Origin of the sequence: Flavobacterium sp. TR2, from assembly GCF_025252405.1 — a bacterium.
In the GTDB taxonomy this organism is placed as follows: Bacteria; Bacteroidota; Bacteroidia; order Flavobacteriales; family Flavobacteriaceae; genus Flavobacterium.
In genome coordinates this window covers 1,037,158-1,152,500 of the sequence record NZ_CP104307.1, presented here as the reverse complement: position 1 = coordinate 1,152,500, position 115,343 = coordinate 1,037,158, and the positions used below count along the sequence as shown (strand labels likewise).

At 33.6% G+C, this 115,343-nt stretch carries 115 protein-coding genes and 1 tRNA gene (2 of these 116 only partly in view); 54 read left to right on the top strand and 62 right to left on the bottom strand.

What is annotated here, in order from left to right:
- Positions 1-553: the 5' portion of a ribose-phosphate pyrophosphokinase gene (locus N4T20_RS05420; RefSeq protein ID WP_111368496.1), read on the bottom strand. It extends 389 nt beyond the left edge of the window; 553 of the gene's 942 nt are visible here — the first part of the coding sequence; its start codon is at positions 551-553; the stop codon falls past the left edge of the window.
- A gap of 286 nt (positions 554-839) precedes the next feature.
- On the opposite strand from N4T20_RS05420, the gene N4T20_RS05415 reads away from it, so the two are divergent.
- Positions 840-919, top strand: a tRNA-Leu gene (locus N4T20_RS05415).
- Positions 920-1,293: 374 nt separating this feature from the next.
- Here N4T20_RS05415 and N4T20_RS05410 read toward each other — a convergent pair.
- The 21 genes from N4T20_RS05410 to N4T20_RS05310 all read right to left on the bottom strand — a co-directional run bounded on the left by N4T20_RS05410 (position 1,294) and on the right by N4T20_RS05310 (position 21,745).
- Positions 1,294-1,884: a hypothetical protein gene (locus N4T20_RS05410; protein WP_260672073.1), complete on the bottom strand. Its 591-nt coding sequence runs from the start codon at positions 1,882-1,884 to the stop codon at positions 1,294-1,296.
- Between the two features lie 11 nt (positions 1,885-1,895).
- The gene (locus tag N4T20_RS05405; protein ID WP_260672072.1) at positions 1,896-2,312 is read right to left on the bottom strand and encodes a protein-export chaperone SecB; all 417 of its coding nucleotides are present in this window, start codon (positions 2,310-2,312) and stop codon (positions 1,896-1,898) included.
- A gap of 10 nt (positions 2,313-2,322) precedes the next feature.
- The gene (locus N4T20_RS05400; RefSeq protein ID WP_260672071.1) at positions 2,323-2,577 is read right to left on the bottom strand and encodes a hypothetical protein; all 255 of its coding nucleotides are present in this window, start codon (positions 2,575-2,577) and stop codon (positions 2,323-2,325) included.
- A 375-nt stretch (positions 2,578-2,952) separates the two neighbouring features.
- Positions 2,953-3,204, bottom strand: a complete 252-nt coding sequence (locus N4T20_RS05395; protein ID WP_260672070.1) for a HigA family addiction module antitoxin — start codon at positions 3,202-3,204, stop codon at positions 2,953-2,955.
- A 100-nt stretch (positions 3,205-3,304) separates the two neighbouring features.
- Entirely contained in the window at positions 3,305-3,451 is a 147-nt protein-coding gene (locus N4T20_RS05390; RefSeq protein ID WP_260672069.1) for a hypothetical protein, read from the bottom strand.
- A gap of 186 nt (positions 3,452-3,637) precedes the next feature.
- Complete coding sequence (locus tag N4T20_RS05385) at positions 3,638-4,120, bottom strand: hypothetical protein (RefSeq protein ID WP_260672068.1); 483 nt, start codon at positions 4,118-4,120, stop codon at positions 3,638-3,640.
- Positions 4,121-4,142: 22 nt separating this feature from the next.
- A complete protein-coding gene (locus tag N4T20_RS05380; RefSeq protein WP_260672067.1) occupies positions 4,143-4,685 on the bottom strand; it encodes a conjugal transfer protein TraO in 543 nt (180 codons plus the stop codon).
- Between the two features lie 16 nt (positions 4,686-4,701).
- Entirely contained in the window at positions 4,702-6,414 is a 1,713-nt protein-coding gene (locus tag N4T20_RS05375) for a type IV secretory system conjugative DNA transfer family protein (protein ID WP_260672066.1), read from the bottom strand.
- Positions 6,415-6,428: 14 nt separating this feature from the next.
- Entirely contained in the window at positions 6,429-7,823 is a 1,395-nt protein-coding gene (locus N4T20_RS05370) for a relaxase/mobilization nuclease domain-containing protein (RefSeq protein WP_260672065.1), read from the bottom strand.
- Entirely contained in the window at positions 7,820-8,170 is a 351-nt protein-coding gene (locus N4T20_RS05365) for a plasmid mobilization protein (protein WP_260672064.1), read from the bottom strand. Before N4T20_RS05365 ends, N4T20_RS05370 begins: the two co-directional genes overlap by 4 nt.
- 171 nt (positions 8,171-8,341) lie before the next feature.
- Positions 8,342-9,202, bottom strand: a complete 861-nt coding sequence (locus N4T20_RS05360; RefSeq protein WP_260672063.1) for a toprim domain-containing protein — start codon at positions 9,200-9,202, stop codon at positions 8,342-8,344.
- 226 nt (positions 9,203-9,428) lie between these two features.
- Positions 9,429-10,619 (bottom strand): virulence-associated E family protein, encoded by a 1,191-nt coding sequence (locus tag N4T20_RS05355; protein ID WP_260672062.1) that lies wholly within the window; start codon positions 10,617-10,619, stop codon positions 9,429-9,431.
- A gap of 83 nt (positions 10,620-10,702) precedes the next feature.
- Positions 10,703-10,993 (bottom strand): helix-turn-helix domain-containing protein, encoded by a 291-nt coding sequence (locus tag N4T20_RS05350; RefSeq protein WP_260672061.1) that lies wholly within the window; start codon positions 10,991-10,993, stop codon positions 10,703-10,705.
- A gap of 168 nt (positions 10,994-11,161) precedes the next feature.
- Positions 11,162-12,298, bottom strand: coding sequence for a hypothetical protein (locus N4T20_RS05345; protein ID WP_260672060.1), 1,137 nt, complete (start codon positions 12,296-12,298; stop codon positions 11,162-11,164).
- Positions 12,288-13,520, bottom strand: a complete 1,233-nt coding sequence (locus tag N4T20_RS05340) for a site-specific integrase (protein ID WP_260672059.1) — start codon at positions 13,518-13,520, stop codon at positions 12,288-12,290. The genes N4T20_RS05345 and N4T20_RS05340 overlap by 11 nt, the downstream gene beginning before the upstream one ends.
- A gap of 312 nt (positions 13,521-13,832) precedes the next feature.
- Entirely contained in the window at positions 13,833-14,300 is a 468-nt protein-coding gene (locus tag N4T20_RS05335; RefSeq protein WP_260672058.1) for an OsmC family protein, read from the bottom strand.
- Positions 14,301-14,538: 238 nt separating this feature from the next.
- Positions 14,539-15,723: an aldose epimerase family protein gene (locus N4T20_RS05330; protein WP_260672057.1), complete on the bottom strand. Its 1,185-nt coding sequence runs from the start codon at positions 15,721-15,723 to the stop codon at positions 14,539-14,541.
- A gap of 161 nt (positions 15,724-15,884) precedes the next feature.
- The gene (gene araA / locus N4T20_RS05325) at positions 15,885-17,393 is read right to left on the bottom strand and encodes an L-arabinose isomerase (RefSeq protein ID WP_260672056.1); all 1,509 of its coding nucleotides are present in this window, start codon (positions 17,391-17,393) and stop codon (positions 15,885-15,887) included.
- Positions 17,394-17,555: 162 nt separating this feature from the next.
- Positions 17,556-18,257 carry an L-ribulose-5-phosphate 4-epimerase gene (locus N4T20_RS05320; RefSeq protein ID WP_260672055.1) on the bottom strand — a complete coding sequence of 234 codons (702 nt, stop codon included), beginning with the start codon at positions 18,255-18,257 and terminating at the stop codon, positions 17,556-17,558.
- A complete protein-coding gene (locus N4T20_RS05315) occupies positions 18,241-19,932 on the bottom strand; it encodes a ribulokinase (protein WP_260672054.1) in 1,692 nt (563 codons plus the stop codon). Before N4T20_RS05315 ends, N4T20_RS05320 begins: the two co-directional genes overlap by 17 nt.
- A 274-nt stretch (positions 19,933-20,206) precedes the next feature.
- The gene (locus N4T20_RS05310; RefSeq protein ID WP_260672053.1) at positions 20,207-21,745 is read right to left on the bottom strand and encodes an alpha-N-arabinofuranosidase; all 1,539 of its coding nucleotides are present in this window, start codon (positions 21,743-21,745) and stop codon (positions 20,207-20,209) included.
- Between the two features lie 395 nt (positions 21,746-22,140).
- Here N4T20_RS05310 and N4T20_RS05305 point away from each other — a divergent pair, with 395 nt between their 5' ends.
- A complete protein-coding gene (locus N4T20_RS05305; protein WP_260672052.1) occupies positions 22,141-22,830 on the top strand; it encodes an NUDIX hydrolase in 690 nt (229 codons plus the stop codon).
- A gap of 7 nt (positions 22,831-22,837) precedes the next feature.
- Here the strand turns inward: N4T20_RS05305 and N4T20_RS05300 are convergent, their stop codons facing one another.
- Entirely contained in the window at positions 22,838-23,836 is a 999-nt protein-coding gene (locus N4T20_RS05300) for a GntR family transcriptional regulator (protein WP_260672051.1), read from the bottom strand.
- Between the two features lie 101 nt (positions 23,837-23,937).
- Here N4T20_RS05300 and N4T20_RS05295 point away from each other — a divergent pair, with 101 nt between their 5' ends.
- The 5 genes from N4T20_RS05295 (at position 23,938) to N4T20_RS05275 (ending at position 30,156) form a co-directional block, all read left to right on the top strand.
- Entirely contained in the window at positions 23,938-24,990 is a 1,053-nt protein-coding gene (locus tag N4T20_RS05295; RefSeq protein WP_260672050.1) for an aldose epimerase family protein, read from the top strand.
- Between the two features lie 33 nt (positions 24,991-25,023).
- The gene (gene galK / locus N4T20_RS05290; protein ID WP_260672049.1) at positions 25,024-26,184 is read left to right on the top strand and encodes a galactokinase; all 1,161 of its coding nucleotides are present in this window, start codon (positions 25,024-25,026) and stop codon (positions 26,182-26,184) included.
- Between the two features lie 18 nt (positions 26,185-26,202).
- Positions 26,203-27,261 (top strand): UDP-glucose--hexose-1-phosphate uridylyltransferase, encoded by a 1,059-nt coding sequence (locus tag N4T20_RS05285; protein ID WP_260672048.1) that lies wholly within the window; start codon positions 26,203-26,205, stop codon positions 27,259-27,261.
- Between the two features lie 229 nt (positions 27,262-27,490).
- On the top strand, positions 27,491-29,176 hold the full coding sequence (locus tag N4T20_RS05280; RefSeq protein ID WP_260672047.1) for a sodium/sugar symporter: 1,686 nt from the start codon (positions 27,491-27,493) through the stop codon (positions 29,174-29,176).
- 200 nt (positions 29,177-29,376) lie between these two features.
- Positions 29,377-30,156: an SDR family oxidoreductase gene (locus N4T20_RS05275; protein WP_260672046.1), complete on the top strand. Its 780-nt coding sequence runs from the start codon at positions 29,377-29,379 to the stop codon at positions 30,154-30,156.
- A gap of 426 nt (positions 30,157-30,582) precedes the next feature.
- Here N4T20_RS05275 and N4T20_RS05270 read toward each other — a convergent pair whose 3' ends face one another.
- Positions 30,583-31,452, bottom strand: a complete 870-nt coding sequence (locus tag N4T20_RS05270; RefSeq protein WP_260672045.1) for an AraC family transcriptional regulator — start codon at positions 31,450-31,452, stop codon at positions 30,583-30,585.
- A gap of 173 nt (positions 31,453-31,625) precedes the next feature.
- Here N4T20_RS05270 and N4T20_RS05265 point away from each other — a divergent pair, with 173 nt between their 5' ends.
- The 4 genes from N4T20_RS05265 to N4T20_RS05250 all read left to right on the top strand — a co-directional run bounded on the left by N4T20_RS05265 (position 31,626) and on the right by N4T20_RS05250 (position 35,375).
- A complete protein-coding gene (locus tag N4T20_RS05265; protein ID WP_260672044.1) occupies positions 31,626-33,281 on the top strand; it encodes a UxaA family hydrolase in 1,656 nt (551 codons plus the stop codon).
- A 39-nt stretch (positions 33,282-33,320) separates the two neighbouring features.
- A complete protein-coding gene (locus N4T20_RS05260; RefSeq protein WP_260672043.1) occupies positions 33,321-34,085 on the top strand; it encodes an SDR family NAD(P)-dependent oxidoreductase in 765 nt (254 codons plus the stop codon).
- A 92-nt stretch (positions 34,086-34,177) separates the two neighbouring features.
- Positions 34,178-35,035, top strand: a complete 858-nt coding sequence (locus N4T20_RS05255; protein WP_260672042.1) for a fumarylacetoacetate hydrolase family protein — start codon at positions 34,178-34,180, stop codon at positions 35,033-35,035.
- 4 nt (positions 35,036-35,039) lie between these two features.
- Positions 35,040-35,375: an L-rhamnose mutarotase gene (locus N4T20_RS05250; RefSeq protein WP_260672041.1), complete on the top strand. Its 336-nt coding sequence runs from the start codon at positions 35,040-35,042 to the stop codon at positions 35,373-35,375.
- A gap of 216 nt (positions 35,376-35,591) precedes the next feature.
- Here N4T20_RS05250 and N4T20_RS05245 read toward each other — a convergent pair whose 3' ends face one another.
- Entirely contained in the window at positions 35,592-36,842 is a 1,251-nt protein-coding gene (locus N4T20_RS05245) for an NAD(P)/FAD-dependent oxidoreductase (RefSeq protein ID WP_260672040.1), read from the bottom strand.
- A 101-nt stretch (positions 36,843-36,943) separates the two neighbouring features.
- Between N4T20_RS05245 and hutH the strand changes: the two genes are divergently transcribed.
- The 35 genes from hutH (at position 36,944) to dusB (ending at position 70,984) form a co-directional block, all read left to right on the top strand.
- Entirely contained in the window at positions 36,944-38,464 is a 1,521-nt protein-coding gene (hutH, locus tag N4T20_RS05240; RefSeq protein WP_260672039.1) for a histidine ammonia-lyase, read from the top strand.
- Between the two features lie 40 nt (positions 38,465-38,504).
- On the top strand, positions 38,505-39,716 hold the full coding sequence (locus N4T20_RS05235) for a WG repeat-containing protein (RefSeq protein WP_260672038.1): 1,212 nt from the start codon (positions 38,505-38,507) through the stop codon (positions 39,714-39,716).
- A 97-nt stretch (positions 39,717-39,813) separates the two neighbouring features.
- Positions 39,814-40,545 (top strand): 3-oxoacyl-ACP reductase FabG, encoded by a 732-nt coding sequence (fabG, locus tag N4T20_RS05230; protein WP_260672037.1) that lies wholly within the window; start codon positions 39,814-39,816, stop codon positions 40,543-40,545.
- Between the two features lie 171 nt (positions 40,546-40,716).
- Complete coding sequence (locus tag N4T20_RS05225; RefSeq protein WP_260672036.1) at positions 40,717-41,952, top strand: beta-ketoacyl synthase; 1,236 nt, start codon at positions 40,717-40,719, stop codon at positions 41,950-41,952.
- Positions 41,945-42,199, top strand: a complete 255-nt coding sequence (locus N4T20_RS05220) for an acyl carrier protein (RefSeq protein ID WP_008465907.1) — start codon at positions 41,945-41,947, stop codon at positions 42,197-42,199. Before N4T20_RS05225 ends, N4T20_RS05220 begins: the two co-directional genes overlap by 8 nt.
- On the top strand, positions 42,200-43,081 hold the full coding sequence (locus N4T20_RS05215) for a lipid A biosynthesis acyltransferase (RefSeq protein ID WP_260672035.1): 882 nt from the start codon (positions 42,200-42,202) through the stop codon (positions 43,079-43,081).
- 289 nt (positions 43,082-43,370) lie between these two features.
- Positions 43,371-44,273 (top strand): dialkylrecorsinol condensing enzyme DarA, encoded by a 903-nt coding sequence (locus N4T20_RS05210; protein WP_260672034.1) that lies wholly within the window; start codon positions 43,371-43,373, stop codon positions 44,271-44,273.
- Between the two features lie 16 nt (positions 44,274-44,289).
- The gene (locus tag N4T20_RS05205) at positions 44,290-45,423 is read left to right on the top strand and encodes a beta-ketoacyl-ACP synthase III (protein WP_260672033.1); all 1,134 of its coding nucleotides are present in this window, start codon (positions 44,290-44,292) and stop codon (positions 45,421-45,423) included.
- On the top strand, positions 45,423-45,854 hold the full coding sequence (locus N4T20_RS05200) for a hypothetical protein (RefSeq protein WP_260672032.1): 432 nt from the start codon (positions 45,423-45,425) through the stop codon (positions 45,852-45,854). The genes N4T20_RS05205 and N4T20_RS05200 overlap by 1 nt, the downstream gene beginning before the upstream one ends.
- 8 nt (positions 45,855-45,862) lie before the next feature.
- On the top strand, positions 45,863-46,327 hold the full coding sequence (locus N4T20_RS05195) for an ABC transporter permease (RefSeq protein ID WP_260672031.1): 465 nt from the start codon (positions 45,863-45,865) through the stop codon (positions 46,325-46,327).
- 322 nt (positions 46,328-46,649) lie between these two features.
- Positions 46,650-47,054, top strand: a complete 405-nt coding sequence (locus N4T20_RS05190) for a hypothetical protein (protein WP_260672030.1) — start codon at positions 46,650-46,652, stop codon at positions 47,052-47,054.
- A complete protein-coding gene (locus N4T20_RS05185) occupies positions 47,055-48,053 on the top strand; it encodes a BtrH N-terminal domain-containing protein (protein ID WP_260672029.1) in 999 nt (332 codons plus the stop codon).
- A gap of 63 nt (positions 48,054-48,116) precedes the next feature.
- Positions 48,117-48,815: an ABC transporter ATP-binding protein gene (locus N4T20_RS05180; RefSeq protein ID WP_008465897.1), complete on the top strand. Its 699-nt coding sequence runs from the start codon at positions 48,117-48,119 to the stop codon at positions 48,813-48,815.
- Positions 48,805-50,088 carry an ABC transporter permease gene (locus tag N4T20_RS05175; protein WP_260672028.1) on the top strand — a complete coding sequence of 428 codons (1,284 nt, stop codon included), beginning with the start codon at positions 48,805-48,807 and terminating at the stop codon, positions 50,086-50,088. The genes N4T20_RS05180 and N4T20_RS05175 overlap by 11 nt, the downstream gene beginning before the upstream one ends.
- Complete coding sequence (locus N4T20_RS05170; protein ID WP_260672027.1) at positions 50,063-50,512, top strand: thioesterase family protein; 450 nt, start codon at positions 50,063-50,065, stop codon at positions 50,510-50,512. Before N4T20_RS05175 ends, N4T20_RS05170 begins: the two co-directional genes overlap by 26 nt.
- 142 nt (positions 50,513-50,654) lie before the next feature.
- Complete coding sequence (locus N4T20_RS05165) at positions 50,655-51,248, top strand: hypothetical protein (RefSeq protein ID WP_260672026.1); 594 nt, start codon at positions 50,655-50,657, stop codon at positions 51,246-51,248.
- Complete coding sequence (locus N4T20_RS05160; protein ID WP_260672025.1) at positions 51,245-52,393, top strand: beta-ketoacyl synthase N-terminal-like domain-containing protein; 1,149 nt, start codon at positions 51,245-51,247, stop codon at positions 52,391-52,393. The genes N4T20_RS05165 and N4T20_RS05160 overlap by 4 nt, the downstream gene beginning before the upstream one ends.
- A 31-nt stretch (positions 52,394-52,424) precedes the next feature.
- Positions 52,425-52,907: a hypothetical protein gene (locus tag N4T20_RS05155; protein WP_260672024.1), complete on the top strand. Its 483-nt coding sequence runs from the start codon at positions 52,425-52,427 to the stop codon at positions 52,905-52,907.
- A 1-nt stretch (position 52,908) separates the two neighbouring features.
- Positions 52,909-53,526 carry a 3-oxoacyl-ACP synthase gene (locus N4T20_RS05150; RefSeq protein WP_260672023.1) on the top strand — a complete coding sequence of 206 codons (618 nt, stop codon included), beginning with the start codon at positions 52,909-52,911 and terminating at the stop codon, positions 53,524-53,526.
- Between the two features lie 2 nt (positions 53,527-53,528).
- Complete coding sequence (locus N4T20_RS05145; protein ID WP_111378796.1) at positions 53,529-53,786, top strand: phosphopantetheine-binding protein; 258 nt, start codon at positions 53,529-53,531, stop codon at positions 53,784-53,786.
- Positions 53,787-53,926: 140 nt separating this feature from the next.
- Positions 53,927-55,123 (top strand): beta-ketoacyl-[acyl-carrier-protein] synthase family protein, encoded by a 1,197-nt coding sequence (locus N4T20_RS05140; protein WP_260672022.1) that lies wholly within the window; start codon positions 53,927-53,929, stop codon positions 55,121-55,123.
- Entirely contained in the window at positions 55,123-56,187 is a 1,065-nt protein-coding gene (locus N4T20_RS05135; protein WP_260672021.1) for a beta-ketoacyl synthase N-terminal-like domain-containing protein, read from the top strand. Before N4T20_RS05140 ends, N4T20_RS05135 begins: the two co-directional genes overlap by 1 nt.
- Positions 56,184-56,960: a polysaccharide deacetylase family protein gene (locus N4T20_RS05130; RefSeq protein ID WP_260672020.1), complete on the top strand. Its 777-nt coding sequence runs from the start codon at positions 56,184-56,186 to the stop codon at positions 56,958-56,960. The genes N4T20_RS05135 and N4T20_RS05130 overlap by 4 nt, the downstream gene beginning before the upstream one ends.
- A gap of 105 nt (positions 56,961-57,065) precedes the next feature.
- Entirely contained in the window at positions 57,066-57,692 is a 627-nt protein-coding gene (locus tag N4T20_RS05125; protein ID WP_260672019.1) for an outer membrane lipoprotein carrier protein LolA, read from the top strand.
- Positions 57,658-58,293: a hypothetical protein gene (locus N4T20_RS05120; protein WP_260672018.1), complete on the top strand. Its 636-nt coding sequence runs from the start codon at positions 57,658-57,660 to the stop codon at positions 58,291-58,293. The genes N4T20_RS05125 and N4T20_RS05120 overlap by 35 nt, the downstream gene beginning before the upstream one ends.
- A 37-nt stretch (positions 58,294-58,330) precedes the next feature.
- Positions 58,331-58,924 (top strand): porin family protein, encoded by a 594-nt coding sequence (locus tag N4T20_RS05115; RefSeq protein WP_260672017.1) that lies wholly within the window; start codon positions 58,331-58,333, stop codon positions 58,922-58,924.
- Positions 58,925-58,927: 3 nt separating this feature from the next.
- Positions 58,928-59,569: a porin family protein gene (locus N4T20_RS05110; protein ID WP_260672016.1), complete on the top strand. Its 642-nt coding sequence runs from the start codon at positions 58,928-58,930 to the stop codon at positions 59,567-59,569.
- A 5-nt stretch (positions 59,570-59,574) separates the two neighbouring features.
- Positions 59,575-59,946: a 3-hydroxyacyl-ACP dehydratase gene (locus N4T20_RS05105; protein ID WP_260672015.1), complete on the top strand. Its 372-nt coding sequence runs from the start codon at positions 59,575-59,577 to the stop codon at positions 59,944-59,946.
- A 2-nt stretch (positions 59,947-59,948) separates the two neighbouring features.
- Positions 59,949-60,434 carry a hypothetical protein gene (locus N4T20_RS05100; RefSeq protein WP_260672014.1) on the top strand — a complete coding sequence of 162 codons (486 nt, stop codon included), beginning with the start codon at positions 59,949-59,951 and terminating at the stop codon, positions 60,432-60,434.
- Positions 60,435-60,450: 16 nt separating this feature from the next.
- A complete protein-coding gene (locus N4T20_RS05095; protein ID WP_260672013.1) occupies positions 60,451-61,623 on the top strand; it encodes a DUF2062 domain-containing protein in 1,173 nt (390 codons plus the stop codon).
- Between the two features lie 79 nt (positions 61,624-61,702).
- A complete protein-coding gene (locus N4T20_RS05090) occupies positions 61,703-65,377 on the top strand; it encodes a 1-acyl-sn-glycerol-3-phosphate acyltransferase (RefSeq protein ID WP_260672012.1) in 3,675 nt (1,224 codons plus the stop codon).
- Positions 65,377-66,894, top strand: coding sequence for a phytoene desaturase family protein (locus N4T20_RS05085; protein ID WP_260672011.1), 1,518 nt, complete (start codon positions 65,377-65,379; stop codon positions 66,892-66,894). The genes N4T20_RS05090 and N4T20_RS05085 overlap by 1 nt, the downstream gene beginning before the upstream one ends.
- 7 nt (positions 66,895-66,901) lie before the next feature.
- A complete protein-coding gene (locus N4T20_RS05080; protein WP_260672010.1) occupies positions 66,902-68,566 on the top strand; it encodes a C45 family autoproteolytic acyltransferase/hydolase in 1,665 nt (554 codons plus the stop codon).
- Positions 68,563-69,849 carry a phenylacetate--CoA ligase family protein gene (locus N4T20_RS05075; RefSeq protein ID WP_260672009.1) on the top strand — a complete coding sequence of 429 codons (1,287 nt, stop codon included), beginning with the start codon at positions 68,563-68,565 and terminating at the stop codon, positions 69,847-69,849. Before N4T20_RS05080 ends, N4T20_RS05075 begins: the two co-directional genes overlap by 4 nt.
- A 142-nt stretch (positions 69,850-69,991) precedes the next feature.
- Positions 69,992-70,984 (top strand): tRNA dihydrouridine synthase DusB, encoded by a 993-nt coding sequence (gene dusB / locus N4T20_RS05070; protein ID WP_260672008.1) that lies wholly within the window; start codon positions 69,992-69,994, stop codon positions 70,982-70,984.
- A 54-nt stretch (positions 70,985-71,038) separates the two neighbouring features.
- Here the strand turns inward: dusB and N4T20_RS05065 are convergent, their stop codons facing one another.
- The 5 genes from N4T20_RS05065 to rbfA all read right to left on the bottom strand — a co-directional run bounded on the left by N4T20_RS05065 (position 71,039) and on the right by rbfA (position 75,090).
- Positions 71,039-71,251: a hypothetical protein gene (locus tag N4T20_RS05065; protein ID WP_260672007.1), complete on the bottom strand. Its 213-nt coding sequence runs from the start codon at positions 71,249-71,251 to the stop codon at positions 71,039-71,041.
- Positions 71,252-71,267: 16 nt separating this feature from the next.
- Complete coding sequence (locus tag N4T20_RS05060) at positions 71,268-71,810, bottom strand: DUF6934 family protein (protein WP_260672006.1); 543 nt, start codon at positions 71,808-71,810, stop codon at positions 71,268-71,270.
- An 85-nt stretch (positions 71,811-71,895) separates the two neighbouring features.
- Complete coding sequence (locus N4T20_RS05055) at positions 71,896-73,323, bottom strand: MATE family efflux transporter (protein WP_260672005.1); 1,428 nt, start codon at positions 73,321-73,323, stop codon at positions 71,896-71,898.
- Positions 73,324-73,496: 173 nt separating this feature from the next.
- Positions 73,497-74,696 carry an FtsX-like permease family protein gene (locus N4T20_RS05050; RefSeq protein ID WP_260672004.1) on the bottom strand — a complete coding sequence of 400 codons (1,200 nt, stop codon included), beginning with the start codon at positions 74,694-74,696 and terminating at the stop codon, positions 73,497-73,499.
- A 1-nt stretch (position 74,697) separates the two neighbouring features.
- Entirely contained in the window at positions 74,698-75,090 is a 393-nt protein-coding gene (gene rbfA / locus N4T20_RS05045) for a 30S ribosome-binding factor RbfA (protein WP_260672003.1), read from the bottom strand.
- Positions 75,091-75,321: 231 nt separating this feature from the next.
- Here rbfA and N4T20_RS05040 point away from each other — a divergent pair, with 231 nt between their 5' ends.
- Positions 75,322-75,741, top strand: coding sequence for a CBS domain-containing protein (locus N4T20_RS05040; protein WP_260672002.1), 420 nt, complete (start codon positions 75,322-75,324; stop codon positions 75,739-75,741).
- Between the two features lie 41 nt (positions 75,742-75,782).
- Here N4T20_RS05040 and N4T20_RS05035 read toward each other — a convergent pair whose 3' ends face one another.
- The 19 genes from N4T20_RS05035 to N4T20_RS04945 all read right to left on the bottom strand — a co-directional run bounded on the left by N4T20_RS05035 (position 75,783) and on the right by N4T20_RS04945 (position 94,705).
- Positions 75,783-77,036, bottom strand: coding sequence for a murein hydrolase activator EnvC family protein (locus tag N4T20_RS05035; protein WP_260672001.1), 1,254 nt, complete (start codon positions 77,034-77,036; stop codon positions 75,783-75,785).
- A 24-nt stretch (positions 77,037-77,060) separates the two neighbouring features.
- The gene (locus N4T20_RS05030; protein ID WP_260672000.1) at positions 77,061-77,840 is read right to left on the bottom strand and encodes a DUF4292 domain-containing protein; all 780 of its coding nucleotides are present in this window, start codon (positions 77,838-77,840) and stop codon (positions 77,061-77,063) included.
- 10 nt (positions 77,841-77,850) lie between these two features.
- Positions 77,851-79,203 carry a tetratricopeptide repeat protein gene (locus N4T20_RS05025; protein WP_260671999.1) on the bottom strand — a complete coding sequence of 451 codons (1,353 nt, stop codon included), beginning with the start codon at positions 79,201-79,203 and terminating at the stop codon, positions 77,851-77,853.
- 48 nt (positions 79,204-79,251) lie between these two features.
- A complete protein-coding gene (locus N4T20_RS05020) occupies positions 79,252-80,268 on the bottom strand; it encodes a sugar phosphate nucleotidyltransferase (RefSeq protein WP_260671998.1) in 1,017 nt (338 codons plus the stop codon).
- Positions 80,269-80,329: 61 nt separating this feature from the next.
- Positions 80,330-80,764 carry a dUTP diphosphatase gene (gene dut, locus N4T20_RS05015; RefSeq protein WP_008465845.1) on the bottom strand — a complete coding sequence of 145 codons (435 nt, stop codon included), beginning with the start codon at positions 80,762-80,764 and terminating at the stop codon, positions 80,330-80,332.
- Positions 80,765-80,790: 26 nt separating this feature from the next.
- Complete coding sequence (locus N4T20_RS05010) at positions 80,791-82,251, bottom strand: lipopolysaccharide biosynthesis protein (RefSeq protein WP_260671997.1); 1,461 nt, start codon at positions 82,249-82,251, stop codon at positions 80,791-80,793.
- A 95-nt stretch (positions 82,252-82,346) separates the two neighbouring features.
- On the bottom strand, positions 82,347-82,793 hold the full coding sequence (locus N4T20_RS05005) for a GNAT family N-acetyltransferase (protein ID WP_260671996.1): 447 nt from the start codon (positions 82,791-82,793) through the stop codon (positions 82,347-82,349).
- A gap of 671 nt (positions 82,794-83,464) precedes the next feature.
- A complete protein-coding gene (gene atpG, locus N4T20_RS05000) occupies positions 83,465-84,325 on the bottom strand; it encodes an ATP synthase F1 subunit gamma (protein WP_260671995.1) in 861 nt (286 codons plus the stop codon).
- 89 nt (positions 84,326-84,414) lie between these two features.
- Positions 84,415-85,992 carry a F0F1 ATP synthase subunit alpha gene (gene atpA, locus N4T20_RS04995; RefSeq protein WP_260671994.1) on the bottom strand — a complete coding sequence of 526 codons (1,578 nt, stop codon included), beginning with the start codon at positions 85,990-85,992 and terminating at the stop codon, positions 84,415-84,417.
- Between the two features lie 37 nt (positions 85,993-86,029).
- Positions 86,030-86,563, bottom strand: coding sequence for an ATP synthase F1 subunit delta (atpH, locus tag N4T20_RS04990; protein ID WP_260671993.1), 534 nt, complete (start codon positions 86,561-86,563; stop codon positions 86,030-86,032).
- A 4-nt stretch (positions 86,564-86,567) separates the two neighbouring features.
- Entirely contained in the window at positions 86,568-87,068 is a 501-nt protein-coding gene (locus N4T20_RS04985) for a F0F1 ATP synthase subunit B (RefSeq protein ID WP_260671992.1), read from the bottom strand.
- 90 nt (positions 87,069-87,158) lie between these two features.
- Entirely contained in the window at positions 87,159-87,356 is a 198-nt protein-coding gene (gene atpE / locus N4T20_RS04980) for an ATP synthase F0 subunit C (RefSeq protein WP_008465835.1), read from the bottom strand.
- 34 nt (positions 87,357-87,390) lie between these two features.
- A complete protein-coding gene (gene atpB, locus N4T20_RS04975; RefSeq protein ID WP_260671991.1) occupies positions 87,391-88,566 on the bottom strand; it encodes a F0F1 ATP synthase subunit A in 1,176 nt (391 codons plus the stop codon).
- Positions 88,567-88,684: 118 nt separating this feature from the next.
- A complete protein-coding gene (locus N4T20_RS04970; RefSeq protein ID WP_260671990.1) occupies positions 88,685-89,077 on the bottom strand; it encodes a hypothetical protein in 393 nt (130 codons plus the stop codon).
- 57 nt (positions 89,078-89,134) lie between these two features.
- Positions 89,135-89,362: an AtpZ/AtpI family protein gene (locus N4T20_RS04965; RefSeq protein WP_125718565.1), complete on the bottom strand. Its 228-nt coding sequence runs from the start codon at positions 89,360-89,362 to the stop codon at positions 89,135-89,137.
- On the bottom strand, positions 89,343-89,741 hold the full coding sequence (locus N4T20_RS04960; RefSeq protein ID WP_008465829.1) for a polymer-forming cytoskeletal protein: 399 nt from the start codon (positions 89,739-89,741) through the stop codon (positions 89,343-89,345). The genes N4T20_RS04965 and N4T20_RS04960 overlap by 20 nt, the downstream gene beginning before the upstream one ends.
- Before the next feature lie 12 nt (positions 89,742-89,753).
- Positions 89,754-92,366, bottom strand: a complete 2,613-nt coding sequence (locus N4T20_RS04955) for a gliding motility protein (protein ID WP_260671989.1) — start codon at positions 92,364-92,366, stop codon at positions 89,754-89,756.
- 90 nt (positions 92,367-92,456) lie between these two features.
- Entirely contained in the window at positions 92,457-93,152 is a 696-nt protein-coding gene (locus N4T20_RS04950; protein WP_260671988.1) for an ABC transporter ATP-binding protein, read from the bottom strand.
- 92 nt (positions 93,153-93,244) lie between these two features.
- Complete coding sequence (locus N4T20_RS04945; protein WP_260671987.1) at positions 93,245-94,705, bottom strand: DUF5687 family protein; 1,461 nt, start codon at positions 94,703-94,705, stop codon at positions 93,245-93,247.
- 127 nt (positions 94,706-94,832) lie between these two features.
- On the opposite strand from N4T20_RS04945, the gene N4T20_RS04940 reads away from it, so the two are divergent.
- Positions 94,833-95,885, top strand: a complete 1,053-nt coding sequence (locus tag N4T20_RS04940) for a ferredoxin--NADP reductase (protein WP_260671986.1) — start codon at positions 94,833-94,835, stop codon at positions 95,883-95,885.
- 340 nt (positions 95,886-96,225) lie between these two features.
- Positions 96,226-96,570, top strand: a complete 345-nt coding sequence (locus N4T20_RS04935) for a hypothetical protein (RefSeq protein ID WP_260671985.1) — start codon at positions 96,226-96,228, stop codon at positions 96,568-96,570.
- 171 nt (positions 96,571-96,741) lie between these two features.
- Here the strand turns inward: N4T20_RS04935 and N4T20_RS04930 are convergent, their stop codons facing one another.
- Both N4T20_RS04930 and N4T20_RS04925 read right to left on the bottom strand, forming a co-directional pair.
- Positions 96,742-97,764: a glycosyltransferase family 9 protein gene (locus tag N4T20_RS04930; RefSeq protein WP_260671984.1), complete on the bottom strand. Its 1,023-nt coding sequence runs from the start codon at positions 97,762-97,764 to the stop codon at positions 96,742-96,744.
- Positions 97,765-97,807: 43 nt separating this feature from the next.
- The gene (locus N4T20_RS04925) at positions 97,808-98,413 is read right to left on the bottom strand and encodes a DUF4254 domain-containing protein (protein WP_008465817.1); all 606 of its coding nucleotides are present in this window, start codon (positions 98,411-98,413) and stop codon (positions 97,808-97,810) included.
- Positions 98,414-98,523: 110 nt separating this feature from the next.
- On the opposite strand from N4T20_RS04925, the gene upp reads away from it, so the two are divergent.
- Positions 98,524-99,177, top strand: coding sequence for a uracil phosphoribosyltransferase (gene upp / locus N4T20_RS04920; RefSeq protein ID WP_260671983.1), 654 nt, complete (start codon positions 98,524-98,526; stop codon positions 99,175-99,177).
- Here the strand turns inward: upp and N4T20_RS04915 are convergent.
- Positions 99,172-100,101, bottom strand: coding sequence for a DUF6427 family protein (locus N4T20_RS04915; protein ID WP_260671982.1), 930 nt, complete (start codon positions 100,099-100,101; stop codon positions 99,172-99,174). The two genes, upp and N4T20_RS04915, sit on opposite strands and share 6 nt — an antisense overlap.
- 141 nt (positions 100,102-100,242) lie before the next feature.
- On the opposite strand from N4T20_RS04915, the gene N4T20_RS04910 reads away from it, so the two are divergent.
- On the top strand, positions 100,243-100,473 hold the full coding sequence (locus tag N4T20_RS04910) for a DUF6341 family protein (RefSeq protein ID WP_029271378.1): 231 nt from the start codon (positions 100,243-100,245) through the stop codon (positions 100,471-100,473).
- Between the two features lie 41 nt (positions 100,474-100,514).
- Here N4T20_RS04910 and purD read toward each other — a convergent pair whose 3' ends face one another.
- On the bottom strand, positions 100,515-101,789 hold the full coding sequence (purD, locus tag N4T20_RS04905) for a phosphoribosylamine--glycine ligase (RefSeq protein WP_260671981.1): 1,275 nt from the start codon (positions 101,787-101,789) through the stop codon (positions 100,515-100,517).
- A 135-nt stretch (positions 101,790-101,924) separates the two neighbouring features.
- Here purD and N4T20_RS04900 point away from each other — a divergent pair, with 135 nt between their 5' ends.
- Both N4T20_RS04900 and N4T20_RS04895 read left to right on the top strand, forming a co-directional pair.
- Entirely contained in the window at positions 101,925-103,235 is a 1,311-nt protein-coding gene (locus tag N4T20_RS04900) for a phenylacetate--CoA ligase family protein (RefSeq protein ID WP_260671980.1), read from the top strand.
- A gap of 42 nt (positions 103,236-103,277) precedes the next feature.
- The gene (locus N4T20_RS04895; RefSeq protein WP_260671979.1) at positions 103,278-103,799 is read left to right on the top strand and encodes an ORF6N domain-containing protein; all 522 of its coding nucleotides are present in this window, start codon (positions 103,278-103,280) and stop codon (positions 103,797-103,799) included.
- A 136-nt stretch (positions 103,800-103,935) separates the two neighbouring features.
- Here N4T20_RS04895 and N4T20_RS04890 read toward each other — a convergent pair whose 3' ends face one another.
- The gene (locus N4T20_RS04890; protein ID WP_260671978.1) at positions 103,936-104,703 is read right to left on the bottom strand and encodes a glycosyltransferase family 2 protein; all 768 of its coding nucleotides are present in this window, start codon (positions 104,701-104,703) and stop codon (positions 103,936-103,938) included.
- A 72-nt stretch (positions 104,704-104,775) separates the two neighbouring features.
- A complete protein-coding gene (locus N4T20_RS04885; RefSeq protein ID WP_260671977.1) occupies positions 104,776-105,759 on the bottom strand; it encodes a UDP-glucuronic acid decarboxylase family protein in 984 nt (327 codons plus the stop codon).
- A 133-nt stretch (positions 105,760-105,892) separates the two neighbouring features.
- Between N4T20_RS04885 and N4T20_RS04880 the strand changes: the two genes are divergently transcribed.
- On the top strand, positions 105,893-106,969 hold the full coding sequence (locus N4T20_RS04880; RefSeq protein ID WP_260671976.1) for a glycosyltransferase: 1,077 nt from the start codon (positions 105,893-105,895) through the stop codon (positions 106,967-106,969).
- On the opposite strand, the gene N4T20_RS04875 is transcribed toward N4T20_RS04880, so the two are convergent.
- The 7 genes from N4T20_RS04875 to N4T20_RS04845 form a co-directional block, all read right to left on the bottom strand.
- A complete protein-coding gene (locus N4T20_RS04875; protein WP_260671975.1) occupies positions 106,946-108,073 on the bottom strand; it encodes an O-antigen ligase family protein in 1,128 nt (375 codons plus the stop codon). The genes N4T20_RS04880 and N4T20_RS04875 overlap by 24 nt on opposite strands.
- 136 nt (positions 108,074-108,209) lie before the next feature.
- Complete coding sequence (locus N4T20_RS04870; RefSeq protein ID WP_260671974.1) at positions 108,210-109,274, bottom strand: hypothetical protein; 1,065 nt, start codon at positions 109,272-109,274, stop codon at positions 108,210-108,212.
- 18 nt (positions 109,275-109,292) lie between these two features.
- On the bottom strand, positions 109,293-110,594 hold the full coding sequence (locus N4T20_RS04865; RefSeq protein ID WP_260671973.1) for an MATE family efflux transporter: 1,302 nt from the start codon (positions 110,592-110,594) through the stop codon (positions 109,293-109,295).
- 7 nt (positions 110,595-110,601) lie between these two features.
- Complete coding sequence (locus N4T20_RS04860) at positions 110,602-111,588, bottom strand: hypothetical protein (RefSeq protein ID WP_260671972.1); 987 nt, start codon at positions 111,586-111,588, stop codon at positions 110,602-110,604.
- Between the two features lie 7 nt (positions 111,589-111,595).
- Complete coding sequence (locus tag N4T20_RS04855) at positions 111,596-113,275, bottom strand: DUF6909 family protein (protein WP_260671971.1); 1,680 nt, start codon at positions 113,273-113,275, stop codon at positions 111,596-111,598.
- A gap of 140 nt (positions 113,276-113,415) precedes the next feature.
- Positions 113,416-114,900 carry a GH3 auxin-responsive promoter family protein gene (locus N4T20_RS04850; protein WP_260671970.1) on the bottom strand — a complete coding sequence of 495 codons (1,485 nt, stop codon included), beginning with the start codon at positions 114,898-114,900 and terminating at the stop codon, positions 113,416-113,418.
- Positions 114,901-114,911: 11 nt separating this feature from the next.
- Positions 114,912-115,343: the 3' portion of a peptidase gene (locus tag N4T20_RS04845; RefSeq protein WP_260671969.1), read on the bottom strand. 75 nt of this gene lie beyond the right edge of the window; the window shows 432 of its 507 coding nt (coding positions 76-507); its start codon lies beyond the right edge, outside the window; it ends in the stop codon at positions 114,912-114,914.

The window sequence follows — 115,343 nt, the reverse complement described above, 5'->3', positions numbered from 1 at the left end:
ACTTAGAGTAAGCATATGCTCTTTTTGAACCTCCCATATCTGGAGATGCAATTGTCAGATTTTCTAATTTTAAACTTTCTACATATGGTAAAAAGATTGTAGATGCAAATAAATGATCTACCGGTTTTTCAAAGAATCCTTGAATTTGGTCTGCGTGCAAATCCATTGTCATGATTCTTGTTGCTCCTGCAGCTGTTAGTAGGTTTGCTACTAATTTAGCTCCAATCGGAACTCTTGGTTTGTCTTTTCTGTCTTGTCTTGCCCAACCAAAATAAGGCATAACCGCTGTAATATGTCTTGCTGATGCACGTTTTGCTGCATCAATCATTAACAACAATTCCATCAGATTATCTGCACTTGGAAAAGTTGAACATACGATAAATACTCGTAAACCTCTAATTGATTCTTCGTAAGACGGCTGAAATTCTCCGTCACTATACGTTGACATCGTTACTTTTCCTAACGGAATCCCGTAATCTTTTGCAATTTTTTCTGCAAGATAAACACTTTGTGAACAAGCAAAAATTTTAGCTTCTGGTTCTAGGTGCGACATTGTAATTTGTTGTTTTATTCCGATACTTTTCTACTATTAAACTTTATTAATCAAATAAAGCAGAATGCGCATAATTGTCTCGAATGTAGTTAGTTGTGTGTGCTTCGTTTTAACGAGGTGCAAATTTATAAAATTTATTGAACACTGAAAGCAAAATTTTAAGTATTTTTATTAGTTCGTTTAAAATTATTTTTTACATTTGCACCGTGTTAAAGGAATGACGCCATTTATGACTTCATTCTATTGCGTTAAAATAATCTCTTTTGGTTATTTTTTCGTCTGCTACGCCCGGATGGCGGAATTGGTAGACGCGCTGGTCTCAAACACCTGTGGGAAACCGTGCCGGTTCGACTCCGGCTCCGGGTACTTAAAGCCTCTGAAATCAATTGATTTTCAGAGGCTTTTACTTTTTAAGGTGATCTAAAGGGTGGCTAAAATTTAAATTATACTCTTTAATTTTTACCTGTAGTGAAAATTTGGGCAAATTCTAAGAAATTCACCTGATTCCCTTTATTTTCATAAATTATCACTTATTACTCCCTTACCAGCAAAGTAAATCACTATTTTTGTTTCAATAGTACTCACATTGCATACCATTAGAACTGCATGTGGGTCTTTTTTTTTATTTCCAGTAGACTGACAAAATAAAAACTTTAACAAATTCGACAAAAAATGCCTGTAAGCTTAATGTTTACAGGCATTTTTTTTAGTCAATACAAGCTATATAACATATTTTTTAACTATATAACATAATCAACATTACTATACTCAAGGGGAAAAACAATTGAATAACCATTAAGCCCCATTGATGTCTGTTTATAAAAACATATCTGTATTGGAGGCTTATAATCTATAAACTGATCCGCTTTATCTCTTTTTGTAGGCTCGAATAACATTCTTTTTATATACTTTGCACTCTTATTCCTACCAATCGAAGTATAACCCACCGCTCTAGTAGCCTCATATTTGAATAATTTAAGATCATCCTTCAGATATTTAAGCACTCTCGGCACAGTAGTTTTCTTATCCATTATACCTTCCGCTTTCATTATATCAATAGCGTTAGAAAATATATCCATGTGCTCAGTATCTCCAACTAAGTCAAAACAATTTTCGTCCGTTTTAATGCAATTAGCTTCGCAAATAAAATAATTATTAGCACAATGAACCTCTCCCCACCAATGAGCGCTATTAAGAAATTTTTCCCAAAAATAATACCCTTCCCCCAACCAAGAATTAGACCAATTACACTTATATGGCCCATGCATTTCAACTTCTTCAGGATTATCTTTATTTTTTAAAGTTTGATAAACTGTTAGTTTTTTACCCACAATCAGACAGCTTATAAAGTTATTGTACTATCTTTTAATGGCTGTTCTAAATCACTTAGATTTAAAGTTGGCAAAACAACTGGAGCTAAATTAGCTTGTAAAGTTACCATACTAACAAAAGCTCTTAAATAAGGAAACAAAATTGCAATTGCATTTCTATAGAAAAATGATGGTATCTCATCAATTGATTTTATATTTTCAAACACAAAAAGACCTTTACACTCTATCACAACATATGGCTTTTCAGGCTCATATTCTTCGTAAAATGCTTTAAACACAAATGTTATTTCAAATTGAGAATGTGCTGGTATAAAAGCTCCACTTGGAATAAATTCAACTTTCATATCGTTATCCCCTTTATTATCGATGTCAATATTTACTTTACTAAATAAATATTTATCTAATTGAAAAGCTGCTTTTTGAGTCATTGTAATTTATTTAAAATAGAATTGAATTAAAAAAATGAAACCCGAAGTTCGACTTCGGGTTGTTTATAATATTAGTAATTTGCACTTGATTGATGCCATTTGCATCAAGGCTCTCCACTGCATAATACTTTCGAGAATACTCTATAAATTCGTCAACAGCCGGGCCAATCTCGTCATATTTCTCACTTTTTGCCCAGTCACTTTTGATTTGTTCTTTAGGAGTTTCTTTAAAGTATTTTTTTAAATCCTCTAAAAGCGTACTCATAACAATTATTTTTGTTTGTTTTTCTTTAGTTTTTTAGTTTTAATTCTGAACAAATTTATACAAATGAAATTCATATAAAATATTCTTACATTATTTTTTGTTTAAATTTTGTTATTTATATCGATTACAAATAACATTATCCCTTAAAGGAGTGCAAAGATACATCAACAATTTATAGTATACAAATCTTAAGTCTTAAATTACAACTAATTTGTAAACAGACTTTCCAACATTGTTCGGATGCTTTACTGCACTATAAATTTACGAATAAAGAATAGATAACACACTAATATTAGTACCTATTTAACAATCTTTTTTTAAATTTTTATATACCCTCTAATTACAAAATCCTACATAAATGATTAAAAAAAGCAGTCATTTGCGAGCATTTTTTAAATCATAGTTTAACTGAAGATTCAAAAAATGTTTAGCACTACCTCCAAAAATAAGTTCTATTTTTAAAGCCATATGTGGAGTTATCGAAGTATGTCCATTAAGAATATTAGACATATGTGAAAGGTTAGTATTGATAAGTTTGGCAATCTTACTAACGGTCAGTTTTCTACCTTCCACAAGTTCCATCTTCAAAATTTCTCCAGGGTGAACATTCCTCATTTTTCTTTTCATGTCATAGTATTTTAAAATCAAAAAGAATATTAATAGCTTATACTAACTCGTCTTAGATAATACCACAATAGAATTTTGTATGGTGCAAAAACGCAATAGATCAATCTTTAGCTTTATTACTTTTTATAAATTTAAAATGCTTCATATAAGCTATCTTAAGTTTTTCATTGGCCTTAGGGGGGGTTAAAATCGCATCAACGAACATTTTCTTCTCTTGATCGGTCTTTAAAATAACATCCTTTTTCATATTCAAGTAAATATTAATTTTTTGTATGGTGCAAAAACGCAATACAATAAAGCCTTTTCAAGTAAACAAAGTTAAATGAAAAGGCTTTTTAATCCGCTAGATAATAGCATCTTTCAAAAAAATCGAATACCTTTGCAGTATAGTATCATATATGATACTATACTCGGCTTTTACACGTTTTCAGTCTTATTTTTCTTCAAGATAATAATTTACAATTTGGTCGGCGGTATCGCTCCAAAGATCAAAATACAAAGTTTGTTTGTTATCATCATAACCTAACTTTACATTTCTCAAGGTTTCGACCAAGATATTTTTGTTAAATATTTTGATTGTTCGATTTTCCTTAACATAGATATAATCATATTCGGCGATAATTTTATTTTCAGAAATCATTTGCGAGTCATTTTCACAAGAAGTTTCACCCTCTCTTAAAATTAATTTATCCGCCTTAAACTCCCATGTATTATCAAATACACATTCGTTTCCTGGAATTAAAGTCAGGTCTAAATAGTAATATCCATTCCCCATGTTAATAGGATTATTGACATGAGCTGCTCTGTATCTATACAATCCAATTAAATTTGGCTCTAAAACATCTGCTTCTTTTGTACAGGCCATTAAAGAGAATAATATCGTTAATAGCATAATTCTTGTGATCTTGTTTTTCATTTTCCTTTAATTTTAGTTAGTATTAATTTGTGTAATATTTAAGTCCAATTCCTGCAAAAGGAACAAAAGTGTTTAAATCCGAATTGGCATGATAATATCCATTCGCTTTAATGAAAAAATAGGTTCGTTTACTTATTAAATAATCTATACCTAATCCCACATAAGCACCATAAATAACCTCTGAATTATCTGGAACTATTTTCCCTCTGCTTAAGTCATAGTTTTCGTTGCGATAGAGCTCATAACCCAAAACTCCTCCTGCGTCAAAGTCTGCTATTAATTTTCTTCTTTTACTTAGATTTAGCGGAAAAGAATAACCTAAGCTTAGTGTAATGTCACTGTATTTTATTTTGTCAACTTCAGCACTGTATGTCGCATCAGTGAACAATGCAGAAACTATCATAGATTTTCGCCCTTGCAGAGAATAGTTGTATGTAACCATTGCACCATAACCATCTTTAGCAAAACCAATAATAGCGCCAATTGGATTTCTTTCATTTTGGGAATAACAGCTTATGAATCCCAACATTAATAGCATTCCCGTAAATATTTTATTCTTTTTCATTTGTGTTTTTTTTTGTTTAACTGTAGTCCTCCTTATATCCAGACAATATTTCTCTAGCCTCCATTTTTATTCGATCAAAAACATTTTCAATCTGTTCTTCTGAAATGACTCTTTTTTGCGGTAATTCTGTTTTTACAAAGCTTAAGTTTAAAGGAATTGATACTTTTCCCTGTCTTGGATTTCCTTCGCTTAAAACAGTGTAAAATGAACCTGTTTCTAATTGAGCCACATCTTGCACTTTAACAAGATCTCTTTCTTGATAGCTATAGCTAGAACCGCTTGTATTTTTAGGGTCTAGACCAAACATATTAGTTGACTTTGAGCGATTGGTAGATTCTATTAATTTGTCTTCTTTGCCAAACAAACTACTTACTCTTTTTGCTGTTTCTGGATTAGTAGTCCTACCATAAAACTGAGTTCCTAAATTGGCTAGTATTGTATCGGCGCGATCTTTTCCGTATTTGTCCACCATTTGTGCAATGTCTTGGCAAGCTAATATAGTAGCTACTTTATTGCTTCGTCCTGTTGCAGGCAATTGCTCAACTTTAGGTATAAAAACAGTCGGGAATTCGTCAATCAAAAACAAACTTTTTTCCTTTGACTGCTGATTGATCTGTTTACTTATTGAGGTTAATATTAAACCAATAACAGGCGAATACGTTTCGCTTAATGTTGGATCGTTTCCTACTACTAGAATAATTGGTTTATCTGGATCGTTTAAGTTTAAGCTAAAATCACTCTCTGAGGTAACAAAATATATTTCTGCAGTATTAATTTTTGATAATGCTACTTGTAAAGATGAAATCACACCTGACAACTGATTTTGCGCACCTTGACTATGAGCTGTAAGTATAGTAGCTATCATATCAACACACTTACTATTTCTTTGCAATAGATTCAATAAAGCTTCTAAATCAGGTTGAAGAATTAAGCTTATAGCGTGTGGTAATGTACAATACTTAGGATGCTCGTTTCTTAAATACCAAAAAACAGATGCTAATAAAGACAAGCTATTATCGCTCCAAAAGTCTGGCTTAGAAATCATTGAAGGATTTAAATTCGCTAAAATTGAATACGCAAATTCCCTGGCATAACTGTCATTTTTCATTAACTCAGGATGAATAGGATTCACTCTGTTTGTGATATTCATATTAGTAAAATTCACATACTTTCTTTCTACTTTTGAGTTTTGAAAAGCAGTTTCTACATATTTGGCTAGTTCTGGAAATTTGAAATCATAAACAACTCCCGTAAAATTTTTTCTACCTGCATCATAAATAATTGGTTCGACAGTAGACTTACTTTTTCCGCTTCCGGCACCTCCTGAAATAAACACACCTGCATAAGGGTTTTTTATTTCTACTTCTCCATTAAGTTCTAACTCTAGTGCGCTTGGATTAAATGATTTTCTTTTTAGTGGTTTCCCTTTGCTAGGTGATAATATTTTATACCTTATTAATTTTCTTTTTACTTTTTTATATAATAAAAATGCAATTATTATAAATGGAATATTGATTAAAAACAGGCAAAATAATGCCTCCAAAAAGAATCTTATGCTTTTGGGACTTATAATTCCCTTCCAAACAATGTGCAACATCGTTTTATAGCCTTGCCATAATGGTTTAAAAAACAAAAGCATAAATAAGACTAGTAAAACGATTAATACTAATTTTACAAGAGTAATTGGGCCTTTTTCTGTTTTTGCGTGTTCGTGTTTTATTTCTTTCATATGTTAGTTTTTAATTACCTCCCGATTCCTCTTCCTATTTTATTTCGTCTTTCTCCTTCAATCCCATCTAATTTTAGCCTATGCTGACTCATTTGTTCTTCTCTCGCTTTTTGCTGAATAGTTGTGGAGTTCACATGAAAATCAATTCCATTTAATCCATAATTTCCAGGTCTAAACTCTGGTTTTCCTGTCAATAATTGTTTACCTAAAAGTTCACTGTTCGCTTTTTCTACCTCTTTTTTTCCAAAGAAGAGAGGCTTTTTCTGAGGCGCAGTACTCATTAATTGATTATATTCTCTCTCTCTTTCTTTGAAAGCTTCATACTGCTTACTAACTTCTTCTTTTGCGAAGTCAAATGGCTTTTCGCTTACTGTTATTTTTTGATTTTCACGCTCAAAAACGAACTTCTCTTCTTCCTTTTTAAATCCATTTTGCATAAAAATTTTATCGGTGTCAGGATTTAAATTGCCATTTCTAAAAGCTGAACCGTGTTCATTAATCACTGTTCTGATTGCTTTGTTATAATCATCCTTAAACTGAATCTCTTTTTTTTCTTCTGGTGTTAGTTTCATACTTGTTAATTTTTGGTTACTATATAATTTATTATTAATGTTGTTCCACTTATAACCTAAAGCACTGCCTTTATGGGATTGGTTATTGTATCGAAATGAAATTCCGCATATTCCATTCTTATTCTGCATGAACTTAGTTTCTATAGCTTCTTTTCCCAGGGCATTCTTTAATTTTTCTGGTGTGTTAATTCCGTGGTCTTTTAAAGCTTCCGATACCTTTGCTTTAATATGATTTTTTTCATCTGAGATTTTCCTGTCTTTATCTCTGCTAAGAGTTTCCCTTTTCTTTTCTGCAACTACAGCTTTTTCCTCTTTATTCAGAAATCGATAGCCCTTTTCATTTGTTGGGTCATATACCACAGTTCTTCCTTCTGTTCTTCTCAGTCCCTGCTCTTTTTCTACTTTATCGCAAGCAACTTGCAGACGATTTACTATATAGCTTGTGTTTAGATTCTTTCCATCCAGCCCAACTTTATTAATAACAGCATGATAATGTTCATGCTTAGCATCATTATGCTTCATGAGCAGATATTGATTATTTTCTTTGTCAACACCCACTTCCTTTAATACTGCATTAACTGCTTTTTGCGCATTTTCTGGAGATAATTTCTCATCCTTATGAAAACTTACAGCAACATGCAGAACAGGTCTAGAAACGCGACTATTCTCATTTGCTAAAAAATGCATCTGCGAACTCATTTTTTGAGTATCACCGTATATGTTGTTTTTGGAAATTAGTTCTGGTTTTTCTTCTTCACTCAGATTCTTTTCATGCTCTTTCTGAACATAGGAAAGACAACCTTTGAATCCTGTACCTGTGGTAGCTGTAGCAATCATTTTTCAATTATCTTTTCGATTTTTTCTAAAAGATCTTCTAATAGCTTTTTCTCTGGAAGAGTTTTAATTTGATGAGCATATCTTGTGAGCTGATTTAAATTATTAGCTAGTCCCAATAGTGTTTTTCTATCTAAACTTTGCTCTTTCATTTCCGTAGAATTTTCCGCTGATATGTTTTTCAATTTTTGAAAAACTCTTCCGTTTATCATTATTTCTCTCCCATAATGCGAAACTCCAAAACCCGCTTTTTCTGCATTAGATTCTATTTTTGTTTTTTCCAATTCAGTAACTCGAATCTCTATTTTTTTACTGCGAACATCTTCTTCATTTTTATAATTCCCTTTCATAAAAAATGTTTTCTATCAATAATCTGAATGTGTTTTTTATAATGGTTTTAAAGAAAATTTAGCGAAGCGTTAAAAATTTTCAACCCCGTAGGGCAAGGTTCTAAATAAGGAGGGTCAATGTAACGGAGTGGAATTGTCCTGACATTTTAGCACCTTGCTCCTAAAAAATCGCTAAAATTTTACTTCTATTTCGCAAAGCGAAAACCATTCATTTAAGTCTTTATATCCCTTAAAAATTCTTCTGTAGTCAATTGAATCTTGAAAAGATTTAATTATAAGTTCTGTGTATTTATTTCCTGTAGTATCATTATCTAAGTACAATTCAATTGTTCGGTAATTTTGTAAAACCGACAGGTTTTTAGTAATCAATCCTACCGAGTTTAAAACGAGGTAATCGGACTGCTCAAGATTTTTATTATCTCTGATTTGAATAAATGAGAGATAATCGAAAAAGCCTTCAAATATTCTTAATATTTGAGATTGGTTTGAAACAAGTGTTACATCTTTTTTACCGATACATATCTTGGCATATTTGTTTCTTATTTCGAAACCGTTGCTCTTGTTTTCAAATCCTATCGCAAAATATTTTTTATCTTTAATTGTGTAGTGAATCTCTTTTAAACAATCATTCGTTTTATATTCTTTGATTCCTCTGCTTTTTAAATATTGGATTAATGCTACATGCTGGATCGGCATTATTTTTTCAACATTAATAGTATTCTCTTCTTGGGCTTCGCTATTAAAAATTTGCTCATGAAAAGAAAAAAAAGAATCAAATTTTTCGAGATAACTAAGAGCCTCGCTGACATTAAAACCAAATTTTGCAATTACGAAGTCTATAACATTTCCGCCTTTTTGTTCTCCATGGTCAAACCATCGATTGATCTTTCTATTTAATTTAAAAGAAGCTGTTTTTTCAATCCTAAAAGGAGACAAGTACCAACTTTCATTTTGATTTGATTTTGTTGGTTCACATCCTAAATTTTGAAGTATTTTTTCTATTGATATTTCTTTTGCTTGTATTGCGTTCATGATATTCTTTTTAAGTTGTATCTAACCTTTTACTCATTTTGCTTACCTACTTACCTAATCCAATAAACACAAATACTTAAACCCTTTCTTTAGTTTACCTACTGTTACCTTTCTTACCTGTTGTTTAAGGTAAGTCTAGGTAGGCTATTTTATATTTACCTACCTTAAATAAGGCCTATGTTTGTAAGAATTTAGGTAAGTCGGTAACTTAGGTAAGTTGATTTAATTAATTCATTATTTCTACTGGGCTTATTTTAAATTTAGGTTTTGCTAAATAGCCGTATACCTGTTTTTGAGGATGTTTTATCCTATTAAACTTAAACCCACTTAAAGCTTTACCTATTTTTTCTCTGTTGAGCTTTAATCCGATGGGAATTAGCTTTGTCATTATCTCTGTAGCCGTATAGAAATCGATAGTGTTGTCTGATTTTTCGAAATATTTAATTACTGTTTCTTGTTCGATGGTAAGACTGGTATATTTTTCATTTCTCTTTTCATTATCAATAACATCTTGTTGTGTTAATTCTGGTTCAAAGTTCTTATCACAATAAGCCAAATAATAAGCTTGCGACCAAACGTCATCCATATTAATCTCTTTAGAATATTTGAAATTGAGTCTACCTATAACATCAAAAATTATCCATCTTACGGAACCAGTTTCATCAGTCAGAAATTCAGTTCTATTGGTAGAGCCGACGAAAGAACAAATTCTTGGTAAATTTTCAGCCCTCCTTTCATACGGTAGTCTTTCATTAATAAATACTTTACTAATTAATGATTTCAAGTAATTGACATCAGTTTTACCCATGATGTTTAATTCTTCAAGATTTATAATAAGGTTTTTGCACATTTTTACACGAGAATCCTTATCTGTTCCAATGTCTTCTGCGATATAACTTGAAAGTACTTTTGGAATGAAAAATTGAAAATATGTTGATTTACCAGCATGTTGATCACCGTTAGCCAATATTATAGCGTGCTTATTTATTTTTTCTTTTTCAATAGCACATTTAACAGCTCTAGCAAACCATTTTTTTAAATGATAAACAAACGCTTCATCATCATTGGTTTTAACATACGAGGCTAGTTTCTTAATAAAATCGACTTCTTTATTCCAGTTTGGTAGTTGTAAAAGATATTCTTCGATAGGGTTATACCTCTCAATTAAATTAGATTTAATTAGAATTTCTAGCTTATTATAATTGGTTTCAATATTATTTCTAGTTAATTCAATAAGCAATGAATTTAAATTTAGTGATTCCCAATTATCATTTCCAATAATGTTTATTTCATAGTCTAGCGATATTGTATTAAAGCGGATTCTATACTTAGAATCAACATATTTGATGATTCTATCAAATATGGTATTTGATGCTGTATTAGAATGATATAATTTATTTTGAGATTTGTCTTTCATATACAATTGCTTTTCTTGTATATTTGTGATATACAATTAGATGATAAAAAATTTCAATGACGTAAAGGCTTGTGGTGAGTGTTTTACGTCTTTTTTATTTGATTATTTCTTTTACCATATTCTAGAAGCTCTTTCTCAGAATAGAAATATCTTCCGTTATAATTGTAGTGTGGCAGGTCTTTCTCTTTTCTCCAGCTAATAATAGTCGGCAGAGAAATATTTAAGAATTTACAAGCTTCTTTTTGAGTAATTAAGTCCTCTTTCTCAGGGTAATTTGAAGATTTCGAAATTTGAAAATTTTGTACTTTACTGAGAATGATTTCTACAACTTTTTCTAAATCTTGTTTACTGTGGGAATACAATAGTACCGACATAGTTTTTCTTATTTTTAATTAGTATTAGTTATTTTTCCAACACTGTAAAATTCCAAATAAGAAAAGGCTTAAATTTTAAAATCTTTAAAATTTAAGCCTAACCAACTTGTAAACAACTATTTAAATATAATGATTCGGATTTTAGAAAACTCTTTTTAAAACTAGATTTTAATAATTTTCTATCGTTTTTAGTTCTCCTAATTCGGGAAGCGTTTTATTTATTATTCTTGAAATATCTTTTTGTTCGCATCTTATCGACTTTCTATTAGTGACAAGAATGTTTTTCAATAATTTTTTATGAAGATTAAAAAAGGTTTTATTTCTGATTTCTTGAAATTCCAAATTTTTCCCTTTAGCATTTTTAAAATTTAGGCTTACAAAACCTTTAATATCGTTTATTTCATCAGTTCCTAATTTTATATTTTTTGCACCGAATCCCTCAATAAGTTTATCAATTAACTTTCCAGTTGTAAAGTTCCCTGTCAAGACTATTCGAGAAGAATTTACAACCGTATTTTTCTTTACTATTTCTTTAATGATTGATTCGGGATTTTTTGATCTTTTAACCGCATTAAACACTCTATCTATTATTAAGTGATATAATTCTGATTCAGACATTTTTTCTTTTTCCCATCCATGCAAATTTTCAAATTCTTCCTTATCCAATCGAAATAAAGTTTCTCTTAAATTATTTCTTATCATTAATTGAATATTATAAAAGTTGCTTTTGCTATGGCTACTATCCTTAATTTCTTTTAATATAATGGTTTCCCATTCTAATTGATCAAACAGAAAAGGCGAAATTCCAAGTAAAAAGGGATTATTAAACAGTACTGTCCTACCACTCTCTAAATAATCGGAAAAGGAATGTAATCCAAAAGAATATTTTATCTGGCCAATAAGCTTGTTTTTTAAATTTCTGAAAGCTTTATGTAATTCTTGGACAATACTTAACTCGATTTCTATCTCTAATTTTTCTTTAATGATGTTGTTTATTAATCTAGTTTCTTCTATTGAATAATAGAAAAATCTATCTATAATATTATACTTTCTTTCATCTTGAATAACCCTTTCAAATTCTAATAAAATTCTCGGATTATAATCTATTAGTTCCAGAATCTCTGAACTTATATATTGTAATATTATTTTTTTATGTAGCTCACTATCACTTTTGTTTTCATAAAATTCATTATTAAGGTCTCCCAAAATCAATTTTTGATACAAGTCATCATTATTCTCATTTTCGAAAAATTCATAAAACTCTTGATTAAAATCTTCAAAATCATTATAGCTTTTATTTCCCATGATTATTCCATTTATCCATTTGTTCATCAGTGTATTCCTCGGTAATCTTCATATATTTATCTAATACAGCATCTTTTTTGATATTCGCAATTTTTTTAATTGCTTTTGGTTCCATACCAAGTAATAAAGAATTTGTTATAAATGTCTTTCGTGCTGTATGACTCGTAATCAATTGATATTTTGGGAGTGTATTCTGAATTTTCTTCGTTCCCACAAATCCTGTTATGGTTGTTGGTTTATCTATACCAACTATCTCACAACATTCTTTAATGTAATCGTTAAACTTTTGCATTGAGATTGCTGGCAACGGCTCATAGATTGTGCCCTGGTATTTCTCTAAAATCTCTTTGGAAAACTTATTTAGTCGAATAATATGATTTTGAGTTTTCGTCTTTTGAATTGAGATATTAATATGAGTTTCTGTAATGTTTGCTTGATGCAACTGTGATAAATCTGAAAATCTTAGTCCCGTAAAGCAACCCATACAATAAAAATCTTTTGTATGATTTAATCTAGAATTTTCAAATTCATAATTATAAAGTAGCATCAATTCTTCATGTGTGAGATAAATAATATCTACATCATGTTCAACACCTTTAAACTTTTCGAAATCTCTATTACTGTTGTAGTTTTTGTCTGTACACCACTTTAAAAAGGACTTTATAACGGCTATTATTTTTGCAAAATAATTGTTCTTTATCTTCTTTTCGAAGAAAGAATATTTCATCAATTCTTCATAAAAGTCATTATCTATTTTATTAAATGAAATATTGAATCCTGTATCGTTTTGAAAAGATTGCAGATAACCTTTTATTGTTTTCTGAGCTTTAATTGTATTGTATGCTTTAGATAATGATCCAGACAATAAATATTCATCAAAGCATTCAAAAAAGTCTAATTCCGAGTTTATTCTTGCCTGTTTAGATTCAAGTTGTTCTAAAAATTTTTCTTTAGAAAAGGGTATTTTATTAGCTCTGAAAAAGAAAAAAATATCATTTACTTTAGATTCTATTCTTTGTAATTCATCATTAATAAATTGATAATTATTGTTCTCTTCCTTTTTAAGATTTGGTTTTACTCTTGAGCCTGTCCAGTAGGTTTCTCTGGTACTTACACCAACATTTTTCCTTATTCGAATTCCTTCAGCTCTAACAACAAACTGAATTGGGATTAACCCATTTGATGTTATTTTCTCTTTCCTTAGTTCAAAGACCACTTTCATTCTAACTAAAACGAATTAAATTATAATAAAGGGTGGTTAGAAAGGTGGTTTATTTGAATTTTAAAAGTTTGAAAAACAAATAAAGAAAACTTTCTTTTACCCTATCTGCCTCAAATGTAATAATAAAAAGAACGATAAAGCTAAATAAAAGTAGCTAAAATATTACAGTACTCCGGCTCCGGGTACTTAAAAACCTCTTCTTAACGGAAGAGGTTTTTTTTATGTCTTTTTTTAAACCATGTAAGACAATATAAGAAAATATAATTGTGCGTTTAAGCTCCTACTATTACCTAGACACACTACTTATTTGGTTCAAACCTCACAACTCGCATTATGCAAAACAGGAAAATTGCAGGAATTGGCAATAAAACATAATTGATTGGCTTTATGATGTAAGTCCAAAGCCAATTCAATTTGATCAGTATTTGAGATTTTCACTTTCGGATATAATCTGACCTCAACAAAACGACCGCTTCCGTCTGGAGCAACTTCGAGTGTTGCCTCTGCATTATCAGAATATTCGAGAACTTCTATTCCGTTTTGAGAGCAGACATATAAATACGACATCATGTGGCAGGAAACCAAACTGCTCAACAATAAATCTTCGGGATTGTATAATGACGGATCACCTTTGAAAGCTTTTGCTGCTGAAATATCTAAGACTGGTTTGCCTTCAATTTTAATTTGATGGCTTTTGCTATAGAATCTTTTAGAAGAATCAACTGCATTTTTTTGTGAAGTCCAATTTACTTCTGCTTTGAATATATGTTTGAAAGTCATAAATAATTATTATTTTTTGCCACGAATTCACGAATTTACGCAAATTGAATCGCTTTAAAACGCTGCTTTTTTAATTTCACTAATTAAAATCAATACTAATTACTAAGAAATTCGTGAATTGCTTCGCCTGTTCGCTATCGCTCGAGTCGTGGCAGAAAAAACTCTAATAAAAAAACCTCGAAAGCAATTGCTTTCGAGGTTTTTAAAAAATTACTAAATTAATAAACAGATTCTAAAACTATTTTTGAACAGAAAACTTAAAAGTAGTTTTCGTTTTATAATTTTCTCCCGGGTTTAAAACCGTTGTTGGGAAATTTTTCTGGTTTGGAGAATCCGGATAATGTTCTGTTTCCAGACAAAGTCCGGTTCTGTGTGCAAAAGTTCCTCCGTTTGGCATTGGCAAAGTTCCGTCAAGGAAATTTCCAGAGTAAAACTGAATTCCAGGTTCGTCTGTTGTCATTTCCATAACTCTTCCGCTTGCTGCGTGGTATACTTTTGCAATGATTGTTTTTCCTTTTTCAGGATTGTTCAACACCCAGCAGTGGTCGTAACCTTTACCTTTTTCTAACTGATCATTTTTAGCATTGATTTCTTTTCCAATTAATTTCGGTTTTCTGAAATCGAAAGGCGTACCTGTTACATCATCTAATTTTCCTGTCGGAATTAAATTCGCATCAACCGGAACTATTTTATCTGCATTTAAAGTCAATTCATGATCTAAGATTGTTTTGGTAAAATCTCCCGATAAATTGAAATAAGAATGCTGTGTCAGGTTAACAACCGTTTTTTTGTCTGTCGTTGCTTCATACAAAACTTCTAACTGATTATCGTTCGTTAAGGTATACGTCACATAAACCTTCAAAGTTCCCGGATAACCTTCTTCCATATCTTTACTTACATAAGATAATTTCAACGAAGCTGTTTCGCCAGATTTAACCTCATCTGCTTTCCAAACTACATTAAAATATCCTTGCGGACCACCGTGTAAAGCATTTGGAGCATTATTAATCGCTAACTGATATTCTTTTCCATCTAATGAAAATTTACCTTTTGCGATTCGGTTGCCGAATCTTCCGATCAAAGCTCCAAAAAACGGATTTTCTTTTTCATATTGTGCCAAAGAATTAAATCCGATTACAACATTTTCTGAAATGCCTTCTTTATTTGGCACTTTCAAATCTGTAATTCTTCCTCCAAAAGTGATGATGTCCACTTCCATCCCATTTTGGTTTTTCAGTTTATAACTCTCGACTTTTTCGCCTTTAGCTGTTGTTCCGTATTCTGATTTTTCAATTGTAACTTCTCCTTTTTTATCTGAAGAAACTGTAGTGTTATCCATTTTTTTATCGCTTTTGCATTGAACTGTAACTATAGCAATACCTAGCATGCTTAGTATAAAAAGGGAACGTTTTAATACATTCATAAATCATAGTTTTTTTAAGTTAGTAAAGTCTTAAAGCCGAAAGTCTTAAAGTCAAAAGTAACAAAAACTTATCGCTTCAAATAATAATACGCTTCGACTCCGCTCAGCGTAACAATCATTTTACAACTTTAAGACTTTATGACTTTAGGCTTTTGACTAATTTAAAGTCCGTGTTGAAACAAATGAAAGTACGCTTCGTTGGCGTTGATTTTATCTTTAAACTCTCTAATAGTTGTTTTTTCGTCGATTACCAATAATTCGATTCCGGCGATGTCTGCGAAATCTTCCATATATTCTGTTGTGATAGATTGGCTGTAAACAGTATGGTGCGCTCCTCCGGCTAAAATCCAGGCAGTTGCAGCTACTTCTAAATTTGGCTTGCAATCCCAAAGAACTCGTGCTACAGGAAGTTTTGGCAATTCAGCCATTGGTTTCACAGCTTCCACTTCGTTAACGATCAAACGGAAACGCGTTCCCATATCAACCAACGAAACATTGATTGCATCACCCGCAGGAGAGTTGAAAACCAAACGAGCCGGATCTTCTTTTCCTCCAATTCCTAAAGGATGCACTTCGCAAGAAGGTTTTCCGTCAGCGATAGATGGACAAATTTCCAACATATGAGATCCTAAAACGTATGATTTTTGTGGTGTGAAATGGTAGGTGTAATCTTCCATAAAAGAAGTTCCGCCTTCTAGACCAATACACATTACTTTTAATGCTCTAACCATTGCAGCGGTTTTCCAGTCACCTTCTCCACCAAAACCATAACCATCGGCCATTAGTCTTTGTGTTGCAATTCCTGGTAATTGTTTCCAAGCGCCAAGGTTTTCAAATGTATCTGTAAAAGCTCCGAAACCTCCTTCTTCAAGGAAAGCTCTTAGTCCTAATTCGATTTTTGCTGCTTCAACCAATGAACTTCTTTGTGCTCCGCCTTCTTTTAAAGAATCGGTTAAATTATAAGAAGACTCATAAACTGCCAATAAATCAGCTAATTCTTTGTCTGTTACTTTTTCAATATGTTTGGTTACGTCTGAAGAATCGTATCCGTTTACAGACATTCCGAAACGAATCTGAGCTTCAACTTTGTCACCTTCAGTTACGGCAACTTCGCGCATATTGTCTCCAATACGGGCCACTTTCAAGTTTTGAAGTTCATCCCATCCTAAAACAACTCTTGACCAGATGCCTAATTGTTTTTGAACTCTTTGATCTTCCCAATGACCCACAACAACTTTACGTTTTTTACGCAGTCTTGACATGATGAAACCAAATTCGCGGTCACCGTGAGCTGATTGGTTCAGGTTCATGAAATCCATATCGATTGATCCCCACGGAATTTCAGCATTGTATTGTGTATGCAAATGGCACAATGGTTTTTTCAGAATGCTCAAACCGCCAATCCACATTTTTGCCGGAGAGAAAGTGTGCATCCAGGCAATAATTCCGATACAGTTTTTAGTTGTATTTGCTTCCAAGCATACATCTAAAATCTGAGCAGGAGATTTCACCACATCTTTGTAAACCACTTTTACTGGTATCGAAGACGAAGCGTTTAATCCTTTTGCAATAATCTGTGAATGTTCTGCTACTTTTCTAAGTGTTTCTTCACCGTATAATTCCTGGCTTCCTACTACAAACCATACTTCTTTTTGAGATATATCAATCATTTCTTTTTGTTTATTTTGTTTCAAGTTTCAGGTTTCAAGTTGTTGGAATCTGAAAACTCGACGTGTTATTTTATTGTTTTTGTTTTGTTTGTTTCAAGGTCCAAATTTCACGTCCCAAAAAAACTTGAAACTTGAAACAAAGAAAACTTGAAACAAAAACCCCTATTGTCCGTAATACGAATCTTTTCCGTGTTTGCGGTTGTAATGTTTCTTTATTAATGAATCTTTTAATCTTGGCGCGTTTGGGTTGATTTGTAAAGTCAGGTATGCCATTTCTGCCACAACTTCTAAAACTTTACTATTGTAAACCGCTTTTGCAGCGTTTTTTCCCCAGGCAAACGGACCGTGATTTCCAATCAAAACCATTTCTACTTCTTCGTATGAAAGATTTTTTTCTTTGAAGCAATCCAAAATCTGAATTCCGGTATTGTGTTCGTAGTTTCCTTCAATAAGAGCATCTGCCATTGGCGGTGCGCACGGAATATCAGCTGTTAAATGATCTGCGTGAGTTGTTCCGAAAATTGGAATATCTTGTTGTGCCTGCGCCCAGGCAACCGAATACGTTGCGTGCGTATGCGCTACGCCACCAATATTTGGCCAGTTTTTGTATAAATAAGCATGCGTTTTCGTGTCAGATGACGGACGCATGGTTCCTTCAATAATGTTATTATCAAAATCGACAATCACAATATCTTCCGGTTTTAAGTCTTCGTAAGGAACGCCGCTTGGTTTAATGGCAAAAACACCATTTTTCCTGTCCACGGCGCTTACATTTCCGAAAGTATACACCACCAAATTCAATGCATTTAACTGCATATTGGCTTCGTAACATTCTTGTTTTAAATCTTTATAAAGAGAACTCATTTTGAGAAATTTTAATAGTTGGATCTGCGAAAGCACTTAATTGTTCGTAACCTACAAGTAATTTGTTATAAGCCGCTACTTTATCTAATTGAGGGAAATATTCTCCATCAAAATCACTTCCTATTTTTTGGCTTGCTTCGATTACGTTTGGATAAATTCCGGCGGCAACGGCTGCATAAATTGCGGCTCCTAAAGCTGGAGTCTGATCTGAAGCTGCCACTTTAATTGGCTTGTTTAAAACATTCGCCAAAGTCTGCATAATAAAAGGCGATTTACGAGCCACACCACCAATACCGATAACGCTGTCGATTTTTACGCCTTCTTCTTCAAAACGATCTACAATTTTCTTCGCTCCAAAACAGATTGCGTTTACCAAAGCTTTGAAAATATGAGGTGCTTTTGTTCCTAAAGAAAGATTTGAAATCGCGCTTTTTACTTCTTGATTTGCATCTGGAGTTCTGCGTCCGTTAATCCAGTCTAAAGCAATTGGAAGACTTTCTGAAACCGGAATTTTCTCTGCTTCTTTGGTTAATTCTACGATTAATTTATCGCTAATTTCTTCTCTTAATTGTTCTTTTTGTGCTTCATTTATAATAAAAGAATCTGCAATTAAATGTTCCGTTGGCCACAGTAATAATTCTTTGTACCAAGCCAATAAATCTCCAAAAGCAGATTGTCCTGCTTCTAAACCTATAAATCCCGGAATTACAGAACCATCAACTTGTCCGCAGATTCCGCGCACGGTTTTGGTTCCCACTTCATCATAAGAACCAACCAGAATATCGCAGGTTGAAGTTCCCATAACGCGAACCAAAGTATTCTCTTCTATTTTAGCTCCAACTGCTCCAGAATGCGCGTCGAAAGTTCCAACAGCCACAACTGTTTCTGTTGAAAGTCCCAAACGGTCTGCCCATTCCTGACTCAATTTTCCGGCAACTAAATCTGAAGTATACGTCTCATCGTATAAATTTCCGCGAAGCTGCGCCAAGTACGGATGTAATTTTTCTAAGAATTCAACTGGCGGAAGTCCGTTCCAGTCTGCGTGCCACATGGCTTTGTGTCCCGCTGCACAACGGCTTCTTTTGAAAGTTTTTAAATCTTTGTCTTCGATTAATAAATAGGTCATTAAATCGCAGTGTTCCATCCAGGTGTGGGCTGCATTTCTAACCGCTTCGTCTTGTCTGGCGATGTGAAGGATTTTTGCCCAAAACCATTCTGATGAATAAATTCCGCCTACATATTTTGTAACGTCTTCTCCGCCCCAGCTTACAGCCAGTTCGTTGATTTCGTTTGCTTCATTAATAGAAGTATGATCTTTCCATAAAACCATCATCGCATTTGGATTTTCTTCAAAACCTTTTGTCAATGCTAATGGCGTTCCGTCTTTGGTAACCGGAACGGGTGAAGACCCTGTGGTGTCGATACAAATTCCGCGAACCAATGAAGGATCGACTTTGCTCTCTTTCACAACATTCTGAATCGTAATTTCCAATCCTTCAATATGATCTAAGGGATGCTGACGAAATTGGTTTATAGAGGCGTCACAATATTGTTTGTTTTTCCATCTTTTGTAATGAGAAACATTCGATGCCAGCTCCTGCCCATTCTCCGTATCAATCAGCACCGCGCGAACAGAATCTGTTCCGTAGTCCAATCCTATTACATAATTTTTCATTGGTATTTTATTTTTAAAATATTGACAAATATAGTTATAAATAATTTATAAGTGTACAAAAAACACTTAATTGAAATTGCATGATTAATTTTTACCATAAATGCATTAAAACAGCATTTTAGCCCCTTTTCAAAAAATAAATGTTAACAATACATTTATAACACTGCGATTATTTCAACTTTAAAATAAAAACAGTTTATATTTTTAAATTACATCCCATTTATTTTAACCATGAAATCTGCTTTTTGAAGAGCTGATTTCAAATTTTTATCTATTATTTTCCTTCTAAAACCAATACCGAGTATGGCGGAATAGTAATTTCTAGCTTGCCTTTTTTATATTCAAAACCTTTAAAAGCGATTGGAATAATTTTATTAGGATTTTCAAATGAGTTATAGTCCTGAAGTTTTGAAGCAGTGATACTATTTCCTGAAAAACCTTTTGCTCCTAAATCTTTTACATCAATCTCTATTTTGTTTTTATTTACAGGATCAATATTTACCAGCGAAATATGAATGGTTCCGCTTTGATCTTTTGATGCAGAAACTGATATGGCAGGAATACTTTGACCATTAAACGTATATAAAGGCGACTTGAAATCTATTGGCAATAATTTAGCATCTTGATGTACGCTGTACATTTTCATGACATGATAGGTGGGCGTCGTGATCATTTTTGCTTTGTCTGTTAAGATTACAGCCTGAAGCACATTAACACATTGGGCTAAGTTTGCCATACGAACGCGATCGGCGTGGTTATTGAAAATATTTAATGTTGCACCCGCCAAGATAGCATCTCTCATGGTATTTTGCTGATATAAAAATCCGGGATTTGTTCCTTTCTGAACTTCGTACCAACCTCCCCACTCATCGACAATCATGGCCACTTTCTTTTCTGGATCGTATTTATCCATTATTGCGGCGTGTTTGGCAACAAGTTCTTCCATTTTTAAAGCAGACTGCATGGTAAGGAAATACTCTTTTTCTGTAAAGTCAACATCTGAGCCCTTTTTGTCCCAATTGATTACAGCATAATGATGAACACCCACACCGCCAAGCATACTTAACGGAATGTTTTTCATTAAAACTTCTGTCCAGTTGTAATCAGAACTGTTTGATCCTGATGCAATTCTTGTAATTCCTCCCGCGTTTCCCCAATCTGACATAAAAGTGGCAAACTTTTTATATTCGTTGGCATAATAATCTGCTGTCATGTTTCCGCCGCAACCCCATGCTTCATTTCCAATTCCCCAATATTTTACTTTCCAAGGTTCTGTTCTTCCGTTTTTCTTACGAAGATCACTCATCGGACTTTTGCCTGCAAAGTTGGTATACTGCACCCAGTCTGCCAATTCCTGAACGGTACCGCTGCCAACATTTCCAGACAAATAGGGTTCTGCTCCAAGCAATTCGCACATATTCAAAAAATCATGCGTCCCAAAACTATTGTCTTCCGTAACACCTCCCCACCATTGGTTTACAATTGTCGGACGCTGTTCTTTTGGGCCTATTCCGTCCTTCCAATGGTAAGTATCGGCAAAACATCCTCCTGGCCATCTTAAATTTGGAATTTTAAGATCTTTCAGCGCTTTGACAATATCGTTTCGCACTCCGTTTGTGTTTGGGATTTTAGAAGTGTCTCCAACAAAAAAGCCTCCATAAATGCAATGCCCCAAATGTTCTGCAAAATGACCGTAAATATGTTTGCTAATAATAGGTGAATCATTATTGTTTTTTATCGAAATTGTAGTAACCTGAGAAAAGGTGTACTGATAAAACAGTGTCATCACCAAAAGGAAAAGTGGTTTTTTCATAATGTGGTTTTAATAGTAAATAAGGTTTTTTATAAGGCCATTTGAATATTTTTAAGTTCAAAAAAAAGATTCAAACAATGTTTAAGTGTGTTTTAAACATTTGTAAATATAGTTAAAAAAATGACTAATAGTCAATTTAACCATATTTAAAAACGTATTTCTCAACAATTCCTTTAAAATAATTAGAAAGCAATATTTAAAAACCTGTAATAATAAAAAACTTTGCACTAAATTTGGGCACTTCTAAGCCGAACAAAATTTTATCCGCAATCTCATAATTACAAACTAAAAAAACACTTATTTCATAACAAACCATAATTAAGTGTAAATTACACATTAATAAATTATGATACGTTTTAAGAAGTTTATATATTTACCATCCAAATTAATTATATATGTTAGATAGCTATAGTTCTGCCGATAAAGTTTTACTGGCGGTTGACTGCATCATTTTTGGGTTCGACAATGAGGGGTTGAAAATCCTTCTGATTCAAAGAGATTTTGAGCCTGAAAAAGGAAAATGGTCCTTGATAGGAGGTTTTTTAAAACGCGATGAAGTTTTAGACGCTGCAGCAACCAGAATCTTAAATACGTATACAGGTCTTAACGATATTTATATGGAGCAGCTGTATGCTTACAGCGAAATAGATCGTGACCCGGTAGAAAGAACCATTTCGGTTTCTTATTTTGCTTTAATTAATATTGAAAACCACAATGCTGAATTGATTAAAAATTATCATGCAGAATGGTTCCCGATTAATGACGCTCCTAACTTAATTTTTGACCACAACGAAATGGTCGATAATGCCATTAAGAGGCTTCGATACAAAACTTCTATCAAACCAATTGGTTTTGAACTGCTTCCTGAAAAATTTACTATGCGCCAGCTTTTAGAACTGTATGAAGCAATTTTGAGCAAAGAATTAGACAAAAGAAATTTCATCAGCAAAATAAATTCTTTAGAAATCTTAAATAAACTGGACGAAAAAGATATGCAGTCTTCTAGAAAAGGCTCTTACCTATACACTTTCAACAAAGAGAAATACGAAGAAAAACTGCTTAACAACTTTGCGCTCAATTTATAGCCTTACACTATAAAGAATTCCTTACTATAAGAGCAGATTTATTTTCGATCTGCTCTTTTATACCATTCAAAACCATATCGGCAAGAATTTTTCCCATTAATTCAAAATTGGTTGAAATTGTCGTAATTCCATTAGCCGCAATTTTCTTCAGTGGTGTTTCATTATACGATATAATTCCGAAATCCTCTCCTAATTTTAAATTTCTGCTCATTGCATTTTCTATAACCAAAAGCAAATCGCGATCGTGAGGTATAATGTACATATCTCCCAAAGCAATAGACTGATTGCTGAAATCTGAAATAATTTCGTAATCAAAGCTATAAGCCTGACAAAAAGATTCAAAACCCAATTTCATTCCTGGAGGCTCTCTAAAACCGGGAAAAATCAAAATCAATTTCTTGTATTTTGACAGTCGGGTTTTGCCTTTCATCAAACCTTCGTAAATATCTTTTTGATGATTCTGGTAAATTGCCGGAAACATTTTTAACTCTGGATTGGTCTGGTCCAAAATAATTACGTCGCTTACTGGTAGGGTTTTTATAGAATCGGCGATGTCGCTTAAATTCGTCGGCATGATAATATACTTTGTATAATTTCCGTTGCTGTCATTTATCAGTTTTTTAAAAACCTGAACATTAAAATGATGAAAGAAAATATCAACCTGAACATTTTTTCCGATGTTTTTTAAAAACGAATTATAAATATCTTCCTTAAAAATATTTAATTCGTCAAAAAGCAGGAAAATCTTCTGAGTAATAGTGATTTCAACGCTTTTAACATAATATCCCTTTCCTGGAATCGCATAAATAATTCCTCTTTTCTTCAATTCGTCATACGCCAGCAAGACCGTATCTCGAGATAAAGAAAATGCCAAACAGACTTTATTGACAGACGGAAGCGTATCTCCTTTTATTAAATTTCCCTCTTCAATCGCTTTTTCGATTGAAAGAATAATCTGTCTATATTTTGGCAGACCAATATTATTTTGGATTGAAATGATGTTCATGTTAAAGTCATTGTGACTATTATAATTAAAAACTGGTAGGTACTGGTATGCAAATATAGAAAATGTTTTTATTTTTGAATTTCATTTTTGGTAAAAAATATATGGAAATAAAACACATATCGCATTTAAAAGATACTCACTATTGCAAATTGTTTGGTTTAATGCCTAATAAAGAAGAAATTTATTCTTTTGATCTGGTTAACAAAAACGGAATGAAAGTACAGATTATCAATTATGGAGCAACTGTAACTTCTATCCAGATTCCTGCAAACGGAAAAGTAACAGATGTTGTATTGGGGTTTGACAATTTAGAATCGTATTTAGAATCCTATAATTTACCGAGTGCTCCGTACTTTGGAACAACGGTTGGCCGTTATGCCGGGCGTATTCATAATGCAACTTTTAGCCTGAATAATAAAAAGTTTCACCTTGGAGGAAATAATAACGGAAACACGCTTCACGGCGGAGAAATAGGTTTTGGAAGAAAAGTTTGGAGCGTAACTAATGCAAAAACTGGAGAAAATCCGTCCATTACTTTTGGGCTTTTGAGCGAGCATTTAGACGAAAATTTCCCAGGAGAAATGACCGTTTACCTGACTTATACTTTGACCGAAGAAAATGAATTGAAACTAGAATATAAAGCAACCTCAACAGAAGATACCGTAATCAATTTGACGCATCACAGTTATTTTAACCTTGATGGACATGATGGTAATGTTTTGGAACAGCAGATGTTTATTAAATCGAATAAGATGCTGGAAACGAATCCTGATAATATTCCGACAGGAAACTTTACCGATTTGAACAATCATGATTTTGATTTTAGATCGGCTAAAAATTGCCCTTTCCCTATTGACAATTCTTTTGTAGTGAATTCTAAAGCTGAAATCGCTGCACAGTTGATTAGCTTAAAGAACAAACTGAGAATGAATGTTTACACCGATCAGCCGAGTGTGCATATATATGTAGGCGGAAATTGTTTCGGAAAACTAAAAGGAAAAGAAAACGTTGATTACAATGCCCAAAGCGGCATTTGTTTTGAAACGCAAAATTTCCCAGATGCGCCAAATCATGCTCATTTCCCGAATGCTCTTTTGAAAAAAGGAGAAGAATACACGCAAAAAACACTTTACAAATTTGAAACCCTAAACTAGCTATTTTTACAATACCACAATTACAACACTATAATGAACAATACTTTAATACAGAATACCGTTGCTTTTTTTGAGAAATCTTTCGGTTCTTCTCCTCAAAAAACGGTACTCTCTCCAGGCAGAATCAACATCATTGGAGAGCATATCGACTACAATGACGGTTATGTTTTACCTGCTGCAATTGACAAAGTAATCTGCTTTGCTTTTGAAAAAAACAACACAAAGACTTCTAAAATAATTGCTATCGATTTAAACGAAGAATTTGAAATCGACCTCACTCAAGAAGTAAAACTGAGCGATGTGGTTTGGACCAATTATATTCGTGGCGTCATCAAACAATTGCAAGACAACGGATTTTCGTTTGCTGGTTTTAACTGTGTTTTTAGCAGCAATATTCCGGTTGGTTCTGGACTGTCATCTTCTGCGGCTTTAGAATGCGGGATGATTTTCGGAATTAAATCTCTTTTTGATTTAAAAATTGAGAAAAAAGATATTTCATTATTAGGACAGAAAGCAGAACATTGGGTTGGCATCAACTGCGGAATTATGGATCAGTTTTCTAGTGTACACGGTCTCGAAAACAAAGTAATCCAATTGGACTGCAATACTTTAGATTTTGAATATCATAATGCCGATTTTAAAGACTATTCACTGATTTTATTTGATTCTAATGTAAAGCATTCGCTTTTTACGTCAGAATACAATACCAGAAGAATAGAATGTGAGGAAGGTTTATCCATCATAAAAAACCATTTTCCAGAAGTAAAAAGTTTTAGAGACGCTACAGAAGAACAGGTTTTGAGCCTTAAAGATAAAATGGCAGAAAAAGTCTTTGCTAGAGTTCATTTTGTGGTCAAAGAAATTAATCGCGTTATCAAGGCCTGCAAAGCTCTAGACCAAGGAAATATTGAAGTTTTAGGAGAATTGCTTTTTGAAACCCATTACGGACTATCGCGAGAATATGAAGTAAGCTGCGAAGAATTGGATATGCTTGTTGATACGGCAAAAGAGGACGATGCCATTATCGGTTCGAGACTTATGGGAGGCGGTTTTGGCGGCTGCACCATCAATTTAGTTAAAAAAGGACACGAAAATGAGGTTAAGCGTAAGTTTTCAAAGCTTTATTTAGATACATTTGGAATTGAATTAAAATTCTATGATGTAAAAATCTCAAACGGAACAACGCTACTTTAAAATCCACAACACACTACAATGAAAAATTTTGACATTAACGAAGATCCCCACAGACGTTTCAACCCATTGCTTAACGAATGGATATTGGTTTCACCTCATCGTGCAAAACGCCCGTGGCAGGGACAAAATGAAACTATTTCAACCGAAGAACTTCCTAAATATGACTCAACTTGCTATTTGTGTCCAGGAAATGTCCGCGCCAACGGAATGAATAATCCGCAATACGAAAACAGTTTTGTTTTTGAAAATGATTTTGCTGCTATGAAACAGGAAGAGATTATTTTTGAAGACGATATTAAGCACACTTTTTTTAAAGCAAAACCTGAACAGGGAATTTCAAGAGTAGTCTGCTTTTCGCCAAGACACGATCTGACTTTGCCTGAAATGGAAATTGCCGATATTGAAAACATCATAAAGACCTGGCAGAAAGAATATACCGATTTAGGAAACATAAAATACATCAACCACGTTCAGATTTTTGAAAACAAAGGAAGCGTAATGGGCTGCAGCAACCCGCACCCGCACGGACAAATCTGGGCGCAGTCTTCATTGCCGACTCAGGTTGAAAAAACACAAAACAGCTTAAAATCATATTACGATAAAAACGACAGAACATTATTGGAAGATTATGTAAAAGCTGAATTAAAAGCTGGAGATCGTATCGTAATCGAAAATGATCATTTTGTTGCACTGGTTCCGTTCTGGGCAATCTGGCCTTACGAAACGATGATTGTAAGCAAAAGAGCCGTAAACAAAATCACCGATTTTACAGCTGAAGAGAGTACCGCTTTCGCGAAAATCTTAAAACAGCTGACAACAAAGTATGACAATTTATTCAACACTTCATTCCCATATTCTTCAGGAATTCACCAATCGCCAACAGATGGCTTGCTGCATCCGGAATGGCATTTCCATATGCATTTTTATCCACCATTGTTAAGATCGGCAACTGTAAAGAAATTTATGGTTGGCTACGAAATGCTGGGAGAATCGCAACGTGACATTACACCTGAAAAAAGCGCCGAAATCTTGAGACAGCTTTCAGATGTGCATTACAAAAGTCTCGTAAAAGCGTAAAGGTTTAAAAATTTAACACAATTTCCAATTAATAAATGTAAAAAACACATTTACTATTAGCTGATTTCTAAATTTTTATTTTACATTTGGCTTCTGCTTTTATTTTCGCAAAAAAATAACAGAAATAAAACACATCTTGCATTTTTAAAAAGATTTAACAACATAAAAACTGATTTAAAACCAAATAAACAAACAACCCTATAATAATTATTTTAAAATACTACTAACAATGAACCAAAACCTCGCTTTCGCAGATTATGCGGTTTTTATTATTTATTTTATCGTAGTCTCTGTCTACGGTTACACCGTTTACCGCAAACGTAAACAAGACGAGCACGATGCTAAAGCTTACTTTTTGGCTGAAGGAAATTTAACCTGGTGGGCAATTGGAGCTTCTCTTATTGCTTCTAATATCTCTGCAGAGCAGTTCATCGGAATGAGCGGTGAAGGTTTCTTCTTAGGAATCGCTGTTGCTGCTTACGAATGGCTTGCTGCCGTTGCCCTTATTATCGTGGCCGTATGGTTTATACCTGTTTATCTTAAAAACAAGATTTACACTATGCCACAGTTCTTAAAAACACGTTACAACGAGTCTACAGCGCTTATCATGGCAGTATTCTGGCTGTTTTTATATGTTTTTGTAAACTTAACTTCAATTTTATACTTAGGAGCTGTTGCTATTAACGGTCTTGCCGGTGGAGAATATCTTCATGTTATCATGTTAGGATTAGCCATCTTTGCTTTATTTATTTCTCTTGGCGGAATGAAAGTTGTGGCGTACACAGACGTTATTCAGGTTGCGGTTTTAATCATTGGAGGTTTGGTAACTTCTTATATTGCCTTAACAACTGTTGGGCAATACTTTGGAGTAGGCGAAAATGCAATTGCCGGTTTCAAAGTTTTAATGAAAGAAGCTCCAGAGCATTTCAAAATGATTATTCCTAAACCGACTGCTGCTTCTTCACAATTAGAAATCGATAAATATTTAACTTTCCCTGGATTGTTATCTTACGCTGCCGGTATCTGGATCATCAACTTAAACTACTGGGGATGTAACCAATATATTACACAGAGAGCACTTGGTGCAGATTTACAGACAGCACGTACGGGAATTTTATTTGCTGGTATGCTAAAATTATTAATGCCGCTTATCGTAATGCTTCCTGGTATTGCTGCTTACGTTTTATATACAAATGGTCACCTGCCACAATTGGTTGGAGGAAAAGACGGAGCTTATTCTGCTGTCTTAACATTCCTTCCGACAGGTTTAAAAGGACTTTCTGTTGCCGCTCTTACTGCTGCAATCGTAGCTTCTTTGGCTGGAAAAGTAAACAGTATCTCGACAATTTATACATTAGATGTTCATAAAAAATACATTCAGAAAGATGCTGGCGAGAAACAGCAAGTAAACATCGGGCGCCTTGCCGTTTTTGTTGCCATGCTTCTAGCAGTTTTATTTACATGGAATGATATTTTAGGAATCGGTGGCGTTGGAGGATTTACCTACATCCAAAAATACACCGGATTCATCAGCCCTGGAGTTTTTGCGATGTTCTTCTTAGGTATGTTCTGGAAAAGAACTACAGGATCTGCAGCTATCGTTGGAGTAATTTTAGGATTCTTATTATCTGTTTTATTCAACGAGTACGCTCCGGCATTATTTGGAAACGACACACTTTTATATACTGCTTACCCTAACGGAAAAGGAGCTTTTGAAATTCCTTTCCACATCTGTATGGGATTATCATTCTTATTTACAATGATTGCAATGATTCTGATCAGTTTCGCTGGGCCAAAAGTAAACCCTAAAGCATTCGAGACAGAACCTGGAATGTTTAAAGTTAAACCGCAGACAACAGTCTTAATCGTTATTACGATGCTGATTATTATTGCGCTTTATGTTAAGTTCTGGTAATAAATTATCAGTTCTATTCTCTCTATTTTTACAGCTGTTGTTTGTCATGAACAACAGCTGTAAATTTTTAAAAAAAGTTGCTATTGCATAAAAATAGCCTCACATGAAAAGGATTAAAGAATGATTTTCATAATTTGATTTTGTCAGGGTGACAACCTTATTCATAAAACAAGATTTTTAAATTATAATACACAAATACCATGCAGTTATCATTAACCCAAAAAATCATTATCGTTACAGGTGGCGCAAAAGGAATCGGTTTAGGAATCGTTAAGGTTTTAGCCGAAGAAAATGCAATTCCGTTTATCGTTGGACGTAACGAAAATGATAACATCAAAGCCGTAGAAGAGTTAAAAGCCATTGGAAAAGAAGCGCATCAAGTTGCCGCCGATTTGACAAAACCTGAAGACTGCAAAAAAGCCGTTGAAGCCGTTATCGCAAAATTTGGCCGTATTGACGGACTTGTAAATAATGCCGGCGTTAACGACGGCGTTGGATTAGAAAACGGAAATTATGAAGACTTTACCGCTTCTCTCCACAAAAATTTAGTGCATTATTATTTAATGGCACAGCACGCTCTTCCGTACTTGAAAGAATCGAAAGGAGCAATCGTAAACATTGGTTCTAAAACTGCCGAAACAGGTCAAGGCGGAACTTCTGCTTATGCCGCTTCAAACGGTGGAAGAAATGCTTTAACCAGAGAGTGGGCTGTTGAATTGCTAAAATACAGCATTCGTGTAAACGCCGTAATTGTAGCAGAATGTTATACCCCGCTTTACGAAACTTGGATCAATACTTTTGAAAATAAAGAAGAAAAACTAGCGGCAATCACTAAAAATATTCCATTAGAAAATCGAATGACAACAGCTGAAGAAATCGCCAATATGGTAGTTTTCTTATTGTCTGAAAAATCAAGCCATACTACTGGACAGATTATTTACGTTGATGGCGGTTATACTCATTTAGACCGATCTATTTAATTTTTTTTTTAGCCACGAATTCACTAATTCATTCCAAAAGATTGTCAAAAAATAATTCGTGAATTTGTAGCTATTTTTTGTTTCACGCAGATTTGGCAGATTTAATTTAAATCTTTAATCTTTTAACTACTGGACAGATTATTTATGTTGATGGCGGTTATCGATCTTTTAATTTTTTAGCCACGAATTCACTAATTCATTCCAAAAGATTATCAAAAAATAATTCGTGAATTTGTAGCTATTTTTTGTTTCACGCAGATTTGGCAGATTTAATTTAAATCTTTAATCTTTTAACTACTGGACAGATTATTTATGTTGATGGCGGTTATCGATCTTTTAATTTTTTTGCCACAAATTCACAAATTTATTCCCAAAGATTGTCAAAAAATAATTCGTGAATTCGTGGCTATTTTTTTTATGCAAAAATTAATTCACCTTCGCATTATTTTTAAAATCAGAAGGCGTAATTCCTTTAACTTTTTTGAAAAGTTTATTAAAATTCGAAGCTGTTTTATACCCGCATTCATACGCGATTTCAGACATACTTTTATCCGTTTCCAGTAATAATTTGCAGGCATTCGAAATTCTAATTTCGTGCAGATAATCGACAAAGTTTTTCTTCGTTTTCAGTCTAAACATTCTGCAGAAAGAAGTCCGAGTCATATTCGCGACAGCGGCAATTTCTTCTAAGGAAATATTCTTTTTGTAATTTTTATTGACGTACTGAAAAACTTCAGAAAGACGGTCTACTTTTGAATCTTTCTGCATCAGCGAATAAATTTCGTCATTGATGTAAATCTTGTCCTGACTCTCTGAAAGCATAGACAAAATTTCAAACAGGCCGACAATTACTTCGAAGTCTTTTTTAAAAATTAATTTCTCAAGCTTTTTTGCAATCTGTTTATTGGTTTTTCCGATAATCGAAATGCCCTTTCCCGCCTGTACAAAAAGTTCGTTTATTTTTTGGGTTTCTTTTAATTCGTAAAAAGTCGGTCCGAAAATGTCTTTATGAAAATATACCACAATCGAGTTCGCTCTTAAATCCTCAATTCCCTGATAATATTTTTCATCATTCAGCCAAACATGAGGAATATCAGCACCTAAAAAAACCATATCTCCGGGTTCAAACGGCATTACAGAATTTCCAATAATTCGCTTGCCAAAACTCTCCTTAACATAAACCAATTCTAGTTCTGGATGCGAATGAAACGGCGCCTGAAAAAAAGGTTCGACACGATTGAGCACCGAAACTTTCGTATTGAGATATGACGCTATTTTGGTTTGTTCCAATTTCATGCAACAAAGATAATTAAAGATTAGATAAGGATAATATTAGACTAATGACGAATGAGTAAAAAAACTAATTTTATTTTTCGTTCACTGCCCGAATTCTATAGAAAATCAAAGAGTTAAATTGATTCCAAAAACGAAAGCAGCAACATCAAAAAAAGAAAAAAAACAACAACACAATGTCTGAGAATAACACAAAAAAACTGGTTGTAAAACTACATCCGGATGACAATGTTTTGGTTGCCTTAACCGATCTTCAAAAAGGCGATTCGATTCATTTTGAAAACGAAACTTACATTTTGCAAGACCTCATCAAAGCCAAGCACAAATTCTATATGCAAGATATGAAGCAGGGAGAAGAAGTAAATATGTACGGTGTTTTGGTTGGAAAAGTGCAAAACGATGTGGCAAAAGGAAGTTTAATGACAACTGAAAACCTTAAACACGCTGCCGATCCTTACGCCTACCGAAATGCTTCGTACGAATGGAATGCGCCTGATGTTTCAAAATTCGAAAACAGAACTTTTAAAGGCTACAAAAGAAAAGATGGACGTGTTGGAACGGCCAATTACTGGCTTTTTATTCCGACTGTTTTTTGCGAAAACCGAAATCTTGACGTAATCAAAGAAGCATTGCATAAACAGTTGGGCTATGCCGTGACGGATAAATACAACCAATTTACGCACGAATTGTTGGAAAGTTATTTGAATGGAAATGACATTAACGATATTAATATTGAATTGAATCCGACTCCAAAAAACAAACGCGTTTTTGAAAATGTAGACGGAATTAAATTCTTAAACCACCAAGGCGGCTGTGGCGGAACGCGTCAGGATGCTGCTACTTTGAGCGCTTTGCTGGCTTCTTATGCAAATCACCCAAACGTGGGCGGAATTACACTTTTGAGTTTAGGATGCCAGCATTTGCAAGTTCAAGATTTTGTAAATGATGTAAAAAAACAAAACCCTGATTTCGACAAACCGCTGTTTATTTTTGAGCAGCAGCAGACAGAAAGCGAAGAGGTTCTGATTACAAATGCTATAAAAAAGACTTTTGAAGGCTTAATTGAAATCAACAAATACGAAAGAACCGATGCTCCTTTAAGCGATTTATGCATTGGTGTAAAATGTGGCGGAAGCGATGGTTTCAGCGGGGTTTCTGCAAATCCTGCTGTAGGTTATACTTCTGATTTAGTCGTAGCTTTAGGCGGAAAAATTCTTTTGGCCGAATTTCCAGAATTATGTGGTGCCGAGCAGAATTTAATCGACCGATGTGTTACTGAAGATAAAGCTAAAAAATTTATCGATTTAATGGAATCTTACGATGAGTTGGCGCATAAAGTAGGTTCTGGTTTCCACATGAATCCTTCTCCGGGAAATATTAAAGACGGTTTAATTACAGATGCAATTAAAAGTGCGGGAGCAGCCAAAAAAGGCGGAACTTCTCCTGTTGTTGATGTTTTAGATTATACCGAATTGGTTACAAAGCCAGGCTTAAGTCTGGTTTGCACACCAGGAAATGATGTAGAAGCTACAACTGGAAAAGCAGCTTCTGGTGCAACTCTAATTTTGTTTACAACCGGATTGGGAACTCCAACAGGAAACCCGGTTTGTCCGGTAATTAAAGTAGCAACAAACTCAGTTTTGGCAACAAGAATGAAAGATATTATCGACATTGACTGCGGGCCAATTATCAGCGGAGAAAAATCTATTGAAGAAATGGGCGAAGAAATTTTAGAATATTGCATCAAAGCGGCAAGCGGAGAAATCATTCCGAAAGCGGTTCAATTAAACCAAGACGATTTTATTCCGTGGAAACGCGGCGTATCTTTATAAAACTCTCCATTAAAAATAACTTTAAAAAAATCATATAAAATGTTTTCATTACAAAATAAAAAAGCAATTATCACTGGCGGCGGAAGCGGAATTGGAAGAGCGATTTCGGTTTTATTTGCGAAACAGGGTGCAGAAGTTCATGTTTTAGAATTAACAGAAGAAAGCGCAAAAGAAACGGTTGAAGAAATTAAATCTGCTGGAGGAAGTGTTTTTGCTCACGCCTGCGATGTTTCAAACCACGAACAAGTAAAATCGACTTTTGAGAAAATCGGAAATATTCATATTCTAGTTAACAACGCTGGAATTGCTCACGTTGGAAAAGTAGACACAACTTCTGAATCTGATTTTGACCGAATTATGAATGTAAACGTAAAAGGAGTTTACAACTGCCTTCATGCTTCGATTCCCGCATTGAGAAATTCTGGCGGAGGAGTGATCTTAAACTTGGCTTCTATTGCAAGCTGGGTCGGTATTCCAGATCGTTTTGCCTATTCTACTGCAAAAGGTGCGGTTATGGCCATGACTTTATCGGTTGCAAAAGATTATTTGCATGATAAAATCAGATGCAATTCAATTTCTCCTGCGCGAGTTCACACGCCTTTCGTAGACGGATTTATCGCTAAGAATTATCCTGGAAAAGAAGAAGAAATTTTCGAAAAATTATCTCAATCACAACCAATCGGCCGCATGGGAAAACCTGAAGAAATCGCCACTTTAGCCCTATTCTTATGCAGCGACGAATCATCTTTCATCACAGGTTCAGATTACCCAATTGATGGAGGTTTTATCAAATTGAATAACTAAAAAAATTAGCCACGAATTCACGAATTTTTACAAATCATTTTGATTCGTGAATTCGTGGCTAAAAAAAAATACATTATTAAAAAAATTAAAATATGAAACTTATTAGATTCGGAGAAGAAGGAAAGGAAAAACCAGGTGTTCTGCTAAATGATAAAAGATATGATGTTTCGTCTATTGTAACAGATTACAACGAAGCTTTTTTTGAAAATGACGGTCTGGCAAAATTAGAAGAAGCCTTAAAAAATAATCCTGTTTTACCAGAGGTAAGCGATTCAGTACGTTTAGGTTCGCCAGTGGCACGTCCTTCAAAAATTATTTGTATCGGATTAAATTATGTAGATCACTGCGAAGAAACGGGTGCTGCAATTCCAGAAGAACCCATCATTTTCTTTAAATCGACAACTTCTTTATGCGGGCCAAATGACAATTTGATCATCCCAAAAAACAGCGAAAAAACAGATTGGGAAGTAGAATTGGCATTTGTGGTGGGCAAAAAAGCAAGCTACGTTTCTGAAGAAGATGCTCCAAACCATATTGCCGGATACTGCCTTCTAAATGATTACAGCGAAAGAGCATTTCAAATCGAGCGCGGCGGACAATGGGCAAAAGGAAAAGGTTCTGATACCTTTGCTCCTCTTGGACCAATCATGGCAACTCCAGACGAAGTAGGCGACGTAAATAATCTTAAAATGTGGCTTACTGTAAACGGAAAAACTTTCCAAAACAGCAATACATCAAACTTGATTTTCAAAATTCCTTTTTTAGTACATTACTTAAGCCAATTTATGACATTGCTTCCTGGCGATGTAATCAGTACAGGAACACCTCCGGGAGTTGGATTAGGAATTAAGCCAGATCCGATTTATATTAAAGCAGGTGACGTAATCGAGTTAGGAATTGAAGGTTTAGGCACAAGCAAGCAGACTGCCGTAGCTTACCAGCAAAAATAAAATTATGGCAGCACAAAAATTCTGTCTGGCGTTAGATTTAAAAGATGATGCTGATTTAATTGCAGCATACAAAGAACTGCATGAAAATGTCTGGCCAGAAATTAAAAAAAGCATTCAAAATGCTGGAATTGAAGTACTGGATATTTACTGCACAGGAAATCGATTGTTTATGATCATCGAAGCAGATGCCGATTTTACTTTCGAAAAGAAAGACCAAGCCGACGCAGCAAACGAAAAAGTTCAGGAATGGGAAAACTTAATGTGGAAATTCCAACAAGCTTTACCTTGGGCTAAACCAGGACAAAAATGGATTTTAATGGATAAAATATTCGGATTATAATTCATTAAATATTCCGTTAGGAATGTCTGATCGGTAGAAAAAAATATATAGTTCGTTTTGCATTATGTCCTGTAGGGACATCTGATTAACGCAAATGATATAAACAAATCAATTAATCAAACGTTCCTACGGAACGTATTATCGAAACTCAATTTTTTTTCTACCGACCAGACATTCCTACGGAATGAATCCTTTTCTAAATAAACAAAGCCCTGATTATTCAGGGCTTTGTTCTTTTTGCATATTCAGTAAATAGGCCATATTGGCAATTACGTGATCGTGTTTCTTGACAAACGAATTTTCTTCGTTCCACACATAACCTGCTAAAACGGCACATATTTTTTCTTTTACTTCTGGATTTTCCGGCTGATGGAAGAATAATGTCTGCAGATTTCCTGTGTACCATTCTTGAACATAAGTCGTAAAAACAGCAATTCCGCGTTTCATGTATTGTGTAAATTCCACTTCCCAATCTACCGGAATTCCTTGTGATTCTTTCAAATATAATTTTGCCGCCAGCATTCCCGATTCTGTTGCAAACGCAACTCCAGAAGAGAAAACTGGATCTAAGAATTCTGAACTGTTTCCTGTTAAGGCAAAACCGTCACCGTACATTCTTTTTACAGCTCTTGAGTAATTTTCTAATTTAACTGGCTCAAACAAAAATTCTGTTCCTGCAAATCTTTTAATATAATAATCTGATTTTTGAATGGCATTTCGCAAAGCCTCAGCATTATCTTTATTTTCAGAAAGAGAATTGATAAAATCTGTCGGGCCAACAACACCCAAACTTGTATTTCCGTTAGAAAACGGAATTACCCAAAGCCAAACTTCAGTTTCCAGAATATCAAAAGAAATTTGAGTTCCCTCCACGCCTTCTTCTCTATTAATGTCTTTAACATGGGTAAAAATAGAAGAATGCGGATCTAATTTTGAAGGTGTGTCCAAATCTAAAAGTCTTGGCAAAACGCGTCCGTATCCGCTAGAATCAATAATAAAATTGGCGTGAATTTCTTTTAGGTTTCCGGCCGCATCTTTTACAATAGTTTTCGATTTTTTTCCTTCAAAAGAAACTTCCAGAACTTCTGTTTCAAACTCCAAATCAATTCCTTTTCTTATCACTTCCTGAGCCATTGTATTGTCAAAATCAGCTCTTGGAACCTGCCAAGTCCAGTCCCAGCCTTTTCCAAATTTTACGCTGAAATCAAAATTGCAGATTTCTTCGCCTCTAATAAAACGAGCGCCTAATTTTTTTTCGAAGTTCATCGCATCAAGAGCGTCAAACAATTCTGCCTCAGCAAAATGATCCATTACTCGCGGAATAAGGCTTTCTCCTACTACAAGTCTCGGAAACTTCGTTTTTTCTACAACTTTAACTTTAACATTGTTTTTAAAAAGATACGATGCCGAAACACATCCAGACGGTCCCGCACCAATCACTAAAACATCAACAAACTCCTTTGTCATATTAGAATTATTATCATTAATTAACCTACATTTGCCATCATCAAAATAACTACATTTATTTTGATAAATAAAATTAAATTAGCGCAACCAAAATCGATTTGATGAATACAATAAATGAATATCTAAGTTTAGCAGAATTTGAAGCCATAATCTTTGGAAAAAACAAAGTTGCCATAAGCGATGTGGTTTTAAATCGAGTAAACGAAAGTTTTAATTTCTTAAAAGAATTCTCAGGAAACAAAGTAATCTACGGAGTAAATACAGGATTTGGCCCAATGGCTCAATATAGAATTAAGGAGTCAGATCAAATTCAGCTGCAATATAATTTAATCAGAAGCCATTCTTCTGGAACTGGAAAACCTTTAAATGCTGAGTGTGCAAAAGCGGCAATTTTAGCAAGATTAAATACACTTTCTTTAGGAAACTCAGGAGTTCATTCTTCTGTTATTCATTTAATGGCAGAATTAATCAATAGAGATATTACGCCTTTAATTTTTGAACATGGCGGCGTTGGTGCCAGCGGAGACTTAGTACAGCTATCACATTTGGCTTTGGTCTTAATTGGCGAAGGCGAAGTTTTTTATAAAGGTGAAAGACGCGCAACTGCAGAAGTTTTTGAAATTGAAGGTTTAAAACCAATTCAAGTAGAAATTAGAGAAGGGCTGGCATTAATCAACGGAACTTCTGTAATGACAGGAATTGGTGTTGTGAATGTTCATTATGCAAAAAAATTATTAGACTGGTCATTGAAAGCTTCGTGTGCAATTAACGAATTGGTGCAAGCGTATGATGATCATTTCTCAGAAGAATTAAACCAAACAAAACGTCATAAAGGACAACAGGAAGTTGCTGAAAGAATGAGACAAAATCTTTCTGACAGTACTTTAATCCGAAAAAGAGAAGACCATTTATATTCTGGCGAAAACACAGAAGAAATCTTCAAAGAAAAAGTTCAGGAATATTATTCGTTAAGATGCGTTCCTCAAATTTTAGGACCCGTTTTGGAAACGATCAATAATGTTGCCTCAATTCTGGAAGACGAATTTAACTCAGCAAACGATAATCCAATTATCGACGTAAAAAACAAACACGTTTACCACGGCGGAAATTTCCACGGAGATTATATTTCGCTTGAAATGGATAAACTGAAAATCGTTATTACCAAATTAACGATGCTGGCAGAACGTCAATTGAATTATTTATTGAATTCAAAAATCAACGAAATTCTTCCTCCATTCGTAAACTTAGGAACATTAGGATTTAATTTCGGAATGCAGGGCGTTCAATTCGTCGCCACTTCTACAACGGCAGAGTGCCAAACATTATCTAACCCAATGTACGTGCACAGTATTCCAAACAACAATGACAACCAAGACATTGTAAGTATGGGAACAAATGCTGCGGTAATTACATCAAAAGTAATCGAAAACTCTTTTGAAGTTTTGGCCATCGAATTAATCACAATTGTTCAGGCTATTGATTATTTGAAACAAAAAAATCAAATTTCGTCTACAACTAAAAAATGGTACGACGATATCAGAAATATAATTCCAGAATTTAAGGAAGACCAAGTAATGTATCCTTTTGTTCAAAAAGTAAAAGATTATTTGATAAATAGTTAAAAATCTTTATTTTACAGTATTAATATTGAATCTTAAAACCATGAAAAAGTCACTTGTTTTTTTATTGCTAAGCTGCATTCAATTTGTTAATAGTCAAGAATTAGCATTAGTTAAAAAAAATTCCAAAATTGGATATCTGTCTAAAGATGGATCTTTTAAAATTGAACCTCAATATAAATCTGCGAGAAGTTTCTCTGAAGGTTTAGCTGCTGTAGAAAATGGCGGAAAATGGGGATTTATCGATGCCAAAGGAACTTGGGTAATTCCAGCAGATTTTAAAGATGCCAAAGATTTTAACAGCGGAATCGCAGTTGTGCAAAAAGACAAAGACTGGGTTTACATTAATACAAAGGGAGAAATTCAACAAGCGCCAGTTTCAGACAAAGTGTTTGATTTTAATGACGGTGTTGCTTTCTTCAGACAAAACAATAAAGTGGGGTTGATCAACAACAAAATGGGAGTGGTTTTAGAACCAAAATACGACCAGATCAAACCTTTTGAAAATGGTTATGCCAGAGTTGAATTAAACAAAAACTGGGGAATCATTGATACTAACGGAAAAGAATTGGTTGAACCTGTTTATGCAGAAGTTGGAAACTATTTTAAAGGAACCACTTGGGCCAGAAAAGACAAAACCTTCGGACTGGTAAGCGGCGGAAAATTTACTCCAGTTGACGGAGCCGAAAAAATCTGGGATTTCGAAACTCAAGATTTGACTTTCGCCAAAAAGAATGGAAAAATTGGATACATCGATTTAAAAGGAAATTGGGCCATTCTTCCTATTTATGATAAAGGAAAAGCTTTCTCAAAAAATTTAGCTCCCGTTTTAGTTGGAAAAAAATGGGGATTCATCAATCCTGAAGGAAAATTTGTAATCGAACCAACTTACAATGACGCCGAAGTTTTCAGTACAAACGGTCTGGCTCCAGTAAAAGAAAGCAACTGGGGATTTATTAATGAATCTGGAAAATTAGTAATCCCAACCCAATATGGCATCACTACAAATGCTATTATTGCGATGTTTACCCAACAAGATAAAGGGTTTATTGGCGGTGTTGCCAGAGTAAAAAACGAAGGAAAATGGGGATTTCTTAAACCAGACGGAACAGTTCTAGCCAACCAATGGTTTGAAAACGCAGAACTGTTTTCTAAAAGTGCAGAAAAGCCTCAACCTGCTGCAGCTCCTGCCGAAAAACCAAAAGAGGAAACCAAACCCGCAGCAAAAAAACCGGCACCGAAAAAAAAGAAATAATATTTATCTCCAAATAAATTAGAAATTTGCATAAATGAAATCGCATTTAATAAAGCGGTTTCATTTATGGCAAACAAAAATAAAACCTACATTATAAATGAAATGTGTATTAGTAACAGGCGGTTCGAGAGGAATTGGAAGTGCGATTTGTAAAAAACTAGCCGTAGAATCCGATTATCATATTCTGATTAATTATCATTCGAATAAAACAGCTGCCGAAGAAACATTGCAAGAAGTGCAAAATTTAGGCGCAACAGGCGAAATTTTAGGATTTGATGTTTCTAATTTTGAAGAAGTGCAAAATGTTTTAACGGCTTGGCAGGAAGCTAATCCTGAAAAATTGGTTGAAGCAATTGTAAACAATGCCGGAATTACAAAAGACGGTCTTTTTATGTGGATGACACCAGAGGACTGGAACGGCGTTATGAATACAAGTGTAAACGGCTTCTTCAATGTTACGCAGTTTTTCATTCAAAAAATGTTACGCAATAAATATGGCCGAATCGTAAATATGGTTTCGGTTTCTGGAGTAAAAGGAACTGCAGGGCAAGCCAATTATTCGGCTGCAAAAGGCGCCATTGTAGCAGCCACTAAAGCTCTAGCGCAGGAAGTTGCCAAAAGAAATATTACTGTAAATGCTGTCGCTCCAGGTTTTATCAGAACCGATATGACAAGCCAGCTCGACGAAAAAGAATTATTAAAGCTAATTCCTGTAAATCGTTTTGGCGAAGCAGAAGAAGTGGCAGATTTGGTAAGCTTTTTGATTTCTAAAAAAGCAAGCTATATTACAGGAGAAATTATCAATATAAACGGCGGAATATATTCTTAAAGAATACTATGTTTGCGAGATTATTTTAAGATTTTTAAACATAGAAAATTGCTCGCAAAGTCGCAAAGTTTAAGCAAAAAGACTTTAAAAAAACTTTGTGCCTTTGTGCCGCCTTTGCGGCAAGATTAAAAAAATTACACTTTAAGGATAAAAAATTACTTTTGAAAAACGATGAATAGACGAGTTGTAATTACTGGAATGGGAATTTATTCTTGTATCGGAACTTCTTTAGACGAAGTAAAAAATTCGTTGTACGAAGGAAAATCTGGTATTCAGTTTGATTCTGAACGTAAAGAATTTGGTTTTCAATCGGCATTGACAGGGATGGTTCCGAAAGCCGATCTTAAAAATTTATTGACGCGAAGACAACGTATGAGCATCGGTGAAGAAACCGAGTATGCTTATATGGCTACTATAGAAGCATTGAAAAATGCAAACATTGACGATGCTTTTTTTGACACTCACGAAGTGGGCATTATGTACGGAAACGACAGCGTTTCTAAAGCTATCATTGACGCAACAGATATTGTGCGAGAGAAAAAAGACACTGCCCTAATTGGTTCTGGCGCCATTTTCAAATCGATGAATTCTACGGTAACGATGAATCTATCTACGATTTTTAAACTTCGCGGAATCAATTTAACTGTTAGCGCGGCCTGTGCCAGCGGCTCTCACTCAATTGGTTTGGCTTATTTTTTAATCAAAAGCGGTTTTCAAGACATTGTAATTACTGGCGGAGCTCAGGAAATCAACAAATACGCAATGAGCAGTTTTGACGGATTGGGAGTTTTTTCTAACAGAGAAGGCGATCCTACAAAAGCTTCTAGACCTTTTGATGCTGGGCGTGACGGCTTAATTCCGAGTGGCGGTGGAGCAACTTTAATTCTAGAAAGTTACGAATCTGCAATGGCGCGCGGTGCCAATATCATAGCAGAAATTGGCGGTTACGGATTTTCTTCAAACGGAGGGCACATCTCAACTCCAAACGTTGAAGGTCCTGCAACAGCAATGAAACGTGCGCTTGACGATGCAAAATTAAGCGCCTCAGACATTGAATATATAAATGCCCATGCAACCTCAACTCCTGTCGGAGATGCAAATGAAGCAAAAGCTATTTTTGAAGTTTTTGGAGAAAAAAATCCTCCTGTGAGCTCTACAAAATCTATGACAGGCCACGAATGCTGGATGGCAGGAGCAAGCGAAATCATTTATTCTATCCTAATGATGCAGCACGATTTTATCGCGCCAAACATCAATTTAGAAAACCCAGATGAAGATGCGTCAAAATTAAATTTAGTTAAAACTACGTTAAACAAAAAATTTGACATATTTTTGTCCAATTCTTTCGGTTTCGGAGGAACCAACTCTGCGTTGGTGGTTAAAAAGTTTAAATTGAACAATGAATAAAGAAGAGATTATAGCAAAAATTAATGGTTTTTTAGTTGATGAATTTGAAGTTGATAATGACGACATTGAACCAAATGCTAATTTAAAAGATACACTTGGGTTAGACAGTCTGGATTATGTTGATTTGGTCGTTTCGATAGAGGCAAACTTTGGTGTAAAACTAGTTGAAGCAGATTTTGTTGGAATTTCTGATTTTCAAAGTTTTTATGACTTAATCGAAACTAAAATCAAAGCCAAATCAGCTTAAATGAGTCAATGGGATGGCAAATCCAAAGGAACTGTTTTAGGTTATAAAATATTCGTTTTCTTAATTCAGAAAGCGGGTATAAAGGCTGCTTATGTCCTACTTTATTTTGTTGCTTCCTATTATTTTTTATTTCTAAGAAAAAGCAACAGAGCCATTTTCTATTATTTTAAAGAAAGACTCCAATACTCCTATTTCAAATCCAAAAAAATGGTTTTCAAAAGCTATTATACTTTTGGACAGACTATTATTGACAAAGTTTCTATTTCTGCAGGAATGCGAAACAAATTTACTTATGAATTTGACGGAATAGAAACACTCAAAAAATTGCTTGCCGAAAAAAAAGGCGGTGTCTTAATCAGTGCCCATGTTGGTAATTTTGAAATTGCAGAACATTTTCTAGGAGATATCGACCTTAATTTCCAAATCAATTTAGTAACTACAGATCTCGAGCATTCTGCCATTAAAAACTATCTGGAAAGCGTTTCTAAAAAACCAACCGTAAAATTTATTATTATCAAAGAAGATCTCTCTCATATTTTTGAGATCAATGCCGCTTTGGCCAATAACGAACTAATCTGTTTTACAGGCGACCGTTATTTTGAAGGCACCAAATCACTTTCTGAAAACCTTTTGGGCAAAGAAGCCAACTTCCCTGCTGGTCCATTTTTAATTGCCTCCCGATTAAAAGTCCCTGTTGTTTTTGTTTATGTAATGAAAGAGCCAAACTTGCATTACCACTTATACGCGCGTGAAGCCGAAGTAAAACATCGTGATGAAAAAGGCTTGCTAAAAGAATACGTAAAAAGCGTAGAAAGCATACTGCATCGATATCCTTTGCAATGGTTCAATTATTTTGATTTTTGGAATGACATAAAATCGTAATTTTTTACTGCTATATTTTTTTTGTCACGAATTCACGAATTTTCGCTAATCATTTGGAACGATTGCTTTTGTCGCTAATTCCACTAATTCTTTTTCGTAAAATAATATTTTTTGCATAAATCATAATTGGTGAAAATTTTCTATAGTTATAATTTCAGTAAAATCATTATTACAGTATTTTAAATAATTCGTGAATTCGTGGCTAATAAAAAAACGTTGGTCGAAATAAGAAAATTCGTTTAAATAAATTTACTTACTTTTGCTGACCACCAAAGCCAAAAAACCTAAAATGAAAAATGTTCTCGTAATTTATTATTCTCAGTCTGGACAGCTGGAATCTATTGCACGAAATATTGCAAAGCCATTTCTAGATTCTGAAGAAATAAATCTCACATTTCACGAAATACAACTAGAAAAACCATTTCCGTTTCCTTGGAACAAAGAATCATTTTTTGATGCTTTTCCAGAGTCATTTTTACAGATTCCTACAGCATTAAAACCTGTTCCAGAAGAAATCCTAAACACAAAGTTTGACTTAGTTTTATTTCATTATCAGGTTTGGTATTTATCGCCTTCAATTCCAATCAATTCGTTTTTGAAAAGCGATGATGCTAAGAAAATTTTAAATAATACTCCTGTTATCACAATAAGCGGCTCTAGAAACATGTGGATTATGGCTCAGGAAAAAATCAAAGTTTTACTGAGAAAAGCCAATGCCAATTTGGTTGGAAACGTAGCTTTGGTAGACCGCGTTGGAAATCTAATCAGTGTTATAACCATTGTAGAATGGATGTTTTCTGGAGTTAAGAAAAAGTATTTAGGTATTTTTCCGCTCCCAGGAGTTTCAGAAAAAGACATACAAGAATCGAGTCAGTTTGGAGAAATCATGCTTGATTCTTTGCAAAAAAATAATTTAGCCCAATTACAGCCAAAATTGGTCGATGCCGGTGCTGTAAAAATAAGTTCGTATTTAGTGACTGTTGACAAAACGGCCAATAAAATTTTCAATAAATGGTCAAACATCATTTATAAAAATCAAAAAAAACGAAAACAACTGCTTAAAGTATTTAATGTTTATTTATTCCTTGCGATATGGTTAATTTCACCAATAGTGTATATATTGCACCTTATTACCTATCCGCTTAAGTTAAAAACTATAAAAAAGGAAACTCAATATTATCAGGGAGTTTAGAGACGAAATTTAGATTATGTTTGAAGTATATATTACAAAAGCTGCAAAATATTTGCCAAACGAAGCCATTTCAAATGACGAAATGGAAGCTTACTTGGGCCTTATCAATGATACTGCTTCAAAGGCAAGACGTATTATTTTGCGCAACAATAAAATTACAAGCCGATTTTACGCTGTTGATAAAGAAGGAAAAAGCACTCACAGCAATGCCGAATTAACAAGAAATGCAATTTTACCGTTATTCGACGAAAATTTTACGCCTCAAGATGTAGAAGTACTTTCATGCGGAACCTCAACTCCCGACATATTCCTGCCTTCGCACGCTGCGATGGTGCATGGTCTGCTAAAAAACAAATCGGTAGAATTAAACTCTTCAACTGGAGTTTGCTGTGCCGGAATGAACTCTCTTAAATTTGGTTTTCTTTCTATAAAATCTGGAAATTCAAAAAATGCAATCTGTACAGGGTCTGAAAAAGTTTCGACCTGGCTGAATGCTCAAAAATACAATCATGAGGCCGATAATTTAAAAAGCCTCGAAGAACAGCCCATTATTGCTTTCAAAAAAGATTTTCTTCGCTGGATGCTTTCTGATGGTGCAGGAGCTTTTTTATTAGAAAATAAACCAAGAGGTCCGCTTTCGCTAAAAATCGAATGGATGGAAGCTTTTTCGTATGCATACGAATTGGAAACCTGTATGTATGCGGGAGGTGATAAATTGGAAAACGGAGAAATTAAAGGTTGGAGCGATTATTCACCAGAACAATGGCTAAATGAGTCTGTTTTCTCTATAAAACAAGACGTTAAATTATTAGACGAATTTATCCTGTCTAAAGGTGCAGAAAGCATGAAAGACGCCATGGATAAAAACAATATTAAATCGGAAGATATCACATACTTTATTCCTCACGTTTCTTCTAACTTTTTTGTTGAAGGATTGAAAAAAGGTTTAAATGAAAAAGGTATCGGAATGAGCGATGATAAATGGTTCATGAATCTTTCTCGAGTTGGAAATGTAGGCTCTGCCTCTATTTACCTGGCTCTTGAAGAATTACTGAATTCAGGGAATTTGAAAAAAGGAGATAAAATTTTATTATCTGTTCCAGAAAGCGGAAGATTTTCTTTTGCATATGCATATTTAACAGTTTGCTAATGGAGACAATGGCACTTCTAGAAAAAGAAATGGTAGAGAATTTATTGCCGCAAAAGTTTCCTTTTGTGATGGTAGATGCTATGCATTTTTATTCTGAAACTTCTTTGGTTGCTGGATTAGAAATTCAGAATAATAATATTTTTGTTACTGAAAATACTTTTCTGGAAGCTGGATTAATAGAACATATGGCACAATCTGTGGCTTTGCACACAGGATATCAATATTTTTTGAAAAACGAAATTGCCCCAACCGGCTACATTGGTTCTATCAAAGAAATTGAAATTAAGAGACTTCCAAAAACAAACGACATCATTCAGTCTGAAGTAACAATTCTGCAGGAATTTGCAGGAATTACTTTGGTCGATATTGTGACGACGTTAAACAATGAAGAAATTGCCAGAGGACAGATGAAAACTGTTTTGGCAAAATAAAAACCATAATGAAAGCTACTGCCGTTGACATACAAAATTATTTACCGCACCGAGCGCCAATGCTTATGGTGGATTTGATTTTGAATATTGATTCAAGTTCAGTAGAAACTGTTTTTCTTGTCGAAGAAGACAATATTTTTGTCCAAAACAATATTTTTATTGAGGCTGGTTTAATAGAAAATACCGCTCAGACTTGTTCGGCAATTGTTGGAAAAAAATACTTTTTTGACGATAACGGACTTGAAAATGAAAACGTAAATGTAATTGGATTTATCAGCGCGTTGAAGAATGTAAAAATTCATGCGCTTCCAAAAGTAGGCGATACTATTATAACCAAAGCAGATTTAGTTTCGAAATTTACTGGCGATGATTACACTTTATGTACGATGAGCTGTAAAAGTTCTGTCGAAGATAAGATACTCTTAGAATGCGAAATTAACTTGTTCATTCAGAAAACAGTTTCAGTTGGATAATTTTAAAAAAGTCATTTTACATTTAGGTATTCGAATCGGGGTTTTATTGTCATTGTTTGGATTATTAGTCTTGTTTTGGAGCTTCATTTATGATCCGCATTCGCTTTGCGATCAAGACCAACATAGACATACCGATGCAGGTCTAGGAATGTTTGTTTTAACACTATTCATCACTTTTTTTTTCTATTTTGGGTTATTGATAGAAATGATTTATTTTTTCGTGAAGAAAAAGCGAATTTTAGCTTTCACAAATCTTGGATTTTTAATAATTAGCTTATGTATAGTTTCAATCTGCATATTTCTAATAAATTAAATTAGCAAAATGGAAAAAGATAAAGTACCTCAGGATCAAAGCAACTTAACGAAAAACAACGTTAAAGAACTTTTGTATGCGACAGATGAAAACGGCAATTATACCACAACATTAAGTACAGGCTGGGAACCTAAAACAATAGCGCTTTCAAATTCTATTGATGAAATAAACGAACGAATTGCCGATGCCAAACAACAGGTTTTAGATGGCGAGGCAAGTCCTATTGTGTATTTTATGGAGGCCAATAAAATGGATCTTAACATATTATCCAGTTATGTCGGGTTTTGGAAATGGCGTGTAAAAAGACATTTTAAACCAAGCGTTTTTGCCAAACTAAACGATAAAATCCTGAAAAAATATGCTGATACTTTTGGAATATCAATCGAAGAATTAAAAAACAGCATTACCCAATAAATGGAATTAACTTTCACACATCATCAGTCTGCTCATTGCGAGAATGGAGTAGCGTCAAATCTGCTTAAAAATAGCGGACTAAACATTAGCGAACCGATGGTTTTTGGTATTGGCTCTGGATTGTTTTTTGTATATCTGCCTTTTATAAAAGTTAATCATGCACCGGCAATCAGTTACAGAACTTTACCAGGACAGATTTTCAATAAAGTGGCAACCCGTTTAAATTTAAAAATAAAAAGACAAAAATTTTCTTCTATCGCAAATGCCAATAAAGCTTTAGACGAAAATTTAAAAAATAATATCCCAACCGGATTACAGGTTGGCGTTTACAATTTAAGTTATTTCCCAGACGAATATCGTTTTCATTTCAACGCGCACAATTTAGTCGTTTACGGAAAAACTGAAACCGAATATTTAGTGAGCGATCCTGTAATGGAGACCGTTACGACTTTAACATACGAAGACATGAATAAAGTGCGTTTTGCCAAAGGAGCTTTTGCGCCTCGGGGACAAATGTACTATCCGATTCAGATTCCAAAAGAAGTCGATTTAAAAAGCGCCATCATTAAAGGAATCAAAAATACGTGCAGAGATATGCTTGCGCCAATGCCTATTGTAGGTGTTCGCGGGATCAAAATGGTTTCTCGCCAGATTCGTAAATGGCCTAAAAAACATGGTGTTAGAAAAGCAAATCATTATCTAGCGCAAATGGTTCGTATGCAGGAAGAAATTGGAACGGGTGGCGGTGGCTTCCGTTTTATTTATGCCGCATTTTTACAGGAAGCTTCGGTTATTTTAGGTAATGAAGAGCTGAAAGAACTTTCGAAAGAAATGACAAAAATTGGAGATTCATGGCGAGATTTTGCTGTTGAAGCTTCGCGTATTTACAAAAACAGAAGTGCCAAAGAAGATGCCTACAATACTATTGCCGATGAACTTTTGGACATTGCCAATAGAGAAGAAATCTTTTTCAAAAAATTAAAAAAAGCGATCAGCTAAAACACTATTTTGCAGTCTATCATTCAAATAGAATCCCTTTCGAAAAAGTACAAAAATGCAGAAATGTATTCTTTGAACAATGTTTCGCTAAATATTAATGAAGGTCAGATTTTTGGATTGCTTGGTCCAAACGGTGCCGGAAAAACAACCTTGATTTCTATGCTCTGCGGATTGGTTAAGCCAACTTCGGGACATTTTACAATTGATGGTTTAGACTATCAGCATCATGCTTCAAAAATTAAAAAAATCATAGGCGTTGTACCTCAAGAATATGCTTTGTATCCGACTTTAACAGCAAGAGAAAATCTGCTTTATTTTGGAAGTATGTATGGTTTAAAAGGTTCTGATTTAAAAGATAAAGTAATCGAAACTCTTGATCTTTTAGGTCTATTGAAATTTGCCGATAAACAAGTTCAGACCTTTTCGGGCGGAATGAAACGCCGTGTCAACCTGATCGCAGGAATTCTGCATAATCCGAAAGTTTTATTTTTGGACGAACCAACAGTTGGTGTCGATGTACATTCTAAAACTGCCATTATCGATTATTTAAAAGTGTTGAACCAAAACGGAACAACTATTATTTATACCTCGCATCATTTGGCTGAGGCCGAAGATTTTTGTTCTCAAATTGCCATTTTAGATCAAGGACAGATTTATGCGCAGGCAACTCCGTCGGCATTAATTGAATCTACAAAAGATGCCCGAAATCTCGAAGATGTTTTTATTTCATTAACTGGTAAAGCGTTGAGAGATGATATATAAAATTTGGATGTCGATAGTAAAAGAATTCCTTTTGCTAAAAAGAGATTTAGGCGGACTGATCATTTTGTTTGTCATGCCTTTGGTTTTGGTCATTGCCGTAACCTTAATTCAAGACAGCACTTTTAAGGCGGTAACCGATTCTAAAATTCAGATTCTTTTGGTCGATAAAGACAAAGGATCTGTTTCCAAAACCGTTTTTGAAAATTTAGAAAAAAGCAAAAATTTTATCATTGTAACACAAATTGACCATAAACCGATTACAGAAGAAATGGCCAAAGAAAATGTGTACAAAGGAAAATTTCAACTCGCAATTGTAATTCCAGAAAACTTAAGTTCAGATTTACAGGAAAAAGTAAATCAGAATGTAGAGAAAATCGTCAGCAATTTAGGATTGACCGACAGCACTTCAGCTTCAGAACCTCAGCGTATCATTAAAGAAAAAGAAGTAAAACTGTATTTTGATCCAGCGGTTCAGATGAGTTTTAAAAATGCCGTTATGAGTTCGATCGACAAAATGATTTCGCAGATTGAAACCAAATCGATTTACAGCACTTTTCAAAAACAGCTAGGAGAAGAAACAATCGATTTTGAACAAAAGAATTTTATTACTTTCAAAGAAATAATTCCGAGAATCAACAACAAAGAAGTTCGTCCAAATTCAGTTCAGCACAACGTTCCCGCGTGGACACTTTTTGCCATCTTTTTTATTGTCATTCCGTTATCTATCAATATTGTAAAAGAAAAATCGCAAGGAACTTTTGTTCGATTAAGAACCAATCCTGTTTCTAATTTAGTTGTCATTATTGGAAAAACCATTACCTACTCTATCATCTGTATGATTCAGTTTTACATGATGGTTGCCGTTGCTGTTTTCTTATTTCCATCCATCGGATTGCCTTCTTTAAACATCGAAGGACATTTCTTTTTAACCAGTGTTGTGGCATTATTTTCAGGTTTTGCAGCCATCGGATTCGGAATTTTATTAGGAACTGTAGCAAGCACGCAAGAACAATCAGCTCCTTTCGGTGCTACAAGTGTGATTATTTTAGCGGCAATTGGAGGCGTTTGGGTTCCTGTTTTTGCGATGCCAAAAATTATGCAGTTTATTGCCAAATCTTCTCCAATGAACTGGGGATTAGAGGCTTTTTATGATGTTTTATTACGCAACGTATCTTTCGTCGAAATCATACCAAGAATAAGTTTATTATTTTTGTTTTTCATTATTACCACTTCCATCGCATTATTTTATGATAAAAAGAAAAGAGCAGTTTAAAGAAGCTACAGATCTAACCGTTTCACACGAAATCAGAATTCGTTTTAACGAAACTGATCCGCTTGGAATTGTTTGGCACGGTCATTATATTACTTATTTCGAAGATGGACGCGAAGCCTTTGGACGCCAACACGGACTTACGTATTTAGATATTGCAAAAACGGGTTACACAACGCCAATTGTAAAATCAAAATGCGAACATAAATTGTCTCTGCGCTACGGCGATGTTGTCACAATCGAAACCACAGTTGTTGATACTCCGGCCGCAAAAATAATTTATCGTTTTAAGATTATTGATGCTCAAGGCGAAATTGCTTGCACTGGCGAAACGACTCAGGTTTTTTTAGATAAAGAAGGAAATTTAATGCTAACGAATCCTCCTTTTTATGAGGAATGGAAAAGGAAAGTAGGGTTGTTGAAGTAAAATATTTTAAATCAAAAACAATATGAACTTAATACCTAAATTTAATTTTTTCATCTTATTTCTGAGTTTGATTTGCTGCAATAAAAACAATGCACAAAACTCGACTTTATATTATGGAAATAATAAATATTATATTCCGGCTTTGATAATCGAAACTAATAAAACACTGGATAACAAAGCAATAGAAGTCTTGATAAAAAACTTTTATTCAAAACATAAAGAGATACAAGGAAAAGCAAAAACGATATTAAAGTTCAAAAGCCAGCCTTACTGCCTCGTATATTCGGAGAAAGAACTTTATAGTGAAAATATTGAAATCAAAATTTTTCCTTTTGGCCAAGTAAAAAAAGAATTTGATAAACAGATTAGTGATTTTAAAGCTATAAAAAAAACAACACCTTTAAATAATCATACTATATATGGCTATTATCTTAATCTTGGAAGTTGTACAAACATACATTATTCGGATAATCTATATATTATTTCAAAAGACAACAACAATTACTTCCTAACTTCATTCCTTGAAAATAAGATTATAAAAACAGATAGTCTTTCAAAGACAAATAATTCTTTTGAAAAGGTATATTTGATCTGGCACGGAATAGATAAACCAGAGACAAAATCAAAAGAAATTTTTTACGAAATTAAAGACAAAGATATGCTCACTAAAGACCTCAGTGATATAAACGAAAGCGAGGAGAAATATGGTGAATTTTATTTTAAACTTGATAAATGACAAAAGAAATATACATCACACAAATGAATTGTATCACGCCTTTAGGTTTTGATGTTGAAACAAACATCGAAGCGATTTTGCGTGGTGATTCGGGAATTCAGCTTCATAGTGATGTTACTTTGATGCCGAATCCCTTTTATGCTTCGATTATTTCTGATAAAAAAATAAACGGTGCTTTTGCAAAAATCAGCACTGAGACAAAATATTCCCGTTTAGAGAAAATGATGATTTTGGCTTTGGAGCCGATTATCAAAAATTCAAAAGCCGAACTAAACTCAAAAACCGCTTTTATACTTTCTACTACAAAAGGAAATGTAACCGCTTTGGCAAATGATTCTGAAGAAAGTTTCAACAACGCACATTTAGATGTTTTATCAAAAAAAGTTGGTGATTTCTTCGGCTTCCAAACCCAGCCAATTGTAGTTTCAAATGCCTGCGTTTCTGGAATTCTGGCTGTTTCTATTGCCAAGAGAATGATTCAGTCTGAACTATACGACAATATTTTTGTGGTGGCAGGCGACGAAGTTTCAGAATTTGTATTGTCTGGTTTTAATGCTTTTCAAGCCATGAGCGAACTGCCTTGCAAACCGTATTCTAAAAATAGAACAGGCGTAAGTTTAGGCGAAGCAACAGCAGCTGTTTTAGTTTCGGCGGAAGCCAAAAACGCTAAAATAAAAGTACTTGGCGACAGTTCGATCAACGATGCCAATCATATTTCTGGGCCTTCAAGAACAGGTGAAGGTTTGTTCAGAAGCATACAGAATGCTTTAAAAGAAGCACAAATTGAAGCCAACAAATTAGATTATATTTCAGCACACGGAACCGCAACGCCTTACAATGACGAAATGGAGGCAATTGCATTAACTCGTTTAGATTTGCAAAATGTTCCCGTGAATAGTTTAAAAGGATTTTACGGTCATACGTTAGGCGCTTCTGGATTATTGGAAACCGTAATTGCGATTGAATCTACCAATCAAAATAAACTTTTTGAATCGAAAGGTTTTGATGAAATTGGAATTAGTGAAGCTATCAATGTGATTGAGAAAAACGGAGACGCAACTATTAAATATTTTTTGAAAACGGCTTCTGGATTTGGAGGTTGTAATACGGCTGTGGTTTTTGAGAAAGTGAAATCCAACTTGTAAATTTTCCTTACAAGCTCAAAATTTAAATATCATGAATTTAGATCAATCACTTTTTAAACAAGCTTTAAAAATTCAAGGTTTTGATTTCAAAAATGATGTAGTAAAAGTAACAGATAAAATTATTGAATTTCTTGAAAGCTTAAATCTATCTAAAGATTTAATAACTTTTTTTAAAGCATTTTCCTTTAGAGAAGATATCCATTTTAGAAGCATATATTTTAATTGCGTAAATAGAATTAGAATAGAAAATCTTGAAGAGGAGAACAAGGAAATCTATAAAAAAGATTTACTTATAATTGGTTCAGGTGCAAATGGCGATCCAATTGTTGTAAATACTAAAACACTGAATGTTGGATATATTTTTCATGACATTCTTTGGGAAGAAGAAAATATTGAAGATTTAAACAAAGTTTACATTGATCTAAAAATGAGTATTGGAACTTTCTTTTATAAATCGGTAACAGAAGAAAATTTTCCTATTGATGCTTATCAAGCAGAAGATTACATAAAATAAAATGACTCAAAACAAAACCTACATACAATCCTACATCACCATCCAAAACAACGAAATTGTTTTGAACGGAACTTCTGTATTCAAAATTGAACCAACCGATTTTGCTGATTTCTCGAAACAAGCGTATCGCAATTTTGAAATGCAATATCCAAAGTTTTTTAAAATGGATGCTTTGAGCAAACTGGCTTTTTTAGGTTCAGAACTGCTTTTGAGTCCGATAACCTCAACGGAGCAAGAAAATAATATTGCTTTGGTTTTGGCCAATAAATCGTCAAGTTTAGATACCGATGTAAAATATCAGGAATCGATTTCAGACAAAGAAAACTATTATCCGAGTCCGGCGGTCTTTGTTTATACGCTGCCAAATATTTGCTTGGGCGAAATAAGTATCCGCCATCAGCTGAAAAGTGAAAATTCTTTTTTTATATTTGATGCTTTCAATACCGAATTTTTGTCGAACTATTCGGAGATTTTGTTAAACACAAATAAAGCAGATTCTGTTTTATGTGGCTGGGTAGAATTTTTTAATGAAAGTTATAAAGCGTTTCTTTGCATCATAAGTGCAGACGAAAACACAAATTATACAAACGAAACAATCAATACATTATACAATAAATAATCATGGAAGCATTAAAAGAAGAATTAAAAAATAAAATCATAACAACTTTAAACCTTGAAGATATCGCAGTAGAAGATATTGCTGATAACGATCCTTTGTTTGGAGACGGTTTAGGTTTAGACTCGATTGATGCGCTTGAATTGATCGTGATTTTAGATAAGGATTACGGAATTAAATTGGTTGACCCTAAAGAAGGAAAATCTATTTTCCAATCTATCGAAACGATGGCGGCGTATATTAGCGCTAACAGAACGAAGTAAGACTTCTTAGACTGGCTTAGATTTTTAGACTTCTTAGACGATGCTTTCCAAAATCTAAGAAGTCTAATATCTAAAATTCTAAGCCAGTCTTAAAGAAAATCTAAGAGGTCTAAAATTCTAACAATCTAAGAAGTCTAAAAATGAAAGGTGTTGCAATAACGGGAATGGGAATTATATCTGCGATTGGCAATTCGGTTGAGGAAAATTACATTTCACTAACCGAAAACAAAATCGGCATTTCTCGTATTCAAAATATTTCGACTGTTCATGCAGATGTTATCAAAGTTGGCGAAATCAAAAAAACCAACGAAGATCTTATCGGTGAACTGAAATTAAATGAGGATAATAATTTCTCCAGAACGGCTATGATTGGCACTTTAGCAGCAAAACAAGCTGTTGAAAATGCTAACATCACCGATATAAATGAATTTAGAACGGGACTTATTTCGGCTACAAGCGTGGGCGGAATGGATATGACGGAGAAACATTATTACGATTATTTCGAAAAACCAGAATTGACCAAATACATCACTTGCCATGACGGTGGAGATGTTGCCGAAAAAATTGCTGATGAATTAGGCTTAAAAGGAATGGTGACAACGATAAGTACTGCTTGTTCGTCTGCAGCCAATTCGATTATGCTGGGTGCAAGATTGATCAAAACTGGAAAACTGGATCGCGTAATTGTGGGCGGAGCTGATGCTTTGGCCAAATTTACCATCAACGGATTTAAAACTCTGATGATTTTATCTGACGATTACAACAAACCTTTTGACAACACTAGAAAAGGGTTAAATCTTGGTGAAGCTGCGGCATTTTTAGTTTTAGAATCGGATGAAATTGTGTCCAAACAAAACAAAAAAGTTCTGGCAAGAGTTTCGGGTTATGGAAATGCAAACGATGCTTTTCACCAAACCGCTTCTTCAGAAAATGGAGACGGCGCTTATTTGGCCATGAAAAAAGCGTTTGATATTTCGGGTTTAAAACCTTCTGAAATTGATTACATTAACGTTCACGGAACCGCAACGCCAAACAACGATTTATCTGAAGGAAGAGCTTTGCTTCGAATTTACAAAGATGAAAAAGTTCCAGATTTCAGCTCTACAAAACCTTTTACGGGTCATACTTTAGCGGCTGCCGCGGCAATTGAAGCCGTTTACAGCGTTTTGGCCATTCAAAATAATGTGGTTTACCCAAACTTGAATTTTAACATTCCGATGGAAGAATTTGATTTGAAACCGCAAACAACTTTAAAGAACAAAAATATCGAACACGTTTTATCTAACTCTTTTGGTTTTGGCGGAAACTGTTCAACCCTTATATTTTCAAAAAGCTAATGACAAAAAAAACATATATAAATGGAGTAGGCTGTATTTCGACTCAAAAAACATTTGATACTGTTTTTTTGGAAGAAGCTGTTGTAAATCATAACGAAAATGTACTGGCAATTATTCCGCCAGCTTACAAAGAATACATTTCGCCTGCTGCCAGCCGACGTATGGCAAAAGGTGTAAAAAACGGAATCGTTGCTTCGGCTCTGGCAATGAAAGATGCCAATGTTGAAAATGTCGATGCGATTATCACAGGAACAGGTTTAGGCTGCATTGAAGATTCTGAAAAATTCCTGAAAAGCATTTTAGACAATAACGAAGAGTTTTTGACACCAACTTCTTTTATTCAATCTACGCACAATACCGTTGGCGCGCAAATTGCACTTTTGCAGCAATGCAAAGGCTATAATTTTACGTATGTAAATGGAGCTGTTTCTTTTGAGTCGGCATTGATTGATGCGAAAATGCAGATTGAAGAAGACGAAGCCAATTCAATTTTAGTAGGCGGTGTCGACGAAAATGGAGATTATACCACTTCGCTTTTTAAATTGAACGGTCGCATTAAAGCAGATAATAATGCTCCGTATGATGTTTTGAATTCTACAACGAGCGGTGCTGTTTATGGTGAAGGCGCGAGTTTTTTTGTTTTAGAAAATGAAAGAAAAGAAAACACTTATGCCGAACTTGTAGATGTTTCTATTGTAAACACTTTGGAAGAAAATGAAGTTGAAGCCGCAATTAAATCATTTTTAAAATCAAATAATTTAGACATTTCAGCTATTGACGCTCTAGTTTTAGGTTTTGACGGAAATGCTGATTTTGAGAATTATTATAGAAATCTTGCCGAAAATTTGTTTGTTCAAACTCCTATTTTGTATTACAAACACTTGAGCGGCGAATATGATACAGCCTCGGCTTTTGCTTTTTGGATGGCTGCTAAAATTTTGAAAACACAGGAAACTCCAGAAATCGTAAAAGTAAATGCTGTGGAAAAATCAGACTACAAAACGATTTTATTATACAATCAATTAAACGGAAAAAACCATAGTTTTACGCTGCTGTCAAAATGATAACGCACAAAAACATATCGCTGTTTTTCATCTTTTTACTGCTTTTATTGTTTCTGTTGAATCTTTATAACGCAATTCACTTTGTGTGGTTTATTGGTATAACTCTAGTTTGGATCGGAATAAATGCCTTTGGTTCTTCGAGAATTTCTTCCAATTATCATGTAAAGGCGTTTTGCAGCAATCCTGTAGAAACAGAAAAAAAAATCGCGCTTACTTTTGACGACGGGCCAAGCATTTACACTTTGGAAGTTTTAGAACTTCTGAAAAAATACAATGCCAAAGCGACTTTCTTCTGCATCGGAAAAAACATTGAAGCGCATCCCGAAATTCTCCAAAAAGTGATTGACGAAGGTCATTTGGTTGGAAATCATTCCTACTCGCATTCTAAATTTTTTGATTTTTACAATGCAAGAAAAATAACCGAAGAACTTCAGAAAACAGATAAACTTCTAGAGAAATTCACGGCAAAGAAAATTAACTTTTTTCGTCCGCCTTATGGAGTTACTACCCCTTCGATCAGAAGAGCTTTAAAAGTGACTGGACATAAAACAATTGGCTGGAATATTCGTTCTCTTGATGGAGGAACGCAAAATCAGGAATTAATTTTCAATCGGTTAATTAAACATATTTCTCCCGGCGGAATTGTACTTTTGCATGATACAGGCAAACATTCGGTTTTGGTGCTGGAACAGTTTTTGCAATTTTTACAGCAAAATAATTATCAAGTCATTTCGATCGAAGAACTTTTGAGTCTCAAAGCTTATGAAAATTGAACGCGGATAAAGCGGATTCGCTTGCGCGAGGGCGCAAATAAAAACGGATTTTTATAATCATTTTAATCGGTGGCAAAAAAATTAAAGCACAATTTTAAACAAAATATGAAAACTAAAATAGCTATACTAATTTTATTTATTTCAGGCAGTTTATTTGCTCAAGAGCAAAAAATGACTGCTTCAGAAATCTCTCAGTTTAAAGAGGATGTAAATGTTGTGGCAAAAAAAATCAAGACTTTAACTACCGATTTTGTTCAGTACAAACATTTAGATTTTTTATCGAAAGATATTGAAACTTCGGGGAAAATGGTTTTTAAAGAACCTGCTTTGCTTCAATGGCAATATAAAAAACCGTACAATTATAGCATCACTTTCAAAAACGGAAAAATCCTGATTAACGACGAAGGAAAGAAAAGCGCTGTAGATATTGGAAACAGCAAAATCTTTGCCCGAATCAATAAGTTGATTGTTGGAAGTGTAAGCGGCAATATGTTTGATGACAAAGAATTTACGATTTCGTATTTTAAATTGAAAGGTCAGAATCTGGCGAAATTTATTCCGAAAGATGCTACCCTCAAAAAATACATTAAACAAATTGAACTGACTTTTGACAAAGAAGAAGCAACTGTTGTTCAGGTAAAATTACTAGAATCATCTGAAGATTATACTCGAATTGTACTTAAAAATAAAGTGATCAATGCAAAAATCGACGATTCAGTTTTTACTAATTAATTGCTTTCTGGCAATTGTTTTAATTTCTTGCGGCTCGGTCACAAAAAATTATACGCCTAAAAAATTAGACAGAACATCTTATACCGTTCAGTATTTCACAGATTCAAAAACCGATTATGTTTATAAAACCAATATCAGCGTTTACGGAAATGAATTGTCTGGAATTTTCATTGCCAAAAAAATAAACGACACCACACACCGAATTGTTTTTACAACAGAATTTGGGAACAAATTAATGGATTTTGAAATTTCTGAAACCGATTTTAAAGTCAATTCGATTGTTTCAGAATTGGATAGAAAGATATTGATCAATACTTTAAAAGAAGATTTCAGGCTGCTTTTAAAGAGAGAGTATTTGATTCAGGAGCAATTTGAAAACGCTTCAGCTGACATTTATAAATCGGCAGATGGCAAACGCGACAATTATATTTTTATCTCCAAAAAAGATCAAAAATTAGAAAAGATCGTTCATTCATCCAAAACAAAAGAAAAATTTACACTGCTTTTCAATTCAGAAAACAATATTTTTGCCGAGAAGATTCAAATCATCCATCAAAATATTAAGCTGAAAATAGAGCTGAATTATTTCAAATCAGAATAGAAAATTAAACAAACCATAAACTTTAAATCAATTAGTAATGAGAAATTTTGTTGTACTTGCATTTGTTTTATTAATCGGAATCCGAGCAGAAGCACAAGTAAAAGTTAGCCCTGGACTTAGAGGGGGTTTGAATGTGTCGACATTAACGAATATAGACGATAATAGTTCTAAAACCGATTTTTATGTGGGGGGACTGGTAAATATTAGATTTAATAAATTTTTCTCGTTACAGCCAGAAATAAATTACTCCAGACAGGGTGATGAAGGAAGATACTTTGAAAATGGCCGTTATTATACTGAAAAATATGAGTTAAATTATGTAACGCTTGGAGCGGTTGCTAAATTTAACTTTGGTGGTGGCGGTTTTCATCTATTGGCAGGACCATCATTAGATTTAAAAGTTAGTGATAATTATATTAATTCTGACCCAGAGGATTTTGACCTTGCCTTTGTTGGCGGTTTGGGTTACACCTTGCCAAATGGATTGACTTTTGAAGCGAGAATTAAGCAGGGATTAGTTGATATTTATGGCTACAATGGATATCATAATGATAATGATTATTATTACAATGATGTGATTTTGAACCAAGTTTTCCAAATTGGTATTAGCTATACGTTTAAAACTAAATAAACAATGAATAAACAAAATTTAGCGATCATTGCATTAACTTTTTTTGCATTTTTAACGGCACAAGCTCAAGTAACATTTAAACCTGGTATTCATGCCGGAATTAACATTTCTAAACTAACAAATACTGATCTTGGCAACAAAACAGATTTTTATATAGGAGCTTTTGGAGCTTTAAAACTTGGAAGAGTTTATACGCTGCAACCTGAATTAACATATTCAAGACAAGGAGGAAAAGGCTCTGCAGATATGGGTACAACAAGTATTTACAATCAGCAAACAAATACATATGCAACAACATCTGTTAGCGGCACAGTAGATGCTTCATTGCAATACCTTTCTGCAATTACTATTAATAAATTTAATTTTACTGAAAATATATATGCATTAGCAGGACCTTTTACTGATATTTTAATCGCTGATAACATAAAAGCAGAACCTAAAGACAAAGAATACAATTTTAACAAAGGTGAAGATATTGACTTCGGAATTATTGCAGGTTTAGGATACAGCTTGAAAAATGGAATTGCATTTGAAGCAAGAGTAAAAAAAGGATTTACAAATGCTTTTACTAATTATTATGATGAAAGTAGTGATAGCAACAACTTAGTGTTTCAATTCGGTGCTGCCTATACATTTGGAAAATAAAAAATATGATTTTACAAGATTTTTATAAAATACTATCAGAAGAAAAAACATCTGATTCAAAATATACGGTTACAATTTTAGTCAACGAAAAACATGAGGTTTTTAAAGGGCATTTCCCTGGAAATCCTATTATGCCTGGTGTCTGTATGATTCAGATTATCAAAGAGCTTACAGAATCTATTACCAAAAGTTCATTGATGATCCAGTCTTTGGCAAACGTAAAATTCATGGCGCTTATTAATCCTGAGGTTACACCAGAATTGCGATTGGAGCTTGATATTACAACAACTGAAGACGGTTTGGTAAAAGTGAAAAACACGACTTACTTTAATGACACGACTGCTCTTAAATTGAGTAATGTGTACAAAAAAATATAATTATGAAACTATTCCTGACATTAATTTTATGGGTAAGTTTTGCTGGAACGCCTGACTTGGCTTCGATCCGCAAAATGTATTCTGATGTAGCAAAATCAGAAAGCAATGCCAAGGAGTTTGTAGCCAAACTTTCTGGAGTTTCAAACAATGATGATAAAATTTTAGTGGCATATAAAGCGGCTTCAATTTTGGTGGAATCTAAATTTGAAAAGAAATTAGGTCAGAAAATGGAGCGTTTTAAAGAAGGTGCAAAATTACTTGAAGCAACCATAAAAAGCGATCCAAGCAATATCGAAATGCGAATGATCCGCCTTAGCGTTCAAGAAGATGTTCCCGGCATTACCGGCTACAAGAAAAATATTAAAGAAGATAAAAAATTCATAACGACCTATTATCCATCTCAAGGTGCGGCTTTGAAAGATTATCTTAAAGACTTTGTTTTACAATCTAAAAGTTTCTCTGAAAAAGAGAAGCAATTTGTGAAATAAGCGCAAAAATCTACTCATGAAATCACAGCAAGAATTACTCAGTTCGATTAACTTTTGCGTTATTGTGCCCACTTACAATAACCAAAAAACGCTAAAAAAAGTACTGGATTCTATTTTAGATTTCACCACAAATATTATTATTGTCAATGACGGTTCAACCGATTCAACTGGCGAAATTCTAAAATCATATTCGCAGCTGACGCAGATTCATCATCCTAAAAATTTAGGAAAAGGACGAGCGCTAAGAAACGGATTTAGAAAAGCGCTTGAATTGGATTTTGAATACGCCATCACGATCGATTCTGACGGACAGCATTTTGCAGCCGATATTCCTGTTTTTTTGGAAGCAATTCAAGAAGAGCCAAACGCTCTTTTGATTGGAAGCCGAAATATGACACAGGAAAATGTTCCGAAGAAAAGCAGTTTTGGAAACAAGTTTTCTAATTTCTGGTTCAAATTCGAAACTGGAATTAAGCTAGACGACACACAATCAGGATTCAGGTTGTATCCGCTTCGATTGCTTCCAAAACGTTTTTATACCAATAAATTTGAATTTGAAATCGAAGTTATTGTACGCGCAGCATGGAAAGGAGTTGCAGTAAAAAACATTCCGATTCAAGTTTTGTATGATCCTGCAGAAAGAGTTTCGCACTTTCGTCCATTTCAAGATTTTACCCGAATCAGTATTTTAAATACGGTTTTGGTAACTAATGCTTTGCTGTACATAAAACCTCGAGATTTCTTTCGCCGAGCAAAAAAAAAAGGTTTTAAAAAATTCTTTTTAGAAGATATTTTAGAAAGCAACGATTCTAATTTTAAAAAATCGGCCGCAATTGCTCTTGGTATTTTTATCGGACTTTCTCCTTTCTGGGGATTTCAAACCGTATTGCTTTTTACGTTTGCCGCCCTATTCAGACTCAACAAAGTCATTGCTTATCTTACTTCAAATGTAAGTTTCCCGCCTTTTATTCCGTTTATAATTTATGCTTCATTGCAAGTTGGAAGTGTTTTTGTGTCGAGCGATGCGCCACTGGTTCTAGACAGTTCAATCACACTCGACGATATTCAAAAAAATGCTACCCAATATATCGTAGGAAGTCTTATTTTAGCATCCGTTTCAGCGCTATCAGTTGGCTTTATCAGCTATCTGCTTTTAACGGCTTTTAGTTCTAAAAACAAACCGAATTAAAATATTTATTCGCCACGAATTCACGAATTTATTATTAAACTAATTCGTGAATTCGTGGCAAATAAAAAATAAAATTACCATGCATCAATACTTTTACGCCATTCATATGTTTGTAAACCGAAGAAAATCTCTTTCGGTTCTATTGGCTGTTCTGATGCTTCTGGTTTTTGGGTTTTTCGCTTCAAGATTAAAATTTGAAGAAGACATCACCAAACTTATTCCGACCAACGATAAAACCGATGTTACCGCCAAAGTTTTAAAACAATTAAATTTTGCCGATAAAACCACCGTAATTTTCAGCTTGGATAAAAATGGCTCTGCCGATGATTTGAAAGAAATGGCGACTGTATTTTCAGACAGCGTTTCTCAATCCTGCAAACCTTACATAACGGGAATTCAAGGAAAAATCGACGAAGAAAACATTCAAGAAACTATAGATTTTGTCTACAATAATCTTCCTCTTTTTCTAGACGACAAAGATTATGCTGCGATCGAGAAGAAACTCCAAAAAGACAGTATTGCGGCAACCGTTCAAGGAAATTACAAGTCAATCATTTCTCCTTCGGGATTTATTACCAAAGATTTTATTCTGCAAGATCCGTTTGGAATTTCTTTTATCGCTTTAAAAAAATTACAGCAATTAAATATCGGCGACGATTTTACGCTCGAAAATGGTTTTGTAATGACCAAGGATAAAAAAAAATTACTGCTTTTTATCACTTCGAATATTCCGTCGAGCGAAACCGAAAAAAATACTGTTTTTGCTGAAAAGCTGAAATCAATTCAGGAGAACCTAAATACGCAATTTAAAGGAAAAACGTCTATCAGTTATTTTGGCTCTGCATTAATTGCCGTTGCCAATGCCAATCAGATTAAAGGAGATATTATTTTGACTACCTCCATCGCGATGTTTACTTTGATGCTGATTCTGATTTTATTTTACCGCAAAATCCTAATTCCGCTGATTATATTTTTGCCGACAGTTTTTGGAGGTTTGTTTGCTGTGGCATTTTTATATTTTGTGAGAGAACAGATTTCAGCAATTTCATTGGGAATAGGTTCTATTTTGCTCGGAATCACGATCGACTATTCGATACATATTCTCACGCATTACAAGCATAACAGCGACGTAAAGACATTGTACAAAGACATTACAATGCCTGTCATCATGAGCAGTTCGACAACAGCTGTTGCTTTTTTATGCCTTCTTTTTGTAAAATCCGATGCGCTGAATGACCTCGGAATTTTTGCTGCAGTCATTGTTATGGCTTCTGCTATTTTCTCCCTTTTAATTATTCCTCATTTATATAAGCCAAAAGAAAATCCAGTTGAACACAAGAAAAATGTGATCGATAAAATGGCTCATTTTTCTTTTCACAACAATAAATTCTTAATCGGACTTTGTGTTGGCATTACCATAATCTGCTGCTTTACCTATAATGATGTTGGTTTTAATAACGATTTATCACAGCTGAATTTTATTCCGAAAGAAATTAAGGCTGCTGAAAAACAATTGGAAGAAAGCACCAGTTTAACTTCAAAAACTATTTATGTCGCTTCTTACGGAAAAACCATGGAAGAGGCTTTACAGCATAACACCAAACTTTTTGCCGATTTATCTACAGCAAAAAGTCAGGATAAAATTCTGAATTTCAGCTCAGTTGGCGGAATTGTGCTTTCTCAAAAAGAACAAATCAAAAAAATCGAAAAGTGGAATTCGTTCTGGAATCCAGAGAGAAAACAATTCGTAAAATCAGGATTAATTGCCGAAGGTTCAAAGCTTGGTTTTAAACCCACAACATACAGTTTGTTTTTTGATCATTTAGATGTTGATTTCAAACCTGTTTCTGCAGCAGAATTTTTAAAAATTAAAGCACTTCAACTGCAAGAATTCATAACCGAAAAAAATGGTTTTTACACCATTTCAACTTTAGTAAAAGTATCGCCAGAACAGCGTGATGCTTTTGTAAAATCGGCTTCAGCAAAAGAAAACGTAATTGCAATCGATCGTCAGCAGATGAACGAAACGTTTTTCAGCACCTTAAAAACCGATTTCAATTCGCTCGTAAATTATTCTTTTGTAGCCGTGATTTTAATTCTGTTTTTCTTTTTCCGAAGAATCGAATTGGTAATCATAAGCTGTATTCCAATTGCCTTGACGGGAATTGTAACAGCAGGAATTATGGGGCTTTTGGGCATTCAAATGAACATTTTCAGTATGATTGTCTGCACCCTAATTTTTGGTCACGGAGTCGATTTTAGTATTTTCATGACCAGTGCATTGCAAAAAGAATACACCAATGGCGTTAACGAAATTGCCATTTACAGAACGTCAATTATTTTGGCTGTCATCACGACAATCTTAGGAATCGGCGCCATGATTTTTGCCCAACATCCTGCACTTACCTCTATTTCATTGGTTTCATTAATTGGGGTTTTTGCAGCGTTGATCATCACTTTTATTTTCTATCCGATTTTATTCAAGCTGTTTTTATCCAATCGTCCAAAAAAAGGAAATCCGCCTTTTCAATTGCGCACTTTTACTCACGGTGTCATTTCATTTGCTTATTATGGTTTGGGCGGAATCGTAATGTCTATTTTCAGCTTTACTATCATGCCGATTTTGCCTTTCAGCAAAAAATCAAAAATGAAAGCTTTCCGATATGTGATTTCAAAATTCATGAAATCGGTGCTGTATTCCAATCCGTTTATTCGTAAAAAAGTCATTAATAATTTCCATGAAACTTTCGAAAAACCAGCCGTAATCATTGCCAATCATTCTTCGTTTTTGGATATTTTGGCTATCGGAATGCTGAGTCCAAAAATCATTTTCTTGGTAAGCGATTGGGTTTACAACTCTCCTATTTTTGGCGGTGTGGTGAGAAAAGCAGGTTTCTATCCTGTTTCTGAAGGTCTTGAGGGCGGAGTGGAACATCTGCGCAAAAAAGTAAACGAAGGCTATTCGTTAATGGTTTTTCCTGAAGGAACTCGATCAGAAAATAATGTGGTTAAACGATTCCATAAAGGCGCTTTCTTCCTTGCCGAAGAATTTAAAATAGATATTGTTCCTGTTGTGATTCATGGCGCGTCAGAATTAATTCCGAAAGGCGATTTTGTCATTCATCACGGAAAATTGACCGTTACAATCTTAGAAAGAATTACTCCTGATAATCTTTCGTTTGGAGCCAATTATGCCGAAAGAACCAAACAAATAAGTTCTTTCTTTAAAGCTGAATACCGCAAAATAAGACAAGAACTTGAAGGGCCAGATTATTTTAAAACCATGCTCATTAACAGTTATGATTACAAAGAAATCGAAATTGGAAATAGCGTGAAAAAAGATTTAAAAGAAAATCTAGACACTTATTATAATTTAAACAAACACATTCTGCCAAAATCAAAAATCCTTCATTTAGGAAATGATTACGGACAGCTGGATGTTTTGCTTGCCTTACAGGAACCACAGCGAAAAATATTTTCTTTTATAAATGATGAAGAAAAGCTGCTGGTTGCCAAAACAAATTATGTCGTTACAAAGAGAAAAATAATTTATCTCGAGAAATTAGAAGCCATACCAGAAAATCATTATGATGTTCTTTTAATTTCTGACGAAAGTTGTTCAGATGAAATCGAAAAAGTAATTTCAACCGTTTCTTCTATAATTTTACTGAATTGTTCCCGTTTAAGAAATCAATTGGAGGATTTTGAAATTGTTTCTGAAGAAAATGCTTTACTAGTTTTAAAGAGAAAATAATGAAAAAACAGTACGATGTAGTGATAATTGGCAGCGGTCTAGGCGGATTGGTTTCTGCTGTTATTCTGGCAAAAGAAGGCTACAGCGTTTGTGTACTCGAAAAAAACAATCAATATGGCGGAAATCTCCAGACTTTCGTTAGGGACAAAACCATTTTCGATACTGGAATTCATTATATCGGAGGTTTAGGCGAAGGCCAAAATCTTCATCAATATTTCAAATATCTTGGAATAATGGATTATTTGAATCTGAAAAAAATGGATGAAAATGGTTTTGACATTATTTCTTTTGATGACGATAAAACCGAATATCCGCACGCGCAAGGTTTTGAAAATTTTATTGAAAAACTAACCCAATATTTTCCTGAAGAAAAAGAAAATCTAGAACATTATTGCCAGAAAATAAAAACCGTTTGCAAAACATTTCCGCTTTACAATCTGGAATCTCAAGGAAAATATGATGATGCGATTTTAACGCTCAACGCGAAAGAAACCATCGATTCTTTTACGGGAAATGAAAAGCTGAAAGCTGTCTTGTCGGGATCCAATTTTCTGTACGCCGGAATAGCCGAAAAATCTCCTTTTTATGTTCATGCGCTTGTTGTCAATTCTTATATCGAAAGTTCTTGGCGATGCGTAAATGGAGGAAGCCAGATAACGAAGCAGCTTCTTAAACAATTAAAAAATTACGGCGGCGAATTTTTCAAACATAAGGAAGTCACAAAAATCGAAGTCGAAAGCCAAAAGGTAAATTCAGTACAAATGAAAGACGGAACCAAAGTTTCTGGAACATATTTTATTTCGAACATTGAACCAAAAACGACTTTGAAAATGGCGGGACAGGAGAATTTTAGAAAACCATTTTTCAATAGAATTCAAAATCTCGAAAGCGTACTTTCTGCTTTCAGTTTATATATTGTTTTTAAACCCAAAACGTTCAAATACATTAATCATAATTATTATCATTTTAAAACGGCCAATGATGTCTGGACGTCTCATGAATACGACGAAAATTCATGGCCAAAAACTTTTATGGCTTCTATGAATCCTTCAAAAAAAGACGAAGAATGGGCAGACGGAATGACGTTTTTAACCTATATGAAATATGATGATGTTAAAGCTTGGGAAAACACTTTCAACACTACTTTTGAAGAAAACGATCGAGGTGGAAGCTATGAAGAATTTAAAAGTAAAAAAGCAGCGAAGCTTTTAGAAGAAATCGAGAAAAAATTTCCTGGAATAAAAGCGTGCATAAAATCTGTTCATACTTCTACACCGCTTTCGTATCGCGATTACATTGGCGGAGACGGCGGAAATATGTACGGATATGTTAAAGATTCAAATAATCCGATGAAAACTTTAATTCCGACCAAAACTAAGATAGAAAATCTTTATCTTACAGGCCAAAGCATTAATATGCACGGGGTCTTGGGAGTTACGGTTGGAGCGGTCATAACTTGCTCAGAAATTGTAGGAAAAGAATATCTGCTGGGAAAAATTAAAAAAGCATCTGAATAATTGAATCATGAAAAACCGAATCTTATATATTTTCTTCATCGGTTTTTTAAGTTTGCTGATTTCCTGCGGTACTTCAAAATCAAAAAAACATATCCCCGATCTTACGGGATTAAACGATACAAAACCTGTTGTCACCAAATTATCTGACAGTATTTTTATTGCTGGGAAAAATTCGTTTTTAAAAAACAAACAAGGTCTTTGGGAATTGTACGTAGAAGGCGATCCGCTCGAAATTGGGCTTTCGACTGGTGCATTGACCGATTCTCTTTTGCACAAACAGCAGCGCATTTTTTTCTCTAAAATTACCGATTTGATTCCGTCAAAATTTCAGCAGAAACTGCTTCGCCAGTTCTTGAAATGGTACAATCGAAAATTGTATTTGAATGTTCCCGACGAATACCAATCCGAAATTTATGGCGTTTCGCAATATACTTCCAACGACTTTGATAACATCGCACCGCAATATCAGCGCAGTTTATATCTGCACGCCGCGCACGATATTGGGCACGCTTTGCAAGATTTAGCTTTGGTTGGCTGCTCTTCTTTTGCGGCTTGGAACGAAAAATCGGAAGACGGAAATTTAATTCTAGCTCGAAATTTTGATTTTTATGTGAATGACGCTTTTGCGGAAAATAAAATCGTGGCTTTTATAAAACCAGAAAAAGGAAACGCCTTTATGATGGTCACTTGGCCTGGAATGATCGGAGCGGTTTCTGGAATGAATGTCGAAGGATTGACCGTAACGATAAATGCATCTAAATCTAAAATTCCGCTAAGCGCAAAAACTCCGATTTCGATCTTGACACGCGAAATTTTACAGCACGCAAAAAACTTAGAAGAAGCTATTGCAATTGCAAAAAAAAGAAAAGTGTTTGTTTCTGAATCGATTATGGTCGGAAGCGCTAATGATAATAAAGCAATATTGATTGAAGTTTCGCCAAATAAAATGGACGTTTATGATGTTCCAAACAGTGATCAATTAATTTGTTCGAACCATTTTCAAAGCGAAGCTTTCAAAGAAGATAAAAGAAATCTGGAACAGATTGCCAACAGCCATTCTGAATATCGATTTGAAAGAATGCAGGAACTGCTATCTGAAAATTCAAAAATAAATCCTGAAATTGCTTCGGAAATTCTTCGAAATAAACAAGGTTTAAAAGATATTTCTTTAGGTTATGGAAACGAAAAAGCACTCAATCAACTGCTTGCGCATCACGGAATTATCTTTAAACCTAAAGAAAAACTGGTTTGGGTTTCGGCAAATCCGTACCAATTGGGAGAATTTGTCTGTTATGATTTAAATTCCATTTTTGGCGAAAACAAAAATGCAGCAAAATCTTTTCAAAAGGAAAATATGAACATTGCCAAAGATCCATTTTTAGAAACAGCTGCCTTTCAGAATTTTAAAAAATTCAAAATGGAAGATCACAAAATAGACTCTATTTTGAAAAAGAAAGAAACTATTTCTGCAGAATTTCTCCAAAATTATCAAGCATTAAACCCTGATTATTGGGTTGTATATTATAAGGTAGGATTGTACTTTTACCAAAAAAAGGAATTTCTTCAGGCGAAGCTTAATTTTGAAAAAGCTTTAACTTACGAAATCACTACAGCTCCTCAAAAAGAAGAGATTGAAAAATATTTAAAAAAAGTCAAAAGAAAATTACAATGATTCCAGCAATAGAAAAAGATTCTTTAGAAGAAATTAAAATTTTTCAAGAAAAAAAATTAGCAGAACTTTTAGCTTACATCAGCGAGAATTCTCCTTTTTACAAAAGGCTTTTTGCAGGACAGAATATCGATATTTCGAAAATAAAAACACTGGAAGATTTACAGCATTTGCCTGTTACGACCAAAGAAGATTTACAGCAGTATAATGATGATTTTTTGTGTGTTCCGCAGCATAAAATTATCGATTACGCCTCAACCTCTGGAACTTTAGGAGATCCTGTAACTTTTGGTTTAACCGATTCTGACTTAGATCGTTTGGCTTATAATGAAGCGATTTCCTTTGCCTGTGCCGGAATTGCTGAAGGCGATGTTGTACAGCTGATGACAACAATTGACCGAAAATTTATGGCTGGTTTGGCTTATTTTCTAGGACTTCGAAAACTGAAAGTAGGCGTCATTCGTGTTGGGGCAGGAATTCCTGAAATGCAATGGGATTCTATTTTAAAATACAATCCGAGCTATTTAATTACCGTTCCTTCTTTCCTTCTTAAATTAATTGAATACGCAGAAATACACGGAATCGATTATAATAATTCAAGCATAAAAGGCGCCATCTGCATTGGAGAATCTTTGAGAGAACAGGATTTTTCAATGAATATTTTATCCAAAAAAATTACAGATAAATGGAATATTAAGTTATTTTCGACTTATGCCTCTACCGAAATGAGCACTGCTTTTACAGAATGCGAACACGGAAAAGGCGGACACCATCATCCAGAATTAATCATTGTAGAAGTTTTAGACGAAAATAATCAACCTGTAAAAAATGGTGAAACTGGCGAACTTACTTTTACTACTTTAGGAATTGAAGCGATGCCTTTGCTTCGTTTTAAAACTGGCGATATGGTTCAGTTTCATGACGAGCCTTGTGCTTGCGGCAGAAATACTTTGCGCGTTGGTCCAGTTGTTGGGCGCAAAAAACAAATGATTAAATATAAAGGCACAACGCTTTATCCGCCAGCGATGAACGATGTTTTGAGCAGTTTTGACAATATCGAAAATCATTTGATTGAAATCTCTACCAACGATTTAGGCACAGATGAAATCCTGATTAAAATTGCCGTTAAAAATCAAACTCCAGAATTTCTTCAGGAAATAAAAGATCACTTTAGAGCTAAATTGAGAGTTACGCCAAAAATAGAATTTGCTTCTAAAGAAGTTTTAAATCCATTGGTTTTTAACCCAATGAGCAGAAAACCAATTCGATTTTTTGATTACCGTTAAAGGTACAGAGTTGCAAAGTTTCAGAGTAACAAAGGTTTAGATTCTGAATATAAAACCTTTGCAACTTTGTCCCTTTGAAGCTTTGAACCTCAATTTGGTACAAATTGAACTAAATGTTGTAATTTTGCAAAAAATTACGAAGATGGTCAAGATTGGCAACATAGAATTACCCGAATTTCCCTTATTACTAGCACCGATGGAAGATGTTAGCGATCCGCCGTTTCGCAGATTATGCAAAACGCATGGAGCTGACATGATGTACTCTGAGTTTATTTCATCGGAAGGATTGATTCGTGACGCTATAAAAAGCCGCATGAAGCTGGATATTTTTGATTACGAACGCCCTGTCGGAATTCAGATTTTTGGTGGTGATGAAGAAGCAATGGAAATGTCATCTAAAATTGTTTCGACCGTAAAACCAGATTTAGTGGATATTAATTTTGGATGTCCAGTTAAAAAAGTGGTTTGCCGTGGTGCTGGAGCGGGAGTTTTAAAAGATGTTGATTTGATGGTTCGCTTGACGCAAGCCGTTATCAAAGGAACAGATTTGCCTGTTACGGTAAAAACTCGTTTAGGCTGGGATGAAAACTCAATCAATATTGATGAAGTTGCCGAAAGACTTCAAGATATTGGAGTTCAAGCTTTAACAATTCACGCCAGAACTCGTGCTCAAATGTACAAAGGCCATTCTGACTGGTCGCACATTGCACGTGTAAAAAATAACCCAAGAATTACAATGCCTATTTTCGGAAATGGCGATATCGATAGCCCGGAAAAAGCATTAAAATATAAAAACGAATACGGAATTGACGGTATCATGATTGGCCGTGCTGCCATTGGTTATCCGTGGATTTTTAATGAAATCAAACACTATTTCAAAACAGGCGAGCACTTACCTGCTCCAACGGTTATTGATCGTGTTGAAGCGGCCAGAAATCATTTGCAATGGTCAATGGATTGGAAAGGCGAACGTTTAGGAATTGTAGAAATGCGTCGTCATTATACAAACTATTTCAAAGGAATTCATTCGTTTAAGGAATTCAAACAAAAACTAGTTACCACAGATGCTCCTGAAGATTTATTCGCTATTATGAAAGAAATTGAGGAAGTTTATGCTGGATACGAGTTTGTTTAAAATATAAAGAAAGACCTTCAAAATTGAAGGTCTTTTTATATTTTAAACTGAAAATTATTCTAAAGCATTTCTTTTGGCTAAATCAATAGCTGATTTTAATTCAGAAAAAAATAATTCTGCCTCTTTCGCATTTCGAATTGATTTAGTTAAGTTATCACTATTATTTGGTTCTTTATCATCTCTACTGTTTGTAATATTTTTCTCGGAAGCAGAGGCTAAAGCAATTTCCTGAATTTTATTAATCTTATTTTGAATAGAGTCTTTCATAGAGCAAATTTAAGCATTATTGATTTAAATTAAACATATAGTATCTATAAAGATCATTCGTTTTTCTTTGAAAATCAAAAGGTTCTGGCTTTGGTTTAAAAAATGCCAGTCCATTATTATCTAATTCAATCGTTCCATTTCGAAGTAGTCTAACATACCAATCTACTCCAATAATTACCAAAAAATCTTTCAAATTTTTATAATTATATCTAAACATTCTATGATATAGGTTTGCTCGTAAATCATCTGAGCCATCAATACCAATTGAGACATGAGGATTGTTTTTTAAAAAAATTATTGAAAACAAAATGATTGTCGAAAACACTTTATTACTATTCTTATATTTAAGATTTACAGAATCATTTATTTTTCCATTCTTATCAAATGGACCAAAAGCCAGATTATAGACATTCGGCAACAATGATTCAGCTATGTTTGTAAACTTAACCTTAAGCGGAGTTAATGTATTATCCTTTAACGGCGATTCAAAAATATACAGGTCAAAATTGGGACTTACATATGTTGCTTCAAAAGTGTTTTCTAAATTAATTTTAATCATGAAACCTATTAAACTCGATTTTTAAATCGAATTTACAATATATTTCTTACAAAAACAAATGTTTAATATTGAAGACTTTCTATTATTACACTTGAACTCTTTTCCACTTTCCTCTTTTATAGAAAACAATTCCAGTTAAAGTAATTGCTGTTTCGGCAACAGGAATAGCAATAAAAACTCCCGTTGGCCCCATATTGAAATGCTTGGCAAGAATAAAAGCTAATGGAATTTGGAACAGCCAAAATCCGAAAAAGTTAATTCCCGTCGGCGTCCAAGTATCTCCAGCTCCATTGAAAGTGTTGATTAAAACCATTCCGATTCCGTAGAAAATAAATCCGATGCTCATAATTTGCAATGCTTCAATTGCAATGGTTTTTACCTGCTGGTCATTCGTGAAAAACGAAATAATATATTGCCCGAAAACCAAAGTAATAATCATAATCGAAGCCATGAAAATTACATTGTATCGTGCTGTAGTATAAACCGATTTTTCAGCACGTTCGACTTGTTTGGCTCCCAAATTTTGTCCTACCAAAGTTGCCGCGGCATTACTCAATCCCCACGCTGGAAGTATGAAAAACATCATAATCCTCAAGGCTGTCTGATACCCTGCCGAACCATGATCTCCTCCTGTTGTAGCTACCAATTGCGCTAAGAAAATCCAGCTGCAGGAAGCAATTACAAATTGTAGAATTCCAGGTGCGGCAATTTTTACCAAAGCTTTAATTTGTATGAAATCTGGAGCAAAATATGGTATTTTGATTTTTAAAATTCCATTTCCAAAAAACAAATGATACACTTGATATAAAACGCCGATACTTCTTCCAAAAGTTGTAGCCAAAGCAGCTCCAACTAATCCGAAAGCAGGAATTGGTCCAAAACCGTTAATTAAAATTGGGCATAAAATGATATTGCAAATATTGGCAATCCAAAGACTTTTCATAGCAATCGCAGCATTTCCAGCTCCTCTGAAAATTCCATTTATAAGAAACAAAAGCATAATGCATAAACTGGAACCAATCATAATCTGCGTAAATCGGAAACCATGCTCAGCTGACTCTACAGAAGAGCCCATTAAAATCAAAATATCTTTTGCGTAAATAATTCCGAAAATGCTCAGCAAACTGTTAACGGCAAATGCAATAATAATAGCCTGCATTCCGGCTTTAGCCGCAGCCACAGGATCTTTTTCTCCAATTCGGCGCGCTACAACAGCAGTTGCTGCCATACTCATTCCAATGGCAAGAGAATAAATTACAGTCAATACCGATTCGGTCAAACCAACAGTCTGGATAGCAAAACTGCTGTGTTCTAAATGTCCCACAAAATACAAATCGACCAAAGCAAAAACCGATTCCATCATCATTTCTAAAACCATCGGAATGGCCAATAGAATTACAGCTTTTTTTATACTTCCAGAAGTATAGTCAAAAGATTCATCGCCTTTTAAGGCTTGTTTTAAAGTGGTAAAAATTTTAGAAAATAAACTTTTCTTTATAGTTGTTTCTGTCATGATATGTTAGGATAAATGATAAAATTTGTCCAGATGTATTTTAATCTGAACTAAAAAAAATAAAACGTAAGTATCCTAATTATTCTAAAAAATAAAATAGGATTAGGCAGAAACAATCATATGCTTGTAGTTTTTTAAGGCGGTAAATATAATTAATATTTCTTAAGAAGCTATTAATCAAGAAGTTTTTTGCTAACTCTACTGCTTGCAATTAATGAAGCGACAAACCCTAATGAAATAATAGTTGCCATCACGATTAGAACATTTTCTACTGTAAAAACAACTGGATAAGCCAAAGTTGGCGTTATCATAATAAGTTCAAACTTCTGTTGCAATAGCACAAGGATTATACCTAAAATAAGTCCGATTAAGCCGCCAAAGACACTTAACAAAGTTCCTTGCAACAGAAATATTTTTCTAAGATCTCCAATATCTGATCCTAAATTGAAAAGCGTTTTAAGATTTCCTTTCTTTTCTAAAATCATCATAATCAATGCGCCAATTAAATTAAAAAGCGCCACTATGATAACCAAAGTAAAAATCAGATAAACTGCAATGTTTTCTGTATTAAGCATTTTGTACAAAGACTCATTTAGCTGAGCTCTGTTTTTTAAAGTAATTTTATTTTTAAAAATAGAATTAAGTTCTGCTTTTATTGCACTCTCATCTGCGTTTTCTTTTAATTTAAATTCTAATCCTGAGATTTGATTTTGCTTGTACATTAACAATTCTTGTACTAAACCTAAATCTGCAAATACATATTTTGAATCTAAATCTTCGCTGATCGAATAAATGCCAACAGGCAAAACATCAGTTTTATTGAAAGCTTCTTCTGGATTTTCTATTCCTCCTTTTCCTGGTTTTGGAGCAAAAATCTGGAGCGGGTTTTCAAAATCCAAAATTCCCATAGAGAAATTTTGAGCCAGACCATAGCCAATTACAACCTGAAAACTATCCGGTTTTAGCCATTGGCCATTAAAAAGCTTTTTCTTGATATCGTTAACAACTGGGTACAGACTGTCAACACCTTTTAGATAAGTAACTTGCTGCTTGTCTTTGAATAAAAATAAAACGCGTTCTTCTATGATTTTTGTATAAGACGCTACACCGTTGATTTTTTTAATTTGATTTTCCTGATCGGGCGTAATTAAAAATGATTTTCCGTAGGTACTTGTCAATTTTAAATCGGGGTCAATTTCATTAGTAAACGAAAGGCTGAAAACCTTTAATCCGCTAAAAACAGATAAAACAACAAACAAAGCCATGGTACCAACGATGATTCCCATGCTGGCAATACGGTTGATAATATTGATAGCATTATTTTTACTGCTGCTAAAAATATAACGTTTGGCTATGTATAAAGGAAAATTCAAATTAAGACTTTCTTCTTTTTTCTAAAAGATCACGGTTTTCTATTGGATTTTCTTTTCCTGCAAGCGCATTGTCAATTTTCTCTATATAATCTAGAGAATCATCTATAAAAAATACCAAATTCGGAACACGACGTAATTGCAGACGTACGCGCTGCGCCAAGTCATGCTTGATTAAATTTGAATTTGTTTTTATTGCTTCTAAAGTTTCTTTGGCTTTTTCTTGTGGAAAAATGCTTAAATATACTGTCGCTATAGATAAATCTGTAGTTACACTTACTTTGGATACTGAAATGACCAAGTTTGTAATTCCATTTTTTCTCACTTCACCTTGCAAAATGTCAACCAGATCTTTCTGAATAACACCGCCTATTTTTTTCTGTCTATTTGTTTCCATAATGCAAAAATACTACTTTTAAATTTCACTCCGAACAATTTCTAAATGAACAATAGAACGATTTTTTTCTTCTTAAATCATTTTACTGAAATTACAATCTTTTGCTTCTGGTAAGCTGTCAATTTTTTTAACCTATTAATTTACTCGTTTTCAACACTTAAAGCTGATAAAAATCATGTTTTTTGTGTGAAATATTTTACACCTTTATGTGAAATAATAACCAAAAATATCATGAAAAAAAGAGAACCAATTAGTCACATTATGACCAAAACGGTAGTGACTGCAAACGAAAAAGATGATCTTAAAACAGTGGTCGAAAAATTAAAATCAAATACAATTCGCCACATTCCAATTGTAAAAGGCAAAGAGGTAGTTGGAATTATCAGCCGAACAGATATTAACCGACTAACTTTTGGAGCTTTGTTTGAAGGTCAGGACAATGCTGATGAAGCTATATTAGAAATGTTGAGCATTTCTCAGGTAATGACTTCAAAACCCAAAACGGTGTCACCTGATATGATTATTCGAGATTTGGCAGAAATTTTTGTAAAAGAAGATTTTCATGCTCTTCCTGTTGTTGACAACGGCGAACTGAAAGGAATAGTAACCACAACCGATGTCGTTAAATATTTTTTAGAACAATATGATTAAATTATAATTGAATAAGAAAGGGAGCCAAATGCTCCCTTTTACTATCTGTTTTGCAGCCATCCTTCCGGATTATTATTCGATGTATTTTGCAGAATCAGGAATTTGATAATTGTTTTTCCTGTATCTCCACTTGTTCTCACTCTTCCGATAGTTTGCTTAGTTGCAACTTTATCTCCCTGACTCACAGAAACCGAACTTAGGTTCTGATATACCGTAAAATAGTCACCATGCTGGATTACAACTGCTTTATTTACGGGCGATAAAACGATAACTTTAGAAACTTCTCCAGCAAATACTGCTCTTGCGCTTGCCCCATCTTCTGTAGTAATTTCGACCCCAGAATTATGAACGGTGATTGAAGGGTGCAGCGGGTGCGGCTGATCTCCATAACCAAGAGAAATAAATCCTTTTTCTACTGGCCAAGGCAATCTTCCTCTGTTTGCCTTAAAGTCAGCAGCTAAAATTTTGTCTTCTGGAGTCAATGCAATTTTAGAAGAAGATACTGGTGCTTTAGCTTCGCTAGAACTTGGATTAGCTTTTGCTCTCTCTGCAGCAGCTTTTCTATTGGCTTCTGCAATGGCTTCACGAATTAAACGATCAATTTGTTTATCAATACGTTTTGACTCGCTTTGTTTCGCTTTAATATCGGCAGCAATTTTATTCTTATCTTTTTTAAGTGCATTAACTAATTTCTGCTGTTCTTTTTTTTCTGCTTCCAGAGTAATTTTCTCTTTCTGGTTTTCGGCAATTACTTTCTTTTTTATTTGTCTTTGCCCATCCAGTTTTGCATTAAAATCAACTAATTGCGCTGTTTTAGATTGAATCTCAAGACCCTGATTTTTTCTAAAAGCAGTGTATTGTTTCAGATATTGCGCTCTTTTATATGCTTGTAAAAAACTTTCAGAAGACAAAATGAACATCGCACGGCTCTGTTCAGAACGGCTTTTGTATGATTTTAAAATCATCTCTGCATAATCTTCTTTTAGAACTTTTAGTTCTTTTTTAAGTTTATTTACCTGAACCTGATTAATGTACATATCATTACTAATCAGCTTTTCTTGTTTGGCCGTCGTATTGATTAATTTCTCTTTTAGCTTGATTTTATTCGCCTGAATTAAATATTCATTTACAGCAGATTTCTCTTTTTTTCGAACAGATTGCAACATCTTTTCGTTATCTCTGATTTCCTGCTGAATTTGAGCTTTACGCTGTTCCAGTTTTTCTTGCTGAGAATCTTGCGCCCATACAAATGTAGTGGCACAAATTAAAACTAGGCTTAGGAGAAATTTTGGCATATTTCTGTTTTTATTTTTGCAAATTTACTTAATTGTAACTTTTTTATAACCGCTTGGAACACTATACGGAAAAGAAAGTTCTTCATTAAATGAAATATTGTTATAATTTAAATTAATACTTGTTTTACCTTTTGGCTGCACTGCATTTATTTCTATAGTTGTCGGCAGTGTTCCTTGATCAAAATTTTTAGTGTCAGAATAGGCGATCTGCAATGTTCTGTTTTCAGACGGCTGCGAAATCTCTTCTTTCTGAATTAAATATTTTTCTCCATCTAAGAAAAAAGTCTTTTTTAAATTGGCGTCTTTTTCTTCATCTAATCTAAATAGATTATCGACAATTGTCTGGGTATATTTTCCTTTTCTTAAATCATCAAAAGCTTCTCCAACCAATAAATTTTGAACTTTAGTGTAGTCCAAATCTGTTCCTAGCCATTTGCTTAAACTTGTAAAATCCCCTTCATAATAAGTACCATTTATTTTCTCATAATAACTTACTGCAGAAGGTGTTATTAAAGCTTTAGCCATTGTAATTCCTAAGAAACGCACACTAATTAAAATCTGTTTATCTTTTTCGATTCTAATTTCAGCTGTTACATTTTGGCTTTGTTTTTCATCAGCATATTTTGCACTTGCTTTTATGTATAAAGTAGAAAAATCTAACTTGTTATCGTAATGTTTTTCGATTACTTTTTTATCTTCCTTTGGAGCAATTGTCTGATTTGAATTTCCTTGTACTGCTACTGCTTTGGATTTACATGAAATTACAGCAATAGACAATACTAGTATTGATATATATTTTTTCATCTGAGTTTCTTTATTTTTTCTTTTTTAATAATTCATTTGCCTTCAAAAAGTATTCCTCTTTTTTCTTTGCATCTCCCAATCCATTATATGCCTCTCCTAACTGAATATTAAAATTTGATTCTAATTTTACGTCATCCACCACATAATCTAGCCCCATTTCTAAGACGGTTTTTGCATTTTTAAATTGTTTCTGCTGATTGCTTCCTAAACCAGCATAGTAATAAAACTGTGCCTGACTCGGATAAACTTCAATCAGCATCATGGCTCTTTTGGTCATTGGCTCATATTGTTTTGCCTGCGCATAGGCATCCAGCAATAACATATTGGTTTCGAGATCAGTATCTGAATTGGCGCTTAAATCTTTTTCATAATACTTAATCGCATTTTCAAACTGTCCTTTGCTATGATAAAATTTTCCAATTTCTTTGGCAACATCTACATTCTTATCATTATCAAAATAAGAAATAGCTTTTTCTAAATCGGAAGAATACTGTGGATTTTTGTTTACATAAATCAAAAATTCATTCAAAGTTCTATGTTTGATTTTTGAATCGATTTTTGAACTTGCCAAAATTACATTCATCGATTTTATAGCTTTATCTGCCTGATTGGCATCTAAGTAAGTTTTGAACAAACTCACCTGCCCCCATTCTGAATTTGGAATTTCTTTTGCCAGCTGTTTTGCTATTTCAAGCGATTTCTCATTTTCGTTGTTTTTTGAATACAGCAAAATAAGATTCAAATAATTAGATTCTTCTTTCGGATCTTTTTTAATCTGCTCTAAAAGATTATCAATTTCTGCATTCTGATATTTTCCCTGCGACAAAATCTGCGCTTTATAAATTTCACGATCAGACGATTTCCCAAATTTATCATTCATTTCGTTAATCGCGGTCAATGCCTTGTCATACTGATTGGTAATCATGTATAACGAGATCAGATCGTCTTTGTATTCTTCGTCAAAAACAATTATTTTTTGAATAATTTCAATTGCCAGCGGATAATTTTTTGTCTCGTAACTTACATCGTAAATTCCGAGCCAAAACCATTTGTTTTTAGAATCAAGCTGTGTGGCTTTTTCAAAAGCAGTCTGCGCATTTTGATATTCTTTAAGCGCAAAATAGTTTTTCCCTAATTCGAAATAAGCAACTGCATCATTGGGTTTAAGTTTAATACATTTCTCCAATGATACAATGGCTTTATCATAATTTTCAATTCCTTTTTGTTTTAATGATTCATAAAACGAGTCTTGATATTCGTCTGTTGCCATAGCAATATCTTCGGGTTCTGTCTGAGCAAAAACCGAAAACGATGTGCTAAATAAAGCAAAAAACAATACTGTAAAAACTCCTCTTTTTATCATTTGCAAAAATTACATTTTAAACAAAACGAAACTTTCTTAATTTTTATTTTATTCTAAAACAGCGTAATCCCCAATGCTGATACTCGTAAATTTACCGTCGTAACTCACATGGTTCCCGATCATTGCGTTATCTAACGCAGCATTTTTGATTTGAGAATAAGTCTGAATCAAACTGTTTTTGATTGTACTGTCTGATACGTGGCATCCTTTTCCAAGAGAAACATTTGGTCCGATTGTCGTGTTTTTTAGAACAACATTTTCTCCAATATAACAAGGAGGAATAATTGTTGAATTTTCTAAAGTCACACCATAATCTACTAAATGCTCTCCGTCATTGTGAAGAAAACCAAGCATTCTTGTATTTGTTTCAACAGTAACATCTTTATTACCGCAATCCATCCATTCGTCTACACTTCCTGTTTTGAAAACTTTTCCATTTGCCATCATCGCTTTGATACCGTCATTAATCTGGTATTCTCCGCCATTTTGGATATTATTGTCTAAAACATTTTGAAGTTCATTTCTTAAAATTCCAACTTCTTTAAAATAATAGATTCCGATAACGGCTAAATCGCTAACGAACTCTTTTGGCTTTTCAACCAATTCTATAATTTCATTATTTTGGTTCAGTTTCACAACACCAAAAGCTTCTGGCTGATCTACTTGTTTTACCCAAATTACGGCATCTGCCTCTGGATCCAATTCGAAATCTGCTCTAATTAGAGTATCTGCATAAGCAATTACAGCTGGACCAGAAAGAGATTCTTTTGCACACATAATAGCGTGCCCAGTTCCTAGTGGCTGATCTTGACGATAGATTGAAGCTTTTGCCCCTAATCCTTTAGCCAAATCTTGTAGACTTGCTACAACATCATCACCAAAGAAGGCTTCATCTCCTAAAATAAACGCAACTTCTTCAATTGGTTCTTTCAAGATTTTGGCAATATCTTCAACTAAACGGTGTACGATAGATTTTCCTGCAACTGGAATTAACGGTTTAGGAACTGTTAAGGTATGAGGCCTCAATCTTGAACCGCGGCCTGCCATTGGCACAATTATTTTCATTCTTTATTTGATTTTTATTCGAAGATTCTAAAAATCTTCATTGGGTTTGGTCATTCTTTTTTTATTTTACTCCAGTGCTTCCAAAGCCTCCTTCACCTCTAGATGTTTCAGAAAGTGTTTCAACTTCAATCCATTCGGCTCTTTCATGCTTTGCAATAATCAGCTGCGCAATTCGTTCTCCATTTTCGATCACAAAATCGTCATTAGATAAATTTACTAAAATTACTCCGATTTCTCCTCTGTAATCTGCATCAACAGTTCCTGGCGAATTTAAAACAGTTACTCCTTTTTTTGCCGCCAATCCGCTTCTTGGTCTTACTTGCGCTTCATAACCAATTGGCAATTCAATAAAAAGTCCTGTTTTCACAATAGTTCTTTCTAAAGGTTTTAACGTAATTGGCTCTATAATATTGGCACGCAAATCCATTCCTGCAGAAGCAATTGTTTCGTAATTTGGCAAATCGTGCTGTGATTTATTGATAATCTGAATTTTCATTTTTTAAATATAATTTTAAAAGTGCTTTATTTTCTTTTCATTATTCCTTTAATAATATCTTTTTCAAAATGGTAAACCATGTACATAAAGATTAAAAGAAGCGGAATTCCAACATAATATTTTTCTCTAAATCCGTAAAAAGAAATAATCGAAAATAATATTGAAACGCCTAAATAAGCACCAATCTTGTTCATGTCATAAGGAATCGGGTAATATTTATTTCCTAAAACATAAGAAATAAGCATCATACTTCCGTAAGCCGAAATAGTTGCAATTGCAGATCCGTAATAGCTATACTTCGGAATTAAAACATAATTCAAAATCAAGGTAACAATTGCTCCTACGATAGAAATGTAAGCGCCAATTTTTGTTTTATCAGTTAACTTGTACCAAACCGATAAATTGTTGTAAATACCCAAAAAGAAGTTTGCCAAAATAATGAGAGGCACAACTTTCATTGCTTCCCAATACGATTTGTTATCTAATAATAAGTATTTTAAAACATCTGCAAAAACGATAACTCCTAATAAAATTAGTGATCCTAAAATCACAAAATATTTGGTGATTACTGCATAAGTCTGAGGCGCATTTTCATTTTTAGCATGACTAAAAAAGAAAGGCTCAATTCCTAATCTAAAAGCTGTCGCAAAAAGAACCATAAACAATCCCAGTTTGTAACACGCCGAATACGCTCCCACTTCAGATTTAGCCAAATTTTCGGGAAGTAAGTAACCTAATAAAATTTTATCAAAATGTTCATTTACAGCAAAAGCCAATCCTGCAACCAAAATCGGAAGCCCGTATTTCATCATTTTTTTCCAAAGCACCGGATCAAATTTTCGTCCAAGCGAAAGATAATTTGGAGAAAGCACGATAAATGTTGCTAAACTTGCCAGCAGGTTTGCAATGAAAATATAAGCTATCTGGAAATTCTGAACGTATAGATTATCCCAAATAGAATTCGGATTTGCCTCTGCCAATTTTGGAAGGTACATTAGGAAAAATATATTCAGCAATAAGTTTATCACCACATTGCCTATTTTAATTGCGGCATAAACCATGGGTCTCTGGTTGGCTCTAAGTTTTGAGAATGGAATTAAAACCAGTGCATCTAAAACTAAAATCCAAATAGTGTAAGTTATGTACTGAACATCAACTTCGGCTAAGTTTGCTAAAGTATTTCTAAAAATCAATCCGGCGAAAAGAAATAGTATTGAGGTCCAAAATATTGAAATGGTAGATGTTGCAATTACATTTTTCTTATCTTCTTCTGCACTGTAAAATCTAAAAAAAGCAGTTTCCATTCCGTACGAAAGAACCACATTAAAGAAAACCATCCAAGACAATACGATCGAAACTTCACCATACTCTGCTGTAGGCAAAATTCCAGTATATAATCTCACTAATAAAAAACTCAGCATTCTCGGTAAAACTGTAGCCAGACCGTAAATTGCCGTTTGCTTGAATAGATTTTTATATAATCCCAAAATATAATGCTAATAATGTTTGTAAGACAAAAATAACCATTTCTTTTGTTTAATGGTGCTTTTGTTGATGCAATAAAGAAAACTTCTGATTGTTTTTAAATCGTTAATTTCTTTTCGTCTAAAATTTTCACAAAATGAAATCCTCTTGGAGCATAACCCTGATTATAATAAAATCTATGAGCTCCAAAATTACCCGTAAAAGCGTCCAAAACAATACTGCTGCAATTTAATTCGATTGCTTTTTTCTCGATATAATCGGTAAGCATTTTTCCAATTCCCTTAGATCGATATTCTGGATTAACTACAAAATTGTCAATCTCAAGATATTTACCTGTCCAAAGTTTTGTAGCCGACCAGCAGCCCGTTAAACCAAGACAAGCCTCATCTTCAAACACTGCAATTTGAATGTAATTATGCGGAAGCATTTCAGAAAGAAACGCTTCATATTTTTCAAGAGATATATTTGGATATAAAAATCGAATCGTATGGATTTGAGCTGCCATTTCTTCAATGGTGGTAAGCTCTTTTATTTGTAAGGCCATTGCTTTTAAAAGAAATATAGAGTTCAAAAATAATTAAAATATAGACTACGAAAAATAGCTTTTGAATATTTGAAAAATATATAAAACTTAACAAAAAAAAGTGAAAAGCATTACAAAATATTTTTAAACAACTTATATTAAGCTAATTATATCCTTTTTTTTAACACAACATGTGAAATATATAAAATAGAGATGAAAATTATGTAACAATTTTTTAACAGTCTTTGTTTAAATTTGTTACAAAGGGATTGGGAAAGCTAAATACAACCCTTCTAAAAAAGAAAGCACTGGGACTGATAAAGCTTGTTTGTTCCCATAAAAGACAAAGCATAGGGGATTGATTCAGCTGTAGTGTAACCCCAATAAAAACAGAGCACTGGGACTAATAAAGCTTGTTTGTTCCCATAAAAGACAAAGCATAGGGGATTGATTCTGCTGTATTGTAACCCTTAAAAAAACAGAGCATTGGGATTAATAAAGCTAGTTTGTTCCCATGAAAGACAAAGCACGCAGAGTTTATCTGTCTATTTTTATAAAATGGTAGTGATTCTCAACTTAAAGATAATTTGAGAATCACCATTTTATAAAAGTATTTTTAAAAAAGAATAAAACTTCCAATAAAAAGAAAAGCCAGCTAACGCTGGCTTTTCTTTTGTTTATTATCGAATAGATTATCCGTTTAAAGCTTCTGCTCCACCAACAATCTCCAAAATTTCACTTGTAATCGCAGCTTGACGAGCTTTGTTATAAGTTAATTTCAATTGGTTTCTTAAAGCTGTAGCGTTATCTGTCGCTTTATGCATTGCAGTCATACGCGCTCCATGCTCAGAAGCAAATGAATCACGAATTCCTTTATACAATTGTGTTTTTAAAGACTTAGGAATTAAAGCCAATACAATTTCTTCTTTTCCTGGTTCAAAAATATAATCTCCAGAAGCTGCTGTAACATCAGTATTTATAGGAGCTAACGGTAAGAATTGCTCAACTTGAACAATTTGAGTCGCAGCATTTTTAAACTGATTGTAAACCAACTCAATTCTATCGTATTCTCCAGATAAAAACTTTTGTGTTAAATCATCAGCAATTCCAGCAACATTTTCAAAAGTTAAATGATCGAAAATTGCATTATGATGACCGTGCACTTTATGAGTTTTGCTTAAAGCGTCACTTCCTTTTTTACCAATGGCAAAAACGTCAACTTGCTTTCCAGCATAGAAATCGGTACGATTTTTAATCTCTTTAATAATATTAGAATTGAAAGCACCACATAAACCTCTGTTTGAAGTTACAGCTACCAACAATACTTTTTTTACTTCACGCTGTGTAGTGTAATCTCCTCCTACTTCACCTTCAAGTGTAGCAGAAAGATCTTGCAATAACTCCGTTAATTTCTCGGCATAAGGACGCATTGCAGTGATTGCATCTTGTGCTTTCTTCAGCTTTGCAGCAGAAACCATTTTCATTGCCGATGTAATCTGCATCGTCGATGAAACGGAAGTAATTCTATTACGGATTTCCTTTAAATTTGCCATCTATTAATTAGAAAATGTGACAATCTTGAAATTAGATAATTAGAATAATGATTAACATTTTCTAATTATCTAATTTATCAATTATCTTATTAGTTATATTTTGCTGAAACTTCTTTTGCTGCTTTTTCGATAACATCTGTAATAGCGTCATCTAATTTACCAGCTTTTAAAGCGTTAAGTGTATCTTTATGTTTGCTGTTTAAGTAAGCTAAGAAATCTGCTTCGAATTCTTTTACTTTATTAACAGGAACATTTCTTAATAAGTTTTTAGAACCAGCGTAGATAATCGCTACTTGGTTTTCAACTGTATAAGGATCATTTAAACCTTGTTTCAAGATCTCAACGTTTCTTTTTCCTTTTTCAATTACGTTTAAAGTAACAGAATCTAAGTCAGAACCAAATTTAGCGAAAGCCTCTAATTCACGGAATTGAGCTTGGTCTAATTTTAAAGTTCCAGAAACTTTTTTCATTGATTTAATCTGTGCATTACCTCCAACACGAGATACAGAGATACCTACGTTGATCGCAGGACGAACCCCAGAGTTGAACAAATCTCCATCAAGGAAAATCTGACCATCTGTAATAGAGATTACGTTTGTTGGGATATATGCAGAAACGTCACCAGCTTGAGTTTCTATAATTGGTAAAGCAGTTAATGAACCACCACCTTTTACGATACCTTTAATAGATTCTGGTAAATCGTTCATGTTTTTAGCGATACCATCATCAGCGATTACTTTACAAGCACGCTCTAATAAACGAGAGTGTAAGTAGAAAACGTCTCCAGGGTAAGCCTCACGTCCCGGTGGTCTTCTTAATAAAAGAGAAACCTCACGGTAAGCAACAGCTTGTTTAGACAAATCATCATAAACGATAAGAGCTGGACGTCCAGAATCTCTGAAGTACTCTCCAATTGCAGCACCAGCGAATGGAGCATAAACTTGCATTGGAGCTGGGTCAGAAGCATTAGCAGCAACAATAACTGTATAAGCCATTGCTCCTTTTTCTTCTAACATTTTTGCAATTCCTGCTACAGTTGAAGCTTTTTGCCCAATTGCAACATATATACAGAATACAGGTTTTCCTGCATCGTAAAATTCTTTTTGATTTAAGATCGTATCGATACAAACAGTAGATTTACCTGTCTGACGGTCACCAATAACAAGCTCACGCTGTCCACGACCAACTGGGATCATAGCATCAACTGCTTTTACACCTGTTTGTAATGGCTCAGTTACTGGCTGACGGAAGATAACACCAGGTGCTTTTCTTTCTAAAGGCATTTCGTATAAGTCACCACCGATTGGTCCTTTTCCATCGATTGGAAAACCAAGAGTGTTAACCACACGTCCTACCATTTGCTCACCTACTTTAAGAGAAGCAATACGTTGAGTTCTTTTTGCTGTAGATCCTTCTTTAAGTCCAGTTGATGGTCCTAATAATACAACTCCAACATTATCCTCCTCAAGATTCAATACGATACCTTCCATACCGTTATCAAATTCTACTAACTCTCCATATTGTACATTAGATAGCCCGTAAACACGAGCAATACCGTCTCCAACTTGAAGTACTGTTCCTACTTCCTCTAGCGTAGCACCAGATTCAAAACCTTCTACTTGCTTTCTTAATATTGCTGAAATTTCAGCAGGTTTGATTTCCGCCATCTTAATTTATAATTTAGACACTTTTTGTGTTATAAAACTAATTACTTAACTCTCTTTTTAATACTTGTAATCTGTTTGCAACTGAAGCGTTGTACTGATTATCTCCTATTCTCAAAATAAATCCACCAATGATTGAAGGATCTACTATATTTTCAATTGTAATTTTTTTATCTGATAAAGTTGCAACTTTTGCTAAAACTTTAGCTTCTAAAGCAGCGTCCATCGGAATAGCTGTAGTAACTTTTGCTACTTCAACACCATTGTTTTCATCAAATAATTTATTGTATTCTACTGCAATTGCATCTAGAATTTCGAATCTTTTGTTTTCGAATAATAAACGGAACAAACCTTTTGTCACTCCATTTACATTTGCAAAAACTTCTAAAAGAGCACCTTCTTTAACTTCAACTGTTGTAGTTGGGTTTTGAATAAATGTACTCAATTCTTCGTTAGTCTCAATTGCACTAGCAATTGATTTCATATCGTTATTGACAGCTTCGGCAACACCTTTAGAGTTTGCTAAGTCTAGAATTGCTTTTGCATAACGAATTGCTGCTCTTGTACTTGCCATAATCTTAGTTTAACTTTACGTCACCTAACATTTTCTCAACCAATTTAGTTTGAGATTCTTTGTTAGATAATTCTTCTTTCAATAATTTTTCAGCAATACTCAATGATAGAGAAGAAACTTGAGATTTCAATTCTGCCATTGCAGCATTCTTTTCGCTTTCGATAGCCGCTTTAGCTTGATCAATCATTTTTTGACCAGCTTCTTGTGCTTCGTTTTTAGAATCAGCAATCATTTTCTCTTTCATTTCGCGAGCTTCTTTTAACATCGCGTCACGTTCAGCACGAGCTTCATTCAAAATTCTTTGATTGTCAGCTTGTAAGTTTTCCATTTCTCTCTTTGCATTTTCAGCAGAAAGCAATGCATTTTTAATACCTTCTTCTCTAGCAGTAATAGATTCCATAATTGGTTTCCAAGCAAATTTCACTAAAAGTAAAATCAATACTACCAAGATTAAAGCTTGCCAGAAGAATAATCCGAATGAAAAATCGTTAATTAACTTATCCATTTTATATAACTATATTAAATATTTAATTTCTTTTTTAAAAGTAACAACATCTTTAACCAACCGTTAAAGATGCTGTTATTTCTCTCTTTATTATTTTCCTAAGATTAAAGCAGCGAATGCTAAACCTTCTAATAAAGCCGCGATAATAATCATCGCAGTTTGAATTTTACCAGCAGCTTCTGGCTGACGAGCAATAGCGTCCATAGCAGATCCACCGATTTTACCTAAACCTAAACCTGCACCGATTACTACTAAACCAGCACCTACTAAAGTTGGAATTGTTCCCATAACTATTTATATATATAAAATTAAACTTCTAAAATTAAATAATCGCAGTTTCGTCTTCGTGGTGGTGAGCATGATCATGATCTTGAACAGCCATACCAATAAACAATGATGATAACATTGTGAAGATAAACGCTTGTAAAAATGCAACTAAAATTTCAATAACAGAGATAAACAATGTCAATCCTAATGAGATTGGCAAATCTGCTGCTAAATTTTTTCCAACAAAAATCATTGCAATCAAACTCATGATTACTACGTGACCTGCAGTAATGTTTGCGTACAAACGAATTAATAATGCGAATGGTTTTGTTAATGTTCCTAAAATCTCAATTGGAGCTAAGATGATTTTCATTGGAACTGGTACTCCTGGCATCCAGAAGATGTGTCCCCAATAATCTTTGTTTGCACTAAATTGAGTAATGATAAATGTAAAGGCTGCTAAACAAACTGTAATAGCGATGTTTCCTGTTACGTTGATTCCTAGCGGAGTCATTCCTAATAAGTTTAAGATCCAAACAAAGAAAAACACTGTCAATAGATAACCCATAAATTTACGGTATTTTTTCTCTCCAATATTTGGAACCGCAATTTCGTCTCTAATGAAAATCACCAATGGTTCTAAAACTCTACCAAATCCTGTTGGGATTGGTCCTTTTTTGTATGATTTTGCTAAACCAGTAAACATGAAGAACAATAATACTGATACGAAAAGCATTGAAACAACATTTTTAGTAATTGAAAAATCTAATGGTTTTTCGTTTGATGGATGACCGTGCTCATCAAAGTTGATTGTTCCGGCTGCATCTGTTTTGTAAATTTTTCCGTGAACTAATTTGTAGTAGCTACCGTCAACTTCTGCTACTTCTTCTCCGTGGTGTAATTTTGAAGAAGAGAAAACTTTTAAACCTCCATCAATAAGGATAACTGGTAATGGAAAGCCATAGTGTTTATTTTCTTTTTCATCTGAAAAGAAAACAAAGTCATGAGAATCTTGTAAGTGGTGATCGATAAATGCATCCACTTTTGCCTTAGGGTCAAGAGCAACGTGCTCTCCCTCTTCGTGAGCAGTATGTGAAACTACTTTCTCTTCATGAGCAGTTTCAGTTTGAACATGCGTCGAGTCATTCTCTGGATTTGCAAAACCCATAATCGGTAGAGAAGCTACAAAAGCAGCAAGAATAAAGCTGAGTGGTTTGTTTGAAATCACCATATCTTGGAAAATCTTATTTTTTTACGTTTCTAAAATTTGGTGCAAAGGTACATTTTTTATTAATATTCAAAAGGATATGAAAAATTATTTTTAAACCTTGTTTTAAAGAATTGTTATTTTAAGGCTTTTCATTTAATAATCGGACAGTTAAAAGCGTCTGAAATAACAAAAACAGCACAAATGTTATAAAAAAACTGACTTTTTCAACATTGGTTTCTCCAGTTTGATTTTTTAAAATTGGCTGCAAGACTAAATACGCTAATAGCATTTGTGTAAAAGTTCCGAATAGAAATGTCATTCCGACGATTTCGAAATTCTTCTTTTTTACTACTAATAATATAAGGTATAATAAAGATGAGATTGCGAAGAAAGATATATACAGTAATTCTAAACTGTAATGAAATTTCTCCGAACTAATTTCTGCAAATAAAAAAACTGCTTTATGTATAATATATGTACCTAAAGCAAGGCATAGCAAATGAAAAATCGGTTTGTAATTTTTTGAAAGCATTTGAAATAATTTTGGTGCAAAGATGCAACTTTTATCTCAAGGCATTTTATATACAATCTACTTTGTTTTATTGATATCGTTTACTTGTCGGATTACATTGTACAATGCGACTCCGACACCGACCAATACAAAAATGGTGTTATAATATACTTTTGGGCTTGGATGCTTCTCGTCGAGCCAGGTTCCGAAATAAGAGAATACAAAAATAATGACCCCCATTTGAAAGGGAATATTAATAAATGCGAGCCATTTATTTCTCCTATTATTATTCGGCTCCTTTTCCATCTTCTAACATGATTACAGGATTTGAATGGGCAAGCATGGTACAGGTTGCCGTAAAGTCGGCTCCTGGTTCTATCGAAAGTTTTCCTACTGCAACTTCTCCATGTATTTGAGCAGTCGATTTAATGTTAAGGGTTTCAAGAACTTTTATTTTTCCGTGAAATTCTCCTTCAATATCAGCATTATTACAAATTATTTCTCCTTTAACAGCTCCTTTGGCCCCAATCACGATTTTGCCTTGTGAAGTAAAGTTTCCTATCAATTCGCCGTCTAATCTAAAATCGGCTTTTGAGACTATATCTCCAACTATTGATGTTCCTTCTACAATTCTATTTGTTCTTCCTAATTGTTCAGTTCCATTTTTCTTTACTTTTTCAAACATGGCGGTTAAGATTTAAGGGGTTTTGGGGGTCAAGTATGCATCTAAATTCTTCTTGATCTGAACGATTTTGTAATTATCATTTGATATTATTATTGCCTGATCTGGAATTTTATATTTTTTATCTTCTCTGAAAACTCCTGCAATATCATTTGCGTAAGCCTCAGATTTTAAACCATGAATAACTACAAAACTTTCTGTTTTATTGTATTTATCCAAAGAGGTTGTCAATCTTTCGTAATTTTCAACTAGCAAAAATACTCTGATTGCTTCTTCAATTCTTTTAATTGCTTTTGTATCGTTATTAGAAATACGGTATAAGATTTTCCAGTTTTTTGTGTCGGTTGTTGTAAAACTAAGTTTCTCCAAAACAGGAACTTGTTTCTCTAGAATTTCTCTGGCATTTTTACCTTCTTCACTATTTGGATAATTGTCTGCCACATTCTCAAGTCCTTTTTTATAGGCTTCCAAACCATTTACTTTTCCTAAAGTATTGGCTTTTAGCAATTCGTATTTCGAAACAATGTCATCTCCCGAATATTGGTTAATTAAATTGTCGATATTTGCTAAGACCTCGTTGAATTGTTCTTCTTCAAAAAGTTTATACCATTTTTGATATTCTTTGTCGGGGCTAGAATTTGGATCATCTTCTTTATTATTTAAAATATGAGCATATCTCGAATCTGGGTATTTTGAAGAAATCTCTGCTTTTATAGCTTCTGCTTTTGCTGGATTTGTAATCTGATAAATTTTGTACAAATTGTACATTGATGGCAATACCAATTTTTCTTCAGGTTTGTTTTGAAGTAATTGTTCCAGCTTGTCGCTAGCCAAATTGTATTCTTTAAACTTCTCCTTATATATAAGTCCTAATTGATAGTATGAAAAATTACGTTCTTTACCAATACTGTCCATAGCCGCTTGCGAAGTCGGAAGCTGTTCTACATAATATGCTACAGTATATTTTTCGGGAACAATAGTATCTTTCAGTGCGTTATTGACTTCTTTTGTATTAATAGTGTCATTCAATGCCGCATCGTTTGCAGATTTTACTCCTGCCAATCTCCAATTTCCGCCCACTGCTCTATTACCCCACATTTTTTTAAATTGCAGTTTTCCGTAAGCAACAGTTGTAGGATTATAAAAATAAAATGTGCTTGCATTATCATTGCCGCCTGGAGGCATGGCAAGTCCTTCAGGTTCTACCGGCTTGCCTAAAGAATTAGGATTAACAGCTCCGTTTCCTGAAAAATCTCCTTGAGAATTTCGATCAATATTAGCTAATCGTTCTTTTTCTTTTTCTTCTAAAAGACGTTTTGCTTCGTCTTTCTTTTTAAGCTCTGCAATATAATTTTCGAAATAATCTTTCTTTTCGTTTGGTGGCAGATTGTATACCTTAATAATACTGTCATTGCGTTTTGCAATGCCTTCGTATTTAATTACATCATCAAGATTTTTTCTGTTTTTTTCTATAAAAGCATATTCTCTAGTTTTAGGATCCAGTTTTACCAAAGTACTGTCATAATACTTCGCTGCCATGGTATAATCTGTATTTTTAAAATACATATTTCCAATATTTCTATAGGCAGAAGCCATCAAATATGGATCTTTAGATTTTCTGCCTAAAGATTTATTATAGAACAATAACGCATTTTCCTGATCATGATTTTTGTCAAAGAAAACTCCCATTTCATAAAATAGAATATCGTAATAAGGGCGGTTTTCTCTATTTTCGACCAACTTATTATAGGCTTCAATGAACAAATCCTGATTGCCATTTTCATAATCAAACATCTGTGCTTTTTTCGCGTAAGCGTGCATCATGTATTTACGATCTGCTTTTCTGTTTAAATCAATAACAGCATCGTAAAAATAAATGGCGCTATCGCGTTTGCCTTCAGCCTGATACATTTGGCCAAGGATAAAACGATATCTCGCACGTTCTTCATTACTTCTTGTAAATTGTTCAGCAATTCTAAGTTTAGAAACAGCACTGTCTTTTTGTTCCAGATTAAGAAAAGCTTCTGCTAAAAGAGCATTGGCATCTGCATAAGTCTGTTTGTCTAAATCTGTTTTTTTAAGTAAAAGTTTAATGTTTTTAAGCGCAATTGCATCATTGCCTAAACGCATATTGGTTTTTTCGCGCCAGATTTTTGCGGTATAAATATTATTACTCTCTGGATATTTATATAAAATATAATTAAAAGCCTCAATGGCTGGAATAAAACGCTGATCGTAATATCTTGCTTTTCCAAGCATCAGATACGCTTCGTCCATCTGCCAGTTTCTTTCTCTTCCTCCAATATTCATGGAGTGCTTCTGAATGGCTTTTGTCGCTTTTGTTTCTGCTTTTTCAAAATCAGGATTTTTTGCTTTTTCGCCTTCAGAAAAATTTTCATCAAACTGCATTTTTTCAATTGGCAGCAGTTTCCAAAAATTATCTTCGTTATTGGCCTGAATAGACTTTAAGCCTTTATCAAGTCCAATTCCTCCATTATAAAGAATATTGTACTTTGTCCCAATCGAATGCGAACTTCGGGACAAAAAAGTATTTTTTTTGGTAGAACAAGCTATCAAAAAGAATAGAAAAATTGGAATAAAACTATATTTAAGAGTATTCTTTTTCAATAGAAAAGAGTTTAAAACACATAACTACTAAAAACTAATTTTAGTATAATCACTTGTAAAAATACGCTTCTTTTTGAAATATAGAAATTCTTACACAGCAAAAAACAATTCTAATTCTTGTAAGGTCTCTTTTGAGGTCTGAATATCTTTCACAATTTCGCCTTTATTAAGAGCAACAATTCGGTGGCAAACCTCTACAGTATGCTGCAAATCGTGGCTTGAAACCAAAACGGTTATATTTGGATCGTCGGCTAATTCTTTAATAATTTTTTTTAATCGGCTAACTGTTGTTGGGTCTAAATTAGCAAAAGGCTCGTCTAAAATTACTACTTCTGGGTTTCCAATTAAAGTTGCAATAATTCCCACTTTCTTCTGGTTTCCTTTAGATAGATCGCGAAGGTATTTTTTGTTCTTTAGAATTTCTCCATTAAAAAACTCTTCATGTTTTGCCAACAATGCATCGATATCTGCTTTGTTCTGATTGCGCAAATCTCCAATAAAATAGAAATATTCTTCGGGAGTCAAATATCCTATTAAGAAATTTTCGTCTAAAAACGATCCTGTAAAAGATTTCCAATTTTCGCTGGCATTTACTTGAATATTATTACTTTTTATATATCCTGTTGAAGGCTGGATGAGATCTAGAAGCAAGCTGAAAAATGTTGTTTTTCCGGCTCCGTTATTTCCCACCAAACCGAAGCTTTGTCCTTTTGGAATTTCTAAATTGCTAATATTTAAAACTGTAGTTCCGTTATATATTTTTGAAAGCTGATTTACTTGTATCATGATGTAATTTTAGATTTTAAATTGTTGATTTTAGATTGAAAATCTGTCTTTTTAATTTCATTTCCCAATTGACAAATTCTCTAATTATTACATTAACCCTTTTGTTTATAAGCACTTATTGTACTGTATTTCTCTATTTTGTATCTTTTTTCTATTAATGAAAACACTTTTTCTTTAAAAATAAAACCTAACACTCCTACTCCTGCAACCAAACTTAATGCTACCGTTTTATCTGCAAAACGAAGTCCAAGCCAATACAATAATAAAGGCAGAAATATTTTTGGCAAAGACAAAAGCATCGAATTTACGTTGAAAGCTTTTTTGTCTCCAAAAGCGCCTCCAGCATTACTCAAATCAATTGGTGTCTTAGTAAAAGCGCCTCCCAAAAGCACCAAATGAGAATTAACTCCGATGTTATAAATTGCTCCAACTACAATAGTCAGATAAACTTCCCATCCATAAAAAAGATAAAAAGAAGCCAGAATTGTAGATATAAAAGTAACAATTACGATAAGCCACCATTTTGCGGTGATGTAACCTCTGTACGGGATATTTTGTGTCATCATTAATTGGTAGTACGAACTGTCCCAACTTGGCACAAACTGCCCAAAAACAAATAGAAATCCTCCTGAAACAAATATGCCGGCAAAAATCTGCATGGCTGGCGGCTGGTGCGCATTTCCGAAAAAAATCAATCCGTAGAATAAAAAGATCACACTCATAACAATAGTTGTTTTTGATCTTTTATTTCTTTTGATAAGCTTGATGTCATTCTTAAGAAAAGTCCCCAAAGTCCCAAATTGATTTAACCATGTAAGATTTTCTGTAGAGGCCTCATCCTGTTTTTCAGAAAGCCCTGCATCGAGATATAAGTTTTTTTCGAAATATTTAAACGTAAAAATATGCAGCCCAATTAATACTAGAATGGGAATTAAAAATAATCCATCTATATCGTAAAAACTTTGAAAAAATGGGGCCGTAAATAATTTAATATCAAATAACTGATAATATTGTGCTCCTCCCAAAACTACAATCAATATTAAGAAAAGGCCAAACAGTTTGTCAATATTGCTTAAAATAATATTCAGAAAATTATTGATGTAAATGATAGACATTACTCCCAAATGCCAGAAAATGATTTCTACAACATCATATCCATTCAAAATTAGCACGACTGAAAACGGGATAAAAAACAAGGCGTGTATCCAGTTAAAGAAAGATAAAACCGTTTTGCCTAAAGAAAAATGAACAATCGTTGTTTTTTTAAAAGGAAGAACAAGCAATGGCTTAATATTCAAAACCGGTATTGACTGCAATAACAATCGAATCATTAAATCAGATAAGAAATAATAAATCAGAAATTTGTTGACGGTTTGCAATGGCTCCAATTTCATTTCCTTGAGCACATAAAATGCCCCAACTCCCATACCGATAAAAATTAATGAAAAATAGATCATCAAAAAACCTATTATTATTTTCATTGTCAGGTTTTTACCAAAAGATGCCGATCTAATAAAAGCCTTCCATTCAAGATAAATAAACTTCTTAATCATTGTTTTTAGTTTAGTATTTTTGTAGTAAGAGACCAAATATGGTAAAACGTTACAAAAAAAGTTAAAAAAAATAATTTCGTGCTAAACTTTTAATAGTGGTTTGCTACTTTTGCATAAAAATTCTATCATGCCTTCATTCTTAAAACTTATAATTAAAGAGGTTAAACGCGAAACTGCAGATGCTGTTTCTATACTTTTTAATGTTCCTGAAGAACTAAAGCCGGACTATAAATTTATAGCTGGTCAATATATAAATTTAAAATTAACACTTGATAACCAAGAAATAAGACGTGCGTATTCTATTTGCTCTGCACCAGACAGCGGCGAATTAAGAATTGCTGTAAAAGCAGTAAAAAATGGTCTTTTTTCTCAGTTTGCCAATACTACCCTAAAAGCGGGAGATGTTCTAGAAGTAGGCCAGCCAGAAGGTAAATTTACTTTTGAACCAGATGCCGAAAGACAAAAAAATTATGCCGCATTTGCTGCAGGAAGCGGAATTACTCCAGTGCTTTCTATCATAAAATCGGTTTTAAAAAATGAGCCGAAAAGTTCATTTGTATTGGTTTATGGAAACAAAACTCCTGAAAGCACAATCTTTCATCAAGAACTTCACGATTTACAATTGCAATATGTAGGCAGATTTTTTGTGCATAATGTATACAGCCAGGCAAAAGCTGAAAATGCTTTATTTGGAAGAATTGAAAAATCGGCTGTGAATTTTGTTTTAAACAACAAACACAAAGAGCTTCAATTTGATAAATTTTTCCTTTGCGGACCTGAAGAAATGATTAACACTGTTTCTAATGTTTTGAAAGAGAAAAATGTAAAAGAGTCTGCTATCAAATTTGAGCTGTTTACCTCTTCTTCTGAAGAACACGCAATTCAAGGTTCTCAAGAAGGACATACAAAAATCACTGTTTTGGTAGACGATGAAGAAACTACTTTTGAAATGTCTAAAAAACAAACGATTCTTGATGCTGCTCTAAAACAAGGTGTTGACGCTCCTTATTCTTGCCAAGGCGGAATCTGCAGCAGCTGTTTAGGACGTGTGACAGCAGGAAGTGCCGAAATGACGAAAAATTCTATTTTAACAGATAGCGAAATTGCGGAAGGTTTAATTTTAACTTGTCAAGCGCATCCAACATCAGAAACTATTTATGTCGATTACGACGACGTCTAGTCTTATTAAATTCCAATATCAAAAATTCCAGATTCCAATCTTCCAATTGGGATTTGGATTTTTTTTTGATTCACATTCACAATGCCTGCTGTTATGAGTAAATTCAGCAATTGAAATAAAAGCAAAATTTTATCGAAATATTGCCGAATTTTCATTAAATTAGAGGTATAATTATGGCAATCTCAATCTCACTGGTTTGAGAATTTGCAGAGCTAAATCAAATTTGTCAAACATTTAAATATTAAATATCATGACAGCTCACGTACAACACTTTCATTTATACCTATTTATTATGCTTGTTGTAACTGCTTCTCTATGCGTTCTGGCAGTTATTATAAAAATGAAAAACAGAAAAGGTCCCAAGTTGCTCGAAAGAGAAAAATACAATTCAACTTTGACCGAAAAAATGGTAGAAATAAAAAAGACAGATTCGAATATTTTTAATATCTGGCCTTATGTAAGCAGACTTAAATCGGCTAAAATTTTATCTCGAAAAATTAAAGATCACGACTTAATTTATAAAATTTACAGAGATTCATCTAATAAATTTGAACACATACTATTGTCAACCGAAGACAAAAATAATTTTGTCACTATTATAGTGAACAAAAAAAGAAAAAAAACATTAGGATATTCTTTCCTCGATTCTAATGAAAAATACGATCTAAACAAAAATATCGCTTAACCCCATCAAGGGTAAAATTTTTGTAAAATTACAAGAAAAAAAGCTCCAGCGGAGTGACCTATTTTTTATAATTATGTCGCTCAGCTGGAGCTTTTAATATTGTAGGTAACATTCTTTAAATATTTCGCTTCTCCGAGGCTTACAAAAAAGAAAACGTTCCTTAATCTTTTCCTATAAAAGCTGTTCTACAACTTTATCAACAACTTGCTGCGGTAAAATTGTCCTCATAGCATCCTCATAACCTTCAACAACCTTATTGCCATAAACTGATGTTGGCAGTTTAGGATATTGATTTCTATCTGCTGTTAAAGCATTTTCTAAACTTTGATTGAATGGCAAAAACCCTGCGTATGGATGCGTTGCGCCCCAAAGCGTTATGACTTTCACTCCCAGCATGGCTGCAATATGTGCATTTCCAGAATCCATAGAAAGCATTACATCGAGATTGCTTATCAATTGCAATTCCTGCTGGAACTTGATTTTTCCTGCCATATTAATTACATTTTCAAAAGGCTCTGAAAGCGAATCTAAGATTTCAATTTCTTTCTTTCCGCCACCAAAAAGCAAAATTTTGTACGATGGATTTTCGGCCAATTTTGAAATTACTTCTTTCATTAAATCTAAAGGGTAAACTTTAGAATCGTATTGTGCAAAAGGAGCAATTCCTATAAGTTTTTGTTTTTCATTTCCGATTATGTTTAAAATATCAGAACTTAAAACTGCTTTTTCAAGAAATGTTGTCCCGACACTTCGGGGCGATAAATCTAACGGAAAGCCAAGTGCCGAAAACACTCTTGCGTGTCTCTCGAACATGGTTGGCAATTGTTTGAAAATCTTATTTTCAGCTCTTGTCAATTCTTTTTTTCCTTCTCTTCCTTTATCGACAGTTGCTCTTTTTTTTCCGCTTAAAGCGAAAAGCAAACTCACCACTTTAGATCGCAAAACATTATGAAGATCGGCAAAGGCATCAATCTTCAATTTTTTTACATCATTAAACAAGCGTAGAAGTCCTAAAAATCCTTTATGTCTTTCTTTTTCATCAAAAGAAAAAAAATCTAGATTCGGAATTCCATCAAAAAAAGGTTTAAAAAAAGGACGGGAAATAACGGTTAATTTTACCGCTGGATATTGTTTTGCAAAAGCGCGTAAAACAGGAACCGTCATGGCGACATCTCCCATTGCGGATAGTCTCATGACGGCTATATGTTTGATTTTGTTGTTGGACAACTCTGCCAAATTATTTTTTATTTTGATATAAAACCGGGTTCAACTCATCGTCGTTGTACATTTTCATTTGTTTGTACACTTTCATGAATTTATCTCCGTTTTCTATGTCTGTCAATAATTCTTCAATTGCTGTAGATAAGTCTGTTCTTTGTTCTAAAAGTACATTCAATTTTTCCTGACATTTATCTCTATGTTCCTGCGAAGCTTCTGCACGATTAGCTTCTTCATGCATATGATAAATTTTTAGAGCTAAAATCGACAATCTGTCAAACGCCCAAGCTGGACTTTCAGAATTGATTTTTGCTCCGTCTTTTACTTTTACATTGCTGTATTTTTGTAAAAAGTAGCTATCAATATATTCCACCATATCAGTACGCTCCTGATTTGAGGCATCAATTCTTCTTTTCAAAGTTAATGCCGCAACTGGATCAATCTGCGGATCACGAATAATATCTTCAAAATGCCACTGAACGGTGTCAATCCAATTTTTTAAATATAACAAATGCTCGAACTTATCTTTTGGATAAGGATTATTGATAGGCTGATCTACATTATCAAACTGATGATAATCTTTGATGCTTTGTTCGAAAACAGAATATGCTAATTTTGAAAACATGTCTTTATTTTTTTATGAAACAAAGATACTTTTTATACTTTTATACTTTGAAAAAAAACATTAATTTTTCAATTATTCATAAAAATCAATTGCTCTTCTAAAAAAATAATATGAAAATCCATTATATCTCTGAGAACAACAGTGTATTAAACCATTTTTTAGGCCAGATCCGAAATGTGAATGTTCAAAATGACAGTATGCGTTTTCGTAGAAATATTGAACGCATTGGAGAAATTATGGCTTATGAGCTGAGCAAAATTTTACCTTATAAAGAAGTCGAAATTCAAACGCCTCTTGGAATTAAGAAGACGACAGAAATTGATACTGATTTGGTATTATGCCCTATTTTAAGGGCTGGATTGCCACTCCATAATGGTTTTTTAAATTATTTTGATCATGCCGAGAACAGTTTTGTTTCTGCCTGCAGATTTCATCCAAATAATGATGACGCATTTGAAATACGAGTTGAATATCAAGCAATTTCAGACTTAAATAATAAAACCGTTTTACTTCTTGACCCGATGCTAGCCACTGGACAATCTATCGTTGCTGTTCATAAAAAGCTGGTCGAAAACGCAACTCCAGCAGAAATCCATATTGTTGTTGTTATCGCTGCTCCAGAAGGAATTGCTCATCTCGAAAAAAATCTTCCAGAAAACTGCCACCTTTGGGTTGCTTCATTAGATGAAAAACTAAACGAGAAAAACTACATTGTTCCCGGTCTTGGAGATGCAGGCGACCTCGCTTACGGAAGTAAATTATAACTGAGAAAAAAAAGTAAATAAACTACACACAATCAGCGTATAAAAAACAATTTCGTTATTAAGTTTCTGCTGCATATATTCTACATGACTCGTTGCCATTATACTTAATGGTGCTATACTAAACAATAATAAGTCGTTGCTTTTATTTGGCGAAATGATGTAAACTAGAACCGCAATAAAAAAACAGGCTACAATTTTCTTATATGAAGAATGTACAATCTGTGGTCTGTTTGACAATGTCATTAACATGAAAGTGACAAAAAACAATGCCACAGCTGTATATATTGAAAGTGCCGCATTTTCATAATTATTCTTAAAGTAATCAATTCTAAAATCGATCATAGCTCTTTCCTGAATGAAAGTAATGGCATCAAAATTTAAAATTAATGATGTCATGTAAAATAAAATCGTCACTGCCAAAAGCGCGATAAATGGCAAAACCCAATTTCTATAATCTCTTGAAACGTGAAAAACAATAGAAATATAAACCAATATTAGGAAGAGAATACTCCAAAATTGAAATAACGAAGCTATAAAAATCCAAAATGCTGCATCAAATATTTTTTCTTTCGATGCTTTGAGAGATTGCAGCGAAATTAATCTTCGAAGTGCCAATAAAATAAAAAAGTTGGCATAGATAACATTTGAGTCATTAAATACGGTTGGGAAAAATAAAACAAACAACAAGTAAAAAAGTATCGCGTAACCGTTGTCTTTACTGAGTCCGTTCTTTTTTACAATGAAATTAATCATAAAAAAAGAAGCCAAAATAAAGCATAGCAAACTCACTTTTTGAAAAGCCAAAAAATAAGAAGTAACCCAAGATGGGTCTTTAATTTGGAACATAAAAAAGAAAACCAGTATTAAAATTACAACCAATGAATAATTTAATGGCGTAGATTTTTTAAAAACACTTGTTATCATAAGGATATTTTATACTTTTGTGATTGTAAAGATACTACTTGTTTAAAAGGAAAAACCTAACAAGTTGAAAAAAGATTTGGTTTACCGAATTTTATCTGCAAGGCATTACACAACAATAAATAACATATAATTTTTAAAATTATGACAGCTTTTTTCGAAGGAATTCAATACCTATTCGTTAACATTTTGTTTGCTCCTCTTGACTTTTTACGTCGTTTGGAATTAATTACATGGTTTGGTGCAAACACTATTAACTGGATTTTCATGATCATCTGTGCGTGCGCAATCGTTTATTGGATTAAACAATTACGTATTTTTGATGACGCTGGAACAGAAAACCAAGATACAACAGCTCATTCATTTTTAAAATAAAAACCAAACCCTTAATTAAAAGGGTTGGTCTATTTATTTTTTTAAATTAAATCGAAGCCGATATCTTTTCTAAAATACATCTTATCAAAGCTTAGTTTATCTATGTTTTGGTAAGATTTTTTTATGGCCTCCTGGAAATTATCTCCATAAGAAGTTACTGCAATTACACGTCCTCCATTAGTAACGACATTTCCTCCATCTAATTTTGTTCCTGCATGAAAAACTATAGAATCTGTAATATTTTCTAAACCAGAAATTACTTTTCCTTTTTCAAAATCTTCAGGATATCCGCCAGAAACTACCATAACCGTTGTTGCGCTTCTTGGATCAACTTCTAAATTGAAATCTCCTAATTTCTGATCTGCAACAGATAAAAACAATTCTACTAAGTCAGATTTTAATCTCGGAACCACAACCTCAGTTTCAGGATCACCCATTCTCACGTTGTATTCAATAACGATTGGTTCTCCTTTTACATTGATCAGACCAATAAACACAAAACCTTTATATTCTATTCCGTCTTTTTGGAAACCTTCAATTGTTGGTTTTACGATACGAGTTTCAATTTTTTCCATTAAAACAGCATCTACATAAGGAACTGGAGAAACTGCTCCCATTCCGCCTGTGTTTAAGCCTGTATCTCCTTCTCCAATACGTTTGTAATCTTTTGCTGTTGGAAGAATTTTATAGTTTTTTCCGTCAGTTAAAACAAAACAGCTTAATTCGATTCCGTCCAAGAATTCTTCGATAACCACTTTTGAACTTGCTGTTCCAAACTTAGCGTGAACCAGCATATTTCTTAATTCAGCCTTAGCTTCTTCAAGATCCTGAATAATCAAAACACCTTTTCCCGCTGCTAATCCATCTGCTTTTAAAACGTAAGGTGGCTGCAAAGTTTCAAGGAACTTACATCCTTCTTCAACTGTTTCAGCAGTAAAACTGTCATAAGCTGCAGTCGGAATGTTATGTTTCATCAAGAATTCTTTTGCAAATTCTTTACTTCCTTCTAATTGCGCACCCAATTTTGATGGTCCGATAACCGGAATATGTTGCAGACTTTCGTCGTTTTTAAAATAATCGTAAACTCCTTTTACCAACGGATCTTCAGGTCCTACGACTACTAAACTTATATTTTCTTTAAGCACTAATGCTTTAACTGCTTCAAAATCTGTTGGAGATATTGCAACGTTTTCAGCAATTGCTGCAGTTCCTGCATTTCCAGGCACTACAAAAAGTTTTTCGCAAAGCGGACTCTGAGTCATTTTCCATGCAAATGCATGCTCTCTTCCGCCAGATCCCAATAGTAAAATTGTCATGGTGTTGTTGTATTTTAGTTGTGGTGCAAAAATAATTGCTTTTGAACGTAAAAAATAATTAAATCTTAAAAACTTCTCGATTCTTGATTGTTAGTAACCAGTAAATATTATTTTTGACGAAATTATCCCAAAAAAATGATTCGCCTTTTTGATCTTTCGCTCAAGTTAAACGGTTTTCCAATAAAGAAAGCGAAAGCCGAATTGGATAAAATTATTGCTATCCCAGAAGAAAATTACAATGATTTTGTTGAGAAGAGAAAAAAAGAAATCGTAGAATTCCATTTAAAACATAATGATTTTTATAAAGAATTAGCCAATATTGATTTGTACAGAGATTGGTCAGATTTGCCTGTTTTGACTAAAAGAAATCTACAAACTTCTCTAAAAAAGCGATTATCAGTAGGCTTTAGTTCAAAAAATGTCTTTATAAATAAAACTTCTGGTTCAAGCGGAGATCCAATGGTTTTTGCAAAAGATAAGTTTTCACATGCCATAACATGGGCTGATTATAAACGTCGCTTTTCATGGTATAGAATTGACTTTAACTCTTCGTTTCAAGCACGTTTTTATGGAATGCCTTTAACTTTTTTAGCAAATAAAAAATTGCGTTTCAAAGATTTTCTCAGCCGCAGATACCGTTTCAATATCTTTGATCTATCAGATAAGGGATTGGAAAAAATTACATCTCAATTTCAAAAAAAGAAATTTGACTATATAAATGGTTACACAAGTAATGTTGTTTTGCTGGCAAAATATTTAAAAAAAAACAACAAAGTGCTTGTTGAAATCTGCCCATCTTTAAAAGTTTGTGTTGTAACATCTGAAATGCTTTTTGAAGAGGATAGAATCTTACTAGAAAAACAATTAGGCGTTCCCGTCGTTAATGAATATGGTTCATCAGAAATAGGTATTATCGCTTTAGAAAATACTGATGGTGAATGGCTTGTAAATTCAGAAACTCTTTTTATTGAAATACTTGATGAAAATAATCGGCCTGTTCCTCTTGGTAAAGAAGGAAAAATTGTAGTTACTAGTCTGGACAATAAAGCGCATCCTTTTATTAGATATGAAGTTGGTGATTACGGGATTTTAGATGAGAAAAGTACCTCCAAAAAGCCCATCTTAAAAAAATTAATTGGCAGGACCAATGACATTGCAATTTTACCTAGTGGAAAAAAGGCTCCTGGAATGACTTTTTATTCTATTACAAAAAAACTTTTTGAAGACGATGGAAATGTAAAAGAATTTATCATCAAACAAACCCAAATAGATATATTTAAAATAGAATATACTAGTGAAACTGAACTTACTTCTTCAGAAATAAAAAAAATAGAAAAAGAATTTTCCAACTATTTAGAACCTAATTTACAGTACAATTTTGTCCGAAAAGAAATGCTTAAACGAAGTAAAAGCGGTAAACTGAAACAATTTAAATCGTATTTATAAATATAAATAAAATCTTACATTTGTTTTTTTTATTAAAAACTTATGGACGATCACTCTTTACTTTCTGAAGAAACAATTTCTAACAAAATATATTTTATCCGCGGTCAAAAGGTAATGCTCGACTTTGACTTATCTTCACTTTATGAGGTAGAAACCAGAAGATTAAACGAACAAGTCAAAAGAAATATATCAAGATTTCCTCCTGATTTTATGTTTCAACTTACCGAAAAAGAACTTGAAAACTTGATGTCGCAAATTGCGACATCAAGTTGGGGAGGAATTAGAAAATTACCTTTTGCTTTTACGGAACACGGCGTTTTAATGCTATCAAGTGTCTTAAAAAGCGACAAAGCCATCCAAACCAACATTCAAATCATGAGGATTTTTACAAAAGTGAGACAAATGCTTTTGGATACAACCGAAATTAAAGTTGATATTTTACAGATCCAGAAGAAGTTAGAAAATCACGATAAAAACATTGAATTGGTTTTTTCATATTTAGATGAATTGACCGAAAAAAAGGAGAATGAATCTGAAAGAGTGAAGATTGGCTATAAAAAATAATTCTTTAAGGTCGCAAATTGCGACCTTAAAGAATTATTTACACCTATTAAGTTTTCCTAAAGATCATTTTTTTGACCTTGTAGTTATTAAAACATAAACAATTGTACCTATGAGGTTTCGATAACCTCGCAGGAACTCAAATCTTTTGTATATATTTTGGTTTCATTATCAATTGAGTAAACAAAAACCTCATCATCAATAAAACAGAAAACACAAAATTATATCCGTGAAATTCTCTATAAACTCCAAAATTGTGTTTGATTAATTTAAATTTTGATGAGGAAACAGAATCCTTTCTTATTCTGTAAAACGCCAAAGGTTCTGGAATCGGTTTGGCTGTTTCAATTTGTTTTAATATCGTAAGCCATATTCTCCAATCTTGCCGCTTTTGTGATGCTTCCAGAATGATTTTTCCGAAATAATCGGCATCGTAAATGGCGGTTAAATTGCCAACATAATTGCAGAAAAACAATTGTTTATAAGTTAGAGGGTTCGGCGATTCGACTCTTCGGTTTAAATTATTTCCCTCTTCATCAATAGAATCATAAAAACTGAAAGTGAAGTGCAAATTGTTTGCTTTTAAAAAATTTATTTGCTTCTCTAATTTCTGAGGAAACCATAAATCATCGGCATCTAAATAGGCAATATATCTTCCTGTGGCTTTTTCTAAAGCAGCATTTCTGGCAAAACCGTTTCCGCGATTTTCTGGTAATTCAAAAAGTTTTATTCGGTTGTCCTGCTGAGCGAATTCTTTAATTATGGAAACTGTTTTATCTGTTGACGCATCATCAACCAAAACCATTTCCCAATTGGCATAAGTCTGATTTTGAACGGATTCAATTGTTGATCTAATGAACTTTTCTGTATTATAAGTAGGTACAATAATAGAAACTAATTCGTTCATTGATGCTGACTGTTTTTAAAGTTTAAATGAAAAAAACAGCCCGAATTCAAAAATTCGAGCTGAATGGGTTTATTATTTTATATAGCTTGAAAAGTCCTTGTGTTCTTCTTTTGAAAGTTCTTCTGGCGATAACGATCTGAAATAATCGTAGGTGATTTTCATTCCTTCAGCACGGCTTACTTTTGCTTCCCAACCCAACAATTCTTTGGCTTTTGTCGTGTCTGGCTGACGCTGCAACGGATCGTTTATCGGCAACGGATGATATACGACTTTCTGGTTTGTTCCAGTCAATTTAATAATTTCTTCCGCAAAATCTTTAATTGTGATTTCGTCTGGATTTCCAATATTTACCGGATACACATAATCTGAATGCAGTAATCTGTAAATGCCTTCTACCTGGTCGTCAACATAACAGAAAGAACGCGTCTGCATTCCGTCTCCAAAAATTGTTAAATCTTCTCCGCGAAGTGCCTGACCAATAAAAGCTGGAATTACACGTCCATCGTTTAGTCGCATTCTTGGACCATAAGTATTAAAAATACGCACAATTCTGGTTTCTACTCCATGAAAAGTATGATATGCCATCGTAATAGATTCCTGAAAACGTTTTGCTTCATCATAAACGCCACGCGGACCAATTGTATTTACGTTTCCATAATATTCTTCTGTCTGTGGGTGCACTAAAGGATCTCCATAAACCTCAGATGTTGAGGCAATCAAAATTCTGGCTTTTTTTACTCGAGCTAATCCTAACAAATTGTGTGTTCCTAGAGATCCAACTTTAAGAGTCTGAATCGGAATTTTTAAATAATCAATCGGACTTGCAGGCGATGCAAAGTGCAATATATAATCTAAATCACCTGGAACATGAACAAACTTGGTAATATCATGATGATAAAACTCAAAGTTTTCTAGTTTGAATAAATGTTCAATATTTTTAAGATCTCCTGTAATCAAGTTATCCATTCCGATAACAAAATATCCTTCTTTGATAAATCTGTCACATAAATGTGATCCTAAAAATCCTGCCGCTCCCGTGATAAGTATTCTTTTCATGATAAATTTTAAAGATGCACAAATATCTGCCTTTTAAATTAGATATAAAACCATAGAATAAAAGAAGTTTTGAGATTTCCGATTACAGTTCATATCAATTTATCTATTTTTACCAAGAATTAAACCAATTGCATTGAAAGTTGTACATATCATAGAAGCCCTTGGTGGAGGCGTATATACTTATTTTAGTGATTTATCAACTTATTTTGGTGAGGATGAAATAAGAAAACGCATAGATACGACCATAATTTACAGTGCAAACCGAAAAGAAATAGACAGGGAAAAAATTAAATCTGATTTTTCGAGCAACATTAATTTAATAGAAGTTAATATGCTGCGAAGCTTTTCGCCTCTTCAAGATTTAAAATCTGTAATTCGGTTAACCAAAGAGCTGAAAAAAATAAATCCCGATGTTATTCATCTTCATTCATCAAAAGCCGGAGTTTTAGGAAGGATTGCCTATTTTTTCCTGTTTAAGAAAAAGAAGCTTTATTATTCTCCGCATGGTTATTCATTTCTTAGAACAGATATTTCAAAATCCATTCGAAAACTATATTGGCTCATAGAAAAAAGCACCCAAGCTTTATTTGGAGGAATTACTATTGCCTGTGGTGATACAGAGTTTGAAATTGCCAAAAAAATCGGTAAATCAGATTTGGTTCGAAATGGTATTGATATTGAGAGTATACGTGAAAGTTTTGTTGAAACTAAAAATGATAAGCTTACTGTAGGAATCTTAGGCAGAATAACGCATCAAAAAAATCCAGTTTTATTTAATGAAATTGCTCTCAATTTTCCTCATTTAAATTTTGTCTGGATTGGAGATGGCGAACTAAATTCTTTACTTACAGCTTCTAATATAAAAATTACAGGATGGTTTTTTGATCGTGAAAGCATTTTGAAAAAATTAAACAGCATTGATGTTTATTTACAAACCTCATTATGGGAAGGATTGCCAATTGCCGTTTTAGAAGCAATGGCTTTAGAAAAACCTGTTATTGCCAGCAATGTAATTGGCAACAAGGATATTGTGCTTCATAATGAAACAGGATTTCTATTTGATGAAATTTCGGAATTAAAACCTTATTTTCAAACTCTTAGCAATTCAGAAAATCGAAATCTTATTGCTAAAAAAGCTTTCAAAAGATGTTCAGAGTTATTCGATAAAAACAAAAACTTTGAAGAATTAGTCGCAATTTACAAGAGCTGATTTTTGCTGCAGCCAATAACTTGAAAAAATGGATAGCCAAAACCCGCTGAAAGCAATTCCATCAAAGCGAAGCAAAAAATCATCCATTAGATTTGATGTAAAAAAGATAATGAAAAACGAAATTATAATAGGATTTCTGAGATCAAATCCCAAGTATCCGATTATAGAAATATAAAATAATACCACCAAAGGCCCAAGAATTCCAAACTTCAATAAAAAATCAAGAAACTGATTGTGAGTTGGAAACTCATATTTAGCCAAAAACTTCTGATTGGTTGCTGCATAATATCTGTTTAGTTCATTTTTTCCGTCTGAAGCGCCCACTCCAAAAGGCAAATTTTTCAACGACAATTCCCAAGCAGATTTCCATATAGAGACTCTGGTAACCAAAGAATTAAAAACTTTAACCTCTGGATGATCAATTTCATCAAGCTTTCCAACTTTGTCCATATATGCAAAACTAACACTTGAATATTTTTCTTTCATGTATGGGTCTTTTTGAACGAATAAGAATAAAACAGCAATTAGCAAAACCAATAAAGGCAGTCCTTTTAAAGCTATTTTTCTAAAATTATCCTGTTTAACAGCATAGAAAAGAACAATCAAAACTCCAATAAAAACATTTACTAAAGCCATTCTAGTATTAACAAACAATACAAAGAAAAAAGAAAGCATAAAGATAATTATCGTTATCGCTTTAAATTTAGACTTTTCATCATCTTTAAAACTCTTAATCACAAAATAAAAAGCAGAAACGGTAACAAAAGCCAAATGCATATTTAATGCTGGAGCATGAATTCCGACACTATTCCCAAATTGATATCCCATTTCCCATAAATGTATGCCATTTAGATATTTATGCATCAAATCTGGATACAAAACGTTGAATCGTATAAAGAAAAAAAGCATTACCAATGTAGTACCGAGAACATAAACCTTTAATAATTTCAAAAAATTTATTCTCTGAAAATTTCCAATTATAAATAGTGGAAAAATTAGCAATGAAGTACTTTTTTCTATTGCTTTTAATCCTTTTGCAAAAGAATCATTATTCCAGAAAAGCAATAGCTCTAAAATTACTGGAGAAGCTATACAAGCCAACAAAATCAATATCTTTTTTGTGTAATGCAGTTTTTTAAAAAAAAATAAGCTAAATGCCGCAAAAATTACAATCACTATAGAACATGGTTTTCTAAAGATCATCAGAATCGCAATCAAGCATAAAAAAATATTGAAGATTTTATTGAAGTTCTTTTCGGAAATGCTCATAGTATAATGCAAAATATATTAATGGGAATATGCCTATTTTATGTCTAATTGCCGAACCCAAATCGGGCTCAAAAACTCCTTGAGTAATAAAAAATGAAAATAAGATGAAAAAGATGAAGAGCTCATACTTATAGTATTTTCGATGCTTAATACATTTAGCAAAACGAACCAATAAAATGTAAAAAAGTAAAAGCTGCCAAATTACAAATAGGACAATTTGAGGCGATAAAATATGTTTTAAACCGTTTATTGGAATATTAACTGTAAAAAAACCGTAAAAAATAGCCACCATTTCCCCATACCAAGTGTCTGGTTTTAAAGGTGGAGTAATCATCGAATTAGCATCTGGAGAGCCCATACGCTCCTTATTAACAACCTCACGGCTCATTTCAGAAAAATATTCCCCTTTTAAAATGCCGTAGCTTAATGATAAAAAGAAGACAATCAATAATCCGTAAAAAATTGTTGATACAATCTTGTTTTTAAAATTGATAAAACTGATCAAATACATTCCACCCGCAATTATTGGAATCAAAGCAAAATAAGGCCTGTATAAAGCACCAAAAAGGATAAAAAGGAATGCGGATAAAAGAACGGTTTTTTGAAAGAAATACGGTTTGTTTTTACACAGAAATATAATGGAAGAAATAAATAAAAAAGTGATAAACTCTTTTGAAGGCATTGCGATAAAAATAGCAATCATAAAAAATCCCAAGTATACGATCGCATTTTTTACATTTATTTTTTCAAAAGAATCCGGAATCCCTATTTTGTACAAAACATACATCAGAATCGGGAATTGTATAAGTGCAATTACTGGAAATGGAAGATAACGTAAACCTGTAACTTTATAAAATAGAATTGTTACTGGATAACTGCCTAAATAGCCTATCTCATTGTATTTATCATAAATTATAATGGCTGAATCATAAAAAAATTTCGGTGGCAAAACAAAAAAAGTACTTAAAGCAACAATCAAATTGGCTATTGCTAAAAGTAAAAATGTCGCTGTACTTTTTTTAATTTTGGTTTGCATACTTAAAATTGATTTTTTCTAATGTAAAAAAATCTTGATTTTGTCTTTTTTATAAATAACAATTGCCGAAATAAAATTCCAGAAAAAGGAACTGCAGAAAAAAGCTGCCGCTGCTCCAGCCATTCCATAAATCGGAATCAAAAAACGATTTAATATAAAGTTAATGATAACGGCTCCTATTAAAATAATTTGAAAAATATGCTGTCGCCCTGTCATATTCAAATACACTGGAGCTGAACCAAATAACGAACAAATTCCTTGGCCAATTATTAAAATCAGAAAGGATTGTTGCGCTATGATATACTGGTGTCCGAACAAGGACAAAACATATTCAGAAAATACACAAATGAGAGTAATAACTGGAAAACTAATGCAAAATATTAAGCGAGCACTATTTTGTAATATTTTTTTTAATTCTATCTTATTCTGATTTGAAAAATACTCTGCAATTTTTGCCGAAACAGTTATGTTTATCGTCAAAATTATTACAGAAACAATTGTCATTATTTTAACTCCAACAGAATAAAAAGCAACAGTTTCATCATTTTGAAACTTTTTCAGAAACATGATGTCAAAAGACATTAATAAAAACATTGCCATCCCGCTTATTGCTATAGGATATGATTTTGTGAAAATCTCTTTTGAAGTAAATAGCTCTTCTTCTGCCCTCTCTGTTTTATTAAAATAAATAACTGTTAAAATAGAACTTATAAGTGCTAAAAAAACAAAGCCAATTAAAAAAACATCAACCAAATAGGTTTCGAAATGCCAATAAAATAAAACGACAGAGCCAATTATCAGCGGAATATATTTGATAATATTTCGAAACAATTCTGCAACATACAGTTTGTCCAATGCTCTGAAAACTTCAGTGTTTAAAAGTGACAATCCATGAAAAAATAATATAGCTGAACTTTTTAAAAGAACGCCATAAACCTCATCGTCTAGAAAATAAGCGTTGATTCTCTTTTTATCAATTAAAAGAAAAACAATTAAAATGAATAATGAGGCTAAAAATAGCATACCCACCATTTTAACATACACTTTTTTCAATTGGCGAAGCTCGTTCTTGCTCGCCAGCCGTCCTTTAAAATATAAAATAGACTGATCAAAACCCAATAAACAGATACTCCCAATAGCTAATAGATAAGAACGCACAAAATCATACTGCCCTACCAATTTTGGACTGTATGATTTTGTTAAAAACACTGTGAAACCAAATAACAAAAGAACTCCAAAAATTCGCAAAGCCAAAGTTCCTAAACTCTGTTTTATGAAGGAGTTTTTCGAAATTTTTTCAAAGATTTTAAGCGTTTTCAATGCTAAATTATTTAACCTGAGCTTTTACAAGCTGGCTGCGATAAAACTTTAGAAACAAACGAATTAAAACGAAAAGAAAAAGAAACATAAGTGGAAACAAAAACTTCAAATTACCATTTGTTATTTTATTGCTATTTATATTCAAAGTCGAATTAATTTCCTTAATTGTTTTATCGTAATTAACTAGTTTCAACCTATATTTTCCTTGATCTATAATTAAATACTGTTTTGTTTTAATAATATCATTGAGCTGCGTATTTTCATTATAGTAAACGAGCTTATCGTTTTTTGACCCATTTTTTACAGTACTTGAGAATCCATTTAAAACTTGATCTATTTGAGCAATGATGGTATCATTCTGAATAATCTGCTGTTCTAGATTTTTATATCCGATTTTTTGAAGCGCCTTAAAATATTCAGAGCTGTTCAAATAATTTAATAATGGTTCTACAATATCTTTTTCATCTGTAATTTTATCGGTTACAAAAGAAATCGAATGAAAAGTATAGTTTTTGCTTGTGACATTATCTTCTAATACTTTTTTGACTTCGCCTACCTCAGCCATTAATTTAATCAGTTCAAAATTCTGCTCTTTGTCCTCAATAAACTTATAAACATCGGCAATAGGCTTAATCTCAATCTTTTTTATTGATTCTGGATTTTGAATTCCTACTTCATTTTTCAAGAAAAGAACATCTCCCGCTTTAATTTTAGATTCTATCAGATTTACTTTAGAATAAAGATAATCGACACTTCCAAAATTTGGAGTCACAATAACCTGATTTTCAAATGATTTTTTATTTGCATCTAAAAACCAGCCCAATCCAAATCCTAAAACAATTAAAACTAAAACAATAATCCAATTGCGAACAAAGAAATGAATCGATCTAAAAATCATGGCATTAATTCTATCAAAAAAACTACCAATGCTTTTTGAAAGCTGAAAAATATCAATTTCCTGTTCTGAATTATCCTGCGGTACTTTTGTACTCATTTACAATTTATTTTATATTGAAAATCTGCTCTAAAATTTTAATAGTAATTAAGTAAGTAGGTTTAACCCCAGTTGTTCCCAATCCGCCCGAAGCTAATGTACTTCCAGTTTCCAGAGGGTTGTCTGAAGCATAATAAGCGTAGCGAACTTTAATATCGTGAGGCACGCTTTTTCTAATTTTTGATGCTGACTGAATTGCTTTTTGGTAATAAGATCCTTCCATTTCAAGGCCAATTACACCCCAAGTCGATTCATGGAAAAACTTCAATAAATCTCTGTTTTGCAATGAAGTTCCAAGAACGGTAACCATTGCTCCTTCATAAATATCTATATCATTTCCCTCAAACATAGCGCCTGTCAATTCATTTTCAAAGAAATAATTATCGGCGGTTCCTTCGTTGATATGCGCAGACGGAATCATGATGTCTCCTTTTCCGCCTTCTAGAATTCCAGCTTTACCCATTATAGAAACCGATTTTACATTTAGCAAAGTTTCTTTTTTAAATGGTTTCAAAAGTTCATCTATAGTTTCGTAAGCCTGCTCCCCAAAAGCATAGTCCATTACGATTATAACTGGTTTTTCTTCGCCTACATTAGCGTGCGAAAAAGCTGTTTTTGACCAATCAATTTTAGCTGTATCAAAAATCTGAACGTCGATATTGGTTCCTGAACAATCTGGCAGCGAAATCATTCCGTTTTTTAAAGCCAAATCTTCAACCTGAGCTCTAATTTCTTTTGAACCCGATCCGCTTAATTCTTCATAAATAAAGAAATCTGTTTTTCCTTTATATTTTGTTTTTAACAATGGCGTTGCAAAAATCGAATTCATCACACTGTGCATATTAGCACTAATCACGTGAATTGGTCTTTTCAGCAAATCGTTTGCTTTTAGGACTTCTTTTATATTTGTTGCCCAAATCTCTCCGTGAATATGATGTCCTAATCTTTCGCGCAAAACGGGACTAAAAGTAATGGTTCTTTTGTTGTTTTCAACAATTTCTTCAATCGCCAATTTTCCTAACCAATAAATAACGTGCAAGAAACGATCTGGCGCAGATTCAGAACCAAAAGCGTCGTATATATCTAAAACTTCTTCAAAAGTTCTAGCTAAAATATTGGCTACGTGCGAAATTGCTTTTTCTTTTTCAATCTGTGTCAGCTTTTTGGTCTGCATGACAGCCTGTTCCAATTTCTGCCAATCACGCGAAACTTCTCCTCCATCATCTATTAAAACTCTATTTTTAATTTTATGAGATTCAATAAAAATAAAAGTCAAATGTGTCAGAATATCATAAATGTCAGAACGTCCGCGAGTGATTTCAACGTTCATTTGCTCTTCGTCAATTCTGTAGCAGTTTCTTCTTCTTTTTGGAGGAACAATTGGCTGAAAATGCGATTTTGAATATCCTTCGTCTGAAGTTAAATTGATAAAACGGCACTGCTCTATTCCTATTGGAAGACGTTCAATAACGTACAAAAGTCCGTTAAGTTCAACTTTTTCTTCGGCGATATTTCCATAGATTTCTGGACGCAAAGCCAATAATGATTCACGTAAGCTGTCACCCGAAACACCCATCGGTTTGTAAAAACCACGGTTGAATAAATGACGCATTGTAATGTACATTTTCTCTATCGCTGCAGAAGATTCCTGTGCTCTAGATCTTGATATATGTTTAGTTTCTTTCATGTTTTTTGTATTTTTAAAATAATCCTCATTTTTAAAGAGGATATGAATATTTCAATAAACGAAAGTAGGAATTATATACATAACTTTAATAAATTCTCATTTAACAAATTGTTAGACGGTCTTTTTAAAAAAGCCAAACTCTACTTCAAATTATCCGCAATCTTTCTATCATTTGATAATCTCGGAATTTTATTCTGCCCGCCCAATTTTCCCTGCGATTTCATGTAATCTTGGAATCCGTTTTTAGAAACTTTTGTGATAACTACTTTTCTTAAAACATTTCCTGTAATCAAATCATCGTAATAAATATTTTGTTTTCGCATCGAATTGTCGATAGTTTCAGCAAAAGCCTCCATGTTTTCGGGCTCTTTTTCAAATTCGATGAGCCATTCGTGATACGGCAAACCGCTGGCAGGCGTAATTTGCGGAGCGACTGTAAATTCGTTAATAACGATATTGGTTGAATTTACAGCTTCTTTCATCGCATTTTCTACTTCATTGGCAATAACGTGTTCTCCAAAAGCCGAAATATAATGTTTGATACGTCCAGAAACTATAACACGATACGGTTCCAAAGATGTAAATTGAACGGTATCTCCAATATTATAGCGCCATAGACCGGCATTGGTAGAAATAATCAAAACATAATTTACGCCAAGTTCAACTTCACCAATTGTAAGTACTTTAGGGTTCTGATTAAAAAATTCGTCTGCTTTAATAAACTCATAGAAAATACCAGAATTCAAAAGTAGCAGCATTCCTTTTTCTTTCTGCGAATCCTGATAAGCAAAAAATCCTTCAGAAGCAGGAAACAATTCGATACTGTCTACTTTTTTGCCAATCATCTGCTCAAATTTTGCACGGTACGGCTCGTAATTAACACCTCCGTAGATAAACAGATTAAAGTTTTTGAATATTTCGCCAATCTTTTTTCCACCGCTTTTTTGCTGTAAACGCTCAAAATACATCTGCACCCAAGAAGGTATTCCCGAAATAACCGACATATCTTCTTTTATCGTCTCGTCTACAATGGCATCTACTTTGGTTTCCCAATCTTCTATACAATTGGTTTCCCAAGATGGCATTCTATTTTTCTGCAGATATTTAGGAACAAAATGTGCCACAATTCCTGAAAGACGTCCAAATTTAATTCCGTATTTCTCAGTAAGAATGGGACTTCCCTGCAAAAAAATCATTTTTCCGTCTACAAAATCGGCTTTTCCAGTTTCATGAATGTAATGCAGAATTGCATTTCGCGCCGCTTCGATATGATAAGGCATCGATTCTTTTGTCAGCGGAATAAATTTTGCGCCCGAGGTTGTTCCCGAGGTTTTGGCAAAATATAATGGTTTTCCTCTCCAGAGAATATCCGATTCGCCTTTTACAACCTTTTCAACATAAGGTTTTAAGTCTTCGTAATCTCTTACAGGAACAAATTTCTGAAAATCTTCAAAAGTTTTTATCTGATTAAAATGATGATCTTTCCCAAATTCGGTGTTTTTTGCATTTTCTATCAAACTTTTAAAAACTTCCTGCTGGGTTTCAACTGGTTTGTTAGCCCATTTAAGCGTTTGCTTATATATTTTTCTGGCAAATATTTTTGCCGCAATTGACTTAATTGACATTTTCAGTGGTCTTATTTTTTATCACTTTTCTTTTTGTCTTGAGATTTGGCCTTCAGTTCTTTTTCTGTTTCGGCCACTTCTTCTCTTAGTTTTATTTCAGCATCAGATGCTTTCATATTTAAATCTGAAGCATCTTCAACAGATTCTGCTAATATAGAATCTTTATTAAATTTTGAATATTCTAATTCTCCCTTTAAAACTTTCTGAATTCCTTTTATATAAACTTCATTCTGTTTCAAAGCCGTTTCTAAAGAATCTGATTTAATAGCCAGTCTAGTAGCATTTCGTTTCAATTCTGTAGAAGAATATCCTGGAATAAATTCGCGAAGCGGTGTAAAGGCAATGATAAAAGTAGTAACTAAAATTAGAAATATTCCGCCCAAAGTAAACGTTACAAAGACATTCATTAAAGTAAGCCTAAAAGAAAATATCTCTTCAAAAGT

Coding starts and splice junctions, on each gene's coding strand:
- N4T20_RS05405 (WP_260672072.1), bottom strand. CDS start 2,312: ATGACTCAAAAAGCAGCTTTTCAATTAGATAAATATTTATTTAGTAAA.
- N4T20_RS05400 (WP_260672071.1), bottom strand. CDS start 2,577: ATGAGTACGCTTTTAGAGGATTTAAAAAAATACTTTAAAGAAACTCCT.
- N4T20_RS05395 (WP_260672070.1), bottom strand. CDS start 3,204: ATGAAAAGAAAAATGAGGAATGTTCACCCTGGAGAAATTTTGAAGATG.
- N4T20_RS05390 (WP_260672069.1), bottom strand. CDS start 3,451: ATGAAAAAGGATGTTATTTTAAAGACCGATCAAGAGAAGAAAATGTTC.
- N4T20_RS05385 (WP_260672068.1), bottom strand. CDS start 4,120: ATGAAAAACAAGATCACAAGAATTATGCTATTAACGATATTATTCTCT.
- N4T20_RS05380 (WP_260672067.1), bottom strand. CDS start 4,685: ATGAAAAAGAATAAAATATTTACGGGAATGCTATTAATGTTGGGATTC.
- N4T20_RS05375 (WP_260672066.1), bottom strand. CDS start 6,414: ATGAAAGAAATAAAACACGAACACGCAAAAACAGAAAAAGGCCCAATT.
- N4T20_RS05370 (WP_260672065.1), bottom strand. CDS start 7,823: ATGATTGCTACAGCTACCACAGGTACAGGATTCAAAGGTTGTCTTTCC.
- N4T20_RS05365 (WP_260672064.1), bottom strand. CDS start 8,170: ATGAAAGGGAATTATAAAAATGAAGAAGATGTTCGCAGTAAAAAAATA.
- N4T20_RS05360 (WP_260672063.1), bottom strand. CDS start 9,202: ATGAACGCAATACAAGCAAAAGAAATATCAATAGAAAAAATACTTCAA.
- N4T20_RS05355 (WP_260672062.1), bottom strand. CDS start 10,619: ATGAAAGACAAATCTCAAAATAAATTATATCATTCTAATACAGCATCA.
- N4T20_RS05350 (WP_260672061.1), bottom strand. CDS start 10,993: ATGTCGGTACTATTGTATTCCCACAGTAAACAAGATTTAGAAAAAGTT.
- N4T20_RS05345 (WP_260672060.1), bottom strand. CDS start 12,298: ATGGGAAATAAAAGCTATAATGATTTTGAAGATTTTAATCAAGAGTTT.
- N4T20_RS05340 (WP_260672059.1), bottom strand. CDS start 13,520: ATGAAAGTGGTCTTTGAACTAAGGAAAGAGAAAATAACATCAAATGGG.
- N4T20_RS05335 (WP_260672058.1), bottom strand. CDS start 14,300: ATGACTTTCAAACATATATTCAAAGCAGAAGTAAATTGGACTTCACAA.
- N4T20_RS05330 (WP_260672057.1), bottom strand. CDS start 15,723: ATGAATGTATTAAAACGTTCCCTTTTTATACTAAGCATGCTAGGTATT.
- araA (WP_260672056.1), bottom strand. CDS start 17,393: ATGATTGATATATCTCAAAAAGAAGTATGGTTTGTAGTAGGAAGCCAG.
- N4T20_RS05320 (WP_260672055.1), bottom strand. CDS start 18,257: ATGAGTTCTCTTTATAAAGATTTAAAACAAGAATGTTACGAAGCCAAT.
- N4T20_RS05315 (WP_260672054.1), bottom strand. CDS start 19,932: ATGAAAAATTATGTAATAGGATTGGACTACGGAACAGATTCTGTTCGC.
- N4T20_RS05310 (WP_260672053.1), bottom strand. CDS start 21,745: ATGAAAAAACCACTTTTCCTTTTGGTGATGACACTGTTTTATCAGTAC.
- N4T20_RS05305 (WP_260672052.1), top strand. CDS start 22,141: ATGTTAGATAGCTATAGTTCTGCCGATAAAGTTTTACTGGCGGTTGAC.
- N4T20_RS05300 (WP_260672051.1), bottom strand. CDS start 23,836: ATGAACATCATTTCAATCCAAAATAATATTGGTCTGCCAAAATATAGA.
- N4T20_RS05295 (WP_260672050.1), top strand. CDS start 23,938: ATGGAAATAAAACACATATCGCATTTAAAAGATACTCACTATTGCAAA.
- galK (WP_260672049.1), top strand. CDS start 25,024: ATGAACAATACTTTAATACAGAATACCGTTGCTTTTTTTGAGAAATCT.
- N4T20_RS05285 (WP_260672048.1), top strand. CDS start 26,203: ATGAAAAATTTTGACATTAACGAAGATCCCCACAGACGTTTCAACCCA.
- N4T20_RS05280 (WP_260672047.1), top strand. CDS start 27,491: ATGAACCAAAACCTCGCTTTCGCAGATTATGCGGTTTTTATTATTTAT.
- N4T20_RS05275 (WP_260672046.1), top strand. CDS start 29,377: ATGCAGTTATCATTAACCCAAAAAATCATTATCGTTACAGGTGGCGCA.
- N4T20_RS05270 (WP_260672045.1), bottom strand. CDS start 31,452: ATGAAATTGGAACAAACCAAAATAGCGTCATATCTCAATACGAAAGTT.
- N4T20_RS05265 (WP_260672044.1), top strand. CDS start 31,626: ATGTCTGAGAATAACACAAAAAAACTGGTTGTAAAACTACATCCGGAT.
- N4T20_RS05260 (WP_260672043.1), top strand. CDS start 33,321: ATGTTTTCATTACAAAATAAAAAAGCAATTATCACTGGCGGCGGAAGC.
- N4T20_RS05255 (WP_260672042.1), top strand. CDS start 34,178: ATGAAACTTATTAGATTCGGAGAAGAAGGAAAGGAAAAACCAGGTGTT.
- N4T20_RS05250 (WP_260672041.1), top strand. CDS start 35,040: ATGGCAGCACAAAAATTCTGTCTGGCGTTAGATTTAAAAGATGATGCT.
- N4T20_RS05245 (WP_260672040.1), bottom strand. CDS start 36,842: ATGACAAAGGAGTTTGTTGATGTTTTAGTGATTGGTGCGGGACCGTCT.
- hutH (WP_260672039.1), top strand. CDS start 36,944: ATGAATACAATAAATGAATATCTAAGTTTAGCAGAATTTGAAGCCATA.
- N4T20_RS05235 (WP_260672038.1), top strand. CDS start 38,505: ATGAAAAAGTCACTTGTTTTTTTATTGCTAAGCTGCATTCAATTTGTT.
- fabG (WP_260672037.1), top strand. CDS start 39,814: ATGAAATGTGTATTAGTAACAGGCGGTTCGAGAGGAATTGGAAGTGCG.
- N4T20_RS05225 (WP_260672036.1), top strand. CDS start 40,717: ATGAATAGACGAGTTGTAATTACTGGAATGGGAATTTATTCTTGTATC.
- N4T20_RS05220 (WP_008465907.1), top strand. CDS start 41,945: ATGAATAAAGAAGAGATTATAGCAAAAATTAATGGTTTTTTAGTTGAT.
- N4T20_RS05215 (WP_260672035.1), top strand. CDS start 42,200: ATGAGTCAATGGGATGGCAAATCCAAAGGAACTGTTTTAGGTTATAAA.
- N4T20_RS05210 (WP_260672034.1), top strand. CDS start 43,371: ATGAAAAATGTTCTCGTAATTTATTATTCTCAGTCTGGACAGCTGGAA.
- N4T20_RS05205 (WP_260672033.1), top strand. CDS start 44,290: ATGTTTGAAGTATATATTACAAAAGCTGCAAAATATTTGCCAAACGAA.
- N4T20_RS05200 (WP_260672032.1), top strand. CDS start 45,423: ATGGAGACAATGGCACTTCTAGAAAAAGAAATGGTAGAGAATTTATTG.
- N4T20_RS05195 (WP_260672031.1), top strand. CDS start 45,863: ATGAAAGCTACTGCCGTTGACATACAAAATTATTTACCGCACCGAGCG.
- N4T20_RS05190 (WP_260672030.1), top strand. CDS start 46,650: ATGGAAAAAGATAAAGTACCTCAGGATCAAAGCAACTTAACGAAAAAC.
- N4T20_RS05185 (WP_260672029.1), top strand. CDS start 47,055: ATGGAATTAACTTTCACACATCATCAGTCTGCTCATTGCGAGAATGGA.
- N4T20_RS05180 (WP_008465897.1), top strand. CDS start 48,117: ATGTATTCTTTGAACAATGTTTCGCTAAATATTAATGAAGGTCAGATT.
- N4T20_RS05175 (WP_260672028.1), top strand. CDS start 48,805: ATGATATATAAAATTTGGATGTCGATAGTAAAAGAATTCCTTTTGCTA.
- N4T20_RS05170 (WP_260672027.1), top strand. CDS start 50,063: ATGATAAAAAGAAAAGAGCAGTTTAAAGAAGCTACAGATCTAACCGTT.
- N4T20_RS05160 (WP_260672025.1), top strand. CDS start 51,245: ATGACAAAAGAAATATACATCACACAAATGAATTGTATCACGCCTTTA.
- N4T20_RS05155 (WP_260672024.1), top strand. CDS start 52,425: ATGAATTTAGATCAATCACTTTTTAAACAAGCTTTAAAAATTCAAGGT.
- N4T20_RS05150 (WP_260672023.1), top strand. CDS start 52,909: ATGACTCAAAACAAAACCTACATACAATCCTACATCACCATCCAAAAC.
- N4T20_RS05145 (WP_111378796.1), top strand. CDS start 53,529: ATGGAAGCATTAAAAGAAGAATTAAAAAATAAAATCATAACAACTTTA.
- N4T20_RS05140 (WP_260672022.1), top strand. CDS start 53,927: ATGAAAGGTGTTGCAATAACGGGAATGGGAATTATATCTGCGATTGGC.
- N4T20_RS05135 (WP_260672021.1), top strand. CDS start 55,123: ATGACAAAAAAAACATATATAAATGGAGTAGGCTGTATTTCGACTCAA.
- N4T20_RS05130 (WP_260672020.1), top strand. CDS start 56,184: ATGATAACGCACAAAAACATATCGCTGTTTTTCATCTTTTTACTGCTT.
- N4T20_RS05125 (WP_260672019.1), top strand. CDS start 57,066: ATGAAAACTAAAATAGCTATACTAATTTTATTTATTTCAGGCAGTTTA.
- N4T20_RS05120 (WP_260672018.1), top strand. CDS start 57,658: ATGCAAAAATCGACGATTCAGTTTTTACTAATTAATTGCTTTCTGGCA.
- N4T20_RS05115 (WP_260672017.1), top strand. CDS start 58,331: ATGAGAAATTTTGTTGTACTTGCATTTGTTTTATTAATCGGAATCCGA.
- N4T20_RS05110 (WP_260672016.1), top strand. CDS start 58,928: ATGAATAAACAAAATTTAGCGATCATTGCATTAACTTTTTTTGCATTT.
- N4T20_RS05105 (WP_260672015.1), top strand. CDS start 59,575: ATGATTTTACAAGATTTTTATAAAATACTATCAGAAGAAAAAACATCT.
- N4T20_RS05100 (WP_260672014.1), top strand. CDS start 59,949: ATGAAACTATTCCTGACATTAATTTTATGGGTAAGTTTTGCTGGAACG.
- N4T20_RS05095 (WP_260672013.1), top strand. CDS start 60,451: ATGAAATCACAGCAAGAATTACTCAGTTCGATTAACTTTTGCGTTATT.
- N4T20_RS05090 (WP_260672012.1), top strand. CDS start 61,703: ATGCATCAATACTTTTACGCCATTCATATGTTTGTAAACCGAAGAAAA.
- N4T20_RS05085 (WP_260672011.1), top strand. CDS start 65,377: ATGAAAAAACAGTACGATGTAGTGATAATTGGCAGCGGTCTAGGCGGA.
- N4T20_RS05080 (WP_260672010.1), top strand. CDS start 66,902: ATGAAAAACCGAATCTTATATATTTTCTTCATCGGTTTTTTAAGTTTG.
- N4T20_RS05075 (WP_260672009.1), top strand. CDS start 68,563: ATGATTCCAGCAATAGAAAAAGATTCTTTAGAAGAAATTAAAATTTTT.
- dusB (WP_260672008.1), top strand. CDS start 69,992: ATGGTCAAGATTGGCAACATAGAATTACCCGAATTTCCCTTATTACTA.
- N4T20_RS05065 (WP_260672007.1), bottom strand. CDS start 71,251: ATGAAAGACTCTATTCAAAATAAGATTAATAAAATTCAGGAAATTGCT.
- N4T20_RS05060 (WP_260672006.1), bottom strand. CDS start 71,810: ATGATTAAAATTAATTTAGAAAACACTTTTGAAGCAACATATGTAAGT.
- N4T20_RS05055 (WP_260672005.1), bottom strand. CDS start 73,323: ATGACAGAAACAACTATAAAGAAAAGTTTATTTTCTAAAATTTTTACC.
- rbfA (WP_260672003.1), bottom strand. CDS start 75,090: ATGGAAACAAATAGACAGAAAAAAATAGGCGGTGTTATTCAGAAAGAT.
- N4T20_RS05040 (WP_260672002.1), top strand. CDS start 75,322: ATGAAAAAAAGAGAACCAATTAGTCACATTATGACCAAAACGGTAGTG.
- N4T20_RS05035 (WP_260672001.1), bottom strand. CDS start 77,036: ATGCCAAAATTTCTCCTAAGCCTAGTTTTAATTTGTGCCACTACATTT.
- N4T20_RS05030 (WP_260672000.1), bottom strand. CDS start 77,840: ATGAAAAAATATATATCAATACTAGTATTGTCTATTGCTGTAATTTCA.
- N4T20_RS05025 (WP_260671999.1), bottom strand. CDS start 79,203: ATGATAAAAAGAGGAGTTTTTACAGTATTGTTTTTTGCTTTATTTAGC.
- N4T20_RS05020 (WP_260671998.1), bottom strand. CDS start 80,268: ATGAAAATAATTGTGCCAATGGCAGGCCGCGGTTCAAGATTGAGGCCT.
- dut (WP_008465845.1), bottom strand. CDS start 80,764: ATGAAAATTCAGATTATCAATAAATCACAGCACGATTTGCCAAATTAC.
- N4T20_RS05005 (WP_260671996.1), bottom strand. CDS start 82,793: ATGGCCTTACAAATAAAAGAGCTTACCACCATTGAAGAAATGGCAGCT.
- atpG (WP_260671995.1), bottom strand. CDS start 84,325: ATGGCAAATTTAAAGGAAATCCGTAATAGAATTACTTCCGTTTCATCG.
- atpA (WP_260671994.1), bottom strand. CDS start 85,992: ATGGCGGAAATCAAACCTGCTGAAATTTCAGCAATATTAAGAAAGCAA.
- atpH (WP_260671993.1), bottom strand. CDS start 86,563: ATGGCAAGTACAAGAGCAGCAATTCGTTATGCAAAAGCAATTCTAGAC.
- N4T20_RS04985 (WP_260671992.1), bottom strand. CDS start 87,068: ATGGATAAGTTAATTAACGATTTTTCATTCGGATTATTCTTCTGGCAA.
- atpE (WP_008465835.1), bottom strand. CDS start 87,356: ATGGGAACAATTCCAACTTTAGTAGGTGCTGGTTTAGTAGTAATCGGT.
- atpB (WP_260671991.1), bottom strand. CDS start 88,566: ATGGTGATTTCAAACAAACCACTCAGCTTTATTCTTGCTGCTTTTGTA.
- N4T20_RS04970 (WP_260671990.1), bottom strand. CDS start 89,077: ATGCTTTCAAAAAATTACAAACCGATTTTTCATTTGCTATGCCTTGCT.
- N4T20_RS04965 (WP_125718565.1), bottom strand. CDS start 89,362: ATGGAAAAGGAGCCGAATAATAATAGGAGAAATAAATGGCTCGCATTT.
- N4T20_RS04960 (WP_008465829.1), bottom strand. CDS start 89,741: ATGTTTGAAAAAGTAAAGAAAAATGGAACTGAACAATTAGGAAGAACA.
- N4T20_RS04950 (WP_260671988.1), bottom strand. CDS start 93,152: ATGATACAAGTAAATCAGCTTTCAAAAATATATAACGGAACTACAGTT.
- N4T20_RS04945 (WP_260671987.1), bottom strand. CDS start 94,705: ATGATTAAGAAGTTTATTTATCTTGAATGGAAGGCTTTTATTAGATCG.
- N4T20_RS04940 (WP_260671986.1), top strand. CDS start 94,833: ATGCCTTCATTCTTAAAACTTATAATTAAAGAGGTTAAACGCGAAACT.
- N4T20_RS04935 (WP_260671985.1), top strand. CDS start 96,226: ATGAAAAACAGAAAAGGTCCCAAGTTGCTCGAAAGAGAAAAATACAAT.
- N4T20_RS04930 (WP_260671984.1), bottom strand. CDS start 97,764: ATGAGACTATCCGCAATGGGAGATGTCGCCATGACGGTTCCTGTTTTA.
- N4T20_RS04925 (WP_008465817.1), bottom strand. CDS start 98,413: ATGTTTTCAAAATTAGCATATTCTGTTTTCGAACAAAGCATCAAAGAT.
- upp (WP_260671983.1), top strand. CDS start 98,524: ATGAAAATCCATTATATCTCTGAGAACAACAGTGTATTAAACCATTTT.
- N4T20_RS04915 (WP_260671982.1), bottom strand. CDS start 100,101: ATGATAACAAGTGTTTTTAAAAAATCTACGCCATTAAATTATTCATTG.
- N4T20_RS04910 (WP_029271378.1), top strand. CDS start 100,243: ATGACAGCTTTTTTCGAAGGAATTCAATACCTATTCGTTAACATTTTG.
- purD (WP_260671981.1), bottom strand. CDS start 101,789: ATGACAATTTTACTATTGGGATCTGGCGGAAGAGAGCATGCATTTGCA.
- N4T20_RS04900 (WP_260671980.1), top strand. CDS start 101,925: ATGATTCGCCTTTTTGATCTTTCGCTCAAGTTAAACGGTTTTCCAATA.
- N4T20_RS04895 (WP_260671979.1), top strand. CDS start 103,278: ATGGACGATCACTCTTTACTTTCTGAAGAAACAATTTCTAACAAAATA.
- N4T20_RS04890 (WP_260671978.1), bottom strand. CDS start 104,703: ATGAACGAATTAGTTTCTATTATTGTACCTACTTATAATACAGAAAAG.
- N4T20_RS04885 (WP_260671977.1), bottom strand. CDS start 105,759: ATGAAAAGAATACTTATCACGGGAGCGGCAGGATTTTTAGGATCACAT.
- N4T20_RS04870 (WP_260671974.1), bottom strand. CDS start 109,274: ATGCAAACCAAAATTAAAAAAAGTACAGCGACATTTTTACTTTTAGCA.
- N4T20_RS04860 (WP_260671972.1), bottom strand. CDS start 111,588: ATGAGTACAAAAGTACCGCAGGATAATTCAGAACAGGAAATTGATATT.
- N4T20_RS04855 (WP_260671971.1), bottom strand. CDS start 113,275: ATGAAAGAAACTAAACATATATCAAGATCTAGAGCACAGGAATCTTCT.
- N4T20_RS04850 (WP_260671970.1), bottom strand. CDS start 114,900: ATGTCAATTAAGTCAATTGCGGCAAAAATATTTGCCAGAAAAATATAT.